Origin of the sequence: Seohaeicola zhoushanensis (genome assembly GCF_014656415.1) — a bacterium.
GTDB lineage: Bacteria > Pseudomonadota > Alphaproteobacteria > Rhodobacterales > Rhodobacteraceae > Seohaeicola_A > Seohaeicola_A zhoushanensis.
Map to the genome: position 1 here is coordinate 1 of NZ_BNCJ01000019.1, position 82,467 is coordinate 82,467.

The 82,467-nt window shown below is 64.7% G+C and carries 76 protein-coding genes and 3 pseudogenes; 45 read left to right on the plus strand and 34 right to left on the minus strand.

Features of this window, described 5'->3' with window-relative positions:
- Window positions 1–167 precede the first annotated feature (167 nt).
- Entirely contained in the window at window positions 168–953 is a 786-nt protein-coding gene (locus tag IE266_RS21325) for a hypothetical protein (protein WP_189682158.1), read from the plus strand.
- 27 nt (window positions 954–980) lie between these two features.
- Here the strand turns inward: IE266_RS21325 and IE266_RS21330 are convergent.
- The 6 genes and pseudogenes from IE266_RS21330 to IE266_RS21355 all read right to left on the minus strand — a co-directional run.
- Window positions 981–1,145 (minus strand): annotated as a pseudogene (locus IE266_RS21330) (IS6 family transposase); the annotation flags it as partial.
- A gap of 193 nt (window positions 1,146–1,338) precedes the next feature.
- Window positions 1,339–1,956, minus strand: coding sequence for a TetR/AcrR family transcriptional regulator (locus IE266_RS21335; protein WP_189682159.1), 618 nt, complete (start codon window positions 1,954–1,956; stop codon window positions 1,339–1,341).
- A 332-nt stretch (window positions 1,957–2,288) separates the two neighbouring features.
- Complete coding sequence (locus IE266_RS21340; RefSeq protein ID WP_189682160.1) at window positions 2,289–3,089, minus strand: DUF2889 domain-containing protein; 801 nt, start codon at window positions 3,087–3,089, stop codon at window positions 2,289–2,291.
- Window positions 3,086–3,856, minus strand: coding sequence for an enoyl-CoA hydratase-related protein (locus tag IE266_RS21345; protein ID WP_189682161.1), 771 nt, complete (start codon window positions 3,854–3,856; stop codon window positions 3,086–3,088). The genes IE266_RS21340 and IE266_RS21345 overlap by 4 nt, the downstream gene beginning before the upstream one ends.
- 23 nt (window positions 3,857–3,879) lie before the next feature.
- Window positions 3,880–4,701 (minus strand): enoyl-CoA hydratase/isomerase family protein, encoded by an 822-nt coding sequence (locus tag IE266_RS21350; RefSeq protein ID WP_189682162.1) that lies wholly within the window; start codon window positions 4,699–4,701, stop codon window positions 3,880–3,882.
- Between the two features lie 11 nt (window positions 4,702–4,712).
- Entirely contained in the window at window positions 4,713–5,177 is a 465-nt protein-coding gene (locus IE266_RS21355) for a nuclear transport factor 2 family protein (protein WP_229864370.1), read from the minus strand.
- 210 nt (window positions 5,178–5,387) lie between these two features.
- On the opposite strand from IE266_RS21355, the gene IE266_RS21360 reads away from it, so the two are divergent.
- From IE266_RS21360 to IE266_RS21370, 3 genes are all read left to right on the plus strand, one after another.
- A complete protein-coding gene (locus tag IE266_RS21360; protein ID WP_189682163.1) occupies window positions 5,388–6,401 on the plus strand; it encodes an NADPH:quinone oxidoreductase family protein in 1,014 nt (337 codons plus the stop codon).
- A complete protein-coding gene (locus tag IE266_RS21365; RefSeq protein ID WP_189682164.1) occupies window positions 6,398–6,925 on the plus strand; it encodes a nuclear transport factor 2 family protein in 528 nt (175 codons plus the stop codon). The genes IE266_RS21360 and IE266_RS21365 overlap by 4 nt, the downstream gene beginning before the upstream one ends.
- A 68-nt stretch (window positions 6,926–6,993) precedes the next feature.
- A complete protein-coding gene (locus IE266_RS21370) occupies window positions 6,994–7,692 on the plus strand; it encodes a TetR/AcrR family transcriptional regulator (RefSeq protein WP_189682165.1) in 699 nt (232 codons plus the stop codon).
- On the opposite strand, the gene IE266_RS21375 is transcribed toward IE266_RS21370, so the two are convergent.
- Both IE266_RS21375 and IE266_RS21380 read right to left on the minus strand, forming a co-directional pair.
- Window positions 7,666–8,295 (minus strand): carboxymuconolactone decarboxylase family protein, encoded by a 630-nt coding sequence (locus tag IE266_RS21375; RefSeq protein ID WP_189682166.1) that lies wholly within the window; start codon window positions 8,293–8,295, stop codon window positions 7,666–7,668. The two genes, IE266_RS21370 and IE266_RS21375, sit on opposite strands and share 27 nt — an antisense overlap.
- Window positions 8,292–9,896, minus strand: a complete 1,605-nt coding sequence (locus IE266_RS21380; RefSeq protein WP_268249767.1) for a class I adenylate-forming enzyme family protein — start codon at window positions 9,894–9,896, stop codon at window positions 8,292–8,294. The genes IE266_RS21375 and IE266_RS21380 overlap by 4 nt, the downstream gene beginning before the upstream one ends.
- 333 nt (window positions 9,897–10,229) lie before the next feature.
- Here IE266_RS21380 and IE266_RS21385 point away from each other — a divergent pair, with 333 nt between their 5' ends.
- The 9 genes from IE266_RS21385 (at window position 10,230) to IE266_RS21425 (ending at window position 22,245) form a co-directional block, all read left to right on the plus strand.
- Window positions 10,230–11,378, plus strand: a complete 1,149-nt coding sequence (locus tag IE266_RS21385) for a C4-dicarboxylate TRAP transporter substrate-binding protein (protein WP_189682168.1) — start codon at window positions 10,230–10,232, stop codon at window positions 11,376–11,378.
- A gap of 53 nt (window positions 11,379–11,431) precedes the next feature.
- The gene (locus IE266_RS21390; RefSeq protein WP_189682169.1) at window positions 11,432–12,568 is read left to right on the plus strand and encodes a C4-dicarboxylate TRAP transporter substrate-binding protein; all 1,137 of its coding nucleotides are present in this window, start codon (window positions 11,432–11,434) and stop codon (window positions 12,566–12,568) included.
- Window positions 12,569–12,578: 10 nt separating this feature from the next.
- On the plus strand, window positions 12,579–13,127 hold the full coding sequence (locus IE266_RS21395; RefSeq protein WP_189682170.1) for a TRAP transporter small permease: 549 nt from the start codon (window positions 12,579–12,581) through the stop codon (window positions 13,125–13,127).
- Window positions 13,120–14,427: a TRAP transporter large permease gene (locus tag IE266_RS21400; RefSeq protein WP_189682171.1), complete on the plus strand. Its 1,308-nt coding sequence runs from the start codon at window positions 13,120–13,122 to the stop codon at window positions 14,425–14,427. The genes IE266_RS21395 and IE266_RS21400 overlap by 8 nt, the downstream gene beginning before the upstream one ends.
- Before the next feature lie 3 nt (window positions 14,428–14,430).
- The gene (locus IE266_RS21405) at window positions 14,431–17,589 is read left to right on the plus strand and encodes an acetyl-CoA carboxylase family protein (protein ID WP_189682172.1); all 3,159 of its coding nucleotides are present in this window, start codon (window positions 14,431–14,433) and stop codon (window positions 17,587–17,589) included.
- Between the two features lie 128 nt (window positions 17,590–17,717).
- Complete coding sequence (locus IE266_RS21410) at window positions 17,718–19,355, plus strand: flavin-containing monooxygenase (RefSeq protein ID WP_189682173.1); 1,638 nt, start codon at window positions 17,718–17,720, stop codon at window positions 19,353–19,355.
- A 139-nt stretch (window positions 19,356–19,494) separates the two neighbouring features.
- Window positions 19,495–20,268: an enoyl-CoA hydratase gene (locus IE266_RS21415; RefSeq protein WP_189682174.1), complete on the plus strand. Its 774-nt coding sequence runs from the start codon at window positions 19,495–19,497 to the stop codon at window positions 20,266–20,268.
- A gap of 18 nt (window positions 20,269–20,286) precedes the next feature.
- Window positions 20,287–21,462 (plus strand): acetyl-CoA C-acyltransferase family protein, encoded by a 1,176-nt coding sequence (locus IE266_RS21420; RefSeq protein WP_189682175.1) that lies wholly within the window; start codon window positions 20,287–20,289, stop codon window positions 21,460–21,462.
- Window positions 21,463–21,483: 21 nt separating this feature from the next.
- Complete coding sequence (locus tag IE266_RS21425) at window positions 21,484–22,245, plus strand: SDR family NAD(P)-dependent oxidoreductase (protein WP_189682176.1); 762 nt, start codon at window positions 21,484–21,486, stop codon at window positions 22,243–22,245.
- 63 nt (window positions 22,246–22,308) lie between these two features.
- On the opposite strand, the gene IE266_RS21430 is transcribed toward IE266_RS21425, so the two are convergent.
- Window positions 22,309–22,518, minus strand: coding sequence for a P-loop NTPase family protein (locus tag IE266_RS21430; protein ID WP_189682177.1), 210 nt, complete (start codon window positions 22,516–22,518; stop codon window positions 22,309–22,311).
- A 117-nt stretch (window positions 22,519–22,635) separates the two neighbouring features.
- Here IE266_RS21430 and IE266_RS26980 point away from each other — a divergent pair.
- The 3 genes and pseudogenes from IE266_RS26980 to IE266_RS21450 form a co-directional block, all read left to right on the plus strand.
- Window positions 22,636–23,444: pseudogene (locus IE266_RS26980) on the plus strand (IS3 family transposase); the annotation flags it as partial.
- A gap of 108 nt (window positions 23,445–23,552) precedes the next feature.
- Window positions 23,553–23,798 (plus strand): annotated as a pseudogene (locus tag IE266_RS21445) (transposase); the annotation flags it as partial.
- Window positions 23,799–23,800: 2 nt separating this feature from the next.
- On the plus strand, window positions 23,801–24,061 hold the full coding sequence (locus IE266_RS21450; RefSeq protein WP_229864374.1) for a CoA transferase: 261 nt from the start codon (window positions 23,801–23,803) through the stop codon (window positions 24,059–24,061).
- Window positions 24,062–24,090: 29 nt separating this feature from the next.
- On the opposite strand, the gene IE266_RS21455 is transcribed toward IE266_RS21450, so the two are convergent.
- Window positions 24,091–25,149: an MBL fold metallo-hydrolase gene (locus IE266_RS21455; protein ID WP_189682181.1), complete on the minus strand. Its 1,059-nt coding sequence runs from the start codon at window positions 25,147–25,149 to the stop codon at window positions 24,091–24,093.
- A 308-nt stretch (window positions 25,150–25,457) separates the two neighbouring features.
- On the opposite strand from IE266_RS21455, the gene IE266_RS21460 reads away from it, so the two are divergent.
- The 8 genes from IE266_RS21460 (at window position 25,458) to IE266_RS21495 (ending at window position 33,635) form a co-directional block, all read left to right on the plus strand.
- The gene (locus IE266_RS21460) at window positions 25,458–26,186 is read left to right on the plus strand and encodes a FadR/GntR family transcriptional regulator (RefSeq protein WP_189682182.1); all 729 of its coding nucleotides are present in this window, start codon (window positions 25,458–25,460) and stop codon (window positions 26,184–26,186) included.
- Between the two features lie 4 nt (window positions 26,187–26,190).
- On the plus strand, window positions 26,191–26,931 hold the full coding sequence (locus tag IE266_RS21465; RefSeq protein WP_189682183.1) for an SDR family NAD(P)-dependent oxidoreductase: 741 nt from the start codon (window positions 26,191–26,193) through the stop codon (window positions 26,929–26,931).
- Window positions 26,932–27,156: 225 nt separating this feature from the next.
- Window positions 27,157–28,326, plus strand: coding sequence for a CaiB/BaiF CoA transferase family protein (locus IE266_RS21470; RefSeq protein WP_189682184.1), 1,170 nt, complete (start codon window positions 27,157–27,159; stop codon window positions 28,324–28,326).
- The gene (locus IE266_RS21475; protein WP_189682185.1) at window positions 28,323–29,336 is read left to right on the plus strand and encodes an NADPH:quinone oxidoreductase family protein; all 1,014 of its coding nucleotides are present in this window, start codon (window positions 28,323–28,325) and stop codon (window positions 29,334–29,336) included. Before IE266_RS21470 ends, IE266_RS21475 begins: the two co-directional genes overlap by 4 nt.
- A 114-nt stretch (window positions 29,337–29,450) precedes the next feature.
- Entirely contained in the window at window positions 29,451–30,596 is a 1,146-nt protein-coding gene (locus tag IE266_RS21480; protein WP_189682186.1) for a C4-dicarboxylate TRAP transporter substrate-binding protein, read from the plus strand.
- A 61-nt stretch (window positions 30,597–30,657) separates the two neighbouring features.
- On the plus strand, window positions 30,658–31,200 hold the full coding sequence (locus IE266_RS21485; RefSeq protein ID WP_189682187.1) for a TRAP transporter small permease: 543 nt from the start codon (window positions 30,658–30,660) through the stop codon (window positions 31,198–31,200).
- Window positions 31,193–32,500 carry a TRAP transporter large permease gene (locus IE266_RS21490; RefSeq protein WP_189682188.1) on the plus strand — a complete coding sequence of 436 codons (1,308 nt, stop codon included), beginning with the start codon at window positions 31,193–31,195 and terminating at the stop codon, window positions 32,498–32,500. The genes IE266_RS21485 and IE266_RS21490 overlap by 8 nt, the downstream gene beginning before the upstream one ends.
- A gap of 85 nt (window positions 32,501–32,585) precedes the next feature.
- Window positions 32,586–33,635 carry an alcohol dehydrogenase gene (locus tag IE266_RS21495; protein ID WP_189682189.1) on the plus strand — a complete coding sequence of 350 codons (1,050 nt, stop codon included), beginning with the start codon at window positions 32,586–32,588 and terminating at the stop codon, window positions 33,633–33,635.
- A 45-nt stretch (window positions 33,636–33,680) separates the two neighbouring features.
- Here IE266_RS21495 and IE266_RS21500 read toward each other — a convergent pair whose 3' ends face one another.
- Window positions 33,681–34,895, minus strand: a complete 1,215-nt coding sequence (locus IE266_RS21500) for an acetyl-CoA hydrolase/transferase family protein (protein ID WP_189682190.1) — start codon at window positions 34,893–34,895, stop codon at window positions 33,681–33,683.
- Window positions 34,896–35,057: 162 nt separating this feature from the next.
- Between IE266_RS21500 and IE266_RS21505 the strand changes: the two genes are divergently transcribed.
- The 11 genes from IE266_RS21505 to IE266_RS21555 all read left to right on the plus strand — a co-directional run bounded on the left by IE266_RS21505 (window position 35,058) and on the right by IE266_RS21555 (window position 47,854).
- Window positions 35,058–36,431, plus strand: a complete 1,374-nt coding sequence (locus IE266_RS21505; RefSeq protein WP_189682191.1) for a phosphotransferase family protein — start codon at window positions 35,058–35,060, stop codon at window positions 36,429–36,431.
- Between the two features lie 4 nt (window positions 36,432–36,435).
- Window positions 36,436–37,410 carry a DUF7064 domain-containing protein gene (locus IE266_RS21510; protein ID WP_189682192.1) on the plus strand — a complete coding sequence of 325 codons (975 nt, stop codon included), beginning with the start codon at window positions 36,436–36,438 and terminating at the stop codon, window positions 37,408–37,410.
- On the plus strand, window positions 37,407–38,606 hold the full coding sequence (locus tag IE266_RS21515; RefSeq protein ID WP_229864376.1) for a CaiB/BaiF CoA transferase family protein: 1,200 nt from the start codon (window positions 37,407–37,409) through the stop codon (window positions 38,604–38,606). Before IE266_RS21510 ends, IE266_RS21515 begins: the two co-directional genes overlap by 4 nt.
- A complete protein-coding gene (locus IE266_RS21520; protein WP_189682193.1) occupies window positions 38,603–40,627 on the plus strand; it encodes a hydantoinase/oxoprolinase family protein in 2,025 nt (674 codons plus the stop codon). Before IE266_RS21515 ends, IE266_RS21520 begins: the two co-directional genes overlap by 4 nt.
- Window positions 40,624–42,396: a hydantoinase B/oxoprolinase family protein gene (locus tag IE266_RS21525; RefSeq protein ID WP_189682194.1), complete on the plus strand. Its 1,773-nt coding sequence runs from the start codon at window positions 40,624–40,626 to the stop codon at window positions 42,394–42,396. The genes IE266_RS21520 and IE266_RS21525 overlap by 4 nt, the downstream gene beginning before the upstream one ends.
- 43 nt (window positions 42,397–42,439) lie before the next feature.
- Entirely contained in the window at window positions 42,440–43,663 is a 1,224-nt protein-coding gene (locus tag IE266_RS21530; RefSeq protein WP_189682195.1) for an ABC transporter substrate-binding protein, read from the plus strand.
- A gap of 64 nt (window positions 43,664–43,727) precedes the next feature.
- Complete coding sequence (locus tag IE266_RS21535) at window positions 43,728–44,618, plus strand: branched-chain amino acid ABC transporter permease (RefSeq protein WP_189682196.1); 891 nt, start codon at window positions 43,728–43,730, stop codon at window positions 44,616–44,618.
- Window positions 44,605–45,615, plus strand: a complete 1,011-nt coding sequence (locus IE266_RS21540; RefSeq protein ID WP_189682197.1) for a branched-chain amino acid ABC transporter permease — start codon at window positions 44,605–44,607, stop codon at window positions 45,613–45,615. The genes IE266_RS21535 and IE266_RS21540 overlap by 14 nt, the downstream gene beginning before the upstream one ends.
- Window positions 45,612–46,340, plus strand: a complete 729-nt coding sequence (locus tag IE266_RS21545; protein ID WP_189682198.1) for an ABC transporter ATP-binding protein — start codon at window positions 45,612–45,614, stop codon at window positions 46,338–46,340. The genes IE266_RS21540 and IE266_RS21545 overlap by 4 nt, the downstream gene beginning before the upstream one ends.
- Complete coding sequence (locus IE266_RS21550) at window positions 46,337–47,071, plus strand: ABC transporter ATP-binding protein (RefSeq protein WP_229864377.1); 735 nt, start codon at window positions 46,337–46,339, stop codon at window positions 47,069–47,071. Before IE266_RS21545 ends, IE266_RS21550 begins: the two co-directional genes overlap by 4 nt.
- A 63-nt stretch (window positions 47,072–47,134) precedes the next feature.
- The gene (locus IE266_RS21555) at window positions 47,135–47,854 is read left to right on the plus strand and encodes a FadR/GntR family transcriptional regulator (protein ID WP_229864378.1); all 720 of its coding nucleotides are present in this window, start codon (window positions 47,135–47,137) and stop codon (window positions 47,852–47,854) included.
- A 9-nt stretch (window positions 47,855–47,863) separates the two neighbouring features.
- Here IE266_RS21555 and IE266_RS21560 read toward each other — a convergent pair whose 3' ends face one another.
- From IE266_RS21560 to IE266_RS21575, 4 genes are read right to left on the minus strand one after another with little or no spacing between them, the layout of a single operon-like run.
- Window positions 47,864–48,184: an AtuA-related protein gene (locus tag IE266_RS21560; RefSeq protein WP_189682200.1), complete on the minus strand. Its 321-nt coding sequence runs from the start codon at window positions 48,182–48,184 to the stop codon at window positions 47,864–47,866.
- A complete protein-coding gene (locus tag IE266_RS21565; protein WP_189682201.1) occupies window positions 48,181–49,503 on the minus strand; it encodes an acyclic terpene utilization AtuA family protein in 1,323 nt (440 codons plus the stop codon). The genes IE266_RS21560 and IE266_RS21565 overlap by 4 nt, the downstream gene beginning before the upstream one ends.
- Window positions 49,504–49,519: 16 nt before the next feature.
- Window positions 49,520–51,010 (minus strand): aldehyde dehydrogenase family protein, encoded by a 1,491-nt coding sequence (locus tag IE266_RS21570; RefSeq protein WP_189682202.1) that lies wholly within the window; start codon window positions 51,008–51,010, stop codon window positions 49,520–49,522.
- Between the two features lie 28 nt (window positions 51,011–51,038).
- A complete protein-coding gene (locus tag IE266_RS21575) occupies window positions 51,039–51,953 on the minus strand; it encodes an alpha/beta hydrolase (protein ID WP_189682203.1) in 915 nt (304 codons plus the stop codon).
- 137 nt (window positions 51,954–52,090) lie between these two features.
- On the opposite strand from IE266_RS21575, the gene IE266_RS21580 reads away from it, so the two are divergent.
- From IE266_RS21580 to IE266_RS21605, 6 genes are all read left to right on the plus strand, one after another.
- Window positions 52,091–53,743, plus strand: coding sequence for a flavin-containing monooxygenase (locus IE266_RS21580; protein ID WP_189682204.1), 1,653 nt, complete (start codon window positions 52,091–52,093; stop codon window positions 53,741–53,743).
- Between the two features lie 169 nt (window positions 53,744–53,912).
- A complete protein-coding gene (locus tag IE266_RS21585) occupies window positions 53,913–54,893 on the plus strand; it encodes an ABC transporter permease (protein ID WP_189682205.1) in 981 nt (326 codons plus the stop codon).
- 46 nt (window positions 54,894–54,939) lie between these two features.
- Window positions 54,940–55,965, plus strand: a complete 1,026-nt coding sequence (locus tag IE266_RS21590; protein ID WP_189682206.1) for a sugar ABC transporter substrate-binding protein — start codon at window positions 54,940–54,942, stop codon at window positions 55,963–55,965.
- A gap of 88 nt (window positions 55,966–56,053) precedes the next feature.
- Complete coding sequence (locus IE266_RS21595) at window positions 56,054–58,171, plus strand: ABC transporter permease (protein ID WP_189682207.1); 2,118 nt, start codon at window positions 56,054–56,056, stop codon at window positions 58,169–58,171.
- Window positions 58,168–59,250: a hypothetical protein gene (locus tag IE266_RS21600; RefSeq protein WP_189682208.1), complete on the plus strand. Its 1,083-nt coding sequence runs from the start codon at window positions 58,168–58,170 to the stop codon at window positions 59,248–59,250. The genes IE266_RS21595 and IE266_RS21600 overlap by 4 nt, the downstream gene beginning before the upstream one ends.
- 1 nt (window position 59,251) lies before the next feature.
- Window positions 59,252–60,748 (plus strand): sugar ABC transporter ATP-binding protein, encoded by a 1,497-nt coding sequence (locus IE266_RS21605; RefSeq protein ID WP_189682209.1) that lies wholly within the window; start codon window positions 59,252–59,254, stop codon window positions 60,746–60,748.
- A gap of 16 nt (window positions 60,749–60,764) precedes the next feature.
- Here IE266_RS21605 and IE266_RS21610 read toward each other — a convergent pair whose 3' ends face one another.
- From IE266_RS21610 to IE266_RS21695, 18 genes are all read right to left on the minus strand, one after another.
- Window positions 60,765–61,271: a VOC family protein gene (locus IE266_RS21610; RefSeq protein WP_189682210.1), complete on the minus strand. Its 507-nt coding sequence runs from the start codon at window positions 61,269–61,271 to the stop codon at window positions 60,765–60,767.
- 9 nt (window positions 61,272–61,280) lie between these two features.
- Window positions 61,281–62,588, minus strand: coding sequence for a TRAP transporter large permease (locus tag IE266_RS21615; RefSeq protein ID WP_189682211.1), 1,308 nt, complete (start codon window positions 62,586–62,588; stop codon window positions 61,281–61,283).
- Between the two features lie 39 nt (window positions 62,589–62,627).
- Window positions 62,628–63,146 (minus strand): TRAP transporter small permease, encoded by a 519-nt coding sequence (locus tag IE266_RS21620; RefSeq protein ID WP_189682212.1) that lies wholly within the window; start codon window positions 63,144–63,146, stop codon window positions 62,628–62,630.
- A 69-nt stretch (window positions 63,147–63,215) separates the two neighbouring features.
- The gene (locus tag IE266_RS21625) at window positions 63,216–64,358 is read right to left on the minus strand and encodes a C4-dicarboxylate TRAP transporter substrate-binding protein (RefSeq protein ID WP_189682213.1); all 1,143 of its coding nucleotides are present in this window, start codon (window positions 64,356–64,358) and stop codon (window positions 63,216–63,218) included.
- Window positions 64,359–64,534: 176 nt separating this feature from the next.
- A complete protein-coding gene (locus IE266_RS21630) occupies window positions 64,535–65,332 on the minus strand; it encodes an SDR family NAD(P)-dependent oxidoreductase (RefSeq protein ID WP_189682214.1) in 798 nt (265 codons plus the stop codon).
- A gap of 10 nt (window positions 65,333–65,342) precedes the next feature.
- On the minus strand, window positions 65,343–66,116 hold the full coding sequence (locus tag IE266_RS21635; protein WP_189682215.1) for an SDR family NAD(P)-dependent oxidoreductase: 774 nt from the start codon (window positions 66,114–66,116) through the stop codon (window positions 65,343–65,345).
- A 26-nt stretch (window positions 66,117–66,142) separates the two neighbouring features.
- On the minus strand, window positions 66,143–67,309 hold the full coding sequence (locus IE266_RS21640; RefSeq protein WP_189682216.1) for an acyl-CoA dehydrogenase family protein: 1,167 nt from the start codon (window positions 67,307–67,309) through the stop codon (window positions 66,143–66,145).
- Between the two features lie 19 nt (window positions 67,310–67,328).
- Window positions 67,329–68,360 (minus strand): NADP-dependent oxidoreductase, encoded by a 1,032-nt coding sequence (locus IE266_RS21645; protein ID WP_189682217.1) that lies wholly within the window; start codon window positions 68,358–68,360, stop codon window positions 67,329–67,331.
- 3 nt (window positions 68,361–68,363) lie between these two features.
- Window positions 68,364–69,293, minus strand: coding sequence for a 3,5-dioxohexanoate:acetyl-CoA acetone transferase (kce, locus tag IE266_RS21650; RefSeq protein ID WP_189682218.1), 930 nt, complete (start codon window positions 69,291–69,293; stop codon window positions 68,364–68,366).
- 75 nt (window positions 69,294–69,368) lie between these two features.
- A complete protein-coding gene (locus tag IE266_RS21655; RefSeq protein WP_189682233.1) occupies window positions 69,369–70,262 on the minus strand; it encodes an HpcH/HpaI aldolase/citrate lyase family protein in 894 nt (297 codons plus the stop codon).
- A 5-nt stretch (window positions 70,263–70,267) separates the two neighbouring features.
- Complete coding sequence (locus IE266_RS21660) at window positions 70,268–70,735, minus strand: MaoC family dehydratase (RefSeq protein ID WP_189682219.1); 468 nt, start codon at window positions 70,733–70,735, stop codon at window positions 70,268–70,270.
- Window positions 70,736–70,911: 176 nt separating this feature from the next.
- Entirely contained in the window at window positions 70,912–71,871 is a 960-nt protein-coding gene (locus IE266_RS21665) for an NAD(P)-dependent oxidoreductase (RefSeq protein ID WP_189682220.1), read from the minus strand.
- A 5-nt stretch (window positions 71,872–71,876) separates the two neighbouring features.
- Window positions 71,877–73,082 carry a CaiB/BaiF CoA transferase family protein gene (locus IE266_RS21670; RefSeq protein WP_189682221.1) on the minus strand — a complete coding sequence of 402 codons (1,206 nt, stop codon included), beginning with the start codon at window positions 73,080–73,082 and terminating at the stop codon, window positions 71,877–71,879.
- The gene (locus tag IE266_RS21675; RefSeq protein ID WP_189682222.1) at window positions 73,079–73,444 is read right to left on the minus strand and encodes a cupin domain-containing protein; all 366 of its coding nucleotides are present in this window, start codon (window positions 73,442–73,444) and stop codon (window positions 73,079–73,081) included. The genes IE266_RS21670 and IE266_RS21675 overlap by 4 nt, the downstream gene beginning before the upstream one ends.
- 3 nt (window positions 73,445–73,447) lie before the next feature.
- Window positions 73,448–74,740 (minus strand): TRAP transporter large permease, encoded by a 1,293-nt coding sequence (locus IE266_RS21680; RefSeq protein ID WP_189682223.1) that lies wholly within the window; start codon window positions 74,738–74,740, stop codon window positions 73,448–73,450.
- On the minus strand, window positions 74,737–75,237 hold the full coding sequence (locus IE266_RS21685) for a TRAP transporter small permease (protein WP_189682224.1): 501 nt from the start codon (window positions 75,235–75,237) through the stop codon (window positions 74,737–74,739). Before IE266_RS21685 ends, IE266_RS21680 begins: the two co-directional genes overlap by 4 nt.
- Window positions 75,234–76,307, minus strand: a complete 1,074-nt coding sequence (locus tag IE266_RS21690) for a TRAP transporter substrate-binding protein (protein WP_189682225.1) — start codon at window positions 76,305–76,307, stop codon at window positions 75,234–75,236. The genes IE266_RS21685 and IE266_RS21690 overlap by 4 nt, the downstream gene beginning before the upstream one ends.
- Before the next feature lie 51 nt (window positions 76,308–76,358).
- Window positions 76,359–77,153: a GntR family transcriptional regulator gene (locus IE266_RS21695; RefSeq protein ID WP_189682226.1), complete on the minus strand. Its 795-nt coding sequence runs from the start codon at window positions 77,151–77,153 to the stop codon at window positions 76,359–76,361.
- Window positions 77,154–77,291: 138 nt separating this feature from the next.
- Here IE266_RS21695 and IE266_RS21700 point away from each other — a divergent pair, with 138 nt between their 5' ends.
- The 3 genes from IE266_RS21700 to IE266_RS21705 all read left to right on the plus strand — a co-directional run bounded on the left by IE266_RS21700 (window position 77,292) and on the right by IE266_RS21705 (window position 78,821).
- Window positions 77,292–77,993 (plus strand): IS6 family transposase, encoded by a 702-nt coding sequence (locus IE266_RS21700; protein WP_189682234.1) that lies wholly within the window; start codon window positions 77,292–77,294, stop codon window positions 77,991–77,993.
- A 43-nt stretch (window positions 77,994–78,036) separates the two neighbouring features.
- The gene (locus IE266_RS27200) at window positions 78,037–78,165 is read left to right on the plus strand and encodes a hypothetical protein (protein WP_268249766.1); all 129 of its coding nucleotides are present in this window, start codon (window positions 78,037–78,039) and stop codon (window positions 78,163–78,165) included.
- Between the two features lie 266 nt (window positions 78,166–78,431).
- Window positions 78,432–78,821, plus strand: coding sequence for a hypothetical protein (locus IE266_RS21705; RefSeq protein WP_189682227.1), 390 nt, complete (start codon window positions 78,432–78,434; stop codon window positions 78,819–78,821).
- Window positions 78,822–78,929: 108 nt separating this feature from the next.
- Here the strand turns inward: IE266_RS21705 and IE266_RS21710 are convergent, their stop codons facing one another.
- Window positions 78,930–81,191 (minus strand): hypothetical protein, encoded by a 2,262-nt coding sequence (locus IE266_RS21710; protein ID WP_189682228.1) that lies wholly within the window; start codon window positions 81,189–81,191, stop codon window positions 78,930–78,932.
- A gap of 532 nt (window positions 81,192–81,723) precedes the next feature.
- Between IE266_RS21710 and IE266_RS21715 the strand changes: the two genes are divergently transcribed.
- The gene (locus IE266_RS21715; protein WP_189682229.1) at window positions 81,724–82,296 is read left to right on the plus strand and encodes a hypothetical protein; all 573 of its coding nucleotides are present in this window, start codon (window positions 81,724–81,726) and stop codon (window positions 82,294–82,296) included.
- Window positions 82,297–82,467: the final 171 nt, after the last annotated feature.

The window sequence follows — 82,467 nt, forward strand, 5'->3', positions numbered from 1 at the left end:
CTTGGAACTTCCGAACCGCGTCAAGCCGCGCCGCGTAGGGGACCGCCGAGGCGCTTACTCTCGGTTTGGGGCAGGGCAGGGTGCCGGAGCGTGAAAGTGACTTGCACGCGGTGAACTGGGCCCGCCTATGTGAGGGGGTTCGGCGGATCCCTGATGAGATCGCCGCCATGACCCTCCCGGACACGGTGCATCATTCCGTGCGATGCGTGGCGCGCCATGACTTCCACTATTGTCCGGGGTGCGTTGATAAAACACCCGATCTGGTTCTTCGCCATTGGCGGTTCGCATGGTCGATGACCTGCGAAACCTGTGGTCAGGCCCTGGTGGCGAAGCATCCAGCCGGAGACGTATCAGACAGACTTCTTGCGCGGGCTGCTCGCGGCGCGAAAGCGCTGAAAACAGCTACCGCCACGAACGACCTCAAGCGGTTGCACCGGACGGATATGATCCTGCATGTAATGACCGTGTTGGGGATCGGGCATCTGGGGTCGCTCACCTCCGGGAACGAGCGCGAAAGGTTGATGGCACTCGCCGCGGTAGGTGTCGGCATGACCCGTCCCTTGTTGGGTGCCGCCATCATCGTGCGAGGAAACGACCGGGTGCTCCGGGAATTGCGCCGGGTCTTTCCTCGGCATCGTGGGGTGATTGAGCGGGTACGAGGATTGTCGCAGGACCTTGACCGGCGGTTTCCGGGACGGCGCGAAACGGAGCATCCGACCGGGCAGGAAACACATGGAATGAGCCGTCCAAGTGCGTCCGAGAGCGCACTGCGGGCAGCCCGCCAGGCCATCTCCGAGCTCGGACTAGACGCAAATCGTCAAGCACTTCTGGCGCGCGCCGATGCAATCTGGAAGCGCCAAAGGGGCGTCGAGAACTCAAGCGTGGCGCCTGTGGATATATTGCAATTAAGGGTGCAAAAGCGCCCCAAAATGCCCCGAATCCGCAGAATCTGATCTATTAGGGTACAGTGACATCAGCGGCGAGTACTTGGCCACCCAGCGGTTCAGCGTCGCAAGGTCCACTCGTACGCCGTGCTCTGCCATGATCTCTTCAAGGTCGCGATACGACACCGTGTAGCGGACATAGAAGAACACCGCGAACAGGATCACATCCTTCGGAAACTGCGCGCCCTCGAACGAGATCATCGCTCCGCCTCCGTCCGGTGTTCCTAGGATGAATGCAATGTCTGGCCACGACCCGCTCGGGTCAACCCCAGAAGTTTGCGACAGGACCTCGCTGGGTTGGTGTCGCCTCAACCGGCCTGACAGAAGACCGCACTCGATCACTAAGCCCTAAAGCCAGACGGACTTGCACAATGGGCGGCAACCACAGAAGTTGCTAGTTGCTTTTGTCCACTGCCCTAAGTGCAATCTTCGAAATTTGCTCTGCCACCAAATGCGCGGACAATTGGCCTTCCGGCTGAAACCAGAAAAAGGCCCAAGACGCCATACCTCCTACAGCTGATGCAGTAATGGAAGTATCCTCAAACCAGAAGTATCCTTGATTTTTTCCTTCCGCAAGGATTCCACAGAGCATTCTGTGAAACCTCAGCTTTGATGAGTTCATTTCATCTGCCACTTCTTTAGGGAGGCTGTTGGCTTCTCTAAAGAAAAGCGAGACCTCAACTTGGTTTTCAATCTGAATCTCTACAAAATATGAAACAACCCTCTTAAGCCGTTCTGGAGGTGTATCATTCAGTGTCTCATTGTAATTAACCGCACGATCTGCCGCGGATGCTCCTATGCGACATAGCTCCACCAAAAGCTCTGTTTTGTTGGAAAACCGAGAGTAAATGAACTGTCTGCTTACACCCAAAGCTTCCGCTATGGATTCAAGTGATGTCGTTTCATAGCCACTCTCAAAAAACTGCGTCCTAGCCTCATCCAGGATACTCTTTCGTTTGATATCATCGAGATCCTGCTTGATGGAATTCGTGAGTGAGGGCTTTTTCTTCATCTGGAATTGCTCGGCTCGCAGTCATCGTTATTTTCAGCTCGCCTAGTAACTAGGTGCTCGCAAAATTGCCGGGCCGCGTACACCGAGTTCAAGCGCTTCGATACGATAGCCTTAGCACAACTTGAACTCAAGCTGATATACCGGTAAAATCCATGAAGCAATCTCCCCTCGCCAGTTCGACGCGCTTGAGTCGCTAGACAGTTAGACACATCAGTAGAATGAAGCGAGTCGAACTATGGGCGCTTGCGACGCGGTACCGGTGGTGAGAGGCGGCATATGGCGGCATATGGCGGCGGTCAATTGGAAGAAAATTTTGAACCCGCTGAGATCTGCTAGTTTCGTGTTGCACGTTCAATGTTTGGCTCGTCTATTCCGGCTGTCGTATCGATGACGTAACCCACGTTGTCCGTGGCGACCTCCACACTGGGCCACGAGAATGAGTGACACTGACCATGGCGGTGGGTTTCGTTGATGGCGCGCACCTGCGGAACGCCATCGACTTTGTATGCAAGTCCCTTCGACACGAAAACGGATTTCTGAGCGACCCGCGCGGCGTCTAGGGCGACACCGTCGAAGCGTGCTTCGGCCCAGGAGGCAAAGCCACCGAAGACGTTGGTCCCGGCGATTTTTTCAGGCGCAGTGATAGTGTCGCCGGTCAAGGTCCAGTGATGGAACACCGCGCCGTTGACCCAGGCTGTCAGCTCGGTCCGTCCGTCCACGACATCGGGTATGGCGACATCGAAAACCGTCTCGCCGTCGCCCCGATCCGTCAATCGCAGCGCCAGCAGACCCATGTCCAACAGATGAGTGCAGTTGCGACCGGCCCGGCCGTCCGAGAACAGGTCGCGGCGGTCCGCGCTGATTGGCAGACCCCGCAGCTCCGTCAGAACATCCGCGGCCGCCGGACAAGTGGACTTGGGGAACCGGTTCAGTTCCGCCTCCACCTCCGTCACGGTTCGCCCGTCATGGTGGAGGCGCATCCACATGGAGTGGAACGAGTCGTTCAGGACTGCCGTGACGCTTCCGGCGCCGGGAAGAACCCGTACACGCCTCCGGAATATCCCGGATCCGTAGTCTGCTCGGAGAGGATAGATCCGGCCCAGAACATCAATACTGCTTTGTCCGATGGTCAAGTCGCAGTCCAGACCGGCTTCCGTTTCTCCGAAAAGGCCGTCATTCCTTCCTTGACATCGTTGGAGGCCGCATAGGCTTCGATCGCCTCGAACTTGGTCGTCAGAGCGACCTCCAACGGGTCGGACAGTCGCGACAGGGCTGCTTCCTTGGCGGCCTGAACGGCCAGGGGAGAGGACGCCGTGATCTTGCCCGCCCAGGCGAGAGCTGCGGACTGGAGATCGGCGAATGGTACGACCTCGTTGACGAGACCATAAGGAGCAAGCTCCGCCACCTTCATCCTCTCGCCTGTCAGGATCAGCGCCATGGCGATGTGATGCGGAAGCTGTCGGATTGCCCTGTGAACGACGCCGCATTCGCCGATGATGCCCACGCGGGTTTCAGGCAGTCCGAACTGAGCGGTATCCGCAGCGACAATGATGTCGGCGCACATCGCAATTTCGAACCCACCACCAAGACAGTAGCCCTGCACCGCTGCTATCAGGGGCTTTTTCAGTTTCACGAGGGGACCGCCGATGCCGGTCAGACCGCCGCCAAGCGCCACGCGCTGCTTCATCTCGGCGCCACCGCTGATGTCGGCCCCGGCACAGAAGGCCTTCTCGCCTTCGGCGGAAAGGATCGCGCACCAAATGTCCGGGTCGTCGCTCACTTGCGACCAGATTTCGGCAAGGCGGTTGTCCATTTCCGGCGTGATCGAGTTCAGAGCCTTCGGCCGGTTCAGCCGAACGTGCGCAATATGATCGGAGATGGAAAATTCGATATCGGACATTGCTGTTTCCTTGGATGTGCCGGTCACTCGCCGCCGGCGATCTCGTTTGACGACCTGCCCCGGAACTCGGCCAGGACGGATTTCAGGCCGTCACGTTTCATGCGTTCCCGGATCGCTAGGACGGATGGTTCGAAATGCAGCAGAGCATCCGATTCCGAAATACCCGCCAGGGCGGTGCGGAAGCCTTGCGCCTCTGCGGCGCGGTTGATCGAAGCCTTCTTGCCTCGCAAGACCTCGGGCGGGACAGTCGCGATGCGGGCCGCCAGCTCCCGCACGACGTCGAGCAGACGTCCGGCAGATACGCAGTGGTTGACCAGACCCCACGCCACGGCCGTCGGGCCGTCAATGTGATTGCCGGGCAGGAACGAGAATTCCTTCGCCCGCTTCACTCCAACATGAGAGACCCACGCCGGAGCCACGTATCCACCACCGATCGGCAGGCCGGGTTCGCCGATACGCACATCGTCCGAGACGACCGTGATGTCCGCGAAGCCGATCATCTGCGCGCCGACCCCCATGCAGTACCCGTGCACGGCCGCGATGACGGGCTTGGGGTGGTCCCACATCGCCATCCACCGGCCCAGATTGGTCTGCAACCGCGCAACATCGCCCATGGGGCCCGCCACGGCATCGCCACCGTACTTCGCCAGATCCATGCCTGAGCAGAAGCCTTTGCCGTTTGCTCGCAGGCCGACGACCGGCCCGCCCTCTGTCCTGAGGGTGTCGAGCGTGTCCGAAAAGGCTTCGAGCAGCTCCACCGACAGGGCGTTTGCAGCATCAGGGCGGTTCAGGACGATCCAACTGACCGGGCCGTCATGTTCCAGAAGTATGGGGGCATCGCTCATGGTGGTCGCGGTCAGGCCCGGCCGATCGGATTGGCCGCCCTGACATGGTAGTCGATCGTGAAGTCGGTGCGCAGCTCGCGCCGCTTGAATTTCCACTGGCCGCCATCCTTGACCACCGTGTCGAAGTACTGACCGAACAGCCAGCCATCCGGCTGTTCCTTCTGGTAGCGGTGGATCGCCAGAACGATGGACCGAACGTTGGCCTCGGTCGGCGAGACGAAGTCGATCACGATGTTGGAATTGTGGTGGCTGGTTGCCTTGAAGAAGCTGCCGATGCCTTCGAGCGTCTGCTTGTAGGCTTCCATTCCCTTGGCGCCGAACCGGGGTGCGTAGGACACTTCGCAGTCTTCGACAAATAGCGCCGCTAGGGTGGCCGGATCGTTCATGTCCAGGCTGTACGAATACTCGTACATCATGCGTTCGATCGCCCGTTCTTCGACGATACGGTCCAACGCGCTCATTTCTGCTTCAGACACGATGTCCTCCTCAATTTTTCAAAGCCGCTCAGGGTAGCAACCGCTGGTGATGCAGCGGGAATCGGAGATTTGTCCGGCACCTCCATCGGCCACACAACTCTTGCAAAAGCGGACGAAGTTAGTCAACACTATAGTTGACTGGAGTGGAAGAATCTCTTCCGGCGGCCTGTAGGAGGATGGGCCGCTCCAAGGTCAGGGAGAGAGGATTTGATGCAAAACGATATCGCAGTGGTCTGCCATGCTCTTGGCAACGTTGACGAACTTCGTCAGGGTCTGCTGCCCCGCGATACGGTGTCACCGGGTCGTGTGTTGGTCCGCGTTCAGGCGGCCGCGGTCAATTTTCCCGACCGCCTTATTGTTGAGGGTCTCTACCAGCAAAAGCCTCCCCTGCCCTTCGCGCCCGGCTTCGAAGTCGCAGGCGTGATCGTCGAGGATGGCGACGGCCCGGGGACAGATCGCATTGGCCGACGGGTCATGGGCCTGACGGCAAAGGGTTACGGGGGGTTCGCAACCCATGCACTTCTGGAAGCCGCATCTGCGATCAAGATTCCCGACGACATGAGCTTTGTCGACGCGGCCGCCTTCTTCAGCGCCTTCGGTACGGCGCATCATGCGCTGGTGCGGAGGGCGGCTGTGAAGGAGGGCGAAACTCTGGTCGTCCTCGGTGCGGCAGGTGCCGTCGGACTGGCCGCCATCCAGCTTGGCAAGCTTCTTGGTCTCACCGTGATCGCCGTCGCCGGAGGAACGGCCAAGGCCGATGCGGTCCGCCGCCGAGGGGCTGATCACGTGATCGATCACAAGACCGAGGACCTGAGGTCTGCGCTGAAGACCCTGACGAAAGGGGCCGGGGCGGAAGTTTGCCTCGACCTTGTAGGCGGTGACGCCTTCGATGCGATGTCGCGCCTGATGGCCTGGGGCGGTCGCCTTGTCACCGTGGGCTACGCCAGTGGGCGCATACCGTCGCTGCCCGCCAACCTGGCCATGCTCAAGGGCTATGCCCTGGTAGGGGCGTACTGGTGGCCCGCCACGCAGCGTGACCCGGCCCAGCATCAGGCCGATTTCGTCACGATGCTGCGCTACTGGAAGGACGGGGCGGTCACTCCTGACGTGCACAAGATCCTGCCGTTTTCCGAAGCGGCCTCGGCGATCCATGCACTTGGAGAGAGGACCGTGACCGGAAAGCAGGTTCTGGTGCCTGATGACATTTGGGAGGAACAGGAATGACGGACGCGACACTGCAAAGGCTTCTGGATCGTGAAGCCGTCCACGAGGTGCTCTATACCTATTGCCGCGGTGCTGACCGCTGCGATCCGGACATCATACGCTCGGCTTATCATGCCGACTCTTACGACGATCACGGATACTGGAAGGGCAACGGACACGACTTTGCCGACTTTCTGGCGGACAGACTTCAGCGGGCGAACAGTCGCACGATGCATTCGGTGACCAATACGATCATGACCCTCGAGGGCGACCTGGCGTTGTGCGAGTCGCATGTTCTGGTGACCCTCGTTCGACGAAGCCCTCCCGATGTCGTCGATCTCATGGGGGCGCGCTATCTCGACCGGATCGAACGGCGCGACGGCCTCTGGAAGATCGCGGAACGTACCGTCGTCCTCGAATGGCGGAAGACGGAGACATGGTCCGATGCACCCCCTCCGATTCCGCTGTCTGACTTCCGACAAGGCGAACGTGGCCTCGGGGATCCACTTTACAGATTCCTGTACCGGGGGTCATTGCGCGCGTGAGAGTCGGCCAGTAAGTCTCGGCGTCGGTCCAATCTCGCTGTGACGATAGTTTCATCCGGAAGAATCCATTGCCTGCGAAGAAAAAGAAAAATGCACCGTCGAACATCTCGCGCAGGCGCCAGGCGGCGTTGGATGAAGGCGCGGAAGAATACGTGACACGTCGGCGCGAGCTGGTGCGCATCGCCGCCACTATCTTCAAGGCGAAGGGCTTCGACGCCACGACATTCGGCGACATTGCTGTCCACACGGGGCTCGACCGGGCCACGCTCTATTACTACTTCGGCAGCAAGCAGGAGATCTTCAAAGAGGCGATTGAAGGAGCGCTGAGCTCCAACCTCGACGGGCTGCGCCGCATTCAGAACGATCCAGACACATCAAACCCGGAAAAACTGGAGAAGCTGGTCCGGATGCTCATGGTATCCTACCACGACAACTATCCCTATCTTTTCGTCTACTTGCAACAGGACATCGGCACGATCGTCGATCCGAAAAGCGATTGGGCGAAGAAGGTCGACAACCAGGTCAAAATGATCGAAGCGGCCTTCGCAGCGTTGATCCGGGCCGGCATAGCGGCCGGCGATTTCCGGGACGACATCAGCGTATCGCTCTGCGCGAACTCGATTTTCGGCATGCTGAACTGGACACACCGCTGGTATGATCCCGAAGGCAGGAACAGACCGGAGGTCGTCGCGGACGCCTTCTGCAAGATTTTCTTCGATGGCCTCCGGGGGCACTCCGCCTCAGTGAACTCCGACGTGTCCTCCTGACGCCGCGGCAATGTCCATCGCTTCGAGAATTTGACGCCGCGACAGCCCTAGGCTCAAAGCATTCTCGAGATGTAGTCGGAAACCGGGTCCGAACCGGTGCGCCGGACACGCATCCACCGCAAGCGAAATGAGTTCCATCGTGCGACTGGACAGCGTCCGGTTCGACCAGGGTAGAGAGCAGTACTGGAAAAAGCCCTCGAATGCCGCGGGGGAATGGGCGAGCAAAGCGCCCAGGAACCCCGGAACCTGAGTTTCGAATTGCGTCCAGTACGGGTTATCGCCGACAAACTTGTTCCAAAGTCCGTCACGCGCCGCGTCTGACGCATCCGGCAAGGGCAGACGGGCGGACATAGTCATCAACGAATGCACCCCGAGACCTGACACCAGGACGATCACCTCGTGCAGCATCGCAACCGTTCCTCCCGCCGCAAGGGCCTGCGACGCCGCGGCGTCAGCAGCCTCTGTATTCAGGCAGGAGGGAGACACGGCAATCGCGTACCGAACGAGCGCGTCTTGCAAGGCATCGAGGCTCGCGCCATCTTCCAGTCCGGCCAGCCGGGCCTCGGCCTCGGCGCGGAGGTCATCGACGGTCAGCCCGCTCATATCAGAAGCTGGCGCAGCGCACGCTTGTCGACCTTGGTCGCAGACATCGGCCAAGCTCCAGGCGCCATGAACCTCACCTCGACGGGGATCTTGTAACGCGCGATTCGGCCCTTGCAGTACTCGATCAGGGTCTCGGCAGAGACCTCGGCATTCGCCATGAGCTCGACGAAGGCCACCGGCACCTCATCGAGCCTGGGGTCGGGCCTGCCCACGACCTCCACGCTCCGGACGCCAGGATAGCTGCACAGGAAGGCCTCGATCTCAATCGCCGCGACGTTCTCTCCGCCGACCTTTAGCATGTCCTTGTAACGTCCGAAGAAGATGAGGTTGCCTTCGGGCGTTCGCACATACATGTCGCCGGTCTTGAACCATCCGTCGGGAGTCATGGCCTCCGCCGTCTTTTCGGGAGCCCTGTAGTACCCTTCCGTGACGCAGTATCCCCGCACCCAGATCTCGCCGACCTGTCCGTCGTCGCAATCCTGACCGGTCTCGGGATCGACGATCCGGCACGACATGCCTGGTGACATCTTGCCTTGGGTCACGGTCCTTTCCTCAAAGGTGTCATCCGCTTTCGACAGGGCGAAGATCCCGCTTGTCTCGGTCATCCCGCAGGCCTGCATGAGGTCGACGCCGGGAAACCGTGCCGCGACCTTTTCGGCAAGGCTGACAGGGCCGATCATCATGATTTTGCGAAGTTGCGGTAGCGCCTCGGCGCTGAACGCCTCCTGATCCATCAGACCCTGGACGAGCGCCGGGAACCATGGCCAGGCCATCGTCACGCCTTCGCGCTGCATCTGCGCGACTGCCCGGACCGGGTCATAGAACGTGTCTGACAGGAAGGTGTTTCCAACACCAATGCAACCCACCAGCGGACCCAGGGCCGCGATATGGAAGAGCGGCCCCGCATTCCAATGGACGTCGTGATCGCCGACCCGGAACCGCGTGTCCGCGCGCTCGACGGTGCCTCGCGATAGGGCCTCGTGAGTGAGCAGGCAACCCTTCGGATCCGCCGTGGTGCCGGAGGTATAAAGGATCATCGCCAAGTCGCGGACGTTCACGGCGAGTCGCCGGTCGTTGATAGTTGCTGGATCGACAGAACCACCAGCCGCGAGGAATGCATCGGCATCGACGAAGCCGGCACGGCCGTCCCCTGCGAGGAGCGCTGCCACCCGTAAATCGGGTGTCTCCGGCAGAGACAGGTTCATCGGGTCGGCAGCCTCGGCCAGCCCGGAGACCGCTTCGGACAGAACCTCTGTGAAATTTACGTACTCATCGTCGCTTGCCGTGGCCAAGATAGCCTTCAACCGTCCGTTGCGCACGATATGCCCCACTTCCCGGCTCTTGTGCCGAACATTGATGGGAACGATGACGCATCCGGCCAGAAGTGCGCCGAAGATGCCGTGCAGAAACGGTACGCCGTTGGTCGCCATCAGTCCAACGTGGTCGCGATAGCCGATGCCCGACGCGATCAGACTTGCCGCAACGTTTCGCGCGCCTCTCAGAAGTTCGTCGTAAGTTGTCGATGAGTCGATGAAATCCACGGCTTTCCGGTCTCCGAAAAGCCTGGCTGACCGTATCAGCAGATCACCGATCGGGGACACTTCCGTCCATTCGCGCGTAGCCCGCAAGTTTAACTCCTCCTATACCTGCGTCCCGGCCCAAGATTGTCCGTTTTTGATTCCGAACGAAACCCTCAAGGCCGGGCTTCTGGTCAACTACAATGTTGACTGAGAAAGGATTTGTCAACGCATATTACGTGCAGCCGGCGGGCTAATTCTCCGAAAATATCCTATTAACTTATTGTAATAAAATAGTTATTTTTCATGGCGCGGTGCAACTACGTCAGTCAACTTTACTGTTGACAGGATGCCCCGCGGCAATATTCTTGGCGCTCAGATGCTGATCAAGAGTCGGCAGACCAGGGAGGGAAAACTATGAATCTACGTTCTGCCTTTGTTATGGGGTCGGCTCTACTTGTTGGTGCAGTCACAAGTGCCGACGCCGAAGAACTTCGATACGCCGTCGGTTATCCGCCGGGCGCCGCAGCCATCGACGCAGCAGAATCTGCGGCGAAGATCATCGCCAACGCATCGGGTGGCGAGTTGACCGTCAAGGTATACACTAGCGCCCTGCTGAGCTTCGGTGAGATGGAAGGCGGTATCCGCGACGGAATCGCTGACATAGGCTACATGGTGACGCCGTATTTCCCGAAAGACTTTCCGCGCACCAACCTGCTGAACGACATGTCGATGCAGCTCTCGAACGTCGGCGCGGACGTGAACAAGATCGCGGGCATGGCCTATGGTGGCGCGATGATGGAATACATCATCCTGAACTGTCCGGACTGCCTCGCCGAATACAAGGCGCAGAACATGGTTTTCACGGGGGTCGGGCCGACGGCATCGTACCACTTGCTGTGCAACCAGCCCGTCACCTCCGCCGAGGCGCTCAAGGGCAAGCGGCTACGTGCCGGAGCGGGCCAGTGGAACCGTTGGGCCGTTGCACTCGGCGCATCTCCGGTCCAGATTACTGGGCAGGAATCGCTCGAGGCGATGAAGCAAGGTATCATCGACTGCACGGTGCTCTCGACCGTGACCGCGCTCAAGGATTTCCAGCTGATCAACGCGGTGACCGACATCACGCTTGGCGTGCCGGGCGGTGTCTTCGCCGCGACGCCGGCTACGACGGTGAACGCAGATGTTTGGAAGGGTCTGGACACCAAGAAGCGGTCTGCCTTCCTGAGGGGCGCGGCCTATATGTCCGCAGCCATCCCCTTCATCGACCATAGCCGCGAGACGGCGGTGGTAGAAGAAGCGGCAGGCAAGGGCATCAAAACCCATGAGCCAGAGGCCGACCTCAAGGCCGCGACCGCGAGCTTTCTGGCGCAGGACGCTTCCACCGTGGCAGAGCTGTATTCTAAGGCTTTTGGCGTGGCCAACGCGCCGGACATGATGGCGGCCTTCCGCCCGTTGCTCGAGAAGTGGGTTGGCCTCGTCAACGGAATAGCCAGTGTCGAGGATCTAGCCGCACTCTACGAGCAGGAGATCTATTCGAAAATCGACTTCGAGAACTATGGCAACTGATCTCTCCGATTCGGCCGACAAAGAGCAATATTGATCATTCCAGGGAGGATAAGATGAGGATACTTTCTACTTCATGCGCGGTCGCCGCGGTGATTGCACTGACAACGGTCGCGGAAGCGAAAGAACTGCGCTTCGCGATCGGCTATCCGCCGAACTCTGCGCCGGTGAAGGTGATGGAGGAATACGCGGCTAAGGTCTCAGAACTGACCGGTGGCGACCTGACCGTCAAGGTCTTCCCCTCGTCGCTGCTCAGCTTCCCGGAAACGTCTCCGGGCGTACGTGACGGCATCGCCGATATGGGGCTTCTTGCGACCGGGTATCATCCGACGGAGTATCCGATCAACAATCTGGTCCCCAACACCACGATCCAGATGATCAATTTCGGCGACGACGTCAAAGGCCGCGAGGCGATGGCCTTCGCATCCGCACTGACCGAATACACCTTCTTCCACTGCCCGGGCTGCAACGACGAATTCAAGGCGCAGAACCAGGTCTTCACCAGCATCGCCTCCACCTCGGCCTACTATCTGATGTGCAACAAGCCGATCGGTTCGGCTGATGCACTGGCCGGCCTCAGGATGCGGGCACCGTCCAACTGGGCACGGTGGACGGCATACGTCGGCGGCAATCCGGTATCCATCACACTTGGCGAAATGAACGAAGGCATGAGCCAGGGCGTTCTGGACTGCCTCGTCGCCTCGGCGGCCGAACTGGTGAACTGGAACCTCACCAGCCTCGTCACCGACATCGCCGTGGGCGTTCCGGGCGGTGTCGCCGCGGGTGCTCCTGTAAACATCAACCGCGACACCTGGCAGGCCCTGTCGGCAGAAGAGCGGTCCGCACTGATGAAGGCCGGAGCCTACAGCCAGGCACAGTACGCCTGGGCATTCCAGCAGGCCGAGGCGCAGGCGCTCGATGCAGCGAAGGCCGCCGGTGCGAAGGTTGCGGATGCGGATGCGTCGATCGTCGACAAGACCAAGGAGTTTGTGGTGAAGGACACGGCCGCGATGCTCGAGGAAGTTGCCTCCAAGTACAACATCAAGGACGGCTCGGCGATGCTCGACACCTTCACGCCGATCCTCGAGAAATGGGTCGGCCTGGCCAAGGACATCGACAGCGTCGAGACGTATGAAGAGTTCCTCTGGACCGAGATCTTCTCGAAAGTCGACGTCAACACCCACGGCTTCTGAGATGTTCCAGATGCAGAAGACAGCAACGCTCGTCACCAGGATCAACCGCTTCACCACTGTTCTAGGTGGGCTGGCGATCGCGCTGATGATGCTTCACATCACGGCCGACGTGGCCGGGAGGTACCTGTTCAATACGTCCCTCCCCGGTACGATCACCATCGTGTCGAACTACTATATGGTCGTTGCCGTCTTTCTGCCTCTGGCGCTCGCCGAAGAAGAAGACGCACACATCTCCGTGGAGGTGTTCACCGCTGGCTTGGGGGAAACGGGCCAGCGGATCATCGCGATCATCACGCTCTTTGTGTCGCTTGCCGTCTGCATGCTGTTCACGGGAAAGACCTGGGAAGAAGCGATCCGGCAAATGGAAAGTGGTGCGGCCGTTCTGCAAGGCAACTCCACTGTCACGATCTGGCCATCCAATTTCCTGCTGCCGATCGGGTTCGGACTAATGGTCATCGTGCTGATCATCAAGTTGATCGGATACCTGTCCCGGTCCGCGCGCTCTCCGTTCCTGCCCGACTTCACCAGGCTGGACCCAGTGGAAAACTTCAATGACTGACATTCAGATCGGCCTGTCGGCCCTCGGCGTGCTGCTGGCTTTGCTGGCGCTTCGGGTACCTATTGCCATCGCCCTCACCGCGGTGTCGTTCGCGGGGATGTGGCTGATGATCGGCTGGAACGTTGCCTGGGGCGCGCTCGGCATCATGCCCTACGGCTTCGCTGCGAACTGGGTACTGAGTTCGGTGCCGATGTTCTTGCTGCTTGGCTACATCTGCTACCATACCGAACTCACGGCCGGCTTGTTCCGTGCGGCGCGGCTCTGGCTTTCAGGGCTGCCCGGCGGACTGGCGATCTCGGCTATTCTGGGCTCGTCGGGGTTTGCGGCCGTCTGCGGGTCGTCCGTGGCATGTTCCGCCGCAATGGGCCGTATCGCCGTACCAGAGATGCTGGCGGCAAAGTACCATCCGCAACTTGCCACCGGCACGGTCGCGGTCGCAGGTACCATCGGGGCACTGATCCCGCCCTCGATCATTATGATCCTTTACGCAGTTATTGCGCAGGTTCCGGTCAGCGCATTGTTTCTCGGCGGCATAGGCGTGGGTGTCATTTCGGCCATTGGTTACATCCTCGTGGTCCTGATCAGGGTCAAACTGAACCCTTCGCTGGCACCGCGTGTCGATGAACACCCGTCGATGTCGGAACGTATGTCCGCGCTTCAGGACACATGGCCCATCATCCTCATCATGGTCGGTATTTTCGGCGGTCTTTTCAGCGGCGTCTTCACCCCAACCGAGGCCGGCGCGGTCGGTGCCTTCCTCGCCACCATCGTCGCCGCGATCAAGCGATCGCTAACGTGGAAGCGCTTCAGCCTCGCCATCGTCGAGACACTGAAGACGACTGGAACGCTGATCTTCATTGCGGTCGGCGCCACGCTCTTCACGCGCTTCCTGACACTCTCAGGAACAGGCGAGTACATTTCCTCTTCGATCATCGACTTCGGCGGAAGCCCGGCGATGCTGATCCTCTCCATCGTGATCGTGTACCTTCTCATCGGCATGTTCCTCGAACCGGTTGGCGCGATGCTTCTGACTCTGCCCATTGTCATGCCCGTGGTCGACGGCGCCGGGCTGAGCCTGATCTGGTTCGGCGTACTTCTCACGAAACTGCTTGAGATCGGGATGATCACGCCCCCGATTGGCATGAATGTCTTTGTCATCAAGAGCGTCGTCGGTAACACCATCCAATTGACGGACATCTTCAAGGGTGTCTTATGGTTCATGATTATGGACCTTGCGGTCGTGCTTCTGATCTCCGCAGTCCCGCAGATCGTGCTGGTTCTCGCCCAATACGGAATGTAGCCGATGCCACGCAGACTGCTTGTCGCGAACCGAGGCGAGATTGCTTGCCGCATCATTCAGACCGCATCTCGGATGGGGATCGAATGCATCGCGGTCTATGCGACCGACGATGCAGTATCGGCCCACGTGGCGCTTGCCGACCGGGCGATTGACCTCGACGCGGAAGGGTCGGCGGCTTATCTGAATATCGACGCGCTGATCGCCGTCGCCCAGGAAACTGGCTGCGACGCAGTCCATCCCGGCTACGGCTTTCTAAGCGAGTCTTCGGCTTTCGTGACCCGCCTCGAAGCCGAGGGGATCGGGTTCGCCGGACCTCCTTCGGCGACAATTGCCCTGCTGGGCGACAAGGTGGCGGCGCGCAGGCTGGCCAGATCCGTCGATGTGCCTGTGATCGCAGGTCCGGAGGATCCGGTGACACTGGAGCAGGCGCGGGCCTTCTTCGCCTCCCTGCCTGACGGCTCCGCTGCGATGCTGAAAGCGGTCGCCGGCGGCGGCGGCAGGGGCATCAGGCCAGTCGAAACTGCGGACGCACTCGACAGGGCGTTCGCTGCCAGTGCATCGGAGGCGCTGTCGGCCTTCGGCGACAGCGCGCTGTTCATCGAGCGCATGGTCCGCAACGCCCGTCATGTGGAGGTGCAGGTCTTCGGCGACGGGTCGGGCGCCGTCATTCATATGTGGGACCGCGACTGTTCCGTGCAGAGGCGGAACCAGAAGCTGATCGAAATCGCCCCTGCCCCACATCTTCCCGACAAATTGCGGGCTGACATGCGGGCGGCAGCCCTCCGGATCGCCTCCGAGGTCCGGCTTCGAAGCCTGGCCACGGTTGAATTCCTGGTGGAGCCGAATGACGGTCGCTTCAGCTTCCTCGAAGTCAACCCGCGTATCCAGGTAGAGCATACGATCACCGAGGAGATCACGGGCCTCGATCTCGTGCAGCTCCAGCTTCTGGTGCTCGACGGGGCGTCGCTTGCCGATCTGGGGCTCGATGCGCCGTTGCCCACGCCCTCGGGTCATGCCATCCAGCTCCGCCTGAACGCCGAACGTGTGGGTCGGGACGGACAGGTCACCCCAACCACCGGTCGTATCCGATCGCTGCGCCCGCCGACCGGTCCCGGCCTACGTTTCGACACCGGCCTGCGCGAGGAGGACGAGGTCACCGGTCGATATGACAGCCTTCTGGCGAAACTGATCGTGCATGGACGCGGGTTGAACGCTGAGGCCAGCCTGGGCTTCGCCGCGCAGGCACTGGACGATTGCCGGATCGAGGGTATCGAAACAAACGCTCCGCTTCTCGCTGATCTTCTGCGTGCGCCCGAACTGGCCAACGGCACGCTCGACACTGGTTTCGTCGGTCGGCTGCTGGAGCAGATGGCATCCCGCAATACCGGCGAAGACATCGCTGCGCGAGATGTCGTGATCGCGCCGCTCTCCGGTCTAGTCAGCCGGGTGATGGTCGCGGAGGGCGATGTCGTCAGACCCGGCGATGAGATCGCGATCATCGAAGCGATGAAGATGGAGTATCCCGTGTCGGCGGGCGTCGGCGGCACTGTTGCAGGGCTTTCGGTCCGCGACGGGGACAAAGTAACGGCGGATGACCCGATTGCACGGATTGCCGCAAGCGACCGGATCGAATCTGCGGCGGCAATTCGCAGACCCCCGGAGGACCGTCAGGATCTGATCGAATGGCGGCAACGTCTGGCCCTGACCGAGGACGCCGCGCGGCCCGACGCCATGGCGCGCCGATTTGAGAATGGTGGCCGGACAGCGCGGGAGAATGTCGACGCCCTCTGCGCCCCCGGCAGTTTCCACGAGATCGGCGCATTGGCCGTCGCCGCGCAACGTACCCGGCGCGACATAGCCGAACTGCGGGAACGCATGCCCGCTGACGGACTGATCGCCGGGATCGGCGCCCTGCGCGGAACGGGACAGCGGATCGCCGCCTTCGCCTATGACGAGACCGTCGCGGCAGGAACGCAATCGTTGATGAACCACAAGAAGCTGCGACGCCTGCTGGACATCGCCGCCAGAGACGGGCTGCCGGTCGCGGGCTTCGTGGAAGGCGGCGGCGGTCGCCCCGGCGATGTCGACGACGCCACCCGTGCGACCGGTCTGGACATGACCGGCTTTCTCCAGTTCGCGCGGATCAGCGCACCGCGCGTCACCGTGGTGCATGGCCTGTGCTTCGCTGGCAATGCCGTGCTGGCCGGCACCTCGGACGTGGTGATCGCGACTCGCGAGGCATCGCTTGGCATGGCCGGTCCGGCGATGATCGACGCGGCCGGCATGGGAAATCCGGCGGCCCGTGATGTCGGGCCTGCCCGGATGCATGCGGAAACCGGTACCGTGGACCTTCTGGTTCCCGACGAAGCTGCCGCGACGCAGGCCGCACACAGCGTCATCGCCTGTCTCTCGGGCCTGCACATATCCGGAGAGGCGCCGGATCCCGTTCCGCTGCGGCAGGTCCTGCCCGCCGACCGACGGCGTGCCTATGACGTGTCACGGGTGCTCGACCTGATTGTGGATCTGGGCAGTCTCGTCGCTCTGGGCCAGACCTATGCATCTGCGATGACCACCGCCTTCGCCCGGATAGACGGACACGCCGTGGGGATCATCGCGAACAATCCCGCGTACGATGCGGGCGCGATCGGCGCCGCCGAAGCCCGCAAGGCCACCCGGTTTCTGCGCCTGTGCAACCGCTTCCGACTGCCGGTGCTGTCCCTCTGCGACACGCCTGGGTTCTCCGTCGGCACGCGCACCGAACGGACCGGACTGGTTCGGGCGTCCGGCGAAATGCTCAATGCGGCGGCGGAGCTTTCCGTGCCGCTGGTCGCCGTCGTGACCCGGCGGGCCTACGGACTGGGCGCGATGGCGATGACCGGCGGATCATTTCATGCGCCCTCCCTTACGCTGGCATGGCCCAGTGGCGAATTCGGCGGGATGGGACCAGAGGGCGCGGTCCGGCTCGGGTATCGCCGGGAACTGATGGCAGAAACCGACCCAGCCGCACGGCAGGCCCTGTTCGACCGGCTGCTGGCGGAGGTCTACGCCAACGGTAAAGCGCTTCGTGTGGCCGAGTCCCTCGAGCTGGATGCGATCATCGATCCCGCCGAAACACGGAGCTGGATTTCGGCGGCACTGTCGGGGAAACGTCTTCGTTCGTAGGCGACGTGGGGCAACAGCACATGGAATATTTCATCGATTTCCAGCCTACCGATCCACAAATATTCTTGCGTGAATAAAAAAGACATGATTGTATATATCCATGTTTCGTAGCGCCGGGGAGTCGCATGATGTCTGACGAAAAAAACGTTCCACAGTATGACGCAGTTGTCGTCGGCGGGGGCATAACCGGCATCTACCAGGTCCACCTTCTGGAGGAGGCGGGCCACACGGTTCTGGGCATTGAGGCCGGCGATGACGTGGGCGGGACCTGGTACTGGAACCGCTACCCGGGATGCAGGCTGGATACGGAAAGCTACGCCTACGGCTATTTCGCTATGAAGGGCATCATTCCCGAGTGGAACTGGGAAGAGCGGTTCGCGTCGCAGCCGGAGGTGCTGCGCTATGTGAACCGTGCCGCGGATGCAATGGATGTCCGGAGACTGTTCAGGTTCAAGACCACTGTAGTGGCGGCGCATTATTCAGATGCAGATGGCATCTGGTCGATCACGCTGAGCGGCGGAGAGGTTGTGACCTGTCGCTTCTTCATCTCGGCGACGGGCCCGTTGTCGGCGACGCGCATGCCCGACATTGCCGGGATCGAGACATATCAGGGTGAATCCTTTCACTCTTCGCGCTGGCCAACGGATTCTGAAGGGCACCCCGTCAACGTCGACTTTTCCGGCAAGAAAGTCGGTGTCATCGGCACGGGCGCGACCGGCGTCCAGATCATTCCCATTGCCGCCGAAACGGCGGCCGAGCTGTTCGTCTTCCAGCGGACCCCAAATTGGTGCACCCCCCTCGGAAACGAGAAGATCTCGGACCGGGAAATGGACCTCTTGCGCAACAGCTATCCCACAACCTTGGAATACGTGAAGTCGACCGATACCGCTTTCCCGTATCACCGCGACCCGCGCAAGGGGACGGATGTGTCCGCCGAGGAACGGCAGGCCCTGTTCGCGAAGCTTTATGACCAACCGGGGTACGGTATCTGGCTGAGCGGTTTCAGGGATCTTCTGGTAAGTGCCGAGTCCAACAAATACCTGGCAGATTTCGTCGCCGACAAGATCCGTCAACGGGTGAAGGACCCGGTCACCGCAGAGAAGCTCATTCCGACGGATCACCCGTTCGGCTCCAAGCGCGTGCCGATGGAGACGAACTATTACGAGACCTACAACAAGGACAATGTGCACCTAGTGGACATTCGCGAAGCGCCGATTCAGGAAATCACGCCTCGCGGCATACGGACCAGCGATGGAGAATACGATCTGGATGTCATCATCTTTGCAACAGGCTTCAACGCAGTGACCGGCGCTCTTGATCGCATTGACATCAGGGGCAAGAACGGCTTGCCGCTGAAGGAGGCCTGGGCTGATGGCCCCGTAACCTTCCTCGGCTTGCAGTCCAAGGGCTTCCCCAACTTTTTCACGCTCGTGGGTCCGCACAACGGATCGACGTTCTGCAATGTTGGTGTCTGTGGAGCCCTTCAGGGCGAATGGGTAACCCGCATGATCAGTTACATGAAGGCGCGCGGCCTGACGCGATCGGAACCGTCTGAAAAGGCGCAGGACAGCTGGACTGAGGAAGTATACCGCGACTTCTCGCGCACCTTGCTGGCAGAGGCCAACGCGTGGTGGGTAAAGGTGGTCGAGAAGCCGGATGGGTCCATCGAGCGCCGCTCGCTTGTCCATGTCGGCGGCGGTCCGGCATATCGTCAACGATCAGAGCAGGTTGCCTACCATGACTACAACGGCTTCGAACTGAGCTGATGTCCCTACCCTTGGGCGCTCGCCGTTTCGGGTGCACTGTTGATCCGGCGATGTCGGGCCGCACCGTCGCAAGTGCCGTGCGCAAGAGACTTAGAATGTCCTTCGTCCATTCTCCAATTCACGTCCTTTCGGAGCGTCCATGACCTACGAGACCATTCTGGCGGAGCACAGGGGCCGCGTATTGTTGATCACCCTGAATCGTCCTGAGGTATTGAACGCCCTCAACGCGACCATGGCTGGCGAGATCGTCGAAGCCTTGGTCGCGGCGGAAATCGATGACGCGATTGGCTGCATCGTGATCACCGGGTCGGACAAGGCCTTCGCAGCTGGCGCGGACATCAAGGAGATGCAGCCGAAGGGGTTCGCCGAGGTCTATGTGGCGGATCAGTTCGGCCTCTGGGACCGGGTGCCGATGCTGCGCAAGCCGGTGATCGCGGCGGTGTCGGGCTATGCGCTCGGCGGCGGATGCGAACTGGCGATGATGTGCGACTTCATCCTGTGTTCGGACACCGCGCGCTTCGGCCAGCCCGAGGTCAAGCTGGGGATCATGCCCGGCATGGGCGGCACTCAGCGCCTGACGCGCCTGGTCGGGCAGGCCAAGGCGATGGAAATGAACCTGACCGGGCGCATGATGACCGCCGAAGAGGCCGAACGTGCCGGCCTCGTCAGCCGTGTCGTTCCGTCAGCCGAACTGCTGGACGAGGCCTTGAAGGTGGCCGAAACCATCGCGGGCATGTCCCTACCCTCGACCATGTCGATCCGCGATGCCACCCGACGCAGCCAGGAAATTTCTCTGGCCGAAGGCGTCCGGTACGAACGGCGGCTTCTGCAGGCTCTGTTCGGCACTGATGACAAGGCCGAGGGCATGATCGCCTTTATCGAGAAGCGCAAACCCGTCTTCAAGCATCGCTGAACTGAACCCGAGGTTACCATGACCGACATCTTGCTACTGTCCGGCGCCCGGACCGCCATCGGAAGCTTCGGCGGCAGTTTGTCGTCGCTTCCGCCGTCGCGTCTCGGCGCCATCGTCGCCAAGGCTGCGATTGATCGGGCCGGACTCTCCGCCGACCGCATCGGAACCACGGTCTTCGGCAATGTCATCAATACCGAACCGCGCGACATGTACCTGTCGCGAATTGCCGCACTCGAAGCCGGAGTGCCCGACACCAGCCCCGCAATGAACGTGAACCGTCTTTGCGGCAGCGGCGTACAGGCCATCGTGTCCGCCGCCCAGATCCTGATTTCGGGCGAAGCGGAGTTTGCGCTGGCAGGCGGTGCCGAGTGCATGAGCCGGGCGCCCTATGCCCTCCCGCAGGTCCGCTTTGGACAGAAGATGGGGGATGCCGTCGCGACCGACATGCTGGTCGGCACGCTGACCTGTCCCTTCGGAACTGGTCACATGGGTGTCACAGCAGAAAACGTGGCGACCGAACAACAGATAAGCCGCACGGATCAGGATGCCTTTGCGCTGGAGAGCCAGAGCCGTGCGGGCCGCGCCATCGCGGAGGGACGGTTCAAGACAGAGATCGTGCCGGTCGAGATCGCCTCCAGACGCGGCACGGTTGTCTTCGATACCGATGAGCACCCCAAGGCGACGACGCCGGAGAAACTCGCGGCCCTGCCTCCAGCATTTGCGAGGGACGGATCTGTGACCGCCGGAAATGCCTCTGGCATCAACGACGGAGCGGCCGCGCTGGTACTTGCACGTGAAAGTGCAGTCACCGGCGACGGCCTGACACCCAAAGCCCGCATCGTCGGCTTCGCGACCGCCGGCGTCCGGCCTGATGTGATGGGCTACGGCCCCATTCCGGCAGTGACGCGGCTATGTGAACGTACCGGGCTCCGGACGGACGACTTTGACGTGATCGAGTCCAACGAAGCGTTCGCCGCGCAGGCGATTGCCGTCAATCGCGGCCTTTCGCTCGACCCGGAGAAGGTCAATCCGAACGGCGGCGCGATCGCGCTTGGTCATCCCGTCGGGGCAACCGGCGCCATCCTGATCGTGAAGGCGATGCATGAGCTCGACCGCATCGGCGGACGGCGGGCGCTAGTGACAATGTGCATCGGCGGTGGTCAGGGGATCGCCCTGGCACTCGAACGACTTTGACTCAGGAACGGGAAGACAGACATGGACATCAAGGGACTGGCAGCCATCGTGACCGGTGGCGGATCCGGACTGGGCGAAGCGACGTCAGAGGCTCTGGCCGCCGCAGGGGCAAAAGTTGCCATCCTTGACTTCAACCCTGAGGCCGCACGCGCCGTCGCGGAGCGCATCAACGGGATCGCCTGCCAATGTGACGTTTCCGACGAGGCCAGCGTCACGGCTGCACTGACTGCGGCAAGCGAAGCGCATGGCACGGCGCGCATCCTCGTGAATTGCGCCGGTGTCGCGCCGGCGCAGAAAATACTGGGGCGTGACGGCGCGATGCCGCTGGACGCCTACAGGCGCGTCATCGAGGTCAATCTCATCGGTACGTTCAACGTTCTGAAGCAGTTCGCCGCCGCCGCGACGACCGCAGAGGCGCTCTCGACGGGCGAACGCGGGGTCGTCGTGAACACGGCCTCCGTCGCCGCTTACGAAGGTCAGATCGGCCAGTCCGCCTACGCGTCTTCCAAGGCAGGCGTCGTCGGCCTCACGATCACCGCAGCGCGGGAGTTCGCGCGCGACGGGATCCGCGTCTGCACCATCGCTCCGGGCATTTTCGAAACGGCAATGCTGAAGGGCCTGCCCCAGCCGGCGCAGGACAGCCTGGGCCAGTCGGTTCCCTTCCCTTCGCGCCTCGGACGCCCGGCAGAATTCGCATCTCTCGTGCTTCACATCGTCGGCAACGAAATGCTGAACGGCGAAACCATCCGCCTGGATGGCGCGATCCGGCTGGCACCGCGGTAGATCCGGCGTCCCCTCCGCGCGGCCGCTCCGCGACCCGTCGCGCGGAGCGGCGCGGCAATTCGGTCAGGACACGCCGAGGTGCTTCTGCTTGACGTCCGGGTTGGCGTCGAAATCGTCCCAACTGCCGCTGAACACGATGTGGCCGCTGTCGATGACATAGACGATGTCCGTGCAGGCGCGAGAAAACCACACGTTTTGTTCGCACAGGATCAGGGTGCAGTCATTGTCGCGGCAGATGCGTTGGACGTCCTGCGCCAGCGCCTCGACGATCACTGGCGCGAGGCCTTCTGTCGGCTCATCCAGAAGCAGCAGCTTGGGGTTGGTGATTGACCTGAGACCCGTTTCTTCCTCCAGTTTGAAGTAGAGTCCGCTCCAACCAGGAGACGGACAATGAAGCGATCAAGGTTCACGGAAGAGCAGATCATCGGGATGCTGAAGGAGCAGGAGGCCGGCATGGCGACGGCCGATGTCTGCCGCAAACATGGGGTCAGCACGGCGACGTTCTACAAATACAAGGCGCGGTTCGGCGGGCTTGAGGTGTCTGATGCTCGACGGCTCAAGGCGCTCGAGGACGAGAACTCGAAGCTGAAGAAGCTGTTGGCGGAAGCCATGCTGGACATCGCGATCCTGAAGGATGTCGCGTCGCGAAAGTGGTAGCGCCCGGCGTCAGGCGGGAAGCGGTGGAGCACGTCGTGGCAGTCCACGGGGTGAGCCAGCGTCGGGCGTGCCAGGCACTGGCGGTGGACCGGTCGAGCGTGCGCTATCGCAGCGTGCGGCCAGACGATGCCGAGGCGAGGGCCGCGATGAAGGCCGTCGCGGCCGAGAGGCGGCGGTTCGGCTATCGCCGCATCCACGTGATGCTGGACCGGCAGGGGATTGTGATGAACCTGAAGAAGCTCAGGCGGCTCCATCGCGAGGAGAAGCTCCAGGTGCGCCGCCGGGGCGGCCGGAAGCGGGCCCTGGGAACGCGCAGGCCGATGCTCGTGCCGGATGCGCCGAACCAGCGTTGGAGCCTGGACTTCGTGAGCGATGCGCTGACGGATGGCCGCCGGTTCCGAGTTCTGGCGGTGGTCGACGACTACAGCCGGGAATGCCTGGCGCTGGTGGCGGACACCTCGCTCTCCGGCCTTCGCGTCGTGCGAGAGCTCGATGCGCTGATCACGCTGCGCGGCCGACCGGCGATGGTGGTCTCGAACAACGTCCTATGTTGGGAAGATTTTGCTGCTTAGGTCAGCAGGTCATGGGGCATCCGGTGTTCCGGGTGCCCTGATATGGTTGCCCAGACGGTCACCGCCGTCAAGAAGCGACAGCACCGGACCAAGTTGCACAGCACCAATCCCATCGAGCGGCTGAACAAAGAGGTGAAGCGCCGCGCCGACGTCGTCGGCATCTTCCCGAACGAGGCCTCGATCATGCGCCTGATCGGCGCGGTCCTCTTCGAGCAGAACGACGAATGGCAGACGGCCAGCCGCTACATGATGGTCGAGGCCTTCGCCCAGATCGACAAGGAGGAGATCGACCCCATTCTCAGCATCACAACGAAAGCCGCCTGATCATGCCCTCAGGCCATCCGGGAAATTACACCACCTTGACGGACGTGACCACGCTCTCCGAAGTGATGGAAGACGAGAACATGCACGCCCGCGGGTCGCTGCAATATCAGGACCACCCCGAGCTGGGCCGCATCGTCGTCCAGCACTCCCCCCTGCGCTACGACGGCACCCCGCTGGCCACGCTGGAGCCGAGCCACGAGCTGGGCGCGGATACGGACAGGGTGCTGGCGGAGGTTGCGCGCCGACGATCCCGGCCGAGCTAGACAAAAGACCTGCCTGCGTTCCGAGAAAGTCAGTCCCGGGTCAGCGTGCGATGCGCCAGAAGTCCGTCCTTCAGGACCGGCTGAAGTTCGCCGCGCCGGACCAGACGATTGACATGCGCCAGCGTCTCGGTGAAGGCAAAGCTCATCTGGTGCGCATCCAGCTTGCGGGTGAACAGCACCGGAACGAGGTCGGCCACGGTCTTCGGAGCATCCGAACAGGCCTTCCGGATCAGGTCGCACCTGTGCTCGTGATGCTCTTCCAGTTCGGCCGTGCGGGTGTGCAACCCCCTGAAGGGCCGCCGGTGGCCGGGCAGAACCAGCACATCGGCAGGAATGTCCTGCCGCAGCTGGCGGAGGCTGCGCAGGAAATGGCCGAGAGGATCGCCGTTCGGATCGGTCGCCGAGACGCTGACATTGGGCGAAATCCGCTCGAGCACCTGATCGGCGGCGAAAAGCAGGCCCTCTTCGTGACAGTAGAGCATCACCTGCTCGGCGGCGTGCCCCTCCCCGGTCAGCACGCGGAATTCGCGCCCGCCGATCATCAGGACGTCGGCCCGCACCAGCCGGTGGAAGGAGCGCGGCAGCGGATGGACCAGCTGAAGGTATTCGTTGCCCCGGATCGCCACGATCCCCGCCCCTTCGGCGGACATTCCGTGGCTGACGTAGAAATCGAAGAACTGCCGCGACCCGGTTTCGTTCGGTGCCAGAGAAATCAGACGGCTTTCGGTAAAGGCCGACAGGCTGGTAAGCAGCGGCGCCTCGAACTTCTCGCACAACCAGCCGGCCAGACCGATGTGATCGGGATGGACATGGGTCGCGACGACACGGGTGACCGGCGCACCTTTCAGCACGTCGCGCAGGACGATCTCCCAGATTGCGATGGCATCCTTGGTGTTGATGCCGGTGTCGATGACCGCCCAGCCATCGCCGTCGCGGATGAAGTAGACGTTCACATGATCCAGCAGGAACGGCAGCGGAAAGCGGACCCAGATGATGCCCTCTGCAATCTCGACCGGCTCTCCGAAGGCCGGGATGTCCTCGAATGGGAAGGTCAGCGGCGCGCGGGCGGCCTCTCTGGTGTCTGTCATCGTCTGTCCAGTCGCAGTCCGGATCGGCCCGAGGCATGTCCGGAGAATATTCGGATTGTGTTTCGCGCCCTTCGCGCCGGGAAGTCCCGCCGATGCGGTCCCGGACGAGTGTTAGTGAATGACCGGTCCAGGGGCAACTGGGATGCGTCCCAGGTCCGTACGGTCTGCATCCCGTGGCGAAGGTCGCCGATCGTCAACCCCTGCGGCACACCTGCCGCACAAACCCGAAAAAGTCGCGACCGTTGACACCCGGTCCGAATAATCCGGTATAGGCAAGGCGTGGCAGGCAACCGAAGGGCGTGCGGGACATGCTGGAAATCAAACCGGTCCAGACCGAAAAGCTGTTCGAGGTTCTGGCCGCCCAACTGCGCGACGAGATCATGGCGGGAGAGTTCACTTCGGGCGACCTGCTGAGCGAGAAGTACCTGATGGAGCGGTCGCAGCTCAGCCGCGGGTCCGTCCGCGATGCCCTCCGGGTGCTCGAGGCGCAGGGTCTGGTCGAAACCCGCCGCGGCCGCAACGGCGGCAGCTTTGTGGTCGAATCCGGCGTGCAGACCATCGTGCAGTCGCTGGACGCCTATCTGCGGAACGGCAATCCGCCGCTGCGCGCGATCATGGACACGGTCGAACTTCTTGAGCCCGGACTGGCGCGGCTGGCCGCCCAGAACCGGACGCCCGAGGATATCGACGCGATGCGCGACGCGATTCAGAGCATGGCGGACACCGACGACCGGACGGAATTTGTCCGGCGGAACTCCGACTGGCACATCGCCATGGCCCGGGCTGCCCACAACCCGATCCTGATGGCGGTCTACCAGCCGATCGGATCCACCCTTCTGCATCCGCACACAAACGATTTCCTCGATGCCGACATGCGTGCGGTGGTCGTGGCCGCCGCCCGGCGGATTCTGGACGCGATCGCCGATGGCGATGCGACGCTGGCCTTCAGCCGCATGCAGAAGCACGTCGACGCCTACCACGCCATTCGCAACGAACTGGACGCGGCGGCATCCGCCACGGATCCGACAGAGGGATGACGCCATGACCAGACTTCACGGAAAGATCGCCCTTGTCACCGGCGGTGGATCGGGCATCGGCGCGGCCTGCGTCGCACGCTTCCTTGCCGAAGGGGCCTGCGTCGTCTCGACCGACGTGACAGAGCAGTCCGGCCTGGCCTCCCCGACCTTCCTGCCGCTTGTCCATGACGTGACCGATCCGGCATCCTGGCAGGACGTGATCGCCCGGACGACCGAGGTCTTCGGCCGGCTCGACATCCTCGTGAACAACGCGGGCGTTTCCATGCGGACGCCCGCGACGATCATGGATACCGATTTCGCGGACTGGCGCCGGATCATCGACGTCAATCTCGACGGCGTCTTCCTGGGACTGAAGTACGGGATGCGGGCGATGGCCCCGACCGGCGGCGCGATCGTGAACATGGGGTCGATCCACAGCTTCGTCGCCATTCCCAAGGCCGCCGGCTACTGCGCCTCCAAGGGCGGGGTCCTGCTGCTCACGCGGACCGCGGCGCTGGAAGGCGCGGCGATGACGCCGCCGGTCCGGGTCAATTCGGTCCATCCCGGCTATGTCCGGACACCGCTCGTGGACCACAGGGCCGACACCGTTGAGGGCTGGCTGCCCGCGATCGAGGCCAAGATTCCCGCCCGGCGCCTTGCCCGGCCCGAGGAAATCGCCGTCGCGGTCCTGAACCTCGTGACGGACGACGCGGCCTACATGACCGGCTCTGCCGTCACCATCGACGGCGGCTACACCATCCTCTAGCGCCTCTGCACCCCGCCTCTGCACCCGGACCGCACGTCCGCGGCCCCGTCCGGCTGCGCGCTCCGACGAAGAGAAATGGATCCGGCCAACCTAATTATCGAATGATTTGATCTTTTATTGACTCGGGAAATCCGGTGCCGCTATCCTGTCGCCGGAGGGGGCGGACTCCCTGCGGTGCGGCCGGTACAGGCTGCCCTCGCGGCTCCGCCTCAAGGGAGGAAAATCATGGCCGGGGATCCGGCGGGCCCGCTGGACGGGTTCCGCGTCATCGAATTCTGTTCGACCCTTTCGGGTCCCTTCGCGACGATGCTCCTCGCCGATCAGGGTGCGGACGTGATCAAGGTCGAGACGCCGCAGGGAGACCAGTCCCGCCAGATCGGCAACCGGCGCGACGGGGTCGCCGACATCGCGACGCTCTTCGTGAACATCAACCGCAACAAGCGGTCCGTCGTGCTGAACCTCAAGGATCCGGACGACGCCCGCACCGCCCGCGCCCTGGCCGAAACGGCGGATGTCGTCGTGCAGAACTTCCGTCCCGGCGTGATGGAGCGGATGGGCCTTGGCTATGACGACCTGAGCGCGGCGAACGACCAGCTGATCTATGTCTCGATCAGCGGTCTGGGCGACCATCCGACGGTCCGGGGGCGTCGTGTCTACGACATCGTCTCGCAGGGACTGGCGGGCTTCTGTTCCGTCCAGGCCGACCGCGAGACCGGAGAGCCGCGGACCGTCCAGACCGCCATCACCGACAAGATCGCCTCCATGGTGGTCTGGCAGGGGGTGACGGCGGCGCTACTGCACCGCCTCCGCCGGGGCAAGGGCCAGCACATCAAGGTCAACATGCTCAGTGCCGCGCTGTCGTTCCTCTGGCCCGAGGCGATGCCGGGCGCGACCTTCACCGGGCCGGGCGTCCAGGCCGGCGGCACCCTCTCGGGCGTGCAGTATGTCTTCGCGACGCGCGACGGCCACATCCTCGTGGGGCACGTCTCGAACGAGGAATTCGCCGGGTGCTGCCGTGCCCTCGGGCTGGATGCGCTGATCACCGACCCGCGGTTCGACGCCATCGGCGGCCGTTTCCGCAATGCCGCCGCGCTCAACAAGCTCTTCGCCGACGCGCTGGCCCGGGACACCAGTGCCCATTGGCTGGAGCTGCTGGAGGCCGAGGACACCGTCTTCGCCCCGATCAATTCCGCCGCCACCATCGCGGACGATGCGATCATCCGGGCCGCCGGGGTTCTGGCGGACCATCACGACCCGGTCTACGGATCCTTCCGCCAGCCCGTGCATCCGGTGGACTTCGGGGCCTCTCCCGCACGGCATCGCCGCAACGCCCCGCTGCTCGGGGAGCACACGGCAGAGGTGCTCGCCGAACTCGCCGACAGGACCCGGACATGAAGGCCTGGGTCTGCCGCGAATACCGCGCCCCCTACGTCATGGCGATCGAGGACATGCCCGTGCCGCTGCCCGGCCCCGGCGAGGTCCAGATCCGCGTGGCGGCCGCCGGCCTCGCCTTCGGAGAGACGCTGGTCCTCAACGGCAGCTACCAGAAGACGCCGCCCCTGCCCTACATCCCGGTCAGCGAGATGTCGGGCGTGATCACGGCCGTCGGCGACGGGGTGGAACACCTGTCCGTCGGCGACCGGGTCTCCGCCTTTTCCTTCGACCTCGCCGGAGGCGGGCTGGCGGAATATGCCGTGATGCCGGCCCAGTTCGTCTTTGCGGTGCCCCGCGGCATGACGCTGGTCGAGGCCGCTGCCTATCCGATGAACGCCTGGACCGCGTGGAACGCCTTGGGCAGCCGCGGCCGGTTGCAGCCCGGAGAGGTGCTGGTGGTGCATGGCGCGACCGGCGGCGTCGGGCAGGCCGCGGTCCAGATCGGCAAGCACCTCGGCGCCACGGTGATCGCGACGGGCCACGATGCCAGACGGCTTGCGACGCTGACAGGGTCGGGGCCGCATCACCTGATTGCCGATCACGTGATCGACCTCGGCACCGAGAGCCTGCGCGACCGGGTCAAGGCATTGACCGGCGGGCGTGGCGCGGACGTGTTCCTCGACCCGGTCGGCGGACAGGTCTTCGACGACTCGCTGCGGTGCATCGCGCCGGGCGGTCGGGTGCTGGTCGTCGGCTTCACCTCTGGCACACCTTCTGCACCGCGCACCAACGTGATGCTGGTCAAGATGATCGCGGTCATCGGGGTCGAGGCGCGGCTGGCCATCGAAACCACCGGCGGACGCGGCCGCGAGGAGTTCGACCGGATGCTCGCGGCCTACGCCGACGGGCGGCTGAAGGCACAGGTCGGTCGCACCTACGGGTTCGAAGACGCCCTTCAGGGATACGACGACATCCTCGCGCGCAGACATGTCGGGAAGAGCGTACTCATCGTTAACCCGGAATTAACGTAACTTAGCTAACTATCCACCTTTGCGATATGCAAATGGTATGATATTAACCCGTCGAACTACGACAGTCTCTGCTAAGGAGCACCGGCCACGTCCGGATCAACAAGGAAGGAAGACATGAAGACGTTCACATCTTATCTGACGGCAGCGACACTGGCCGCAACCGTGGCGCTGCCCGGTGCGGCATCGGCCAAGGACCTGCGCATCGCGCTTGGCCTGCCCGACATCTATGCCGCCTACGAACCGCTGGTCGCCTTCGGCAAGACGCTGGAGACAGAGCTTCAGCTGCCCGCGAAGGTCTATGCCATGTCGCTCCTGACGCTGGCCGAAACTGCGGGCGGCGTCCGCGACGGCCTGACCGACATCGGCTTTGTCGTGTTCCCCTATCACCCGGTCGAATTCTCGGAAGTGAACCTGCCGGCCAACCTGTCGATGCTGGCGACGGTCGGCGCGCCGAACGCCAACCCCGGCGCGGCCATGGCGGGGGCGATGATGGAATACACCCTGCTGAACTGCCCGGACTGCCTGACCCAGATGAAGGCGAACAACCAGGTCTACCTCTCTGGGACCTCGACGCCGCCCTACCGGCTGCTCTGCTCAAAGCCGATCGTCACGGCTGACAACGTCACGGGCGCGCGCCTGCGCGCCGGTGCCGCGAACTATGCCCGCTGGACCGATGCCCTTGGCGGGTCCGCGGTGACCGTACCGGGCAACGAAACCTACGACGCGATGAGCCAGGGCGTGGTCGACTGCACGATGAGCCCCCTCGGCGACCTGATCGGCGGGCGCTACATCGACGTGACCAAGAACATCAACCTCGGCGCACCGGGCGGGGTCTTCATGGGCCTCGGCGCGGCGAACGTGAACCGCGACGTCTGGCAGGGCCTGAGCGCCGAACAGCGCGCGGGGATGCTCAAGGCGGCGATGACGCTCAGCGCCGACGCGGTCTTCGCCTATCTCGAGGATGACGCAGAAGGCATGGCGGCCGCCAAGGAGAAGGGTGTCGAGATCGCCGAGGGCGACGAGAGCCTTCTGAAGGCCACCGCGGACTTCGTCGAAAAGGACGTCGCCACCGTGGCCGCGCAGTTCACCGACCAGTTCAAGGTGCAGAACGTCGACCAGAAGATCGAGACGTTCCGCGGCCTCGTGGACAAGTGGAAGGGCCTGACCGCCGACATCGGCGAGGACAAGGCCAAGCTTGCGGATCTCTACTGGACCGAGATCGGCTCCAAGGTGGATGCCGCAACGCTCGGGATGGACTGACCCTGCCCGACTGACCATCGGCGCCCGGATTCGCGGCCGGGCGCCCTATCGGAGTCCCGCGATGACCCTTCTCAAGCGCATCCTCGATGCGGCCACCAACGTGACGGCCGTGATCGCCGGCCTCTGCATCGTCGTGATGATGGGGCACGTGACGCTCGACGTCGTGCTCAGGTCGTTCTTCGGCCGGCCGATGACCGGCACCATCGTGTTCGTCGCGAACTACTACATGGTGTTCCTCGTCTGCCTGCCCCTCGCCTTCGTGGAACGGTTCGACAGCCACATCTCGGTCGAGGTGCTGACGGAACGCTTCCCGGCCCGCGTCAAGCATCACCTCTACGGCTGGACCTACCCCGTGACCGCCCTGATCTTTGCCGTGATCGGCTACGCCACCTGGACCGAGGCGATGTCGAAATTCGCAATCCGGACCTTCATGATCGAGAAGGACATGGCGATCTCGATCTGGTTCGGCTACTTCGCCCTGCCCTTCGGCTATGCGCTGCTGTCGCTCTACGTGCTACTCAAGTTCGTGGCCTATCTCGCGGGTCAGCCGCTGACACCGGAACGGCTTCCCGGCTCCGAAGACCTGGCGGTGGCCCATGAGTGATCCGCAGCTCGGCGTACTTCTGATCGGTGTCCTTCTGGTGCTGATCGCCCTGCGCGTGCCGATCGGCGCGGCGCTGGTGGCGGTGCCCTTCGTCGGCATCTGGCTGCTCTTCGGGTGGCGCCCGGCCATCGGCGCGCTGAAGGTCATCCCGTACAATTTCGCCGCCAGCTGGCAGCTGAGTTCCGTGCCGATGTTCCTGATGATGGGCTTTCTGGCCTATCACACCGGGATCACGCGCGGGCTGTTCAACGCCGCGCGCATGTGGCTGGCCCGGTTGCCCGGCGGGCTGGCGGTGGCCAGCATCTTCGGCGCGGCGGGTTTCGCGTCGGTCACCGGATCGTCGGTCGCCTGTGCCGCCGCCATGGGCCGCATCGCGGTGCCCGAGATGACGCGGCAGGGCTACGACGACAGGCTGGCGACCGGCACCGTGGCCGCAGCCGGTACGATCGGGGCGCTTATACCGCCGTCGATCCTGCTGATCATCTACGGCATCATCGCACAGGTCCCGATCAGCCCGCTTTTCGTCGGCGCGGTCGGTGCGGGGCTGCTGACGACCGTTTCCTACGTCCTCGTCGTGACGATCTGGGCCACGGTCAACCCCGCCATCGCGCCCCGGGTGGAGGAGCATTATTCCTGGCCGGACCGGCTCCGCGTCCTCATCAGCGTGGGGCCGATCCTCCTGCTGGCCCTGCTGGTGTTCGGAGGCCTCTTCGCCGGCATCTTCACTCCGACGGAGGCCGGAGCCGTCGGCGCGGTGCTCTGCACGCTGATAGCGCTCTTCAACCGGGCACTGACCTGGGACCGGTTCAGGGTGTCCCTGATCGAGACGTTCACGACCACCGCCGCCATCTTCGTCATAGCCATCGGCGCCAACCTTCTGGGCCGTTTCGTGACACTAACGGGCGCGGACGACTACATCGCGGCGGGCGTGCTGGGACTGGCCTCCAACACCGCTTTCCTGCTGGCGGGCATTGTCCTGCTCTATCTGGTGCTGGGCATGTTCCTCGATCCGCTCGGGGCGATGCTGCTGACGCTGCCGATCCTGTTGCCGGTCGCGCGCGAGGTCGGGTTCGACCTGCTGTGGTTCGGCGTGATCCTCGCCAAACTGCTCGAGATCGGAATGATCACCCCGCCGATCGGGCTGAATGTCTTCGTCATCAAGAACGTGGTCGGCGACAGGATCGGCGTCGGGCGGATCTTTCAGGGGGTCACGTACTTCCTCCTGGCGGATTTTGTCGTGGTCGTCCTGCTCATGGCGTTTCCTGCAATCGTGCTGTTCCTGCCCGGTCTGGTGGAATGACGCGGTTTCGGACTTGAACCTTTTCGGGACCGATGTTTGAATTGGTCTGATGTTTAGATAATTTCTGTCCTGTGAGGAGGATATCATGGAACTGTGGGCAATCGTGGAGCCGGGCAAACCGCTTCAGAAAATTCACGAAGAGGACCCCGTGCCCGCGGGGTCCGAAGTGCTTGTCCGCGTGACCCATTGCGGGGTCTGCCATTCCGACCTGCACCTGTGGAAGGGCGAATACGACCTCGGCGGCGGCAAGAAGCTGAACATTCTGGAGCGCGGCGTGTCCCTGCCCCGCGCGCCGGGTCACGAGGTGCTGGGCGAAGTGGTCGCGGTCGGCCCGGACGCCGAGGGCGTCAAGGTCGGCGACACGCGGGTGATCTATCCGTGGATGGGCTGCGGCGAATGTGCCGTCTGCAAGCGCGGCGACGAGAACATGTGCGACAAGCCGCATGCGGTCGGGGTGATCCATCACGGCGGCTTCGGCTCCCACGTCCTGCTGCCGCATCCGCGCTATCTGTTCGACTACGGCAATGTCGATCCGGCGGTCGCGGTCACGTTCGCCTGCTCGGGCATCACGGTCTATTCCGCGATTGCCAAGATGGGTGACATGCCGAAGGATTCGATGATCCTGCTGATCGGCGCGGGCGGGCTTGGCTTTGCCGCGCTGACCATGCTTCAGGCCTTGGGCTACAGCAACATCATCATGTCCGACATCTCGGAATCCAAGCGCGACGCGGCGCTCGAGGCCGGCGCCATCGGCTTTGTCCTGTCGGGCCCGGACATGATCGACGAGGTGCACAAGATCGCCGGCGGGGCGCCGGCGGCCTGCATCGACCTCGTCAATAACGGCAAGACCACGCAGGTCGGCCTCGACGTGCTGGGTCGGGGCGGAAAGCTTGTTCTGGTCGGTGTCGGCGGGGGCGAGATTCCATTGTCCACGGCCGGGATGATCTTCAAGCCGCGCCAGATCATCGGATCGGCGACCGGCAGCCTCCATGACCTAGCGGCGGTGATCAAGCTGGCCAATGACGGCAAGCTGCCTCCGGTGCCTGTGAACCGGATGCCGAAGGACCAGGCGAACGAGGCGATCGACAAGCTGGAGCACGGCCAAGTCACCGGCCGGATCATCCTGACGTCCTGACCTGCGGTTGCCGTTCCGACCGGCGGCGCGTTCGCGCTGCCGGTCTCAGGCCCGGGCCATCTCCTCCCAGGCGGCGGCAAGGGCGGGACGGTGGTCCGGCGCGGCAATGGCGATCAGCCGGTCCGCCCGCTCCTCGGGACCGAGACCGCGCAGATCGGCGCTGCCATGCTCCGTCACCACGACGTCGATGTCATGGCGCGGCAGCGAGGCCGGGACCGAAAGCCTTGGCACGATGCGCGACACGGTGCCCTTGCGCAGATCGGACGGCAGCCCGACGACGCTGATCCCGCGCGGATCAAGCGAAGCCGCACGGGAAAAATCCGCCGCCCCGCCCACGCTGCTGACCCGACGTGTTCCGGCATGTTCGAGGTTGGCCTGGCCGAACAGATCGACCTCGAGCGCGCCGTTCACCGCGACCAGCCCGTCGGACCGATAGAGGCGCCCCGGATCATGTGTCACGTCGCAGCCGAGAACCGCAAAACCGCTGCGCTTGCGCATCCAGTCGTAATGTGCCGAAGACCCGACGTGAACGCAGCTCATGTGCATCCAGTCCGGGTCCAGTGCGTCCGCCTCGTGCAGCGCCCGCACGGAATCCGATATCATGCCGGATTGCATCCGCAACCCGCGCCGGTCGGTGAGCGCCATGAGCAGGGCATCGGGCACGCGCCCCAGCCCGACCTGGAGCGCCGCGCCGTCGGTGATGAAGGCCGCGATATGGCCGGCGATCGCCCGGGCCTGCGCGTCCGGAGCGCCCGGCAGGTATTCAGGCAGCGGATGATCGATGTCGAACACCGCCTCCGCCTGGTCGAGGTCCAGCGTGGCCGCGTCGGGAACATGCGGAACCGCAGGGTTCACAACGGCCAGTATCCGGCGGCTGCGTGTCATGCCGACAGGTGCGAATTCGGCCGCGCAACCCAGGCTCGCCACCCTGCCCCGTGCGGGCGGCGCAACCTGGACGATGCAGGTGTCGAAGGTCTGCGACGCAAGCCAGGAAAGGTAGCCCCCGTAAGACAGCGGCATCGCCCGAGACGCCGGAAGGCCCGGAACGGGAAAGGCGTTGGTGAGCCGGCTTTCATCCGGCAGCGCGGCGGGCAGGTCGTTCACCCCCGGCACCAGGCTCGAGGTCAGATGCAGCGGCGGCAGGTCACCCGACGCGAAGGCGTCGAGGAACGGCAGGACGGCCCCGGTCGACCCGATCATGAAGACCCGTTCGCCGGGTCGGAAACCGGAAATCAACCGCGCCGTCTCTGAACGTGCCATGGTGTCAGGCCTCCTGCTCCCGTCGCGCATGCAAGCGGCCGGGCGATAAATTCGTAGACCTTAATAAAAGGTCTGATAAATAGTTGCAAATGAATTTCGCCCGACATACGGTTTGGCCAGAACCATTGCCCAGAGAGAGAAGTGACTCGCGTGCACACAGACTTGACGGTCATACCTCAGGGAGACGGATCCCGGCACGACGCATCCGAGGCAGAACTGCGGGAGTGGGTGGAAGCCTGTTTTGGCACATCCGTTCGCGACTGGATGCAGATTTCCGGAGGCAACCGTTGCCGGTCCTGGCTGATCGGGTTGGAGCCCGGCCATGATGTGCCGCACACCGTCTATCTGCGCTATCAGCCACCCCGCGAACCTTCGGCCGAACCCTATACAGTATGGCGCGAAGCCTTGATCTACAGGGCTCTGGAGGCGACGGACGTGCGTGCACCGCGGCTGCTTGCGGTCCACAGGAGCTATCAGGCGATCATCACCACGGCGGCCGAAGGACGCGCCGACTACCGGCGACTCACCGATCCGGACGAGAAGGCCGCCATCGCAGAGGATTTCGCGAAGGCTCTGGCAGAGTTGCACCGGCACCCGTTCGCGGATCTGGGCGGCACCGATTTCCCCGCCCCCGCGACCATCCGCGGCTGTGTGCTGGACGAAATCCGCACCTGGCAGGCGATGTATCAGGAAACCGGTCGCGAGGACGCGCTGATCGACCTTGCGCTAAAATGGTTGACCACTAACCTACCCGATCCCGAGGACCCCCCCGTGCTGGTGCACGGCGATGCGGGACCCGGCAACTTTCTGTTCAAGGACGGTCACATGACCGGCCTCGTCGACTGGGAACTCGCCCATCCCGGCGACCCGGTCGAAGACCTCGCCTGGTTCTGCATGCGCAGCGTGATGGAGCCGGTGCCGGACTTTGCCGCCGCACTCGCTGCATACGAGGCCGCCTCCGGCCGCACCATCGACCGCGAACGGCTGCTGTATCACCGCGTCTTCGTGTCTCTGCGGGTCGTCGTGATCCGACACCGCAACGTGACGGGCCTGCCGGGAAATTCCATCGTGTCGCGATCGCTGAACCGGAGGCTGCTGGTCGATGCACTGGCGGCGGCTCAGGGCATCGACCTCCCGGTGGTCGATGAGATCCCGGTTGAGGCCACAGACCGGACCGAATACTACGACGACATCGTGACCGACCTGCTGACGCTGTCCGACGGCCATCCGGGAAAGGTCACCGACTTTGCGAAGAACACTGCAAAGGTCATCAAGTACCTTCGCCAGTACGACATGATCGGACGCGAGACGGAAATCCGGAAGAAGCGGCTGATCGAGGATCTCCTCGGTGCGCGCTTCGACACGCTGCGCGAGGCCCGGGCGCGTCTGTCCCAGGGCATCCGTGACGACAGCATTCCCTTCGCGCCCGCGCTCGCACTGTTCGCGGCGCTTGTCCGCTACGAAGCCCAGCTTGCCGCGCCCTCCTCGGGGCGGATGGCCGAGCGGGGCTTTCCCCCCATTGCCAAGGAGACCTGACACCATGACCGTTCATGACAAACCCGCCGTCGTGCCCGAGGACGACAATTTCCACTTCGACGTCCTCGGCGACAAGTGGTGGATGACGGAGACGGCCTGGTTCTCCTTTTGCAAGCCCGAGATCGGGCTGGGCGGCTGGCTCTACAACATGTTCCGACCCAACATCGGCACCGTCTCGGGCGGCTGCTGGATCTGGGAGCCCGGCGCGCATCAGCCGTGGGAGGTGCCCTACTATTCGAACCTCACCGCGATGCCGCTGGACCGGGACGCCGACCTGCGGGACGTGACCCTGCGCAACGGCGTGTCGATCCGCATGCTCGAGCCGCTGAAGAAATATCACCTGACCTTCAAGGACCCCATGGGGTTCGAGGACCGGGGGCTGATCGCGCTCGACCTGACCTTCGACGCCGTGATGCCGCCGCGCCCGATGTCCAAGAACGACGGGTCCTTCCAGAAACTGACGCATTTCGACCAGTTCGGCCACGTGACCGGCACGATCCGTCTGCATGGCGAGGATATCGACATCGACTGCTACGCCATCCGCGACCGCAGCTGGGGCCCCCGCCCCGAACACCGCCCCGGTCAGAGCGCCTATGTGAGCGGCATCTCGGACCCGAGCCGCTGCTTCCTTGTCGTGACCAAATGGAACGACCCGGATTACGCGATCACCAACGGGTTCTTCACGCTGGACGGGACAACCGCGAATGTCGTTTCCGGCCAGCGCCGCGTCACCCGCGACGCCGACGGCGTGGTCGAGACGATCACGGTCGAGGGACGGGACGATCTGGGCCGCGAGCTTCATGCCGAAGGACGGCGGCTGAGCGGCATCATCATCAACCGGCACAGCTTCGTCGACAGCAACGGCCTGATCGAATGGACCATCAACGGCGTCACCGGCCATGGCGAGGATCAGGACATGTGGCCGGTCCACAACTGGACGCGGCACCGGGGCAAGGGACGGATGGGGTCCCGGACGTGAGCGACGACATGACCGACATGCACCAACCTCTGGCCGGGATCACCGTGATCGACCTCAGCCAGATCTACAACGGTCCCTACGCCACCTTCCTGATGGCCGCCGCCGGGGCCCGCGTCATCAAGATCGAACCGCCGGGGGGCGAGCCGCTGCGCCGGCGCGGTGTCGTGGGCGGGGCGGCCCTGCCCTTCGCCATGCTCAATGGCAACAAGGACTCCGTCGTGCTGGACCTCAAGACCGCTGAGGGCCTTGCGGCGCTCAAGTCGCTCGTGGCCGATGCCGATGTCATGGTCGAGAACTTCGCCCCCGGCACGACGGCCAAGCTCGGCATCGACGCGGACGCCATGCAGGCGCTGAACCCCCGGCTGATCTACGCGTCCTCCACCGGGTTCGGCGTGGACGGGCCCTACCGGACCTACCCGGCGATGGATCTGACCGTACAGGCCATGTCCGGCGTCATGTCGATCACCGGCTTCCCCGACCGCCCGCCGGTCAAGGCGGGACCGGCGCTCTGCGACTTCTTCGCGGGCATCCACCTTTATGGCGCGATCGCCACCGCGCTGCTCGACCGCGAACGCACCGGGGTCGCCCGGCGTGTCAGCGTTGCGATGCAGGATGCGGTCTATGCCTCGCTCTCCTCGTCCCTCGGCATGGTCTGGGGCACCCGCGACGAGGCGACGCCGCCGCCCCCACGCACCGGCAACCGCCACGGCGGCATGGCCGAGAGCCCGTACAACGTCTACCCGACCTCCGACGGCTGGATCGCCATCATCTGCGTCGGCGACAAGCAGTGGCAGAAGCTTTGCCACGTCATGGAGCGGCCCGAGTTGCTGGAGGACCCGCGCTTCGCCTCGCTCAAGGAGCGTGTGGCGGTGATGGACACTGTGGACGCCATCGTCGGCGGCTGGACCGCGCGCTTCACCAAGGAAGAAGCCTTCGGCCAGCTGATGGCCGGCGGCGTACCCTGCGCACCCGTACGGACGCTCTCCGAGGTGATGGAGGACGAGAACATGCATGCCCGCGGGTCGCTGCAATATCAGGACCATCCGGAACTGGGGCGCATCGTCGTCCAGCATTCGCCCCTGCGCTACGAGGGCACCCCGCTGGCAGAGCTTGAGCCGAGCCACGAACTGGGCGCGGATACCGGGCGGGTGCTGGCCGAATTTGCGGCCGCCGCCGCTCAAAGGAAACTGTCATGACCGAACTGGTTGGCATCGACGTCGGCGGCACGTTCACCGACCTCTACTATTCGTCCGGCGCAGGTCCGGACGGCGATCGCGTTCTCAAGGTCCCGTCGACCCCCGACGACCCGAGCCGGGGCCTGATCGACGCGCTTGGCGCCGCCGGGCTCGACATCGCGCGGCTGGACGCGATCCTGCACGGCACGACCATCGCGACCAATGCGGTGATCGAACGTCGGGGCGCGACATGCGCGCTGATCACCACGAAGGGCTTCCGCGACATCCTGGAACTGGGCCGCCGCGACCGGCAGCGCATGTACGGCCTCACCGGCGTGCAGCAGCCCCTCGTCCCCCGCCGGATGAGGTGGGAAGTCGCAGGCCGCATGGACCACAAGGGCAACGTGCTGACCGAGCTGGACGAGGCCGCGCTTCACGACCTCGCCGCCGCGCTGGCGGGCGAGGGCGTGGAATGCGTCATCGTCGCCTTCCTGCACAGCTACGCCAACACCGCGCATGAACGGCGTGCGAAGGAAATCCTGAAGGCCGCCAATGCCGACTGGGAGGTCGTGCTGTCCTCGGACGTCGTGCGCGAATACTACGAGTTCGAGCGCACCAGCACCGCCGTCGTGCAGGGCTACCTCCAGCCGCTGGTCTCGCGCTACGTGCGCAACCTCACGGCGAAACTGGGCACTTTGCAATTCGGGCGGCAGACGCTGGTCATGCAGTCCAACGGCGGCCTCGTGCCGCTGCCGCAGCTGTCGGAGAAGGCGGCCAACATCGTCCGCTCGGGTCCGGCCGCCGGCGTCATGGCCGCCGCGCAGATCGCGCGGGAGGCGGGGTTTGCCAACGTCATCACCGGTGACATGGGCGGCACCAGCTATGACGTTGCGGTGATCGTCGACGGCAAGCCGCAGATCGCCGAGACGACAGAGCTCGACTTTCGCGTGCCGCTGCGCCTGCCGATGATCGACGTGCACACCATCGGCGCGGGCGGCGGGTCCATCGCCTATTGCGACCGGGGCGGCATCCTTCAGGTCGGCCCGCAGAGCGCGGGCGCCGTGCCGGGGCCGGTGTGCTTCGGACGCGGCGGGACCGAACCGACCGTGGCGGATGCGAACGCCGTGCTGGGACGGATCAATCCCGATCGTCCGATCGGGCTGAAGCATCTCGACCGGCTCGACATCGCGGGTGCGCGGGCGGCGATGCAGCGGCTCGGCGACCAGCTGGGCCTCGGGGTCGAGCAGACGGCCGAGGCGATCCTGACGGTCGTCAATCACATCATGGCCCGTCGCACGCGCCTTCTGACGGTCGAGCAGGGGCTGGACCCGCGCGATTTCGTCCAGGTCTCGTTCGGCGGCGCAGGCCCGCTGCACGGCGCCGCGATCATGCGCGAGGTCGGGATTCGAACGATGCTGCTGCCGCCTTTCCCCGGCGTGCTCTGTGCGCTTGGCTGCGCCGTGGCGAACCTGCGCTACGACCTGTCCCGCACCATCGAGAAACCGCTGAGCGACGTGCCCGAGACCGAGATCCGCGAGATCCTCGCCCGGCAGGCCATGGACGGGCGGGCCGAACTGGAGGCCGCGAACGTGACGCTCGAGGCGACCGAGGTCCGGCATCTGGCCAACATCTCCTACATCGGACAGATCCACACCCTGCGCGTCCCGATCGAGGCCGACTGGTCGCACGCCCGCATCACCGCGGCGTTCGAGGATCTGTACAAGACCGAATACGGCAACACGCTGGACGGCATCCCGGTGGCCCTGGTCGGGCTGGTCACGGCGGTCGAGGGTGTGCGGCCGAAGCCGCCGCTCGGCTCCGAAGTTGAGGAGGCGACCGATACGCCCGCGCCGGTCGGGCATCGCGACGTCTGGTTCGGCGCCTGGATCCGGACACCGATCTACGACCGCGCGACGTTCCGGCCCGGCATGGGCTTCGACGGCCCCGCCATCGTGGAACAGGGCGACACGACCTCGGTCATAGAGCCCGGCCAGAGAGCGCGGGTCGACCGGCTCCAGAACATCCTGGTGGAGGTGGCATGATGGACCCCGTAACCCTTGCCGTCGTGCGCGGCGCGCTGGAACAGATCGGCGACGAGATGGACCAGCACCTGATCCGGGCGGCGCTTTCCCCGATCATCTCGGAAACCAACGACTGCGCGCATGGCATTTATGATCCCTTGACCGGAGAGACCATCGCGCAGGGCGGGCTCGGCCTGCCGATGTTCCTGGCCAACATGCAGTTCACCGTGCAGCGGATGATCCCCTTCGTCGAGAAGGCGGGAGGGTTCCGGCCCGGCGACGTCTGGATCACCAACGATCCCTACCTCTCCGGCACGCATCTGAACGACGTGATCCTGATTTCCCCCCATTTCGTGGACGGAGAGCTGTTCGCTCTGTTCGCCAATACCGGTCACTGGATGGACATGGGCGGCGGCACGCCAGGAGGCTGGGTTCCGACCGCGCAGGAGATCCACCAGGAGGGCATCATCATCCCGCCGCTCAAGCTGGTCGAGGGCGGAAAGCGGAACGAGGGGATCATCGGCATGATCACCGCCAACGTCCGCCTTCCGCAGCAGCTTCTGGGCGACCTGTCGGCGATGATCAACGTCTTCGCCATCGGACAGCGCGGGCTGGACGACCTGATCGGGCGCTACGGCGTGCCGGTCCTCAAGGACTGCATCGCCGAGATGATGAGCCGGTCCGAGACGCAGATGCGGTCGTACATCTCGGACATGCCGGACGGCACCTACAGGGTCGAGGACTTCTTCGACAACGACGGCGTGGTCGATGCACCGCTGAAGGTGCGGCTGGCACTGACCGTCACGGGCAGCGACCTGAGTTTTGATTTCGCCGGAACCGACGGCCCGGCGGTCGGGCCGATGAACATCTCGGACGCGACGACGCGGTCGATGTGCTTCGTCGCGCTCAAGCACATCTTCCCGGACGTGCCGGTGAATGGCGGCGCCTTCCGCCCGACCCGCTTCGCGATCCCCGAGGGCTGTATCCTGTCGGCCAGCTACCCCTCGGCCGTGGGCGGTACGACGGAGATCACGCAGCGCATCGTCGATGTGGTCTTCGGCGCCTTTGCCCAGGCGATGCCCGCGCTTGCCCCGGCCGCGCCCTTCGGGACCACCGGCGTGGCCACCGTGTCGGGCAGGCGTCCGGACGAGGGGGGCTATTTCGTCGCCGTCTATCCCTACCCGGGCGGCTACGGCGGCAGCGCGGAATCCGACGGGCTGATCAACGGCACCCCGCCCAGCTCCATGGCCAAGTTCATGTCGGTCGAGATGTCGGAGCACCGTTATCCCGTCCGCTTCGACCACTACGCGATCCGTGAGGGGTCGGGCGGCGCGGGGCTGCACCGGGGCGGCTGCGGGTCGGCCTACGGGATCGAGACATTGTCGGACGTGCTGGTGTCGATCCTCGGCGACCGGGTGGACCACCAGCCCTTCGGCGTCGGCGGAGGTCGGCCTGCGGCCGGCAACAGCGTCACCCTGCACACCGGCGGCAAGACCTGGACCCCGCCCTTCCGCTCGAAGGCCGAACGCGTGCGCTTCGCGGCGGGGGACCGGTTCGACCTCGGCTCTCCCGGTGGCGGTGGCTACGGCGATCCGCTGGAGCGCGACCCCGGCGCGATCGAGGACGACCTGAACGACGGGCTGGTCGGTGCGGAGGCGGCGCGCGACCTCTACGGCGCCGTCGTCACCGAGGACCGCAGGATTTTCGACCGGCCGGTCTACAGCGTGGACCGGCAGAAAACCCAAGCCGAACGGGACAGGCGGAAATCCGACCTGCGACGGACCGGCTGACCGCGCGTCCCGAGGGACCGCACCATAGGAGGAGGAGACGACTATGACCATGACAAGACGCGCGGCGCTGATGGCCGCCCTGGCCGGATCGCTGATGATCGGCGCCCCGGCCGGCGCCCAGGACGGGCCCCTGAAGATCGGAGCCGTGAACCCCTATTCCGGCCCCTTCGCTCAGTATGGCGACGAGACGACGCGGGGTTATGAGCTGGCCGCCAAGCAGGTGAATGCCCAGGGCGGCGTCCTCGGCCGCCAGGTCGAGATCGTGCGCGGCAGCGCCACCACCGCCCAGGAAGGGCTGAGCGTGGTCGAACAGCTGGTCGGCCGAGACAAGGTCGATGCGCTGATCGGCACCTACATCAGCTCGATCTCCAACTCGGCCAGCGAGACCGCGCTGAACTACGGCAAGCTCTACTGGGAGACCAACGCCCTGGCCATGTCGCTGACCGAACGTGCCCTGCCGAACTATGCCCGGTCCGGCCCCAGTGCCGTGACCTTCGCCGAGCGCTCGGTCCAGGGCGTGACGGAGCTTCTCTCCAAGGTGGTCGGCAAGGCCCCCGGCGAGATGAAGGTCTGGCTTGAGCATGAGGACAGCGCCTACGGCACCTCGATCGCCGAGGCGCAGAAGGAGCTGCTGGAAGAGGCGGGCGTCAGCGTCCAGATCGGCGCGCACAGCTTCAAGGCCATCGACCTGACCGACTCGATCCTGCGGGCCAAGGCCGATGCGCCCGATGTGTGGATCAACACCGGTTACGTGATCGACACCAACCTGCTGCTGCGCACCGCGCAGGAACAGGGCTTCACCCCTCCGGTGATGATGACCGTCGGCACCGGCGACACCTCCGAGACGCTCGAAGCGCTCGGCCAGGACTATCTGGAGGGCGTGCTGGTCGTGTCCTATCCGCGCGCCGACATCTCCGAGACCTACGGTCCCGGGTCCGACGCGTTCCTCGACCTGTACCGCAGCGAATACAACCGCGACCCGATCGCCCCGCAGGGCATGAACGCCTACTTCGGCGCGATGCTGCTGTTCGAGGCCATCGAGGCTGCCGGCTCGACCGAGTTCGAGGCGGTGATGACGGCGGCCAAGGCGATCGACCGGCCCGAGGGCAGCAGCCTGACCGGCTATGGCGTCATGTTCGACGACACGATGCAGAACGTGCGTGCGCTGCCAGTGATCGCGCAATGGCAGGGCGGCCAGATGAAGGCCGTCTTCCCGACCTCCGCCGTGGCGGACGGTGTCGCCCTGGTGAACCTCCCTCGCCAGTGACGCCAGACCTGCTGCCGGGGCGCATCGCGCCGGCAGCAGGCAATGGTTCCAACAGGAGAGTGCCATGCTGGACGTTCTGAACATTCTGACCGTGGGGGTGCTCCTCGGGGGCATCTACGCGATCGTGGCCGTCGGGCTGAACCTGATCTTCGGGGTGATCCGGGTGGTCAACTTCGCGCAGGGCGAATTCGTCACCTTCGGGCTCTACGGCGCCTACGCGGCCCAGATCGCGACGGGCATGGACCCCTATCTCGCGCCGCTGATCGTCGTGCCCGTGCTGTTCGTGCTGGGGGCCGTGATCTACATCGTCATCCTGCGCCCGCTGCAGAACGACCCGATGATGCAGGTCTTCGCCACCTTCGGCATCCTGATGGTGTCGCAGAACGCCATCCTCGCCCTGACGGGGGGTGTCGCCTATTCGGTTCAGTCCGCGTTCATCGGCATGTCGGTCAGCCTCGGCCCGATCCAGATCGGCCTGTCGCGGGTGATCGTCCTTGCGGTGGCCACGCTGGTGACGGCCGCCGTGGCGCTCTACCTCCGACATACGCGCAACGGCAAGGCGATCCGGGCCGTCGCGCAGGACCGCACCGCCGCGCGGCTCATGGGGATCCGGGTCGAGACGGTCTATACACTGACCTTCGGCATAGGCGCGGCGCTAGCCGGTCTGGCCGGCTGCTTGCTGTCGCCGCTCTACACCATGACCCCGCAGATCGGCATGAACTTCATCCTGCCGGCCTTCGCGGTCGTCGTGCTGGGCGGCCTCGGCTCCGTACTGGGCGCCTTCGTGGGCGGCTTCGTCGTCGGACTGACCGAGGCGCTGGCGGGCTTCTACCTGGACCCGGCGCTGAAACATGCCGTCATTTTCATCGTGTTCATCGCCGTGCTGGTCGTGCGCCCCTCCGGGCTGTTCGGCGTGGCCGGTGCAGAGGAGGTCGGACTCCGTGACCAAAACTGAACTCTCCCGCACCCCCCGGATTGGCAGCTTCGCTGGCGAACTGCCCGTGCTGGGCGCCGTGCTGGCCGCGCTTGGCCTTGTCCTGCTGTTCTACAGCGACGACAGCTTCACCCTGAACACGCTGGCGGGGACATTCCTGTTCGCCGGGCTGGCGACTAGCTGGAACATCATCGGCGGCTTCGGCGGCCAGTTCTCGCTTGGCCATTCCGTGTTCTTCGCCATCGGAGCCTACATGACCGGGAACCTGTTCCTGAAATACGAGCTGTCGCCCTGGATCTCCCTGCTGCCCGCGATGGCGCTGGCGGCGGCGGTCGCCATGCTGATCTCATGGCCGGTGTTCCGGCTTCGGGGTCCGTTCTTCTCGATCGCGACGCTGGCGCTGACCGAGGTGGCGATGGCGCTTGCCGTCTACTTCAGCACCTGGACCGGCGGCGCGCAGGGCTTTTCGGTGCCGTTCAAGCGCGGGCTGGAGAACATGATTTTCGCCGAACGGATGAACAACGCCCTGCTCATGCTGGGCTATGTAGCGGTGACGCTGCTGATCGTGTGCTGGCTGCGGCATTCGCGACTGGGCTATTCGCTTCAGGCGATCCGCGACAACGAGGACACCGCCGAGGCCGCCGGCATCGCCGTCCTGCGCACCAAGCTGATCGGCATGGGGCTGAGCGCGGCGCTGATGGCGGCGGGCGGATCGCTTTACATGATGTACGTGCGGGTGGTGGATCCCTATGCGCTGTTCTCGCTTTTCGACGTGGGGGTGAAGGTCGCCATGATCACGCTGATCGGCGGCATCGGCACCATCTACGGGCCGCTTCTGGGCACGCTGCTGCTGATCCCGCTTGAGAACCTGCTGCGCGCCGAACTGGGCGCGTCGGTGCCCGGCGGCAACCTTCTGGTGCTGGGCGTGCTGCTGGTGCTGACCGCGCTTTACCTGCGACGGGGGATCATCGGGTCGCTGATCGGGCTGGCCGACCGGATGAAGGCGGCACGGGCATGAGTGGTGAACCGCTTCTCGATGTCACCGGCGTGTCCAAACGCTTCGGCGGGCTCAAGGCGGTCGACGGCGTCAGCCTGAAGGTCGGCGCCGGAGAGATCGTCAGCATCATCGGCCCGAACGGTGCCGGCAAGACGACCTTCTTCAACCTGCTGACCGGCCAGTTGCGCCCGACCGAGGGGCAGATCCGGTTCAAGGGTCAGGACATCACCCGCCTCAGGCCGCATCACCGTGCGAGGCTCGGCTTCGGGCGGACGTTCCAGATCTCGCAGACCATGACGTCGCTTTCGGTGCTGGAGAATGCGATGATCGGCGGCTTCCTCAAGCTGCGCGGCAACCATGCGGCGGCGGTCCGGGCGATGGCCGCGCTCGACTCGGTCGGGTTGGAGGCAAAGGCGGACCGCAAGTCGTCCGAGCTGACACTTGGCGAGCGGCGGCGGCTTGAGGTTGCCCGTGCCATCGCGATGGAGCCCGACATCATCCTGCTGGACGAGGTGATGGCCGGGCTCAACGAGACAGAGATCACCGAGATCCTGGACCTGGTCCACCGGCTGAACGAGGCGGGCAAGACCTTCCTCGTGATCGAACACAACCTCAAGGTCGTCCGCGCCTTTTCCAGGCGGGTCGTCGTTCTGGATCGCGGCGCGATGCTGGCCGAGGGCAACGCCGAGGAGGTGCTGTCGAACCGCGCGGTCATCGAGGCCTATCTGGGGGCAAGCACGGCATGAGCACGACACAACAGACCGTGCCGATGCTTGAGGTGCGCGGCCTTTCGACCGGGTACGGCAACATTCCGGTGCTGCACGACGTCTCTTTCGAGGTGCCTCAGGGCAAGGTGACGGCCGTGATCGGCGCGAACGGCGCGGGCAAGACGACGCTTCTGTCGACCATCGCGGGCCTGATCCCCGCCACGTCGGGCCAGCTAATGCTGGACGGGACGGACATCAGCCGCACCCCGGCGGCCTCCCGGACAGCGGCGGGTCTGGCGCTGGTACCGGAAGGCGGGCGGCTGTTCCCGTTCATGACGGTGCGCGAGAACCTGGAACTGGGCGCCTACAGCCTGGGCCGTGACGCGGGGATGCGCCAGCGGATCGCGGAGATATGCGAGATCTTCCCGGTGCTCGCGGAGCGACAGTCGCAGATGGCGGGCCACCTTTCGGGCGGCGAACGGCAGATGTGCGCCGTGGCCCGCGCGATGATGAGCCGACCGCGCCTGCTGATGCTGGACGAGCCGTCCGTGGGACTGTCGCCGCTGATGACGGAGCGGTTGTTGTCGACCATTTCCGATCTCGCGGCGTCCGAGGCGCTGACCGTGGTCATCGTGGAACAGCGCGTCACCGAAGTATTGGCCATGGCCGAACTGGCGCATATGCTTGATCACGGACGAATAATGAAATCCGGTACAGCCGGTGAATTCCGCACCGACCGGATGATTCAGGAAACATACATGGGGCGATAAAAGGACCTATGGTCGCCGCTTCGAATGCAGGGTATCTTCAAAGGTATGAAGAATAGTGCGAACATGAAGATTGCACCTGTGCAGGTGCCCAAGGCGGCCGACATCCTGGCCAATCAGCTTCGTGACATGATCATCAGCGGCAAGGTCACGCCGGGCAGTTTCCTGCCCGCCGAACGCCAGCTTGTCGCGGATTCAGGGCTTAGCCGGACATCGGTCCGCGACGCGCTCAGGGTTCTGGAATCCGAGGGGCTGATCGCCACCAAGGTCGGCCGGTCCGGAGGGTCCATGGTGACGCTGCCGGGTCGCGATGCCGTCGCGCGGTCGGTCGAGCTCTTCGTGAGGACCCACGGCATCCGGCTGGAGTCGCTGCTGGAGTGCCGGGTCGCCGTGGAACCGACGCTCGCCGCGCTCTGCGCGAAGAACCGGACGGAGGAACAGCTGGCGGAGATCGAGGAGCTGCACGTCAAGTTCTCGAACTCGGCCGACAACGTGGTGCATTACAAGGCCGTCAACCTGGACTGGCATCTGGCCATCGCGCGCAGCAGCGGAAACGAGCCGCTCATCGCGCTGATGGAGGCGATTTCCAAGCCGATCCGCGACGCGATGGACTACCAGCACGTGACGACGCCGGAACTGCGGCGGACGGCGATCGCGGCCCATACCAAGATCCTCGAGGCCATCCGGTCGCAGGACGCCGCCTCGGCCTTCCGCAGGATGGAGCGGCACGTCTCTGGCTATCAGGCGATCGCGGTCAGCGAGATGAAGACCGCCGCGCACGGCTAGGATCGGCCCTCAGTCGATCTCGACCTCGAGGGCCAGGATCAGGAAGCTGAACGATTTGCCGTGCGAATCCACGTTCAGCGATGCATTGACACCGCCTTCCAGACCGTGCTGGATCACGAAATTCAGCCCATGCAGACCGGGCAGGTCGTAGCGCGTCACGGTGCCCCGGAACAACTCCGGATAGGCTGCCTTGACCCGTTCGGCCGTGAGCGAGCGCCGCACCGCCTCGTAATGCGCCGGATCATAGACCCAGACACCGACGTTGGACACGTCGCCCTTGTCCCCGGCGCGGGCCGAGGCGACTTCCCTGAGCATCACGCGGCGGGTCATGCGTCGATCCATCTGACAGAGCACCGGACATCGGCGCGGTTGACGAAGGTGGGCTGGGTGATGACCGACGGTGTCACACGCCCGCGGAAGCCGCCGCCGCCGGCGGGGCCACCCATCCACAGGCTCTCGATCTCTTCCAGCAGCATGTCGGCCCACCTCCGGTCCATGCTGCGCAGGGCGCCGCGCAGGCGGATGTCCTCGCTCTCCGACGCCCGACCGGCCGTCGCGTGCAGGGAGGTGGCGCCGATCAGGTCGAACCGGAGTTCTCCGTTGAAGCCGTTGCGAAGGGTCATGCGCTTCCGCACCACCTCGGCCGCCAGGCGGGCACGGTCAAGCGCGCCGGGTCCGGCATAGCCGATCTCGCCCTCGGCCAGATAGCCGCCGTCGAAGGCGACCAGCGCCTTGAGCCGGTCGGGGCGCGCGGCGCCGGTGGCCGCGCTTACGCGGATGCGGTCGGGGCCTTCTTCGGCGATGCGGACGGTGGTGAAGTTCGCGCTCACGTCCGGGGTCAGGTAGGCGGCGGGATCGTGGACCTCGTAGAGCAGCTGTTCCTTCACGGTCAGCGGGGTGACGCAGCCGCCGGTGCCCGCCAGCTTGGTGATGACAGCGCTGCCGTCCGGATCGACCTCGGCCAGCGGATAGCCGAGGTTGTCGAGGCCGGGCACGTCCTTGTAGCCGGGATCGGCGAAATAGCCGCCGGTGATCTGCGTCGAACATTCCAGCAGATGCCCGACCAGCGCGCCCCGCGCCAGCATGTCCCAGTCGTCCGGCGCAATCTTCAGCTCATGCGCGATCGGGGCGAGGAATAGCGAGGAGTCCGAGACGCGCCCGGCGATCACCACGTCGGCGCCGCCCGCCAGCGCCTCTACCATGGCCTCGTGGCCGATGTAGGCATTGGCGGCCACGGGCGTACGCCCGAAGCTCTCGACAGTGCCGCCGGTCTCCTCCAGCCGCGTGTCGGGCGTGATGAGCCCCAGCACGTCGTCGCCCTCGATCACGGCGATCTTCAGCGAGAGGCCAAGCTCGGCCGCCAGCCGCGCCGTGGCCTCCCCCGCGCCAAGCGGATCGGCGGCGCCCATGTTGGTCAGCACCCGGGTGCCGTTGCGCACGCAATGCGGCAGGACGGCCCGGAGCCGCGCATCCAGCTTGCCGCTGTAGCCCGCGCTCCCGGCGCGCCGCGCCACGTGGCCCTGCGCCAGAGTCCGTTCCGCCAGCGACTCGAAACACAGGTAGTCGAGCGCCCCGTCGCGGGCCAGATCCTCGGCCGGGGCGACCCGGTCCGGAGCCCCGCCCGAGCCGCATCCGATGCGCAATGCCATGTCCGTTCCGCCCGTGTCAGCCGATGTTGATGTAGACGGCCTTCCGATAGGTATAGAGGTCGAGGTGCTCTGCCCCGCCCTTCACGCCATAGCCGCTGTTCTTGATGCCGCCGAAACCGACCGCAGGGTCCACCGCGCCGTAGCAGTTGACCCAGAGCGTGCCGGTCCGGATGCCGTTAATCATCCTGTACATGGTCGACACGTCGCGGGTCCAGACCGCACCGCCCAGACCGTAGTCGATGTCGTTGGCCATGCGCAGCGCGTCCTCGGCCTCGTCGAACGGGATGACAGAGATGACCGGGCCGAAGATCTCCTCCTGCGCGATGCGCATGGAATTGGTCACATCCGCGAAGACGGTCGGCTTGACGAAGTATCCCTCTGCCAGATCGCCGCCCAGACGTTCACCACCGACAGCCAGCCGCGCGCCCTCTCCCGGAGCGCTTTCCACATAGCCCATCACCCGGTCGAGCTGCTTCTGCGAGATCAGCGGCCCGAGTTGCACGTCGGGATCGAGCCCGTTGCCCACCTTGACCGAGGCGGTGAACTGCTTGAGCCGCTCGACGAATTCCTCCTGGATCGAACGCTGCACGAACAGCCGGGTGCCCGCGTAGCAGACCTGACCGGAGTTGGTGAAGACCCCCATGGCCGCGCCGGGCACAGCCTTGTCCATGTCGGCGTCGGCAAAGACGATGTCAGGCGACTTGCCGCCCAGTTCGAGCTGGAGCTTCTTCATCCCGACGGTCGAGGCCTCGATGATCCGGCGGCCCGTGACGGTCGATCCGGTGAAGGCGATGCGGTCGACGCCGGGATGGCGCGCCAGCGCCTCTCCCGTTACGGCGCCGTAGCCGGTGACGACGTTCACCACACCCTCGGGCATCCCCGCCTCGTGCAGCAGGTCGACCATGCGCAGGACCGAAAGCGACGCATCCTCAGCCGGTTTCATCACGGCGGTGCATCCGGTCGCCAGCACGCCGCCCAGCACCCACCACTGGCTGATGAGCGGTCCGTTCCAGGGAATGATCCCGGCGACGACCCCGACCGGGGCCTTGATGGTCATCGACTGGATGTTCAGCGGCAGCGAGTTCTGAAGCGTCTCGCCCTTCACGTTCAGCGCCTGCGCGGCAAAGAACATGATCATCTGGCGGATCGGTTCCTTCAGCATCTTCGTGCGCGACAGCGGCGCGCCCATGTCCAGCGTCTCGATCATCGCGAATTCGTCGAACCGGTCGGCCAGCAGACCGGCCACGCGGATCAGCAGCGCCTGGCGCTGCGTCGGTGTCCACTTGCTCCACGGTCCCTCGAAGGCCCGGCGGGCGGCGGCGACGGCGCGGTCCACGTCCTCCGATGACCCCTCGGCCAGCTGCGCGATCTCGCGGCCGGTGGCGGGGTTCAGGGTGGCAAAGGTTTTGCCCGATGCGGCGGGAACGGTCTTGCCGTCGATGATAAGGCCGTGGGGCCGGTCCGTCAGGACGGAGTCCGGCGTGATCTGGCGATCGGAAATGGTCATGATGTCCTCTTTTGCAAGATGAAGTCGGTCAGCCCGGAACGACCCGATCGCGGATTTCCGCCGAAATGGTCGACAATTCCGCATCAGCGATGTCGAAAAGGGGGTGAAGCCGGATGAAACCATGGGTGACCCCGTCGACGCGGCGCCGTGTGACGGGCACGCCCTGCGCGGCCAGACGGTCGGCATAGGCCTCGCCCTCGTCCAGCAGGACGTCATATTCCGCCGTCACGATAATCGCGGGCGGCAGGCCCGCCAAGTCGGTGCGGCGCAGCGGCGACACGTCGGGATCGGCCCAGGCCGAGGTCGGGGCGTAATGGCCGAAGAACCACTGCATGTCCCGCGCCGTCAGCGGCAGGCCGGTGCCGTGCGCGCGGTAGGACGGGCGGTCGAAATCGTGGTCCGTCACCGGGTAGTAGAGAACCTGAAGCGCCACGGCCGACGGATCCTTCAGCCGCGCACAGCACACGGCAGCCAGATTGCCGCCCGCGCTGTCGCCCATCACGATCACCGGACCCGCAGGGCACCCGTCCACGCGCCCCTCCAATACAGCGGCAAGCGCATCCTCGCAGTCCTCGAGCCCTGCCGGATAGGGTGCCTCGGGCGCCAGCCGGTAGTCGACCGCCAGCACCGCGAGGCCCGTGCGCTGCGCAAGGGTGCGGGTGTAGGTCTCGTAATCTTCCAGCGCGCCGACAACCCAGCCACCGCCGTGCAGGAAGACGATGACGCCTTCCGGACGCGCGACCGGCATCAGCAGCCGCGCCCGGATCGGGCCGCCGCGGCCCTCGATCGTGCGCTCTTCCGCGCGATGCATCTCGGGGCCGCTGCCCAGGCGCGCGCGCCCGGCGGCGACGAAGGCCCGCGCATCGCCGGGCGTTCCGGCCGACAGCGCGGGCGCGTCCTTCAGCATGTCGAGCATGGCGGTGATGAATGGATGAAGTGCCATGTCCCCTCCCCCGGTCCGGCGATCAGTTGCCGCGCAACGTAGATTCAATGTCCGGCTTCGTCAAATTATTTGACCATTCGAAATGCCGACACTATGGTCAGCCGCGAAACGTCGACCTGCCGAGGAGGAGGCACGCCATGACTTCTGAATTCCCCCAGACATCCGCCGACGCCCCTCTTGAGGTCGCGGTGATCGGCGCTGGCTTTGCCGGGATGTACATGCTGCACCGCCTGCGCAGCGCAGGCTTCCGAGTCAAGGTCTTCGAGGCCGGACCGGAGGTCGGCGGAACCTGGTACTGGAACCGCTATCCGGGGTGCCGTTGCGACGTCGAAAGCCTTCAGTACTCCTATTCCTTCGACGAGGGCATCCAACAGGAGTGGACCTGGTCCGAACGTTTTGCCACGCAACCGGAAATCCGCCACTACGCGAATTTTGTCGCCGACCGGCTCGACCTGCGACGGGATATCGTGTTCGGCGTCCGCGTGACTTCAGGCCGCTTCGACGAGGCGCGCAACCAGTGGACGTTGACGACCGACGCGGGAGCGATTCACGCGGACAAGGTGATCACGGCGGTCGGCTGCCTCTCCAGCTCGAACATGCCGCAGATCGAAGGCATCGACAGCTTTCAGGGACGCACGATCCATACCGCGGACTGGCCCCACGAAGGGGTCGACTTCACCGGCCTGCGGGTCGCGATGATCGGCACCGGGTCCTCGGCCATCCAGGCGATTCCGGAGATTGCCAAGCAAGCCGCGCAGTTGACCGTGTTCCAGCGAACCCCGAACTTCTCGGTTCCCGCGCGCAACCAGCCGCTGAAGGAGGAGACGGTCGCCTGGTGGAAGGCGAACTATCCCGACCTGCGCAAGACCGCGCGCGAGACGATGCGGTCGGGCACGATCTACGACCTGCCGCAGAAGCCCGCGATGGGCACCGATCCGGCCGAGGTCCGTGCGGAACTTCAGGCCAGGTGGGACAAGGGCGGGGCAAATTTTGCCTACGCCTTCGAGGACTTGGTCATCAGTATGGAAGCCAACGACATCGCCGCCGAATTCGTGCGCGACAAGATCCGCGAGATCGTCACGGACCCCGAGACGGCCGAGGCGCTGTGCCCGAGGGACTACCCCATCTTCTGCAAGCGGATCTGCGTCGATAGCGACTATTTCGCCACCTACAACCGCGACAACGTCACGCTGGTGAACCTGCGCAAGACCCCGCTGGAGCGGGTGACCGCCAAGGGCATCCTGACCTCGGATCAGGAGCGCGAGTTCGATGTGGTGATCTACGCCACCGGCTTCGACGCCATTACCGGATCGCTCACCCGGCTGAACCTGACCGGCACCAGGGGCAGGACGCTGGCTGAAAAATGGGCCGAGGGTCCCAAGGCCTACCTCGGCCTCGTAACCTCGGAATTCCCCAACCTTTTCATGATCACCGGACCGGGCAGCCCTTCCGTGCTGAGCAACATGATCGTCTCGATCGAGCAGCACGTCGACTTCCTGTTCGACCTGATCACGCACATGCGCGCGACCGGCGCCGACCGGGTCGAGACGACGGCGCAGCAGGAGGAGGACTGGGCGCGCCACGTGACCGAGGTGGCGCACACGACGCTCTATCCCAAGGCCGCCTCGTGGTACATGGGCGCGAACATTCCCGGCAAGCCGAGGGTGTTCATGCCCTTCATCGGGGTCGATGCCTATCGCAAGACGTGCAACGAGGTCGCGGCCAAAGGCTATCCCGGGTTCGAGATGTCGGGCGGCACAGCCGGAACCCGGACCGCCGCCCGCGGCTGACGATCCGTTCAGAGACCGACGTGAGAGGCGCCCGCCGCAAGGGCGCCTTTTTCCATTTCGCCCGCAGGAGGCCCGCTCCGCCTTCGAAATCGGTGCGACGATCAAATTTATTGGTGGACCTTTTAAATTATCGTGCCTAACCTCGCGTCAATTCGAGGAGGAGGTCGGAATGAGACTCGGACGGCTGTCGGCCCTGTCGCAGGAACAGATCGTGCTTGGAATGGCGGTTGTCCTCTTCGCGGTGTTCGCCCTGTCGATCGACGGCTTCCTCACGGCGGGCAACATCCTGTCGGTGATTCAGAACGTATCGGTCCTCGGCATCCTCGGCGCGGGGATGGCCATGTCGATCATCGGGCGCGGCATCGACCTGTCGGTGGTGTCGGTGATGGCCTATTCGGTGGCCTGGACGCTGTCGGCCTTCAATCAGGACGTGAACCTCTATCTGGCGCTTCTCATGGGCTTCGGCTTTGCCCTGGCTGTCGGCCTGATCAACGGCATCCTCATCGCCTATATCGAGATCCCGGCCATCTTCGCCACCCTCGCCTCGGGCACGGCGGTCGCGGGGTTCGGGCAGTATTTCCTGGTCGATACCGATGTGGTCTTCGTGTCCGATGCCGTGGGTCGGCTGATGTCCATCGGCTCCGGCCGGACCCTCGGAGTGCCGAATTCCGTCATTAGCCTCGCCATCGTGGCGGGGGTTCTCTACTGGATCCTGCACCGCACCGTCTTCGGCCGCTACCTGTTCGCCATGGGCGACAACACCCGCGCCGCCCGGGTCGCCGGCATCCCGGTCCGCCCGATGATGGTTGCGCAATACCTGCTGACCGCGACTATCGCCTTCATCGCGGGGCTCGTCACCGCCATGGCGGTCGAGTCGATGAACACGCGGGTCGTCAACTCCACCCTCGTCTACGACGTCATCCTGATCGCCGTGATCGGGGGCATCTCGCTCAGCGGCGGGCGGGGCAGCGTGCGCAACGTGCTGATCGGCACCGTCATGATCGGCGTGCTGCTGAACGGCATGACGATGATGAACATGCCCTACACGGCGCAGAACATCGTCAAGGGCGCGATCCTGCTGGTCGCGATCATCGCCGACAGTTTTTTCAACCCGCGCGATGAGCAGACATCGCAGCAGGGCGACATCTGAAAAGGACGGACGATACCGTCCGCATCATCTGGGAGGAGAACCAAGAATGCTGAAAAATATCAAGAACCTGCTGGTCGCGACAGTCGTAATGGGCCTGTGCTGCACCAGCCTGGCCGCCGAGGAATGGGATGACGGCCAGATCAAGGACACCCGCGAACTGCTCAAGGGCAAACGCGTCGGTTTCGTCCCCCTGTCCATGGGGATCGACCTTGGCCAGGTCTGGCTCGCGGCGATGGAGCGCGACGCCAAGCGGTTCGGCTACGAGATCGTCGTGCGGGAATCCAGCTGGAACGTGCAGAACGGCGCGCAGGCCATCAACCAGCTGATCGGCGAAAAGGTCGACCTTCTGGTGATCCACCCGGCCGAAGTGCAGGCCTGGGCCAAGCTGGTCAACAAGGCCGAGCAGTCTGGCGTGCCGGTCGTACAGGTCAACATGAAGTCGCCCAACACCGGCGACGCCTATGTGGGCGCAAACTGGTACGACAGTGCCCGCCTGATGGTCGAGCAGATCCACAAGATGTGCGCGCCCGAAAACGGCGGCAATGGCAAGATCGCCATCGTGCAGGGAGTGCTGACGTCCCCGGCCAACTACATCGTGCGCAAGTCGATGGACGATTTCTGGACGGAATACCCCGGGCTCGAGATCGTCGCGGACCAGCCGGCGGACTACGACTCGACCAAGGCCAAGGCGGTCGCCTCGACCGTGCTGAAGCAGCATCCCGACCTCTGCGGGTTCCTCGGGATGTGGGAAGTCATGGACATGGGGGTCGCGGCGGCCGTGAAGGAGGCGGACCTTCAGGGCAAGGTGCACATCGTCAGCTCGGGCGGGGGAGAGAAGAAATCGTCCTGCGACAACATCGCCAACGGCAACTTCGACGCCGTGGTGAGCTACGAGGCCGAAGACGTGGGCTATGCGCTGGCTTCCGTCGTGACGTCGCTGTTGCAGAACCCGCCCAAGGAGCTCGGCAAGAATCCGATCGGGGTTTACACGCCCAGTGTCGCCATCACCAAGAACAACTACCAGGACAGCATGTGCTGGGACCTGGAAAGCGTGAAGCGCAACGGGTTCTGATCCGCCCTCCGGGATCGCGTCGCAGCGGCGCGGTCCCCTTCGTACGGGGGGCGCACCCCCGGTCAATCTCCCAGCAAGGCACGTCTTCATGTCGCAACCATCCGAATTCTATTCGCGCTGGCGCTACCGCCTGTTTCCGGACCACATCGTCGGCGAGGTCCTGTCGAAGAACTGGATCGACAACGCGATCCCGTTCCTGATCCTCATCGCCTCGGTCGCCTTCTTCAGCGTCTTCATCCAGGACCTGTTCGCGCCCTACAGCCTGATCGACAACGGCCGCCAGATCGGGGAACTGCTGCTTGTGGTGTTCGGCATGACCATCGTCATGATGGCCGGCGGCATCGACCTGAGCGTCGGCGCGACCTTCGCGCTTGCGACCTTCTGCTCGCTCGGGATGTTCAACTATTTCGAGCTTCCGCTCGCCGTCGTCGTCGTTCTGACGCTGCTTCTGGGCGCGCTGATCGGGGCGTTGAACGGGGCGCTGATCGGTTTTCTCAGGCTGCGGGCCTTCCTGACCACGCTGGTCACCCTGATCATGGTGCGCGCGACCTTCGACACGCTGGTGCTGAACTACCAGGTGGAGGTGTCGATGGCGATGCGGTTCTCCGACGCCTGGGACTTCATCGGTGACGGCGACGTGCTGGGCATTCCGTTCAGCTTCCTCCTGGCCGCGATCGTCGGGATTTTCGCCCATGTCATGCTGACCCGACTGGGCATCGGCTGGCGCATTCAGGCCGTCGGCGGGTCGCGGCGGTCGGCGTTCAACGCCGGGATCTCGGTCCGCAAGACGGTGTTCTACACCTATGTCATGTCCGGGACCCTCGCCGCCGCCGCCGGCGTGCTCTACGCCTCGCGGCTTGGCGCGGCGGGAAGCGACACCGGGCTGGGGCTGGAAGTGTCGGCGCTGACGGCCGCAGTTCTGGGCGGGGTCAGCCTCGGCGGCGGACGCGGGTCCATCGCCAAGGCGCTGCTTGGCTCCCTCATCGTGATCATCATCCAAAGTTCGCTCGTCCGGCTTGGCCTGCGCACCGGAGCCAACACGCTTGTGCTGGGCATCCTGCTGCTCGTCGCCGTCGCGATCGACGTGAAATGGCTGAAGAACCGGCTCAAGGTGCTGGCCAAGGTTTATGTCTCGCCAGGCTATTTCCGGCTGCCCGACATCGGCCGGATCGGGTCCTCCTCGCCCTATGCAGACAACAACCGCCTGGCGGACGTGGACCTGATCGGGCTGGAGGAGATCGAGGGCCCGGAGGACGTGATCCTCGACGAGGACGACAACCTCTACTGCGGGTCGCGGCACGGCGATGTCATCCGGTTTTTCAGCCCCGACCACAAGAGGTGGGAGGTCTACGGCCATATCGGCGGGCATCCCCTCGGGATGGCTTTCGACGCGCAGGGCAACCTGAACGTCTGCGTCTCGGGCATGGGCCTCTACCAGATCACGCCGGACAAGGAGGTCCGTAAGCTGACGGATGAAACCAACCGGAGCCTGCTGTCGGTCATCGACGACAGCCGGATGCGGTTCGCGGACGACCTGGACATCGCGCCGGACGGCAAGATCTACTTCTCCGAGGCGACGATCCGCTTCAACACCGACGAGTGGATGATCGACGCGCTGGAAAGCCGGGGCAACGGGCGGATCATCTGTTACGACCCCGCCGCCGACACGACCCGCACCATCCTGCCCAAGCTCATGTTCCCGAACGGGATCTGCGTCTCGCACGACGGCCAGTCGATCCTTTATGCCGAAACCTGGCCCTGCCGGATCTCGCGCTACTGGCTGGCAGGCCCCCGCAAGGGTGAGGTCGAGCTGGTGATGCCGGACCTGCCCGGCTATCCCGACAACATCAACCGTTCGTCCGATGGCCATTACTGGTGCGCATTTGTCGGCATGCGCGCGCCGGCCTTCGATCTGGCGATGCGGATGCCCTCCTTCCGCAAGAAGATGGTCGACCGGATCCCGCATGACGAGTGGCTTTATCCCAACATGAATGCGGGCTGCGTCATCAAGTTCGACGAGACCGGCAAGGTGCTGGAATGCCTGTGGGACTCCAAGGGCGTAAACCATCCGATGATCACCTCGATGCGCGAACACAAGGGATACCTCTACCTCGGCGGGTCGCTGAACAACCGGATCGGCAAATGGAAGATCCCCGGCGCCGATCCAGACTGGACGGGCGTTTCCTCCTACTGGAGGGCGACATGATGCTGGACCGTCTGAAGACCTGGTACGACGGGTTCCGCGGGGCTGGCGACCACGCCATCACCGTGCCCCCGATGGACGGGGCGCTGCGTCCCAACACAGCCCTGGACGAGGCCCGGACGCTGTTCGACTGGCCCTCGCCCGACAATGTCGCGACCGACGGGGACACGGCGGTCTTTTCGTCGGGGGCCGAGGTCCTGCGCGTCCGGCCTGGCGAGGCGCCTGTGCATCTGCGGACCCACCCTGCCCCGGTCACGGCGCTGGCCGCGCACCAGGGCGCACTGGCCACCGCACTTGCGACCGGAGAAGTGCTGATATCGGGCGGCCCGCATGACGGCCAACGTCTGGCGGCATCGGCGGACCTGCCCATCTCCTGTCCGGTCGCGCTCGCGTTCCGTGACGGCGACACGCTGCTGATCGGCAACGGATCAGACCGTCACGACGCCGGGGAGTGGCGCCACGACCTGCTGACGCGCACCGCCTCCGGGTCGGTCTGGCAGGTCGACCTCAAGACCGGCGCGGCCGAATGCCTGGCGCGGAACCTCGCCTGGCCCCGTGGTCTGCTGCCCCTGCCCGAGGGCGTCCTGGTATCCGAGGCCTGGCGCGCCCGGTTGGTCGTCCTGCGCCCCGGTGCGGAACCCGATCCGGTCAGCACGGAGCTGCCCGCCTATCCCGGCGGCCTCTCCGCAGCCCCGGATGGCGGCGTCTTCGTATCGCTCTTCGCCCCGCGCCGGCGCCTGACCGAACTCGTCATGCGAGAGACGGCCTACCGCGACCGGATGATGGCCGAGATCGAGCCGGAATACTGGATCTCTCCCAGCCTGCGCCCGATGGAAAGCTATTACGAACCGCTTCAGGGCGGCACGCTCAAGAAGCTGGCGATGCTGAAGCCCTGGGCGCCGTCCCGCTCCTACGGGCTGGTGCTTGAACTGGACTCAAGCTTCGACGCGCGGCGCAGCTTCCACAGCCGTGCCGACGGCACCCGGCACGGCATCTCGTCGACCGCCCTGATCGGCGGAACTCTGGTTGTCGCGGCGACGGGCGGCGACGTGATGGTCGCGCTAGACATGGAAGGGGTCTGAGATGGACGAGATCATCCGCATGGTCGGCGTGACCAAGGAATACCGCGGCATCCCCGCGATCCGCGATGTCGACTTCACGCTGCGCCGGGGCGAGGTCCACGCGCTTCTGGGCGAAAACGGGGCGGGCAAGTCGACGCTGACCAAGATCCTCGCCGGCGTCACGCAGCGGACCCATGGCGACGTCCTGTTCGAGGGCCGCTCGGTCAACTTCGCCACCCCGGCCGAGGCGCTGGCGGCCGGCATCGCGATGGTCTTCCAGGAGAACTCCCTCGTGCCGTCGATGTCGGTTGCCCAGAACGTCTTTCTGGGCGACGAGACCTTCTTCAACCGGCTGCGGGGCAAGTACATCGCCGCGCAGCAGCTGATGGGATCGCTGAACTTCCTCGTCGATCCCTGGGCCAACGTGGCCACACTTGGCGCCGCGAAGAAGCAGATGGTGGAGATTGCCCGCGCGGTCCGCCAGAACGCCAAGGTCATCATCTTCGACGAACCGACCGCCTCTCTCACGCCGGAGGAGGTGGCGCATTTCTTCTCCCTCATCGAGCGGCTGAAGGCGCGCGGCGTGTCCATCGTCTTCATCGGTCATGCGCTGGAGGAATCGCTGCGCATCGCCGATCGCATCACCGTCCTGCGCGACGGCGAACACGTCCTGACTGACGCGTCTGCCAACCTCGACCGGGACAAGATCGTTCAGGCCATGGTCGGACGCAGCCTGTCGAACGAGATCTACGCCAGACGCTCCGAACGGAAAATCCGCAAGCCCGGCCGCAAGGCGCTGAGCGTGCAGGACCTGTCCATGGGCAACATCGTGCGCAACAACTCCTTCACCGTCTACCGTGGCCAGATCACGGGCATCTTCGGCCTGATCGGCTCGGGCCGGACGGAAACGGCCAAGATCGTCGCGGGCGTGGAAAAGCGGCGCTTCTTCCATGGTGGAGAGGTCTTCCTTGACGGTCGCCGCATCCGTTACCGGGTGCCGCGGCAGGCGGTGCGCGACGGCATCGTCTATGTCACCGAGGACCGGAAGATCGAGGGCTTCTTCGACTCCATGTCGATCTCCGAAAACATCCATACCGGCTATGTCGCCGCCGGCCTCACGAAGGGCATGGTGCTGAGGCTGGACGAGATGCGGGAGCTGGCAGAGCACTGGACGCGCGCGCTGAACGTGAAGGCGATCAACACCGATGCGCAGGTCGTCGAACTGTCGGGCGGCAACCAGCAGAAGGTCGTCATAGCCAAATCTCTGGTGCAGAAACCAAAGGTGATCTTCTTCGACGAACCGACACGCGGCGTCGATGTCGGCGCGATTGCCGAAATCCACCAGCTGATCGGCGACCTTGCCGATCAGGGGCACGCGGTCGTGGTGATCTCGTCCTACCTGCCTGAGGTGATGAACATCTCGGACCGCATCCTCGTGTCACAGAACGGCCGCGTGGTCGAAGAGTTCACGCCGACCGAGGCGACGGAAAAACGCATCATGTACGCGGCGGTCCACTGACCCGCCGCGTGGCGCATCAGAGCGGCATGTTGTCCGGACGGTGCGGATAGAAATAATCCGCCTCGGGCCGGACCGTGCCCTCGGCCCTGTGGAAGACCTCGAGGATCATCTTCAGCGGCCCCTCGCCGTCGACATAGGCGAACCGGGTCTGACCCCAGGTCCCCTCCATCAGCGGCGGAAGACCCCGCTGGCGGCACTGCTCCATCGTCGCCTCGAACCCGGCGTCCGAGGTCTGGACCAGGGCGTGATGCAGCCCCTCGCCCTTGCGGTCGAGGTGTTCGCGGTAGATGCTCGGCCCTTCCAGCGGCTGCACGACCTCCCACATGAACCCGTTGGTCCAGGCCAAGGCCAGCTTCATGCTGAAGGCCTCCTCGCGACCACGGATGCGCATGTCGGTCAGCGCGGGGGTCCAGACCGCCCAGGGCCCGATCCCCGCACTTTCCCAATAGCCGCGGATCGTCGCGTCCAGGTCCTCGACCACGACGCAGACCTGTTTGACGTTGGTGATCCAGGGCGCATCCATGGTGGCCTCCTATTTCATGACGGTCGGGAGCCAGAGGATGATGTCGGGAAACGCGATCAGCAGGGCCACCACGATCAGATCGGCGACCAGGAACCACAGGATCCCGTAGAAGATCTGCCCCGTGGTGACGAGGTCCCCGACCACGCTTTTTATGACGAAGACGTTCAGTCCGATCGGCGGAGTGATCATCCCGATCTCGAGGAACTTGGCCAGCAGGATCCCGAACCAGAGCAGGTCGATGTCCGCCGTCTTGAGCACCGGCAGCAGGATCGGCAGCGTCAGCAGCATCGCCCCGATCGGTTCCAGGAACATGCCCAGCACAAGGTAGATGATGGCGATGCCGAGAAGCAGCAGCATCGGATCGGCGTTCATCGCATCCACGAAGCTGGCCAGATCGCGCCCCGCCCCGCTGATCGCCATGAACCGCGTCAGCATGTTCGCTCCGATGGCAATGATGAAGAGCGCCGCCGTGGTCTGAAGCGTCTCGACCACCGAACTCCAGAAGCCCCGCAGGCTGAGCGAGCGTTTGATCAGCCCGACAAGGACCGCCAGCGCGGCCCCGGCCGCGCCGGCTTCGGTCGGGGTGAAGATGCCGAAGAACAGCCCGCCCAGAACGCCGGTCATGAGCAGCAGCACCGGCCAGGTGTCGAGCAGAGCGGAGAGCCGTTCGGCGGCGGTCGACCTTTCGTTCACCGGCGGCGCCAGGCCGGGGTTCATCTTGACCCGAACGACGATCATGACGCAGTAGCCCAGGGCCGTCAGCAGCCCCGCGCCGACCCCGCCCATGAACAGCGACCCGACCGGAACCTGCGCGATGATGCCGTAGAGGATCAGCAGGATCGACGGCGGGATCAGCGCGCCGATGGTCCCCGCCGCAGCCACGGTGCCGGTGGCGAAGGCCGCGTCATAGCGCTGGCGCATCATCTCGGGCACGGCGATCCGGCCCATGGCGGCCGCGCAGGCGATCGAGGATCCGGTCACCGCCGCAAAGCCCGCCGCGCCGAAGACCGCGGCGATGGCCATGCCGCCGGGCAATCGCGACAGCCACAGCCGCGCCGCCTCGAACAGGCCCTTGGTCAGGCCGGCGTGGAAGCAGACGAAGCCCATCATCAGGAACATCGGGATGGAGCTCATCTGCCAGGTGGCCGTGAAGTTCCACGGGATGATTCCGACGGCGCCCCAGGCGGCCTTGGGCCCGGTGATCATCCAGATCCCGCCAAAGGACACGCCGATCAGCGCCGGTCCGATCGGCACCCGCAGGGCAATCAGTGCCAGAAGGACAGCGATGCCCCAGTATCCGATTTCTACGTTGCTCACGTGGCGTCCCTTCCGGATCTTCGTCCGGTCATGAATTGATCAGAAAAACGGCTCGTCCAGCGACTGCGGCGGCCTGCGGGTCAGCGCGACCCAGATCTTCGCGACCAGCGTCAGCGCGATCAGCCCGCAGCCGAGCGGCAGCAGATAGCGCGCGGGCCAGGTCAGAAGCTTGGTGTTCTGTTCGATCTCGAACGACCCGACCTGTTGCGCCCGCCCGGCCTCGATCCAGCCCTGCCAGGCAAGTGCACTGAAGACGAGAAGGCAGAAGACCATGCCCGCGACGTTCAGCCCGCGCTGCGTCCGCATCGGCAGCGCCGCCGTCACCACCTCGACCGAGATCTGCCCGTTGCGCCGTTCGGCAAAGGCCAGCGGCAGGAACGCGACGAGGATCATGTAATAATTCGACACGACCGTGATCGTGCCCGGCATCGGCACCTGGAAGATGTATTTCGCAACAACGTCGATGGCGATGTGCGTCATCATCAGCACCAGCGCCAGACCCGCGACCAGCGTCGTCAGGTCGATCACGCGCCCAAGCAGCCGGAATGTCAGTCCCATGTCCCGTCCTTCCCGATGTCCGAATGCGACAGGACCGGCGCACCGCGGAGGCGCGCCGGTCGTCCGCGATCACTGCATCGCGTAGGCTTCGGGATCGACCTTGGAATAGACCTCGGTCATCAGCAGCGCCTGGTAGGCGTCCATGCTGGTCGGATCGATGTCGGCAACCAGACCCTTCCACTTCTCGACCAGACCCTTCACGGTCTCGATCTTCGCGGCGGCATTCTCGACCCCGTAGAGCGAGGTGAACTGGTCGCGGATCGTGTCCAGGTCGGCCACGATGAAGTCCTGCGTGGCCTTCGACAGCTCCTCGCTGAGCTCGACGACGTTGACGCCCGCGGCCTTCACCTTCGGCTCGGCCTCGATGGAGGAGTTGTGGTAGATCACCGAGGTGCCCGCCGTCATCCGCGACCCGGCCTCGAGCATGATCTTGCGCTCTTCCGGGGTCATGCCGCGCCACAGATCGAGGTTGAGGTTCATCGACGCGGTTCCGGCAAAGACGCCGCCCGGCGCATTCACGGTCATGTCGGTCGCCACGTCGGCCAGCTGGAAGTTCATCACGTCCGGCATGGAGACCATGGTGCAGTCGACGACCTTCTGCGACAGCGCCTCGTACATCTCGGACCCGGGGATGGAGACCTTGGTGCCGCCGAAATGTTCGATCCAGCGCCCGAAGACCGAGGCACCCGAGCGGACCGACAGGCCCTTGAGGTCGGCGACGGTGTTCACCGGCTTGGTGCAGACCAGCGAATATTCGGTGCTGGCCCCGCTGGCGAGGAAGACCTGGTTCTGCGCGGTGTATTCCGCGACGCATTCGGGGCAGTTCAGCATCACGTATTCGGTGATCGCCGCCGCCATCACCAGCGCCGGCGCATCGGTGCCCGAGCTGACGAGAAGCGCCATGTCCGCCGCCATGTTGGTTTCCGAGAACTCGGCGGGGAAGTAGGGCGTCAGGACATAGCCCGCGTCGGTGATGCCGTCGCGGATGCCCGCCGGGGTTTCACCGAAGCTCAGCAGCGACATCGAGAAGACCTCGGCCTTGATCTCGCTGTTGGCGGCCAGCCATTCGGCGACCTTGGCATAGGCCTGCGGCGGCGCCGCGGACTCGGGGAAGCCCGAGCTGAACTTGAGCATCCGCTCTTCCGCGCCAAGCGATCCCGCCGCGGCGACACAGAGGCTGAGCGCCAGCGCGCCCGTAATCGTCGTCTTCATGTCCTTCTCCCGTTGTTGCAGAGCCGGACGGACCGGAAAGACCGGTCCAAACCGGTCGTCGCCCTGTCCTCCGGATCATATCCTCCACAATGCGCTATGGACTGACAATTTCCATTGCAGCACATTGGTCTGATAATTAGATTACTTAGGGAAGCCTGTAAAGCACCTGCTTCGCGTCAGGCCGTGTCATACCCGGCGCGCGGCACCAGACCCAGAAGGTTGCCCGCAAAGCCCCCGTCGATCCCCAGGTCGGCGCCGGTGACATAGCCCGCCTGGTCCGAGGCCAGGAACAGGACCGCCGACACGATGTCCTGCGGGTCTCCGATGCGGCGGGCAGGGATGGTGGCGCAGCGCGCTTCCATCACGCCCGGCTTGTCGTACATCGACTGCGAGAACGGGGTGAGGATCATGCCCGGACTGACGCAGTTGCTGCGGATGCCGAACGGCCCCCATTCCACGGCCAGCTGCCGCGACAGCATCGCGACCCCGGCCTTGGCGACGGAATAGGCGCCGGTCTGCGGCGTGGGGTTGCGCGCGGCGATGGAGGCGTTGTGCACGATGCTCCCCCCGCCGTTCGCCTTCATCATCCGCCCGAAGGTCTGGGCGCAGATGAAATAGCCGGTGAGGTTCACCGACAGCAGCGCCGACCAGTCGGCCATGGCCAGGTCCATCAGCCCGCCCGGCCGGATGATCGCGGCGTTGTTCACGAGGATGCGCACCGGCCCGTCCTCCGCCCCGATGGTATCCGCCGCCGCCTGCACGCTGTCGGGGTCCGAGACGTCGCAGTCCAGCACGCGACAGCTGCCGCCCGTGGCCGCGACCAGCCGGGCGGTCTCGGCCGCGCCGTCGGTTTCGCGGTCCAGCACGGTGACCTTCGCGCCCGCCTCGGCCAGGCCAAGCGCGATGGCCCGCCCGATGCCGCTTGCCCCGCCTGTCACGACGGCCACCCGGCCCGCCAGTCCGAAATCCGTCATCGCTCCGCCCTCAGAACTTGCGCGCCCGCGGACCGGCAAGGCTGGCCCCGTCGATCTGGTACGTGCCGCCGTTGCAGAACCCGGCCTCGTCGCTCAGCAGGAACGACACCAGCGCCGCGACCTCCTCGGGCGTGCCGTAGCGCCCCGCCGGGATGCCTGCGGTGATGGTCTTGCGGCCACGCTCCAGATCGTCGGGCGAGAACTTCATCTCAAGCTCCCGGATCATCCGCGTGTCGATGGCGCCGGGATGGATCGTGTTGACCCGGACGTTGTGCCCCGCCCCTTCCAGCGCGGCGGTGCGCATCATGCCGATGACCGCGTGCTTGCTGGTGACGTAGGGCGCCAGTCCCGAGGACGCGCGCAGTCCCGCGGCCGAGGAGGTGATGACCACCGACCCGGCCTCCTGCGCCTTCATCAGCGGCATCACGCAGGCCAGCCCAATGAAGACCGACCGCACATTGACCTGCATGATGCGGTCGAAATCATCCAGCGCCTGATCCTCGATGGCGGTGACGCGGCCTTCCATCCCGGCGTTCAGGAAGGCACCGTCGATCCGGCCGAAGCGGCGGACCGCCTGGTCCACGGCGTCCCGCGTCGTCGCAGGTTCCACGATGTCGCCCGAGGCCGTGAGGACCTCCGTCTCCAGCGTGGCCGCCAGCGCCTCGACCGCCTCCTCCGTCTGGTCGAGCAGCACGAGCCGGGCGCCCTCCCCCGCCAGACGCCGCGCGGTGGCAGACCCGATGCCCCCCGCCGCGCCGGTAATCAGGATCACCCTGTCCGTCATCGTCGCCTCTCCCCCCATGTCCGGTCTCAGTACGACTTGGGCATGCCCAGCACCTTTTCCCCGATGAACGACAGGATCATCTGTTCGGTCACCGGCGCGATGCGCGGCAGCAAGGATTCGCGGAACAGCCGTTCGACCTGGTATTCCTTGGCGTAGCCCATGCCGCCATGGGCCAGCACCGCCTTGGTCGTGGCGTCGAAACCGGCGCGGGCGGACAGGAACTTGGCCGCGTTCGCCTCGGCCCCGCAGGGCTTGCCGGCGTCGTAGAGATAGGCGGCGCGCATGCACATCCAGTAGGCGGCCTCGAGCGCGGTCCAGGCCTCGGCCAGCGGATGCTGGATGCCCTGGTTCATGCCGATCGGGCGGCCGAAGACGGTCCGGTCGACGGCGTATTTCGCGGCCCGGTTCAGTGCGTCCCGGCCGATCCCGACGGCTTCGATCCCGACCAGCACGCGCTCGGGATTGAGACTGTCGAGAAGGTAGTGGAAGCCGCGCCCCTCCTCGCCCACGCGGTCCTCGTCGGGGATGTGCAGGTCCTCGATGAAGACGGCGTTGCTGTCGACGGCGGCGCGGCCCAGCTTCTTGATCCGCTTCACCTCGACCTTGGTGCGGTCGAGGTCGGTGTAGAACAGCGTCATGCCGTCGGTCGGCTTCTTGCACTCTTCCTTGGGGACGGTCCGGGTCAGCAGCAGGATCTTGTGCGCCTCCTGCCCGGTCGAGGTCCACATCTTGCGGCCGTTCACGACATAGCCGTCGTTGACCCGCCGCGCGAAGGTCTTGATCGAGGTCGTGTCGAGCCCGGCGTCGGGTTCCGTCACGCCGAAGCACGCTTTTTCCCGACCCTCGATCAGCGGGGTCAGCCAGCGCTTCTTCTGCTCCGGCGTGCCATGCACGACGATGGCGTGCGGCCCGAACAGGTTGATGTGCAGCGACGATGCCGCCGCCTGCCCGCCGCCCGAACTGGCCACCGCATGCATCATGATCGCCGCCTCGGTCACACCGAGGTTCGCGCCGCCCAGCTCCTCGGGCATGGTGATACCGAGCCAGCCGTTGTCGGCCATGGCGCGGTAGAACTCCTCGGGAAAGCGGGCCTCCTCGTCGGCCGTGGTCCAGTAGTGATCGTCGAAGTCGCGGCAGATGCGGGTGACGCTTTCGTGGATTTCCTTCTGGTCGTCGCTCAGGTCGATAATCATTCGGGGGCCTTTCCCGGCATCAGCCGATATAGATGAGGGACTTGCCGCTGTTGCGGCCCGCATAGAGATCGGCGATCGCGCCCGGCGCCGTGTCGATCCCCTGTTTCATGTCCGTGGCGAAGGTCAGCCGGCCGTCCGCGTGCATCGCCGTAAGGTCGTCGCAGGCGCGGGCATAGGCGTTCAGGTGGTCGAAGATCACGAAACCGGACCAGATCAGCCGCCGCGTCATGATCTCGCGTTCGTTGCGCGGCCCCGTGGGCGGCGGCGACCAGACCTGATTGGCGGCGGTCCCGCATTGCACGATGCGCCCGCCGACCGCCATCTGCCGCAGCACGGTGTCAAGGATCGCGCCGCCGGTGTTGTCGAAATAGACGTTCACGCCACCCGGCGCGGCGCTGCGCACGGCGCTGTCCAGATCGGCGGTCTTGTAGTTGATCGCCACGTCATAGCCGAAGGTGTCGCGGCAGGTCGCGACCTTGTCGTCGCTGCCGGTCAGCCCGATCGTGCGGCAGCCCAGCCCCTTGCCGATCTGGCCGACGAAGCTGCCGACCGACCCGGCGGCGGTCGACACGACCAGGGTGTCGCCCTCGGCCGGACGGCCAAGGGTGGTGAGACCCAGATAGGCGGTGACCCCGTTGATGCCGCAGAGACTCGCGAACGCCTCAAGCGGAAGGTCCTGCGTGCAGCGGTGCAGGACGGCGGACGGCGCGACGGCGGCATAGTCCTGCCACCCGAAGAAGCCGTAGACGAAGTCGCCCTCCGAGAACCCCTCCGCCCGCGACGCGATCACCTGCGCGACGGCCAGCGCACGCATCGGCCCGCCAAGCGGTACGGGTTCGGAATAGTTCGCAACGTCCGACGCCCAGCCCCGCTGCGCCGGATCGACCGAGAGGTAGACGTTGCGCACGAGGATCTCCCCGTCGCTGGCCTCCGGCCGGGCAACCTCGTCGAGCGAGAAGTGCCCGGGCTGCGGCACGCCGGTCGGCCGCTCCGACAGGATGACCCTGCGGTTGCGGTCGGGACAGGAGAAATCGGGGACGTTGTGCGGCACCGGTCAGATCCCCGTGTTCGCGGCACCCTTGGTGCCCAGCATCTTCCGCGCCTCGTCGGGGGTTGCGACGCGCAGGGACAGCTCTTCGAGGATGTGCTTGATCTTGGATACCGCGGCGGCATTGTCCGGCGCCAGTTCGCCCTTGCCGAGATAGAGGTTGTCTTCGAGCCCGACACGGACGTTGCCACCCAGGATCGCGCCCATGGTGACGAAGGGAAACTGATGCCGCCCGGCGGCGAGGATCGACAGGTAGTAGTCGTCACCGAACAGCCGGTCCGCGGTGGATTTCATGTGCATCAGGTTCTCGGGCTCGGGCCCGATGCCGCCGAGGATGCCGAAGATCGACTGCACGAAGAACGGCGGCTTGATCATCCCCCGGTCCGCGAAATGCGCGAGGTTGTAGAGGTGGCCGACATCGTAGCATTCGAACTCGAACCGGGTGTCATGCTCGGTCAGATCGGTAAGCGCGCGCTCGATCTGCTTGAAGGTGTTGGACAGGATGAAGTCCGTCGTCATCTCGAGATAGGGCTGCTCCCAGTCATGCTCGAACCCGCCGCGCTTGGCCGCGCCCGAGATGTTGAAGTTGAACGACCCCATGTTCATCGAGGCGATCTCGGGCTTGAAATGGTTCGCGGCAGCCAGCCGCTGGTCCATCGTCATGCCCAGCCCCGCGCCGGTGGTGATGTTGATGATCGCGTCGGTGCCGTCCTTGATGACGGGCAGGAACTTTTCGTATTCCGCGATGTCCTGCGTGGGCCGGCCGGTCCCGGTCTCACGCGCGTGGAGGTGCAGGATCGAGGCGCCGGCCTCGGCCGCGCCGATCGCCTGCGCGGCGATGTCCTCTGCTGTCACAGGCAGGTGCGGCGACATGGACGGCGTGTGGATCGAGCCTGTGATGGCACAGGATATGATGACCTTCTCGGCGCGTTTCATTGGATACTCCTCCGTATGGACGCCGGCGGGCGGCGATGGCGTCGCGCGTCAAGCGCGCGCAAGACTGGTCGCGCGTCAGCCGCGTGCAAGAATGGCGGTGTGCAGGGCCAGCACGTTGCGGGCCTGCTTAAGGTGCGGGATGTCGATCATCTTGCCGTCGAGCCCCACGGTGCCGGCACCGGGATTGGCATCGAACGCCGCGATGACCCGGCGCGCGTGCTGCACGGCCTGCGGCGAGGGCGCGAAGGCCTCGTTGATCGGATCGACCTGTGCGGGATGGATGGCGATGCGACCGGCGAACCCCTCGTCCGCCGCGCGGGACGACGATTGCCGCAGCCCGTCCTCGTCGCGGAAGTCCACGTAGAGCGTATCGATCGCCGCGACGTCCGCCGCCTTGGCCGCCAGCAGCACCTGCACCCGCGCCAGTTTGTAGACCAGCGCCCATTCGCCGGTCGCGGGGTCCAGATTGGTGCCCGCGCCAAGCGCCGCCGACAGATCCTCCGCCCCCCAGGTCAGTCCGATCAGGCGCGGCAGGGCCGTGTCGGCGAATTCCATCAGCTTGAGCGTCCCGGCGGCGGTCTCGGTCGCGACCGGCAGGATGCGGGTCGTCCCGGCGTCGATGCCATGCGCCGCCTCGAACGCATCAAGCCACAGCGACAGGACACGCACATCGTCGGCGCAGGTTGTCTTGGGGATCATGATGCCATCCGGCGCGCCGGGCATGATCGCGGCAAGATCGGCCAGCGCCGTGTCGTCCAGCGGATTGATCCGGACATAGAGCAGCGGCTTGCGGCTGCCCTTCGGACGGGCGGACAGATGCGCCAGCACCTTCTCGCGCGCCACGGGCTTGTTTTCGGGCGAGACGCTGTCCTCGAGGTCGAGGATCAGCGCGTCGGCGGTCGAGCCGTCGGCCTTGCCCAGCTTCTTGTCGCTGTCACCGGGGATGAACAGCCAGGATCGCGGGGTCATCTCGGTCACGCGACCGTCTCCGCCGGGCGCTTCAGCTGAAGGCCGGACCGTTTGCACGACGCGACCAGTTCGCCGGTCTGCTTGTAGGCGCGATGTCGGAAGGTCACGATCCCGGCATTCGGGCGGGACTTCGATTCGCGCAGCTCCAGCACTTCGGTCTCGACCCGGATCGTATCGCCATGGAACAGCGGGGCGGGAAACCGCACCTCGTCCCAGCCAAGGTTGGCGACGGCGACGCCCAGAGTGGTGTCGCCCACGGAAATCCCGACCATCAGGCCAAGGGTGAAGCTTGAGTTCACGATGCGCTGCCCGAACTCGGTCTGGGTGCGGCAGTATTCCTCATCCAGGTGCAGCAGCGCCGGATTGTGGGTCATCGTCGTGAACAGGACGTTGTCCATCTCGGTGATTGTGCGGGTCTGCATGTGATTGAAAACCTGACCCACCTCGAGCTCGTCGAAATAAATTCCAGCCACCTGTCGTTCTCCTGTTCTGGATCGGGATGCCTGACACGGAGCGCACCCCACTGGGTGAAGCGGCCCGCGCCTTCGCAGCGACATTATGAGTCGATTCCTAAAAGGTCAAATAATTTGCAACCCGTATCATAAGCGAATTGATCGACATTCGTCGTAGGCAGGGGTGCCCGCCGACCTCAGCCGCGAACGGGCGTTTCGGGGACAGGGGTCACAGGCCCGCGTCCGGCGAACCACGACAGGATGTTGCGCGCCTGCAAGACGCCGATGCGGTCCCGATTGGCGACCGTCGCGCCGCCCACATGCGGCAGGATCACCACGTTGTCGCGGTCACGCAGTCCTTCGGGTATCCGCGGTTCGTCCGCCAGCACGTCGAGCCCGGCCGCCAGCAGGCCGCCCCGGTCCAGCACGCGGATCAGCGCGGCTTCGTCCACGACCGATCCCCGCCCGATGTTGATCAGGACACCGTCCGGGCCGAGGGCGTCCAGTACGGCCTCACCGATCAGGCCACGCGTGGCGGCCCCGCCGGGAACGGACGCGACCAGCACGTCGATCCCGCGCGCGAACTCGAGAAGGTCCGGTACATGGCGATACGGTACGTCCGGCACCGCCCGCCGGGTGTGGTAGTCGATCTCGACGCCGAAGCCTTCGCAGCGCCGGGCAATCGCACGTCCGATGCCGCCCAGTCCCAGCAGCCCGACCCGGCGTCCCTGAAGGCTGGGCGAGAGCGGAAACTCATGGCTGCCCCAATGACCGGACCGTGCGAAATCCCAGGCCTGCGGAATACGGCGCACGGTGGAGAGCAGCAGGCCGATGGCCAGATCGGCGACCTCCTCGTTCAGCACGCCCGGGGTATGGGTCACCATGATCCCCCGCCGAGCCGCGGCGGCGGCATCAACGGCATCATAGCCAGCGCCGAAGTTGGCGATGATCTCAAGCTCCGGCAGGACGGCCATCAGGTGGTCGGTGACCGGCACCGGCGGAACACCTGTCAGGATCGCCCGGATGCCAGGAGGCAGCGGCGGCAGCACGTCGGCCGCCAAATCCGCGCCTGCCACATGATGCAGCACAAACCCTTCCGACAGCATCCGGGCCACCACGTCGCGGGTATGGTTGATAACGAGGACATCCGTCGCCATCCCGCCTACCCCGCCAGCGCCACACCCGAGGCCAGCAGACCGTCGATCTCCGCCTCCGAAAATCCGATCCCGGCCAAGACCGCCGCCGTGTCCCGCCCCAAAGGCGGCGCAGGACGTGGCGGCGCGTCCGGCTCTCCGGTGATCTTCACCAGACTGCCGGGACCCCGGATCGGTCCGACCTCCGGATGCGGATACTCCACGACGAAGCCCAGGTCGCGCACCGCCGGGTCCTCCAGCGCCTCGTCCAGGGACCGAACCGCCGCCACCGGGATGCCGACCGCGCGGGCGATGTCGATCCATTCGGCCGTATCGCGGGTCTTCAGAATTTCGCCGAGCTGGGCATAGAGCATGCCGACCTCGGTGTTGCGCAGGACCGGATCGGTGACCCGCGCGCTCTCGGCCAGGTCGGGATAGCCGGCGGCCCGCAGGAACCCCTGCCAGTCGCGCTTGGTGTAGGGAGTCATGGCGATGTACCCGTCGCGCGTCGCGATCGGGCGGCGGTGCGGCGTCATCAGCCGGCCATAGCCGGTCTCCCCTGACCCGCCGAAGGTCGCGGCGCCCATGTGTTCGACCAGGTTGAAAGCGGTCATCGTCTCGGCCATCGGCACGTTGACGGACATGCCCTGCCCGGTGCGTTCGCGTCTGAGCAGCCCGGCGAGGATCGCCTGGCACAGGATCAGGCCGCAGACCTTGTCGGCCATGATCGCGGGGGCATAGCGCGGCGACCCGCCGGTGCGGGCGAACAGATCGGCCATGCCGGATGTCGCCTGAATCACGTCGTCCACTGCCGGCTCCTCGGCGCGGGCGCTCCCCTCTGCGAAGCCCGAGGCGCTGCAATAGACCAGCCGCGGGTTCAGCGCGCGGAGCGTCTCGGGATCGAGCCCCAGATCGCGCGCGGACCGGGGGCGGAGGTTGTGCACGACCACGTCCGCCCATTCGGCCAGCCGGTGCAGCACCTCTTGCGCGCCAGGCTTCTTGAGGTCCAGCGCCAGCGACCGCTTGTTGCGGTTCAACGCAAGGTAGATGGAGCTCATCCCCGCGACCGTGACCGCCCCCGAATTGCGGATCCCGTCGCCCGCCGGCCCCTCGACCTTCACGACATCGGCACCGAAGTCCGCCAGGCACAGTGTCGCCAGCGGACCCAGCACGATCGCCGTCAGGTCCAGCACCCGGATCCCGGCCAGCGGCAGGGTGTCGTCCGTGTCGGTCATGCCGCGATGAACCCGCCCGCGCCAAGCGGAGGCGAGTAGATGACGATCACCTTTGCGGGCTCCTCGCTGGTCACCTCGAAGTAATGCGGCGTGTCGGGCGGGATGCGGACGACGGCCCCTGCGGTCAGCGGTCGGCTCGGCTCCGCCCCGATCTCGAGGTTGGCGGTGCCTTCCAGCAGGATGATCACCTGCCACTCGGTCGCGTGCTTGTGCCGAGAGGCGGTGCCGCCCGATTCCAGCGTGCCGTGTACGACCTCGATCCCGGCGCCCAGATCGGCGGGCACGAGGCGGCGATTGGCCGTCCCGTCGTGCAGCGGCGGCGCGTAGGTCTCCAGCTTGTCCAGCTCGACGACGTACTCCATGTTCTATCCTCCTATCCTTGACAGTTCCGGCAGCCATGTCGCGATCGCGGGAAACGCGACCAGCAGCGCCAGCATGACGAGTTCCGCGATCACGAAGGGCGTCACGCCCCGCGCGACCTTCGACACCGGAACGCCGGAACTTCCGCTGACGATGAAGAGGTTGAGGCCCACGGGCGGGGTCAGCAATCCGATCTCGGCCGTCTTGACGACGATGACCCCCAGCCAGATCGGGTCGTAGCCCAGCCCGGTCATCAGCGGGAAGACCAGCGGCAGCGCGATGATCAGGATCGCGATCTGGTCCAGGAAGACCCCCAGCACCAGAAGTACCGCCAGCACGAACAGCAGCACCGGCAACGGCCCGAGGCCCGAGTTCTGGACCGCCGTCAGCAGCGCCTGCGGCGTACCGGACAGCGACAGGAACACCGCGAAGACCGAGGAGAAGGCGATGATCGCCAGGATCATGGCCGACGACCGGGTCGACCGGAACAGCGCCTGCCTCAGCGAGGCCCAGGACATCCGGCCCATCAAGATCCCGATCGCGAAGGCAAAGAGCGCGCCAAGCGCCCCGACCTCGGTCGGCGTGGCAATGCCCGAATAGATCAGGAACAGCATCGCGCAGAGCAGCACGATCATCGGCAGCGCCGGCAGGCTGGTGCGGATGCGACGTACCATCGGCACCTTTTCCTGAATCTGCACATCGGGGGTTCGGCGCAGGACGAAGTAGATCGTGACGCCATAGACCAGCGCGGTCAGCAGACCCGGAAGCACGCCCGCAATCAGCAGCAGCCCGACCGAGGTTTCCGTGAGGATGCCGTAAAGGATCAGCGCGATGGATGGCGGGATCATGATCGACAGGGTGCCGACAGCGGCCAGCGCTCCGGTCGAGAAGCTCTCGCTGTAGCCGTATTTCCTGAGCTCGGGATAGATCGCCGAACACAGGGTCGCCGCCGCCGCGCTCGACGACCCGCAGGCCGCCGCCAGAAGCGTGCCGCCGAAGACCGCCGCATAGGCGATCCCGCCCCGGACATGCCCCAGCCAGGAATTCGCGGCCTTGAACAGATCTCCGGTGATGCGCGTGGCGCCCATGACCTCGGCCATCAGGACGAACATGGGGAAGGTGGTCAGCGTGAAACTGGCCGCCGACTGGTAAGGCGCGGTCTTGAGCACGCCCAGAACGCTGTACCAGTCGCCCACGGCCCAGAGCCCGGCGATGCCCGCCACCAGCATTGCGAACGACACCGGCATGGCCAGGAAGATCAGAAGGAACAGGAAGGCGATCGTCGCGGCGGCAATCATATGGCGTCCGTCCCATGCGGTTTGACCGGCGCGGGCCGGATGATCTCGGCCACCAGTCGGAGGCAGAGCAGGACGATCCCCACGGGGAACCAGACGTAGCTCATGTAAAGTGGCCACCGGACGAGCCCGTAGCTCGTCTCGCGCTCGGCGATCTTGTCCAGCGCCTCGGGCACTGCGACCCAGAGCGTCAGCAGGAACGCAGCAAGCGCCAGGGCGGTGGTCGCGCGATAGACCGCGCGACCGGGCACCTTTTCAAGCACGGGCAACAGAAGCTCCATCCGCACCTGTCCGCCGGTCACGACGCTGCGCGCCAGCGGCAGGAAGGCGATGATAACCATCAGGTAAAGCTCCGAGAACTCATAGGCCCCCTGCAACGGGGAGCCCATGAACCGGCCGAGCGCGTCGATCGAAATCGCGCCCATCATCAGCAGCAGGCAGGCCGCTGCCACGACGTCGCCAACGCGCTCGAACCGTTCCAGAATACCAATGGGCGTCATGCGCCGCCCATGCAGGTTTTCGTCGAGGCCTCGACCGTGCCGTCGGCGATCAGCCCGTCCCGGATCTCGTTGAAGCGCGCCAGCATGTCGCTGCCCGGCACCTTGAGCGCGTCCATGTCGGTCTTCCAGGTCTCGCTGACCCCCGCGAGGGCATCGGCAAACTGGCCCTGAAGCTTGTCGTCCATCTCGTAGACGGTCTTGCCCATGCCGTTCAGCGTTTCGATGGTCTTGGCCTCGTTCTTCATCAGCGCGCAGGCCGTGGCGAAACCGGCGGCGTCGCTGGCCTCCATCACCACCTTCTGCTGCGCCTCGCTCAGACCCTCCCAGACATCCAGATTCATGAAGGCGACGAAGCTCACCCCGCCAAGCGCAGCGTTCGAGGTGTAGCTGTTCGTCACTTCCTCAAGCTTGTAGGATTGCAGGACCGACAGCGAATAGATCGCCGCATCCAGCGTCCCCCGCTCGAGCGCGACGTAGAGGTCGGGCGCCGGCATCCGCACCGGGGTCAGGCCAATGGCGCTGGCGACCAGTTCCGCCGTCGCACCGGCAACCCGGGCCTTCACGCCCTTCAGGTCGGCGATGTCGGTGATCGGGTCCTTGCGGGTCAGAAGAAGCTGGTACTGCGGCGTCACGACGGACCAAAGCGGCTTGATGCCGGCCTTCTTGAACTCGGCTTCATTGAGTTCGTCCTGGGCCATTCGCCGGATCGTCTCGTAGCCGCCAAAGGGGTTCTGATAGAGGCTCGGAAGCTCCATCATGGTGGAAATCGGCAGCTTTTCAGGAACATAGCTGATGCCGACCATGGCGATATCGGCCACGCGGTCCTGCACCAGATCAAGCTGCGCAGTGGGCTTGCCAAGCTGGCCTGCCGGGAAGTGCTTGATGGTCAGGTCGGCCTCGGGATGGGCGGCGATATGGTCGAAGAAGGCCTTGGTGCCCTCGGCCGTGATGGTGTGCTGGGTCGGGAACTGGTCCGACAGCTTCAGATCCTTCGCCCCGGCGGGCGTGGCCGACAGGGTGCCGGCGAGGCAGGCGGCGGACAGTCCCGCGAGTAGTTTCGTCTTGGTCATGTTTGGTTTCCTCCCAGTGGTGTTCGGGGTGACGGAGCCGCCACCCGGTCGTCATCTGTTTTCGGACGGCAGCCAGTGCTTCAGTCCGCCCAGTATCTCGTCGATCGGTTCGTCGATGACCTGACGGAAGACCGATCCGGGGTACCTGTGCACCCCGCCTCCGACGACGCGTCCCTGGGCATCGAGAAAGCGCCGGTTCACCCGCACGAGGGGCGAGGACGGCGCGATCTCGAGCAGGGCCGCATCGGCGGGCTGAGCACTTTCCACCGTGACGATCTGGCGGCCGTGCGCGATCGCCGGATCGCTCCGCGTCATCAGGAGCAGGCCGATCTTGAACTGGTTCTCGATCTCCTGCGGCAGCGAGGCGTGGGCCTCGGTCGCGATGTAGAAGTCGACAATGCATACGGGACGCGGGCCGTTCATGTGCAGGCGGATGAAATGGACGTAGTCCGGATAGGTCGGCGCCCCGTCAGACAGCTGCGGAGGACAGGCGACGCCCGCGTGACGACCCAGAACCTTGACCTGCTCCGAAGGCCCGATGATCCAGCTTTCGAAATAATGTTCGTCGAGGCCGCCGTCGTCTCCGGCCTCGGGCCCGAGCCGGGCCTGGGCATCCTTGGCCACGAAGGTGCCGCGCCCCTGTCGGGCATGGATCAGCCCCTGACTGGACAGCACACGCAGCGCGGTCCGGACGGTCACCGGAGCCAGATCGTATTCCTCGGCCAGCTGCACCACCGTGGGCAGCCGCGCACCGGGCCGCCAGTCGCCCCGCGCGATACGGGTCCACAGGTCCGCGGCCAGCCTGCCATAGGCGGTCATCCCGTCTTTCTGATCCACGGTCGACATGCGTCCCTCCCAATTGAGCTTATGAATAGAATCATAGCATCAAATTGGTCAACTCCAAAAACCGAGCAGTCTTGGCGGTGTTGTCACGTTAGCGCGGCGGTCATTGGCCTTGGCGCGGTTTCGGCGTAGCCGATGCGGATGACCCAGCCGCCGATAAGCTACAAGCGCCACCGTTTCCCGCCCGAGATCATCGCACATGCTGTCTGGCTCTATGTTCGCTTCAATCTCAGCCTGCGTGAGGTCGAAGAGATGCTGCTGGAGCGCGGCATCGATGTTTCCTACGAGACGATCCGGCGATGGACCGCCAAATTCGCCGCGCGGATTGCCCGTAGCCTGCGCCGCCGACAGGCGCGACCCGGCGATATCTGGCATCTGGACGAAGTGCAGGTGAAGATCGCCGGCCGAAAATTCTGGCTGTGGCGGGCGGTCGATCAGCATGGCGTCGTGCTGGAGGAAATCCTGCAGCGCAAGCGGGATATGCGGGCGGCCAGACGCCTGCTCGTCAAGCTGATGAAGCGGCATGGTTTTGTGCCAAGGCGCATCGTGACGGATAAATTAGCGTCATACGGCGCGGCCAGGCGCGAGGTTGCACCAGGCTTGGAGCATCGCTCTCACAAGGGTCTCAACAATCGAGCCGAAAACAGCCACCTGCCGTTCCGAAAACGGGAACGAACAATGCAGGGCTTCCGCTCCCCTGGCGGATTGCAACGCTTCGTGTCGGTGCATTCCGCCATCCGCAACAGCTTCTCCGTCCCCGCCAGCCGTCGCAGCGCTATCGCCACCCGATACCATCGCCTCAAGGCCTTCGACGCATGGAAGGTTGCAGCCAGTCTCGCCTGAATTCCAAAAGATACGCGCCATTTCGCGGCTATCCCTTGTTAACGTGACAACCCGCCTCCTCGAGAACCTCTCGCGGACACAGGTCTTCGGCATCCTGGACAAGGGCCATGGCCTTGAATGCGAGACGATCAAGGCCGTCTGGGGCTGGGTCCAGCCCGCGGTTCCCGCGTAGGTCGAACCTGCGCGGACGCGCCCCACACGTCCGGTGGGGACGACAGGATAGGGACACCAGAAACTCAATGACCCGGCGGAAAGGCCGGGTCCTCCGATGTCAGGACCCGCGCCGTCGGCAGATGACGCGGATAGCTCTCCGCAACAGCCTGTCGCGGCCGTCACGGCCTCCGAAGAACTCCCCATCCCGTTTCCGCCGACTGACGAAGGATCCCAGGTCCTTGTCACGGCATCCCGCCCGCCCCGCAGACCAAGCAGGAGAGACCCATGGGCCTCGATATTGGCTTTTACAAACAGGACCGAACGGAGGTTCTGAGCCTTCGGAACCACCACGATCTGTTCAACATGCTGAACGCCCGGCCGGTGGTCACCATTGAACCCTACTCGGATTTCTACGTGACCCGTCCGATGCTCACCGCCCTTCTCGAAGAGATCGAGGACGAGATGACAGCCTCCGGTCTTACAAGGACCGCCCTGCCCGATCCGGAACACGGGCGCGACGCCTTGGAGGCGCTGTGGGCCGAACTCCCGTGGGAGTTTTCCCAGTTTGAACCTGAAGACTGGACCGCCGCCCTCCCGGTCTACCGGATCGCTCTGACCTACCTGCTCGCCGAGGTTCTCCTCGACGGGTGCCTCATCTGCGGTTGGAGCGCATAGCGACCCCGCACCGCCCTCGGCGGCCTTTTCAGATGCCCGGCTCCGGCGGATACGCCGGAGCCGTGAGGGCGGCGCGCCATCATGGCGCCCCGACCTGTCGGGCGCTGTTCACGTGCCCGACCTCGGCTCCAAATTGCTCCAGATCTGCATGGCCTGCGGCGCCACGGAACAGTGCCGCATCGGCCCCCAGATCAACTCCGCCTGCCGACAGGCATCCTCTACCGATCCGGCGAACACCAAGGCTTTGCAGAGCCGGGCATAGGGACGGTCTTGCTGGAGCTGCACCACGTGCATACGGCTTCTCAGCATGGTCGGCAGCGCCTCAATCATATCAGTGGCGTTGATCGACCCGCGTTTGCGGAAAGCCTTGACCGCGTCCAGCGTCGGGAAGATGCGCGGCGCGTCCTTGACGAGACCCGCGTCGGAAAGACGGATCCCGCCAGTCTCGAGAACGGCATCGACCAGTGCCGCTGCCGGCCGGTCAAGACACAGGTCATCCCAGGCAATCAGCGCGTCAACGGGCAGCCCGGGGACCGGCATGTTGCACCCCAGGATGACCCGTTTGCGGGTGTTCGACCGCGCCAGGCGCAGGCGTTCGACCAGCTGCCGGGTCGCCAGCTCACGCGTCTGCATCTGCACCCGGCGGATCAAGGGATCCGGGTGGCACGGCACGAGGACACCAACCGCGCTGCCGTCCGTCATCTCGTATAGCAACTCCTGATCCGGCAGGCGCCGAATGCCGTCTTTATCAGGCTCGATAAAACAGAGGTCCGCGTCTGTCCGGTCACCCCAGAGAGCTCGGCCGTAGTCCTCGAGCGCATCGACCGGCAGCTCTTCGCGACCGATGACGATCACTGTCGAGGCATTGCGATAAAGGTTCGTCCCGAGTGACCGACCACCGAACCAGAGCCAGCGCGCGCCGTGCAAGGGTGTCTCGAGCATGCGCCGCGACACCTCGGCGTCCGGCAGCCCCTCGAAGTCGTATCCGGCATCTTCGAACAAACGCAGGATGACCTTGCGGCTGGCCCCGACCAGCACACCCCCGCCCTGCCCTTCCCGATCGCGAAGGACTTCGCGCCGGATGATGCGGCGCCATTCCTCCCGCAGCTTCGATCCCCGCAGAAGGCTGGTGTGGGTCATCCGCCTGTCGTGGACCTGGAGCACCTCGGCTTGCGGCCGCAGGACCATGTGCGCCGTGCGCTGGACGTCGATCTCAAGCGCCCCGAGGATCTCGGGGTCGGCATCCGCATCCAGCACCAGCATCGGCTGGCGATGCTCCGTCGCATGTTTGCGGCAGACCCGGAGGGCGCTCCGACCATCGGAGGTCACGATCCTTATCCGCTCCAGCGTCCTGCGCCCGGCCGTCTTCGCCTGGGCGAGGCAGGTCCAGACCGCCGCATACCGAGACACATGCCTGAGTGCCGCTTCGGCCTGCGCCAATAGCTGGGCCTGCTGATCCTGCGGCAGGTCCGGCGTCGGGGCCGGGGATTGCGCCTCAGCAGAATATTCGAGCCGGGCAAAGCCGCGGTAATCCTCCTCGGTGTAGGGCAGATCCAAGGGTGATCGGTCCCCCCGCAGTGCATCCACGACGGCCCGTGCCGCTGCGATCAGGTCGGCATGCGCCGTGACACGTCTCGCGTCTTTCCGGCCCCTCCGTGTAAAGTGTTGCAGGAACGTGCGCGGCAAGCAGAACTCCTCGACATCGACAGTCGCGAAGGACAACTGCCCTCCCCAGAATGTCTCATCGACGACACGTAGGTTGCCCTCGTAACCGTCGGGATCCGGGTAACCAAGGTAGCTGGTTGCGAGGTAGCGATGACCGACGGCGTGCTCCGGGTCGAACTGGCGCATCCAGGCACAGCTGTCGGCATGTTCGCACCGCGCTTCTTCGTTGAAACAGAAGGTCTCCCTGATATTGAGGCCAAGGCGGAGGCCCCGCGCGACCAGCGAGGATTTGCGGCACATCTGTTGCGACGGATCCGTCGGGTCCGGCGCGAGGCGGCCACGGACCACATGCGCCATGCCACCAAGTTCGCGGGCATGGTCGGCCGCTTCTTCGCAGAGCGCCAGCGTCGGCGCATGAAACAGCACCCGTGCATGTCCCGCTGCAGTTGACAAGAGCTCCCGCGCGACGCGGCTTTTGCCCGCACCGGGGCTTGCCGCGATGACGGCGGCCGGGACCGGGGCGTCCTTTGCGGCGAGACCCAGCCCGGCGACATGCGCGATGGCCGCCGAAAGCGCGGTTCGCAGCGCCGCATCCGCATCCGTCAGCTTGGTGAACACCGTGGCGGGAGCCGGCGTCGTGACGGTATAGGCGCCGCGCCCGCCGAACAGGCCGGAAGCCCCGCGGGGAGGGGATATGAACGACATATGAGATCCTCGAAGTGACATCTCGAGGAGGTCGGTCGATCACATCCGCCCCGGAAACATCCGGGCCCACAAAGGTGTCACATCGGTAATAAGTGTCTAATACCCGCATGACACCAAAGTGCGCAGGCCGACGAAATCGCAGGGCTCGCATCCTCCTGGTCAAGGTGCTGGTGTCGTTCCGCTACGGTCTGACAATCAGTATCGCGCGGCGCTGGAACCGTTGTGGGGTCTCGGGGTCAGGTTCGTGCATCAGACCGCTGGGGCCCCGCGGCGGGCCGCACGGGTGTTGTGGCAAATGTCCCACCCCCTGCCCCATTCACGGAAGAAAAGTTTTCCGCCGGGGCGACAGGAACACCACGTCATTCCTGCCCGCGATCTCCCGTAACCGCACCGGTCCAGAAAAAATCGATCGAAGAGGCAGATTCCGTTTCCGCGCTGCCGAGGTCGAACCGACGTAATTCCAGACGGCATCGCGACCGTCACACACCCCAACCCTCCTGTCGGATGACGGGACTACCCAAGGATCCGCTCAATGCGAAAGACCAACTCCACTCATAACCTGCTTGAGGACACGATGCACAACACGATCACTTTTGGCCCCGCCGGTCACGCCTATGACAAGATCGTCAACTTGGCGCTCGGAATTGTTCAATCCGCTGCGTCCTTTGGTGTGACGGAACTGCCAGATGTGGCGACGCACTGCACAAATCTGGGCCAGAAGCTGACGGAAGAGTACAGCCGCCTCTTTCCGCTGAGTCCTCTGCCAGACTTCGAGACCCGACTCCGAAATATCGCCGAGGCATTGCCGCACACACTCCTGATGCGACCCGAATGCGTCAAAGCGTGTGCTGAGGAAATGCCTTACCCTCGTCGTGCCTTCGACGAGGAGCGCGCGCGCATCGAGGCTTCCAATTTGCTCCACGGCTTCGATAGCCTGCGGAACCGCGGGGTCGAGCCCCGCGATATCGTCGACCTCGCGGCTTGGGTCAGCTGCACGATCAAATTCATGTATTTCTGTCGCGAGAACCGCGCAATGATCGCCCCGTTTCTCCCGGTGAAGCCAAGGAATGTGAAATCTGGCCGCCGCAGGGCTCGGCGTCAGTAGGAGTAGCGGGATTGAAGGAGATGGTTCTACAAGAATTCGTGGGGAAGAGCCCCGCTACAGTACCGACTGGATGGCGTGCGGCTTCCGGGCCCCCGAGGGAAAGTCGATAAGGTTAGGTGTTCAGTCCCGGCATTTGGTGGATCGGGTTCAAGATGAATCTGTCCGGCTCTG

Excerpts from the sequence above, each read along its gene's own strand:
- IE266_RS21410 (WP_189682173.1), top strand. The coding sequence starts at position 17,718 with ATGTCTGACGAAAAAAACGTTCCACAGTATGACGCAGTTGTCGTCGGC.
- IE266_RS21475 (WP_189682185.1), top strand. The coding sequence starts at position 28,323 with ATGAAGGCCTGGGTCTGCCGCGAATACCGCGCCCCCTACGTCATGGCG.
- IE266_RS21635 (WP_189682215.1), bottom strand. The coding sequence starts at position 66,116 with ATGACGGACAGGGTGATCCTGATTACCGGCGCGGCGGGGGGCATCGGG.
- IE266_RS21550 (WP_229864377.1), top strand. The coding sequence starts at position 46,337 with ATGAGCACGACACAACAGACCGTGCCGATGCTTGAGGTGCGCGGCCTT.
- IE266_RS21405 (WP_189682172.1), top strand. The coding sequence starts at position 14,431 with ATGCCACGCAGACTGCTTGTCGCGAACCGAGGCGAGATTGCTTGCCGC.
- IE266_RS21625 (WP_189682213.1), bottom strand. The coding sequence starts at position 64,358 with ATGAAGACGACGATTACGGGCGCGCTGGCGCTCAGCCTCTGTGTCGCC.
- IE266_RS21345 (WP_189682161.1), bottom strand. The coding sequence starts at position 3,856 with ATGTCCGATATCGAATTTTCCATCTCCGATCATATTGCGCACGTTCGG.
- IE266_RS21470 (WP_189682184.1), top strand. The coding sequence starts at position 27,157 with ATGGCCGGGGATCCGGCGGGCCCGCTGGACGGGTTCCGCGTCATCGAA.
- IE266_RS21395 (WP_189682170.1), top strand. The coding sequence starts at position 12,579 with ATGCAGAAGACAGCAACGCTCGTCACCAGGATCAACCGCTTCACCACT.
- IE266_RS21485 (WP_189682187.1), top strand. The coding sequence starts at position 30,658 with ATGACCCTTCTCAAGCGCATCCTCGATGCGGCCACCAACGTGACGGCC.
- IE266_RS21620 (WP_189682212.1), bottom strand. The coding sequence starts at position 63,146 with ATGGGACTGACATTCCGGCTGCTTGGGCGCGTGATCGACCTGACGACG.
- IE266_RS21700 (WP_189682234.1), top strand. The coding sequence starts at position 77,292 with ATGACCCAGCCGCCGATAAGCTACAAGCGCCACCGTTTCCCGCCCGAG.
- IE266_RS21575 (WP_189682203.1), bottom strand. The coding sequence starts at position 51,953 with ATGGCACTTCATCCATTCATCACCGCCATGCTCGACATGCTGAAGGAC.
- IE266_RS21600 (WP_189682208.1), top strand. The coding sequence starts at position 58,168 with ATGATGCTGGACCGTCTGAAGACCTGGTACGACGGGTTCCGCGGGGCT.
- IE266_RS21655 (WP_189682233.1), bottom strand. The coding sequence starts at position 70,262 with ATGACCCCGCGATCCTGGCTGTTCATCCCCGGTGACAGCGACAAGAAG.
- IE266_RS21710 (WP_189682228.1), bottom strand. The coding sequence starts at position 81,191 with ATGTCGTTCATATCCCCTCCCCGCGGGGCTTCCGGCCTGTTCGGCGGG.
- IE266_RS21580 (WP_189682204.1), top strand. The coding sequence starts at position 52,091 with ATGACTTCTGAATTCCCCCAGACATCCGCCGACGCCCCTCTTGAGGTC.
- IE266_RS21400 (WP_189682171.1), top strand. The coding sequence starts at position 13,120 with ATGACTGACATTCAGATCGGCCTGTCGGCCCTCGGCGTGCTGCTGGCT.
- IE266_RS21335 (WP_189682159.1), bottom strand. The coding sequence starts at position 1,956 with ATGAAGAAAAAGCCCTCACTCACGAATTCCATCAAGCAGGATCTCGAT.
- IE266_RS21375 (WP_189682166.1), bottom strand. The coding sequence starts at position 8,295 with ATGAGCGGGCTGACCGTCGATGACCTCCGCGCCGAGGCCGAGGCCCGG.
- IE266_RS21460 (WP_189682182.1), top strand. The coding sequence starts at position 25,458 with ATGCTGGAAATCAAACCGGTCCAGACCGAAAAGCTGTTCGAGGTTCTG.
- IE266_RS21420 (WP_189682175.1), top strand. The coding sequence starts at position 20,287 with ATGACCGACATCTTGCTACTGTCCGGCGCCCGGACCGCCATCGGAAGC.
- IE266_RS21365 (WP_189682164.1), top strand. The coding sequence starts at position 6,398 with ATGACGGACGCGACACTGCAAAGGCTTCTGGATCGTGAAGCCGTCCAC.
- IE266_RS21630 (WP_189682214.1), bottom strand. The coding sequence starts at position 65,332 with ATGACGGATTTCGGACTGGCGGGCCGGGTGGCCGTCGTGACAGGCGGG.
- IE266_RS21510 (WP_189682192.1), top strand. The coding sequence starts at position 36,436 with ATGACCGTTCATGACAAACCCGCCGTCGTGCCCGAGGACGACAATTTC.
- IE266_RS21670 (WP_189682221.1), bottom strand. The coding sequence starts at position 73,082 with ATGACCGACACGGACGACACCCTGCCGCTGGCCGGGATCCGGGTGCTG.
- IE266_RS21610 (WP_189682210.1), bottom strand. The coding sequence starts at position 61,271 with ATGGATGCGCCCTGGATCACCAACGTCAAACAGGTCTGCGTCGTGGTC.
- IE266_RS21390 (WP_189682169.1), top strand. The coding sequence starts at position 11,432 with ATGAGGATACTTTCTACTTCATGCGCGGTCGCCGCGGTGATTGCACTG.
- IE266_RS21605 (WP_189682209.1), top strand. The coding sequence starts at position 59,252 with ATGGACGAGATCATCCGCATGGTCGGCGTGACCAAGGAATACCGCGGC.
- IE266_RS21455 (WP_189682181.1), bottom strand. The coding sequence starts at position 25,149 with ATGACAGACACCAGAGAGGCCGCCCGCGCGCCGCTGACCTTCCCATTC.
- IE266_RS21640 (WP_189682216.1), bottom strand. The coding sequence starts at position 67,309 with ATGATTATCGACCTGAGCGACGACCAGAAGGAAATCCACGAAAGCGTC.
- IE266_RS21690 (WP_189682225.1), bottom strand. The coding sequence starts at position 76,307 with ATGACCAAGACGAAACTACTCGCGGGACTGTCCGCCGCCTGCCTCGCC.
- IE266_RS21590 (WP_189682206.1), top strand. The coding sequence starts at position 54,940 with ATGCTGAAAAATATCAAGAACCTGCTGGTCGCGACAGTCGTAATGGGC.
- IE266_RS21715 (WP_189682229.1), top strand. The coding sequence starts at position 81,724 with ATGCGAAAGACCAACTCCACTCATAACCTGCTTGAGGACACGATGCAC.
- IE266_RS21415 (WP_189682174.1), top strand. The coding sequence starts at position 19,495 with ATGACCTACGAGACCATTCTGGCGGAGCACAGGGGCCGCGTATTGTTG.
- IE266_RS21545 (WP_189682198.1), top strand. The coding sequence starts at position 45,612 with ATGAGTGGTGAACCGCTTCTCGATGTCACCGGCGTGTCCAAACGCTTC.
- IE266_RS21350 (WP_189682162.1), bottom strand. The coding sequence starts at position 4,701 with ATGAGCGATGCCCCCATACTTCTGGAACATGACGGCCCGGTCAGTTGG.
- IE266_RS21535 (WP_189682196.1), top strand. The coding sequence starts at position 43,728 with ATGCTGGACGTTCTGAACATTCTGACCGTGGGGGTGCTCCTCGGGGGC.
- IE266_RS21450 (WP_229864374.1), top strand. The coding sequence starts at position 23,801 with ATGCCCTCAGGCCATCCGGGAAATTACACCACCTTGACGGACGTGACC.
- IE266_RS21385 (WP_189682168.1), top strand. The coding sequence starts at position 10,230 with ATGAATCTACGTTCTGCCTTTGTTATGGGGTCGGCTCTACTTGTTGGT.
- IE266_RS21425 (WP_189682176.1), top strand. The coding sequence starts at position 21,484 with ATGGACATCAAGGGACTGGCAGCCATCGTGACCGGTGGCGGATCCGGA.
- IE266_RS21480 (WP_189682186.1), top strand. The coding sequence starts at position 29,451 with ATGAAGACGTTCACATCTTATCTGACGGCAGCGACACTGGCCGCAACC.
- IE266_RS21665 (WP_189682220.1), bottom strand. The coding sequence starts at position 71,871 with ATGGCGACGGATGTCCTCGTTATCAACCATACCCGCGACGTGGTGGCC.
- IE266_RS21520 (WP_189682193.1), top strand. The coding sequence starts at position 38,603 with ATGACCGAACTGGTTGGCATCGACGTCGGCGGCACGTTCACCGACCTC.
- IE266_RS21500 (WP_189682190.1), bottom strand. The coding sequence starts at position 34,895 with ATGGCACGTTCAGAGACGGCGCGGTTGATTTCCGGTTTCCGACCCGGC.
- IE266_RS21705 (WP_189682227.1), top strand. The coding sequence starts at position 78,432 with ATGGGCCTCGATATTGGCTTTTACAAACAGGACCGAACGGAGGTTCTG.
- IE266_RS21685 (WP_189682224.1), bottom strand. The coding sequence starts at position 75,237 with ATGACGCCCATTGGTATTCTGGAACGGTTCGAGCGCGTTGGCGACGTC.
- IE266_RS21530 (WP_189682195.1), top strand. The coding sequence starts at position 42,440 with ATGACCATGACAAGACGCGCGGCGCTGATGGCCGCCCTGGCCGGATCG.
- IE266_RS21495 (WP_189682189.1), top strand. The coding sequence starts at position 32,586 with ATGGAACTGTGGGCAATCGTGGAGCCGGGCAAACCGCTTCAGAAAATT.
- IE266_RS21695 (WP_189682226.1), bottom strand. The coding sequence starts at position 77,153 with ATGTCGACCGTGGATCAGAAAGACGGGATGACCGCCTATGGCAGGCTG.
- IE266_RS21585 (WP_189682205.1), top strand. The coding sequence starts at position 53,913 with ATGAGACTCGGACGGCTGTCGGCCCTGTCGCAGGAACAGATCGTGCTT.
- IE266_RS21360 (WP_189682163.1), top strand. The coding sequence starts at position 5,388 with ATGCAAAACGATATCGCAGTGGTCTGCCATGCTCTTGGCAACGTTGAC.
- IE266_RS21325 (WP_189682158.1), top strand. The coding sequence starts at position 168 with ATGACCCTCCCGGACACGGTGCATCATTCCGTGCGATGCGTGGCGCGC.
- IE266_RS21565 (WP_189682201.1), bottom strand. The coding sequence starts at position 49,503 with ATGGCATTGCGCATCGGATGCGGCTCGGGCGGGGCTCCGGACCGGGTC.
- IE266_RS21570 (WP_189682202.1), bottom strand. The coding sequence starts at position 51,010 with ATGACCATTTCCGATCGCCAGATCACGCCGGACTCCGTCCTGACGGAC.
- IE266_RS21525 (WP_189682194.1), top strand. The coding sequence starts at position 40,624 with ATGATGGACCCCGTAACCCTTGCCGTCGTGCGCGGCGCGCTGGAACAG.
- IE266_RS21465 (WP_189682183.1), top strand. The coding sequence starts at position 26,191 with ATGACCAGACTTCACGGAAAGATCGCCCTTGTCACCGGCGGTGGATCG.
- IE266_RS21680 (WP_189682223.1), bottom strand. The coding sequence starts at position 74,740 with ATGATTGCCGCCGCGACGATCGCCTTCCTGTTCCTTCTGATCTTCCTG.
- kce (WP_189682218.1), bottom strand. The coding sequence starts at position 69,293 with ATGAAACGCGCCGAGAAGGTCATCATATCCTGTGCCATCACAGGCTCG.
- IE266_RS21675 (WP_189682222.1), bottom strand. The coding sequence starts at position 73,444 with ATGGAGTACGTCGTCGAGCTGGACAAGCTGGAGACCTACGCGCCGCCG.
- IE266_RS21560 (WP_189682200.1), bottom strand. The coding sequence starts at position 48,184 with ATGACCCGCCGCGTGATGCTCAGGGAAGTCGCCTCGGCCCGCGCCGGG.
- IE266_RS21555 (WP_229864378.1), top strand. The coding sequence starts at position 47,135 with ATGAAGATTGCACCTGTGCAGGTGCCCAAGGCGGCCGACATCCTGGCC.
- IE266_RS21490 (WP_189682188.1), top strand. The coding sequence starts at position 31,193 with ATGAGTGATCCGCAGCTCGGCGTACTTCTGATCGGTGTCCTTCTGGTG.
- IE266_RS21595 (WP_189682207.1), top strand. The coding sequence starts at position 56,054 with ATGTCGCAACCATCCGAATTCTATTCGCGCTGGCGCTACCGCCTGTTT.